The organism is Micromonospora sp. C31 (assembly GCF_018070575.1).
Classification (GTDB): domain Bacteria; phylum Actinomycetota; class Actinomycetes; order Mycobacteriales; family Micromonosporaceae; genus Micromonospora.
Genome location: NZ_JAGPXN010000017.1, coordinates 1 through 115,343 on the forward strand (window position 1 = coordinate 1; position 115,343 = coordinate 115,343).

Genomic DNA, 115,343 nt, shown 5'->3' on the forward strand with positions numbered 1-115,343 from the left:
GCACCCTGTTGAGTTCTCAAAGAACAACCACACACCGCCCAGAAACCCCACACCGTGGAGCCCCCGACCCGGGGCATTTCGTCCGCGCCCCCGCCGCTCTCGCGCCGGGCACTTTTACTACGTTACCTCACCGTCTCCGCCGTGTCAAACCGTTTGTCCCGGTCTGTCGCGCTTCGTTCGGGTTGGCACCGACGAGCCCACGCAGCGGCGAACCGCTGCGAATGATCATCGGATTTGGCAGACCGGCCGCTCTGCGGTTTCCCGCGAGCTCGCCCGGTTTCCTGCCGGCCGTGAACCTTACCCGGTCGGCTTCGCTGCGCCAAATCCGCCTCGCGGCAGTTTCGGCGAGCCCCGCCCGGACCGGGTCTTCCAGGGTGTCGACCCCGTCCGACCCGGCACCAGCCTGGTCCGGCACCTCAGGACCTTCGCCCTGTTTTGCCCCGTTCCGCGCTGGCAGAGAGAAAGTTACGCGTCTGCTGGTTTGAACGTCAAATCGGGGGGTAGCGGCGCCCGTCACATCATCTGCGGCTCGCCATCGCGGGCTGGCAGGCGCCGTTGCGACCGCCGTCCCGTGCCGGGTCACCGCGACCCTGCGACCGCCGTCCCATGCCAGGGTCACCGCGACCTGCTACCGCCGTCCCGTGCCAGGGGCACCGAACCGGCCGCGCCCGTCGCCTGCCGAAGGTGCGTACCCCAGACGCGCAGCTGGGCCGGAGGGGCGCCCGGGTGGGGTCGACGGAGTGCGAGCACGCTGGAGGTAGCCGCTGTTGCCGTGGCGTGGAGCGGTCCGGTGGCGTGATTCAGGTAACCGGACGGGCGGCCGGCCGGCGGGTCGCCCGCCAGGCGCGGACGCCGAGCACACCGACGGTGGTGCCGATGAGCAGGGACGCGGCGATCAGCAGGGCGTGGATCCAAAGGAAGCCGGTGGCCGGGAAGTCCCCCACCGCGCCGGTGGACCACGACCGCGGGTCGTTCCAGATGGCGACCGCGAACCTCGGCCAGATCACCCAGGTCCAGATCCCGACCCCGGTCAGGAAGAGCGCCCAGCCGCGCGACAGCACCATGGCTACCGAGTATGCCAGCGTGGCCGGCTGGGCCCGGCCGGCCGGAGTCCGAGGCGCAGCTCGGAGGGTCTACCGGCGGGCATTGACCGCTCCTCGTCGGGCTCGGTCAGCTCCGGGCGCGTACGTCAGTCCCGCCGGACGCTCGTGCACCGCATCCGTCCCACCGGGCCGGCGGCAACGATGGAAAGGGCGGTCCTGGCGTCGTCCGGAACCAGCCGCGCGATTTCGTCATCACCGCGCGGCTGGTTCCGGGTAGGTGGTTCCGGAATGGAATGGGTGGACCCGCATGATCACTTGCCTCCGGGTCGCTGCGTCCGCAGCAGGCATCGATCCCACCGAACGCGGGGATTCCCGGTCGCGGTAATGGATCGTGCCGCTCGGGTCGGCCAGGATCTGCCCTCGGCGGGGAAGCCGCTCCGGACGTGCGTCCGGGCAGGCCCGGCCACCTGGAGCCGGTCGCCGTCGTCGGCCCGGTGGGCAGGCACCGGGCGGCGGGAGGCACCCTCTTCTGCGACAGGCGCCGGACCGGAATGGTCCGCCCGGAACAATGGAACGACCGTTCCGGGTGGTCGCTTTGCAGCGCCCGCCGGATGTGTTCACCCACTTTCGCCGCCCCTCTTTTTCGGCAGGGCCGCGCCGTTGATCGACGCCCGGCGAACATGACGACATTCGCACCAGGTATTTCGCAGCGGAGGTTGCCCCGTCGTTTCCCGGAGGCACGGACGGGGCACTGCTCTGCGGGACCGGCGCAGACCGTCATCGGAGGTGACCCGTGCAGCCGTCGACGTTCAATCCCTGGACCTGGCGCGACCCGTCCGCCCTCGCCGGCGGATACTCCGGAGCCGACCCCGACTCCGCCCCGCCGGACCGACCGGAGCCCGGCGGTGACGGACCGGACGCCCCCGGCCCCGGCACTCCGCTCGACCTGGTCGGTTACCAGGTGGAGGCCACCGACGGGCGGATCGGCTCGGTCGACGAGGCCAGCGACGACACCGACGCCCGCTGGCTGGTGGTGGACACCGGGCCCTGGATCTTCGGCCGGAAGGTCCTGCTGCCCGCCGGCACGGTGACGCGGGTGGACCACCTGGAGCGCACGGTCCACGTGGACCGCACCCGCGATCAGGTGAAGGACTCGCCGGCCTTCGATCCGGACGCGTACGGGGAGCCCGGCTACCGGGACCGGGTCGGCGGCTACTACCGGGAGACCTACCGGCAGGGCTGAGCGCGGGCGGGGCCGGACCGCTACCGTGGAGGGCGTGGTCCGGCCGATCAGCTACGCGCCGGAGGTCGTCGACCGGGTCGACGGCCTCCCGCTCGGCGTCGTGACCACCTCTCCGACCCGCTCCGGTGACGGCCGCGAGCGGATGATCGACGTCCTTCGTGCCGGTGGACTGCGGTTCCGCGACGGCGCGCGATGGCGTTCGGCTCGCTGAGCCGACCCTGACCGACCCGGGGATGACGTCCCCGGTCGGCGCGCGCCCGCGCACACCTCTTCCACCAGGCACGAAAGGCGTACCACCATGTCCGTCGCACGGATGCTCACCGGGGACCGCCCCACCGGGCGGCTGCACCTCGGCCACTACGTCGGCAGCATCGCCAACCGGGTGCGGCTGCACCGGCGCCACGAGAGCTTCTTCATCATCGCCGACCTGCACATGCTCACCACCCGGAACACCCGCGAGGACATCGAGCGGGTCGCGGCGAACGCCCGGGAGATGGTCACCGACGTCCTGGCCGCCGGCGTCGATCCGGCGCGCGCCACCTTCTACCTCCAGTCGGCCATCCCGGAGGTCGGCGACCTGAACACCCTCTTCCAGAACCTCGTCACGGTGCCCCGGCTGGAGCGCGTGCCCTCGCTCAAGGACATGGCCCGCGACGCCGGCAAGGACGAGATGCCGTACGGCCTGCTCGGCTACCCGGTGCTCCAGGCCGCCGACATCCTCTGCGTGAAGGGCCAGGTCGTCCCGGTCGGCAAGGACAACGCGGCGCACGTGGAGGTGACCCGGGAGATCGCGCGGCGCTTCAACCATCTCTACGGGGAGGTGTTTCCCGTACCCGAGGCGATCGCGTCCGACACGCCGACCCTGGTCGGCACGGACGGCCGGGCGAAGATGAGCAAGAGCCGGGGCAACGCGATCGCGCTCTCGGCCGACTCGGCGACGGTCCGCCGCACGGTGATGGGCATGTACACCGACCCGAACCGGGTCCGCGCCGACGTGCCCGGCACCGTCGAAGGGAACCCGGTGTTCGCGTACCACGACCTCTTCAACCCCGATCGGGCGCAGGTCGACGACCTCAAGGAGCGCTACCGGGCCGGGCGGGTCGGTGACGTGGAGGTGAAGGAGAAACTGGCGGTCGCGCTCGACCGGTTCCTGGACCCGATCCGGGAGCGCCGGGCCCGGATCGAGGCCGAGCCCGGCCTCGTCGACCAACTGATCTTCGAGGGCACGGAACGGACCCGCCGCGAGGTGCGGCAGACGCTCGTCGAGGTCCGCCGGGCTATGGGGCTGACCAGCGCGTACACGCAGATGCGCCGCCGGGCCGAGCGGCACCGCAAGGCCACCGCCACGCCGGCCTGAGCGGGCGTACGACGATGTTCCGGCCCGGGACCGGGGAACCGGGCCGACTGATCCGCCCTCGACGGTCCCGCCGGCTTGGGCGGGGGCGGCCGGGCGGGACACCGGGGGCCGCCATGCCACCCCCGAACGCTCTGGCGGCCCAGTGCACTTGTCGCTAGGTTGCAGCTTCGGGCACCTCACCGTCGTCGATCGGGGGAAGTCGGCAGCGTGTCGCACATCGAGAAGATCACCGGGGAGCTACGCGCGTTGGCGGCCGGCGTCGAGAGGGCACAGGCGCTCGCCTCCGCCGCCGACGACCAGGCGCAGGAGGTGGCCCTGCGCGCCGCCGGCGCCGGCTTCGCCGCCGTGGCGGCCGGCCTGACCCGGGTACGCGACGGCATCTCGGCCGTCCGGGGCGGCCTGGGCAGCCTCGCGACGACGATCGCCGAGGCCCGACAGCTGGGGTCGGCGGGAAACTGACCGGGGCTGGCGGCAGCACACCGACCAGCCCGACCACCGCGGACCCCGCCCCCACCGCCTCCTCGGCGGACGGTACCGACACCGCCGACCACGACCCGGTTACGGACGCCCAGACGCAGCGCGTGGTGCTGAACCTCCAGGATTGGCGCGGAGACCTCTCCACCCTGCAGAAGCAGTTCGACGACTGGCCGGTACCGGCGTTGAAGGAGCTGGTGGCGGTCACCCGGAGCGGCACGATCGTCCAGATCGTGCGGCGGGACCGAGGAAGGCCGAGTACATGTCCATCACCTACCGACTGACGCTCGCGGGCGACGTCCCGCTGGAGCAGTTGGCGGAACTGGTCGCTGGCGAGGTGACTGAGACGACGACGTACTCCGGCGACAGGATGCTCACCGCCGACCTGAACGAGGAGTGCGGATACGCCGTCAGTATCGTCGCCGGCAGCCAGGGCTACTACGGGGCCGAAAGTGACGGCGGTGTCCCGTGGGAGTGGGAGCCGGCGACCTACGTCGAGACCGACTTCCACATGCGCAAGGACACGCTGATGGACAAGGGCAGGCCGAACATGCTGCGGACCGTGGGCCGGGTGCTGGCCGACCGGCCCGAGGACGCGGCGCTGGTGCTCAACGACAACTGGTTGCTGCTGACCCGGATCGACGGCGTGATCCGCCGGCACAACGAGGCCGACTGGTACGACGAGGCCGACGACAGCTTTCTGCCCAGCTGACCCGCAGCCCGCCGGACCGGCTCGCTCGGCCCTTCCTGGTCCCCGTCGCACGGGCGCGGCCCTCCTACCATTCAAATCGTGACGAACTTCGATGCCCCGGCAGCGGTCATGACGGTCTGGCAGCGGCAGGCGGCCTGGTCACGGGCGTCCGGCGAGGCCAAGCGGGTTATCACCCGCGCACGCCTGACCGTCGCCACGCTCACCGTGGGCGCCGCCGTGTGCGGCACCCTCGCCAACCAGCTCGCGCAGGCCCGTCCCGGCGCGGGCCGGGTGCTCGCGATCGTCGCGGCGGCGGCGCTGCTCGTGGTGCCGCTGGCCGCCAGGTGGGCCTCCCGGGACGTGGTACACGCGTGGACCCGGCTCCGCTCGGTCTCCGAGGCGCTGAAGGCCGACACCTACCGCTACCTCGCCGGGGTCGCCCCGTTCCGCGGCGGGGACCGGGACGGTGTCCTGCTCGGCCGGCTCGACGCGCTCATGGACGACGCCGGCGACCTGGTCGGCCGCACCCTGGACCCGCCGCCGGCGGCCCGCCCGCTGCCGGCGGTCCACGACGTCGCCACGTACGTGACGGAACGGGTGCGGCGGCAGGTCGACGCGTACTACCTGCCGGCGGCCCGCCGGATGGCCCGCGCCGCGAGGCGGGTCCGGTACGCGGCGACGGGGCTCACGATCGCCGCCGCCCTGGTCTCCGCGACGGTCGGGGTGCTCGGCGACAACCTCGGGTTCACCGCCTGGATCGGCGTCGCGGCGGCCGTGACCACCGCGCTGGCCGGCTACGGCTCCGCCCAGCAGTACGAGCACCACCAGATCGAGTACGCCCGCACCGCCGACCAGCTGACCCGACTGCGTACGGCCCGCGAGACCGGGTCGGGCTGGGCCGACGATGACGCGTTCGTCGCCGCGGCGGAGCGGATCATCTCGCTGTCCAACGCGGGCTGGATGTCGAGGACCATCGAGCAGGATGGCGCTACGCAGCCGTGACATCACAGGTTGTGCCATATAGCATCGTCGATAGTGCCGTTGGGCCGTCGACGTGGGCGGCCGTCCGTCCACTCCCGACTAGCAATGGGGGAACCGACGTGGATCGCACCGTACTCCAGCCCGATCCGACCCCGCCGCCACTGGACGACCTCCGGCGCACCCCGCTCGGCCGGATCCCGCTCGACCGGGCCCGTTCCGTCGCCCGCGTGACCAGCCGCAGGGAGGATCGTCCGGCCCGTGTCGATGTCGCGGCCTTCATCTCTGCGATCTGAACCAGCCGGGCCGGGCAGGCAGCCGCCCGGTCACGTCGCCCCGCTGACGCAGTACGTGCTCAAGCTGGTCAGCCGCTGCGACCTCGCCTGCGACCACTGCTACGTCTACGAACACCCCGACCAGTCCTGGCGGCGCCAGCCCCGGGTGATGGCCCCCGCCACGGTGCAGGCCGTCGCGCAGCGGATCGCGGAGCACGCGGCGACGCACCGGATCGACGTCGTACGGGTGGTCCTGCACGGTGGCGAGCCTCTGCTCGCGGGCGCGGCCCGGCTCGACGCCACCGCCGCCACCCTGCGGCGCGTCATCGACCCGGTGGCCCGACTCGACCTGCGGATGCAGTCCAACGGTGTGCTGCTCACCCCGGCGACCTGCGACGTGCTGGTCGCCCACGACGTCAAGGTCGGGATCTCGCTCGACGGCGACCGGGCCGCCAACGACCGGCACCGCCGGCACGCCAACGGGTCGAGCAGCCACCGGCAGGTGCTACGGGCGCTGTCGCTGCTGCGCAGCCCCGCCTACCGCACCAGCTACGCGGGCATCCTCTGCACCGTCGACCTCGCCAACGACCCCGTCCGGGTCTACGAGGCGCTGCTGGCCGAGGAGCCGCCGCACGTCGACTTCCTGCTGCCGCACGCCAACTGGGACAGTCCGCCCGCCCGGCCCGACGGCCTCGCCACGCCGTACGCCGACTGGCTGCTGGCCGTCCACCGGCGCTGGCTGGACGACGGGCGCCCGGTGCCGATCCGCCTGCTGGAGTCCCTGCTCGCCAGCGCGGTCGGGCACGGCAGCCGCACCGAGGCGGTCGGGCTCGGCCCGGCCGACCTGGTCGTCGTAGAGACCGACGGCACCTTCGAGCAGGTCGACTCGCTCAAGTCCGCCTTCGACGGCGCCGCCGCCACCGGCCTGGACGTCTTCCGCCACCGGGTCGACGACGCCGCGGCCCACCCGGCGATCGCCGTACGGCAGAGCGGTCTGGCCGGCCTCTGCGCGACCTGCCGCGCGTGCCCGGTCGTCGGGCACTGCGGAGGCGGCCTCTACGCCCACCGCTACCGCGCCGGCAACGGCTTCGACAACCCGTCCGTCTACTGCCCGGACCTGCTGAGACTCGTCCACGTGGTGACGGCCGCCCCGGCCACCGACGAGCCGACCCGGCCCACCGACTCGCTCAGCCCGCGGGTCCTCGACGACCTCGCCTCCGGCGCCGGCACGACGGCCTCGGCGGCGCAGCTCGCCGCCGTCCACCTGGCGCTGGTGCGTGCCCTGCTGGTCACGCTCGGCGAGCGGGCCGGCAGCGATCCGGTGGCGGCCGACGGGTGGCGGCTGCTGGTCCACCTGGACGACGCGCACCCCGACGCCGTCCGCGCCGTGCTGGCCCACCCCTTCGTACGCCGCTGGGCCCGGCGGTGCCGCGACGGTGCGGCCGAGCTGTCCCACCTGGCCTGCGTGGCGGCGGCCGCCGCCGTCCGCGCCCGGGTCCGGGCCGACCTGCCCGTCCCGGTGCGCGACGGGATGGTCAACCTGCCGACGCTCGGCGCGCTCGCGGTCGGCTACGAGCGGGGCGTCGTCCGGCTCGTCACCGACGACGGGGACGTCCGGCTCGCCGGCCGGCGGGTCACCGCCGACGCGGGCCACGACGACGCTTCGGGCCGGGAGGACGGGCCCGACGGCTGGCTGCCGGTGCGCTCGGTGCGCCTCGGCGGGGACCGGCTGCTGCTGGAGGACACCGATCCGCACCGGGAGTGCTACGACCTGCCGGTCGAGCGGCGGCTGTCCGGCGCCGCCGCGCTGCGGTGGACGCGGCAGTTGGAGCGGGCGGTGCGGCGGATCGACGCCGAGGCCGCCGGTTACGCGGCGGGGGTCCGCACCCTGCTGCGGGCCGTCGTGCCGCTGCGGGCGGAGCCGACCGGCCGGTTCCGCAGCGCCGCCGCCGGCGCCGCCTTCGGCGCGGTGGCCGTCACCGCCGTCCCCGACGACGCCACCCTCGCCGTGCTGCTGGTGCACGAGGTGCAGCACCTCAAGCTCAGCGCGGTGCTGGACGTCTGCGACCTGTTCGACCGCGACGACGCCCGGACGCTGCGCGTGCCGTGGCGGGACGACCCCCGCCCGGTGGAGGGCGTGCTGCACGGCGTCTACGCCCACCTGGCCGTCGCCGACGTGTGGCGCCACCGCCCCGGCCCGGCTGCCGAGGGCCACTTCCGCCGCTACCGGGCGTGGACCGACGAGGCCCTCGACGCCCTGCTCGACCTCGACGTCCTGACCGCCGCCGGCGAGCGGTTCGTGCGGGGGATGCGCGACACGGTGGACGGATGGTGACCGCCGGCCTGCTCCGGCGGGGCACGCTGACGGCTGACCTGCGCGCGCTGGGGCTGCCGTCGGGGGCCACCGTGCTGGTGCACTGCGCCCTGTCCCGCGTCGGGCGGGTGGCGGGCGGCCCCGCCGCGCTGCTGGCGGCCCTGCGGGACGTGCTGGGCGGCTCGGGGACGGTGGTCGTACCGGCGCAGACCGCCGGCAACTCGACCACGTCGCGGACGTTCCGCGTGGCGACCGCCGGCATGGACCCCACCGAGGTCGCGGCGGCGGAGGCGGCCATCGTGCCCTTCGACCCGGAGCGCAGCCCCGCCGAGGGCATGGGGATCTTCGCCGAGCACGTACGCCGGCAGCCGGGGGCGGCGCGCAGCCGGCACCCGCAGACGTCCTTCGCCGCTCTCGGCCCCGCCGCCGCCCGGCTCACCGCCGTCCACGACCTCGACTGCCACCTCGGCGGACGCTCACCCCTCGGCGCGCTCTACGCCGCCGACGCCGCGGTGCTGCTGCTCGGCGTCGACTGGTCCGTCTGCACGGCGTTCCACCTGGCCGAGTACCGGCTGCGCCGGCCGCCGGCCGAGCGGGCGTACCGGTGCTACGTGCGCGACGCGGCCGGGCGGCGGGCGCGACGCGACTTTCGGGCGGCGGACCTGCACGACACCGACTTCGCGCTGATCGGCCGGGCCCTGACGGACGCCGGGCCGGTGCGGGCCGGTCGGGTCGGCGCGGCCGACAGCCGGCTCGTCGGCCTTCGGGTGGCCGTCGACTTCGCCCGAGAGTGGATGGATGAGCACCGCCGGTGACCGACGGGGCAGCGACGGGTTGGCGGCTGTCGATACTGTGGATGGCCGGGAGTCGCTGCACCGGTCGGGAGCGGTAGGTGGCAGAGGAAACGTACGGGGAGGACGAGAGCGCCCCCGTGTTCTTCCTCAGCTACGCCCGCACGAAGAACCGGGTCGCGGCGCCCCCGCGCGACACCAACCAGAAGGTCTTCCAGCTCTTCGTCGACCTGTCCGACCACGTCGTCGAGCTGCTCGGCCTCGACCCGGGACGCACGGCCGGGTTCATGGACCGGCTGCTCGACGGCGGGCAGGTGTGGACGGAGGATCTGGCCTTCGCCGCCGGCCACTGCCAGGTCTTCATCCCGTTGATCTCGCCGCAGTACCTGAACAGCGCCTGGTGCGCGAAGGAGTGGCACGCGTTCACCCGGCGGCAGGTGCTGCACCGGCCGGGCGCCGGGCAGTCCGCCGGCGAGACGCCGGTCATCCCGGTCAACTGGTCGGTGGTGGACTCCCGACGGCTGCCGGCGGTCGTGTCGCGGCGGCAGATGTTCAACCCGACCCGGCTGCCCCCGGACATCGCCCCGCAATACCACGACGAGGGCATCTACGGCCTGCTGAGCCTCGGCAAGAACGGCAAGGACGCCTACGACGCGGTGGTCTGGCGGCTGGCGCAGCGGATCGCCCGGGCCTACCAGACGCACTGGGTGCGGGCGGAGGTCCCGGGCGACGTACGGCAGTTGCGCGAGACGTTCGAGGAGGTCGGGCATGACGTGGTCTGACCTCCCGGGGGTCGGCGCGGTCCCCCGCCGGGAGACCTACTTCTTCCTCAGCTACGCGCACTCGGTGCCGCTGGCGGCCGCGTCCCGCCCGGACACCGACTACTGGGTCAGCCGGTTCTTCCACGACCTGGCCGCAGCCGTGCGACGCGGTGCCACGAGGAGCGGCGACCTCGACGCCGGCTTCTTCGACGGTCAGGTCAGTCCCGGGGCCGACCTGCGGCAGACCCTCACCGAGGCACTCAGCCTGGCCCACGTCTTCGTGCCGCTGCACTCGCCGAACTACTTCCGCAACGCGTGGGCGCTGGGCGAACGCGAGTCGTTCCGCAGCCGCCTCACCCGCCTCGCCCCGGCGCAGGCCGAACGGCACCTGGTGCCGGTGCTGTGGCTGCCGCTGCCGTCGCGGGGCGACCGGCCGGAGACGACGCGGGCCCTCGACCTGGTCCCCGACGCCGACGACCGGGCCGACTACGCCGAGAACGGGCTGCGCGCCCTCTGCAAGCTCAGCGCCTACCGCCGCCGTTACGAGAGCGTCCTCGCGGCGCTGGCGGCGCGGATCGTCACGGTGACCGAGACCCAGCCACTGACCCGTTCCCGGGCGGCGGCCCTGTCCAGCCACCCGGTCCCCGACGGCGGTGGCCCGGCGCTGGTGGTCACCGCCCTCACCGACCACGCGCGGTGGCGGCCGTACGCCGGGCAGCACGAGCTGGCGGTGGCCGACTACGTGGCCGCGACCGCCGAACGGCTCGGCCTGCCCACCCGGGTCGTCGACCTGGCGGCGGCCCGCGCCCTTGCGCCGGTGAACCCCACCGTCGTGCTGGTGGACGCCGCAGCCGGTGCCGCCGCGGCCCGGGCCGCGCTGGACGGCCTGCCCCGCTGGGTCGTCCCGCTGGTCATCGCCGCCGGCCACGAGCGTGGCGAGTCGGCGCCCGAGTCGATCGCCGGTACGTTGCAGGACGCCGGGTTCCCCCGGGTCCTGCCGGTGCGCGCGATCGACGAGTTCGAGCGCTGCGCGCCGCTGCTGGTGACCGAGGCCCGCAAGCAGTTCCTCCGGCACGGCCCGGTGGACCCGCCCGACGGCCCGGCCGTCCCCAGGCCGAGCCTGTGGCCGTCCCGGCCGCCCGACGGCCCGCCGGGAACCGGTCCGGGCCTGCCGCCGGTGCGGCCGTTCGACACCACCCGAGGGAAGGACGAGCGATGACGCCATCGCGCGAGGGTCAGGTCGTCACCTTCTACTCCTACAAGGGCGGTACGGGCCGCACGATGGCGCTGGCCAACACCGCGTGGATCCTCGCCGCGAACGGCCAGCGGGTACTGGTCGCGGACTGGGACCTGGAGTCTCCCGGCCTGCACCGCTTCTACGCCCCGTTCCTCGACCCGGAGCAGGTCGCCACCACCGGGGGCGTCATGGACCTGATCCTCGACTACGAGTGGGAGAACGCCCGCCGGCGCGAGGAGACCGGCGCCGACCCCCGGCCGGGCGACTGGCACCGCGAGTACGCCCGGGTGCACCGGTACGCGTTCTCGGTGGGGTGGGAGTTCCCCGGCGGCGGCAGCCTCGACCTGCTGCTGGCCGGCCGGCACAACCCCGACTACGCCACCAGCGTCACCGGCCTCAACTGGGACAACTTCTACAACCGGCTCGGTGGCGCGCAGTTCTTCGACGCGCTGCGCGAGGACATGAAGCGGCACTACGACTACGCCCTGATCGACAGCCGCACCGGCATCAGCGACGTCGCCGAGATCTGCACCATCCACCTGCCCGACGTTCTGGTCGACTGCTTCACCCTCAGTGACCAGGGCATCGACGGCGCCGCCGCGGTGGCCGCCCGGGTGCGCGACTACGAGGGGCGCCGGGCCCGGCGGGTGCTGCCCGTGCCGATGCGGGTCGACGACGGGGAGAAGGGCAAGCGGGACGCCGGACGGTCGCTGGCCATGCAGCGCTTCGCCGGCCTGCCGGGGGGCATGACCGACAGCGAGCGGCAGGCCTACTGGCTGACCGTCGAGGTGCCCTACCGCGCGTACTACGCCTACGAGGAGACGCTGGCGACGTTCGGCGACGAACCGGGCGGCCGGACCACCCTGCTGTCCGCGTACGAGACGTTGACCAGTCACATCACCAACGGCAGGATCACCGGCCTGCCCCGGATGGACGACCAGTTGCGCCGCCGCACGGTGCAGCGCTTCGAGCGCAAGCCGACGGTCGTGGACGAGCTGATCGTGCTGCGGCACGTGCCCGAGGACCAGGTCTGGGCGGAGTGGGCGCAGGCCGTCCTGCACTCCGCCGACCTGCGGGTGGTCACCGCCGCCCTGGACGGGCCGGCGCCCGAGCCGACGGGCACGGCGTTCCGGGAGGTGCGGCTGCTCTCCCGGGCCTACCTGGCCCAGCACGCCCGCGCCGGGAGCGGCGACGACCGGGCCGCGTCGGGCTGGCTGGCCGTGCACGTCGACGACACCCCGCCCGTGCCGGACGTCCCGGTCGGCAGCTGGACGGCCGTGCACGACCTCACCGCCGAGGACGCGGCCACCCACCTGCTGAAGCTGGTCGGGCGCCCGGTGGGCGCGGCCGGCCTGCGTCCCGTCCGCTTCCCGGGGGTACGCGCCACGGTCTTCAACGCGCCGGCCCGCAACGCCCGCTTCACCGGGCGCGAGGACCTGCTGCGCCAGCTGCGCGAGGAGCTGAAGGCGTCGGGCGGCGGCGGCCCGGTCGCGCTGCGGGGCGGTCCCGGCCTCGGCAAGACGCAGCTCGCCATCGAGTACGCGCACCGGTTCCGGGGCGCGTACGACATCATCTGGTGGGTCGCGGCCGACCCGCCGCAGTTCGTCGACGTGATCATGACGGAACTCAGCGACGAGCTGGGCCTGCCGAGCCAGGCGACGATCCCGGAGACCAACCGCGCCCTGCGGCAGCGCCTGGGCCAGACCGAGCGCCGTGCCGACGGCAGCGCGCCGCCGCACTGGCTGCTGGTCTTCGACAACGCCGACCAGTACGAGGACGTCCGGCCCTACCTGCCGCAGGGCAACGGCCACGTGCTGGTCACCACGCGCAACCCCGACTGGGGCGACCTGGCCCGGGCGGTGGACGTCGAGGCGTTCGACCGGGCGGAGAGCGTGGCGCACCTGCGCGCCCGCCTGGGCGAGCACCTGCTCAGCGTCGCCGACGCCGAGCAGGTCGCCGACGCCGTGGAGAACGTGCCGATCTTCGTCGCGACGGTGGGGGCGTGGCTGGCCGACACCCGGACGCCGGTCGACGAATACCTCGCCGGGCTGCGCCGCACCGGCCTGGAGACGGAGGTCTGGGACCTCCCGCTGCGACGGCTGCGGGAAGCCTCGCCGGGCGCCTACCGGCTGCTCCAGCTCGCGTCGGTGCTCGCCCCCGAGATCTCCCTCGACCTGCTCTACGGCGACCAGGTGGCCCGGGTCGTCGCCCCGCACGACCCGGTGGTCGCCGCCCGGGTCGCCGACCGGGTGTCCGAACGCGACATCGCGGCGGCGCTGGTGCAGCGGATGAACAAACTGGCGCTGATCAAGCTCGACCCGCACGCCCACCGGGTGCAGGTGCACCGGCTGTTGCAGGCTGCCCTGCGCGCCCGGATGTCCGACGACGAACTGGTCACGGTCAAGCACGAGGTGCACCGCGTCCTCGCCGGGTCGCGCCCGCCGGGCGAGGTGGAGGACCCGGCGAACCGGCAGCGGTTCCGGATGCTCTGGCCGCACCTCGACGGCTCCGACGCGGTCTCCTGCCGCGACGACAACGTCCGGCAGCTGGTGATCGACCGGGTTCGCTACATCTACGTCAACGGCGGCTACGAGCAGGGCGAGCGGTACGCGCGGGAGACCGACGCCGTCTGGTCGGCGCTGCTGGCGGAGCTGCCGCCGGACGGGTCGGAGCACCGCAAGTTGCGCGTCCAGCTGCTGCACCTGCGGTTCAACTGGGCGAACGTGCTGCGCAGCCTCGGCCGGTTCGAGGAGGCCCACCGGCTCGACGAGGACACCCTGCACCAGCAGGAGGAGCTGATCGGCGACAGCCACCCGCACACCCTGATGACGGCCGGCGGCTACGGGGCCGACCTGTGTGCCCTGGGCCGCTACGGGGAGGCGTTGGAGCGCGACCTGCGGACGTACGCCGCATCGGTCGACGTCTTCGGCGACGACCACCGGCGCACCCTGACCGCGGCGAACAACCTGGCCGCGTCCTACCGGCTGATGGGGATGTTCGACAAGGCCCTCGACGGCGACGAGGCCACCAACCGCCGGCTGCGCGTCGTCCTCGGCCCGGAGCACCCCTACACCCTGGCATCGGCCAACAACCTCGCCCGGGACCTGCGGGAGACCGGCGACTACGAGGGCTCCGTGGCGCTGCTGCGCGAGGTGGTGGCCGGCTACCGCAACCTCTTCGGCGAGCACTCCCGTGACCTGCTCACCGCGCAGGCCAACCTGGCCGTCTCGCTGCGCAGCACCGGGGAGATGGCCGAGGCGGCCCAACTGCTCGACGAGACCTACCAGCGGCTGCTGGCCACCCTCGGGCCGGCCAGCCCGGACACCCTGTTCAGCCGGCTGAGCCGGACGGCCAACCTGATGTTGCAGGGGCAGAGCGCGCAGGCCCTGACGGAGCTGGGCGAGGTGGAGCAGATGTTCGTCCAGGTGTTCGGCGCCGAGCACCCGTACACGCTGGTCTGCCGGATCAACCTGGGCGTGGCCCTGTGGGACGCCGGCGACACCGGCACCGCCCGGTCGCTCACCGACACGACGACGCGGACGATGCTCACCATCCTCGGCGACCGGCACCCGTTCGCCATGGCGGCGGCCAACAACGTCGCGGTCTTCACCATCCTCGCCGGGGAACCGGAGAAGGGACGCGACCGGCTGCGGGCCGTGGTGGACCAGCTCACCGAGGTGCTCGGGGCCGAGCACCCGGACACGCTGCGCAGCCGGGGCAACCTGGAGACCGCCCAACAGGCGTTGTCCGGCGGACGGGTGAGCATCGGCCGGATGCGGATCGCCGACCGGCTCGCCAACCGGATCGGGCAGCACCACCCCAGTGTCGTGGTGCTGCGCGACGGGCGGTACGTGCGCCGGGTGCTCGACCCGCACCCCTACTGACCGGGCCGCGCGCCGATCAGCAGGGTGGCGTCGAGCGCCGCGTCGGGGTCGACGAGCCAGCGCAGGATGCGCGGCAGTTCCTCGACCGCGTCGAAGTGGGCCGCCCCGGGCCGCACCTCCATCTCGGCGCCGGGTATCTGCGCGGCCAGCCAGCGGCCGTGGCTGACCGGGGCGAAGTTGTCGTCGGCGCCGTGCCACAGCCGCACCGGTGTCGCCGAGGTGTCGATCGTCCGCAGGTCGAACGCCCAGGGGCGGCGGAACGCCAGCACGTCGTCGATCCACCCGTACGGCCCGGAGCGGAGCGCCTCCGCGTAGGTGTCGGTGATGAGCCGGCGCAGCGCCGGGTCGTTGACGGCGCGGCGGTCCGCCGGGCTCATCTCCGTCCTCAGGTCCGCCAGGAGCAGCCGCGGGTCCGCGGCGGCCCGTTCGGCGCGCTGGCGGATCTCCTCGACCACGGCGGCGGTGTCGGGGCTCCCGACACCGAACCCACGGACGTTGCCGGTGTTCATGCCGCCGACCCAGTCCAACTCGACGGCGTTCCACGGGGCGAGGCTGACCAGCACCGCCACCCTGGTGACCCGGCCGCGCAGCCGGGCGTCCGCCGCGCAGGCGAGGGCGTGCGGGCCGCCGCCGGAGCGCCCGACGACGGCGAACTTCTCCACGCCCAGGTGGTCGGCGATCGCTTCCACGTCGCGGGCGGCGTCGGCGACGTCGCGGTCCTCGCGCCGGTCGGAGTCGCCGTAGCCGGGCCGGTCGTAGGCGATCAGCCGGACGCCCATCCGGTAGAGGACGATGCCGCGGGGCTTCGGACCACGGCGGCAGCCGGGCGTGCCGTGGAGCAGGAAGACGGGGAAACCGTCGGGCGCGCCGGTGACCTCGTACGCCACGCGTCTGCTGTCCTCGCGTGCGGCGACGTCGGCCCCTGGCTCGCCGTCTCGGGTCACTCCGCCCTGCCCTTCGGTGCCGCTACCAGCCAATACTCGCAAACCGGCATCGAGTAGAGACGATGTCTGGCGGCTCCACTCAGCAATCGAGCCTAGTGGTCGGGCCCGCCGCGCCGCTATGCCGAGGAGGAACAAGCAGCCGGATCTGTTGGAAACGACACCTACGGTCCACGCGGGCTGGAACTTCCGGCGGCCCCTTCGACCGGGTCAGCCGGCCAACGCTTCGAGGGCGTCGTCGAGGCGGGGCTTGCCGCCGTCGGCGAAGACGTCGAGGAACTCCTCGCCGGGCGGGGCCCAGAACCGCGTACGCGGCTCGTCCCGCCAGTCGCAGGTGATCTCGCAGCCCCACGAGTGGAGGTACGTCCGCTGGTCCGCCTGCCCCCGGTGGAACAGCGGGTCGCCGACGATCGGGAAGCCGAGCCAGGCCAGGTGGACGCGGATCTGGTGGCGCCGACCGGTGACCGGCTTGAGCACCAGCAGCGTACGGTCGCCGCTGACCAGCGCCGTGGCGAAGTCGGTACGCGACTCGTAGGACGGCTTGGCGCGGTCGACGGCCGACTCCGGCAGGGCGAAGCGGCGGCGGTCGGCGTCGTAGCGGATGGCGTCGCGCTCTCCCGCGATCCGGATCGTGCCCTTGCGGCCCGGTCGCAGCGGCAGGTCGATGGTGCCCCGGTCGGGCAGCCGTGCCCCCTCGACCCAGGCCAGATAGCGCTTGTCGGCGCCCCGGTCGGCGAACTGCCGGGTCAGCGACGCGTGCGCCGACGGCGTCCTGGCCAGCAGCACCAGCCCCGAGGTGACCTTGTCGATGCGGTGCACCCAGTGCACCGGCTCGCCGGCGGCGGCGGCCAGGTCGGTGAGGGAGTCGGCGTGCCGCTCGCCCATCACCGAGATGCCCGGCGGCTTGTCGAGCACGAGCAGGTGCTCGTCCTCGTGAACCGGCCGGCGCCGAAGCTCCGACCAACTGAAGGTGGTCATCATCGCCTCGGCTCTCGACTGTCCTGAGCTGCTCCGGTTCGCCGCCGGCCGCCCGGGGCGGCGGTGACGTGCGGGGCGGGGGGTCGCACCGGCCAGGTGGGCCGGCACGGCGAAGGATATCAACCGGGGACCCCGCCCCCCGACGCCGAGCATGCTCAGGCGAGCACGTTGGAAGAAACATGGCGGGTTGTCGGACCCTACCGTGAAAACGGCACATGGGGGTCGAGGCAGACCGGCGCGGAGAGCACGGTCCGGACCTGGGAGGAGTCCACCGTGACCCAGTACGTGAAGGAGGCCGGCGCGCCGGCGCGGCAGGCCGGAGAGTCCCGGCTGCCGACGGGCGGGGCGGGCGCCGGCGGATCGTCCGGACCGTGGTGGAGACGACCGTGGATCGTGCCGTTGGTGGCGGTCAACGCGGCATTCCTGCTGTTCGTCCTGCCCCCGTACCTCGGTCTCGATCCGAGCCGGTCGCGGGTGGTGCTGAGCGAGGGGTTCGCCGCGCACTACGCCGTCCTGGTGGTGCACATCCTCTTCGGCACCATCGCGCTGGTGACCCTGTGCCTGCAGGTCTGGCCGTGGCTGCGCCTGCGGTATCCGACGGTCCACCGGACCAGCGGGCGGCTGTACGTGTTCGCCGGCGCCGTACCGGCCGCCCTGCTGGCGCTCGTCCTCATGCCGTTCGCCGCGATGCCGAACGGGCTGCTCGGCAGCGCGTTGGCAAGCGTGGGATGGATCGTCACGACGGTGCTCGGCTTCCGGGCGGCCCGTCGGCGCCGCTACGCCGAGCACCGCAAGTGGATGATCTACAGCTTCGCCTTCGCCCTGCAGACCATCTGGGGGCGGGTGATCTTCCTGGTGAGCGCGGTGACCGGGCTGACCTTCAACCCGGTCGTCGCCGCCGAGGCGGGCGGGTGGCTCGGCACGCTGGTGAACCTCGCCATCGCGCACTGGTGGCTGCGCCGTACCGCCCGCCCGCCGCGCCCCCGCGCTCAGTCGACGCGCCCGGCCGACGCGCTCACTCGAACCGCCACCGGGTGGCGCTGAAGCCGGACTCCTTGTCCATGCCGATCACCTTGGCCGGGGTCACCTGGAAGACGACGTACGGCGACGGGCCGATCCCGTCGCCGTCGATCCCGCCGTCGACCGGAGTCACCTCCCAGCCGTACTTCTCCCCGTAGGCCTCGGCGACGCGCTTCAGCGTCGCCGGGTCGCTGATCCGCGATGCCGTGCCCTCGATCGAGAGGTCCAGCTCGGGGCTGCCGACGGTGAGGGCGCAGTGCGGGTTGGTGGCCAGGTTGTCGACCTTGTGGGCGGACTCGCTGGAGCAGAAGTACATGGCGTCGTCGAGCCACATGGCCAACAGCGGCACGGCGTGCGGCCTACCGTCCGGCCGGACGGTGCACAGGAAGAACTCTCCCGCCTCCGTCAGCCGCTCGCGCGCCTGCGACCAGGGCATCGGCTTGGAGCCTTCGCTGGCAAAGGACGGTTCCGCGACCGGCTCACGGTCCACCATGGGTTCCCCCTTCGAACGACGACAGCGTGATTGGAGCAGCACGGAGAGTATCCCAGCGCGACCGTGTCCGCGAGCGGGCGGACCCCACGCGGAGTGTCGGAGGACGGCGCCCGCGATCGCCGCACGCCTCGCCGTCCACCCGCGACGAAACCACCTGACCTGAACCTCGCTCCAGGTTCTAGGTTCGCGGCATGAGCATGGAAGTTAGCTGTACCGCACCCAGTTCGACCAGCCGGTGCCGGCCTGACCGGGGCCGCGCCGAGCGCAGGGTCGCCGGCCTCCGACCCTCGACTCGCCTTCGGCGCGGGCCGGTCAGCTCGCCGTGCAGGTCAACGCGAACCACCAAGGTGGCGGTGGTATGTGCGTACGGTGTCGCCGTCGGAGGTGGGGCGCAGGGTTCCGGCCTGCCAGCCCAACCGCTCGTAGAAGCCGGTCGCCCCCAGGGGGCCGGTCGAGGTCTGCGCCTCGGCCCGCATGGCGCCGGCGCTTCGGGCCAGCTCGACGAAACGAGCGACCAGCATCACCCCGATGCCGCTCTGGCGCCACTCCGGTCGCACCGCCAGCGCGGTCATGACCGCCACCGCCGGGGCCGCGACCAGTTCGGCTCCCTCCGGTGTCACCGAGCGCGCCCGGCGACGCAGCATCCGGCGGACCCACGGCCGGCCCCGGGTACGCAGGACGCGGACGGCGACGCGGGGGCGGGCGAGCAGCGCGACGAGCCCGGCGAGGGCCAGGGATGCCGTCGCCCGCCGGTCCTCCGCCAGTTCGGTGGTGTGTGCGCAGTGGTCACTGGTACCCAGTACGAAGCCGACAACCTGATCCTCCGGGGCGGCGGTGTCGACGACGACCACGCCCAGGCCGTGCCGCGAGTTCAGGTACGTGCGGTGCCAGTGGCAGACGAAGCGCGCGCCGAGCGACGGAAACAGCCCCATCGGCAGCAACTCGACGTGGGCGCGGGACATCGCCGGGAGATCCTCGGCCCTCGCCGGACGCAGAGCGAGCCGACCGGTGACCGGACCGGCTGTCGCGGGCTCGGGGGTCGGTGGCGCGACGATGCTCCTGCGGAGATCGTCGATCATGCCGCGAGGAACGCGCATGACGTCAGCCCTCCAAGTGTCAGGGCCAGGCGCCCCACCCCGAGGACCTGGCCTCGCCGCTCGCGGGCGGCCCGGCAGACAGGACCCAGCGGTTCCCGCCTCGACCGCCCGGTTACCCGTGCCACCTCGCGTCATGCACGGCCGCCGCACGTCGACGCGGCGACGCCCGTTCGCCGAGGCCCGGCTCCGCCCCTGGTCCGGCGGCGCCACCGACGCGAGGCGATCGGGCTGGACGCCACGGCTGCCGCCGACCTCGTCCGTCGGCCGCGGACCGTCCGCGCGGCACCCCGGCTAGCGGGGTGCGCTGCCGAACGCGCTGGAGAGGTACGCCCGGGAGTCGGCGATGGCGCCCTCGATGATCCGGGCCGCCTCGCGGGCCTCCTCGGGCCGGTGACCGGCCTGCACCTGGAGTCGGAACCGGGACGAACCGGTCGGGGTCACCGGGAACTCGACCATGAACGCCAGCACCCCCCGGTCGAAGAGCAGGCGGTTCGCCGTCCGCGCCAGCTTCTCGTTGCCGATCAGTAGCGGCACGATCGGTGACGGCTCACCCATGCAGGTCAGGCCCCGGCCGGTCAGCTCGTCGCGCAGGGCGTGGATCGCGGTGAAGAGCCGGGCCCGCAGCGCGTCCCCCTCGTCCGACCGGATGATCCTGGTGGCCTCCCGCACCACCGCGGTCTGCACCGGTGACAGCGCGTTGGAGAAGAAGTGCGAGCCGCCGAACATCTTCACGTACTGCTTCAACGCCGGCGAGTTGGAGGCCACGAAGCCACCGTTGGAGCAGAACGTCTTGGAGAAGGCGCCCATCACGATGTCGACGCTGCCGAGCAGGTTCTGCATCCCCAGCACGCCCGTGCCGCCGGGCCCCATCGAGCCCAGGTCGTGCGCCACGTCGACCAGCAGGGTGGCGTCGTGCTCCCGGCAGACGCGTTGCAGGGTGACGAGATCCGGCCAGTCCGCGTCCACCGAGAAGAGTCCGTCGGTGACCACCAGGATGCCGTTCCGGGTGTCGGTGGCCCGGATCTCGGCCAGGTGCCGGCGTACCGCCTCGACGTTGAGGTGCTCGTAGCGGACCACGTTGCGGGTGGCCGCCCGTGCCCCCTGCTGGAGGCAGGAGTGGGCCAGCCGGTCGATCAGGATGTGGTCGGACTGCCGGACCAGACCGACGACCGCGCCGAAGCCGGCCGCCCAGCCGGTCGGAAAGAGCGTCACGTGGTCGAGCCCGACCAGGTCGCCGAGGGCCGCCTCCAGGTCGTCGGAGATGCGGGTGTTGCCGAGCACCATCGGCGAGCCGGCGCTGTGCGGCCCGTAGTCGTGCATCGCCTTGGCCGCCGCCTCCCGGATCGCCGGGTGGGTGTTGAACGACAGGTAGTCCTGGGAGTTGAAGTTGATGCCCCGGGCCCGCCGGCCCAGGTCGTTGGTGATCTGGGCGACGCTGTCCGGCGCCGCCTCCAGCACCCGGGAGTACTGCCACGTCTCCGTACGGCGACGGGCCTGCACCCAGCCGTAGAAGTCCTCGGTGCGGGTCAGCAGGTTACGGCCGGCAGGCCGGTAGAAGTCGTACGCGTTCTTGTCGAGGGCGTACTCCTCGTCGGGGTCGACGGGGTTGCGCAGGTGCGCCGGCTCCCACATCTCGGTGAGGTCGGCGACCACCCGGGCCAACTCGTCGTCGGCGCCCTCGAGCGACGCGAGGTCGTCCCAGGGGATGTGGGTGGCCCAGTTGCGGGTCATCTCGGAGACCTCGCTCGCGGTACGCGCCATGGTCTCGAAGTCCCCGCGGTGCGCCGCGTCGAGGATGATCCCGATGAGTTCGCCGTCTTCACGCTGGTCCAGCTCGGTGGTCATGGTGTCGTCTCCCCGGTGGCTCATCAGGCGAAGAGGTTCTGCTGGTAGCTGCGGGAGGTCTCCGCGAAGTCCTCGAAGACCGCGTGGTCGGCGGAGGACTCCTTCGCGGCGTCGTTGAGCAGGAAGAGGTTGGAGGCCTGGAAGAACTCCGACACGGGCGCCACGTCGGCGTGCGTGGCGATGAACCGGTCGGTCTCCTGCTGGTTGCCCCGCAGCGCGACGAACAGCTGCAACTCGTCGTGCCGGTACGGACGCATCTCGGCGAGCGTGCAGACGTAGTCGTGGTAGGCGGCGGCGTTCTGGCTCCGACGGCGGTCCCCGTAGACGGTCATCGCCTCGTCGATCGACGTGTCACCGCGGAGCCACCGGTCCAGTGCGGCGCTGACCAGTTCGGCGTCGCGGAAGGCGTGGGTCATGCCGATCGCGGTGCACTGGTCCTTGGCCGACTCGGCGTCACCGACGAGCACCCAGCCGGGCCCGTGCAGTGGCCGGAGGAAGGCCGACTGGTCCAGGGTGCCGTAGATGCGCTCCTCCCTGGTCCCCCTGGTGCGCACCACCTCGCCCAGTTCCGGACTGACGAAGTCCAGCGCCTTCTGGTAGTTGCCGGGCACGTCGTGGCGGAACTCGCGCGACCACTCACTCGGCCCCCACACCAGGACCATGTTCTGGTCGAAGTTGGTGGGCACCACCGCGCAGGCCAGCCGGCCGCGCCGGTGCAGCTGTGCCGGGCCGAGGTCGAAGCCGGACCAGTAGCTCCAGTAGGCGAACGTGCAGCGGGGCCGCTCGTCGTACTTCGGCAACGCGAGGGTGCGGGCGACGAACGAGTTCCGGCCGTCCGCACCGACCACGATCCGGGCCCGCTCCTCGACCAGCTCGCCGTCGACCGTACGCCCCCGGATGCCGACGACCTGCCCGTCCTCGACGATCAGCTCGCGCACGGTGAAGCTGGTGCGCACCTCGGCACCGGCCTTGGCCGCCGCGCCGACCAGGATCTCGTCGAGCACCCGGCGTCGCACGGACGCGCAGCTCTGCACCACGCCCGAGTCGTCGCCGTGCAGGTCCCGGAAGTACTCGCGCAGCAGCTCGATCGGCACCGAGCCGGTCAGCGAGATGCCGTCGTTGACCACCTCGACCGTGGTGTGCGCCGGGGTGACCGCGAGAACCTGCTCCAACAGTCCCCACCTGTTGAGGTACGACATCCCGTGCGGCCAGAGGAAGTGCGTCGAGATGACGTCGCTGGGAAACGAGGAGCGGTCGACCACCAGCACCCGGTGTCCACGCCGGGCGAGCAGCAGGGCGGTGGACGCGCCCGCACAGCGGGCGCCGACGACGATCGCGTCGTACATCTCTATCGGTCCTTCGTTGGCGGTGGCAGCGGGGCAGCGGCGGCGGACCCACCCGGGAGCGGCCCCGGTTGCACGGATCGCCGCAGGTCACCCGGGCCGTGATCGGCGACGGCCACCGTTGCCGGTGGCTGCCCCCGTGGCACGCGCCGGTCGAGCCGGCGGGCCCGGCGGAGAGCATAGCTCAAGTCCAAAGTGGACGGGCACTGCCCGGAGCAGCCCGCCGACGCCAACGAACGTTCCTACGAACCAGGCCGCCGGCCTGTCGGTCATCGAGCTTCCGCCCTCGCTCGCAGCCCAGGTGCACGAAGTACGACTCACGTACCTGGGCGGGTCACGACCCCGGCGGCCGGAGACCGGCCGCCGGGGCCTGCCCGGTCAGGACTGCGATGTCCTGCGGCGGCCGTGGAGGAGCAGGGCCGTGCCGACGGCGACGGCGATGCTGCCGAGGCTCGTCAGAACGGGCACCAGGGTGCTACCGCCGCTGCCTCCGGTCACCGGCAGTTCCGTACGGGTGGGAGTCGGCAGCACGGTAGGACTCCCGGTGGGCTGACCGGTCGGAGCGCCTGTCGGTGTGGCCGTGGACGTCGCGGTGGGTGCCCCAGTCGGCGTCACGGTCGCCGTGGGCGTGGCCGTCGATGTCGCGGTGGGCGTCGCCGTGGGCGTCGCCGTCGATGTCGCGGTGGGCGTCGCGGTGGGCGTCGCCGTCGATGTCGCGGTGGGCGTCGCCGTCGGAGTCGCCGTGGGCGTCGCCGTGGGCGTCGCCGTCGGAGTCGCCGTCGGAGTCGCCGTGGGCGTCGCCGTCGGGGTGGTTGTCGGGGTGGTTGTCGGGGTTCCTGTCGGCTGTAGGCAGACGGGGGCGTTGATGGTGTTGGTGTCGAGGGTGACGGCGCCGGTCCGGGCCAGGGCGCGGCCCTGCAGGGTCGCGCCGGTGTTCATGGTGATGGAGGCCTGGGCCAGGATGTTGCCCACGAACCGGGTCCCGGTGCCGATCGTGGCCGAACTGCCCACCTGCCAGTAGACGTTGCAGGGTGAGGCGCCGTTGATGAACACGACGCTGCTGTCGGAGGCGGTGACGAGAGTGGAGTCGATCTGGAAGATGAACACGGCCGCCGGGTTGGCCTGCGAGTCGAGCGTCAGGGTGCCGGTCAGTTGCGCGGCGCCGATCCGGTACACCCCGGGCAGGAGCGTGAGTCCGCCGAGTTCCGAAGCGAGGTTGGTGAACGGGGTCCGGCCGGCGGCGTCGTTGTAGGCGGTGGTCAGGTCGTCCTTGGCCTGCAGGGCGACGGCGTCGCCGAGGTGGGTCTCACCGGCGACGATGCCCGGCGGGAAGCCTGGTGCGGTGTTGCCGGGGTGGACGCCGAGATCCTGCGCCAGGAAACTCGGGCCGGTGTTGGTGACGGTGGAGCCGGCCAGCACCGAGAAGTCCGCCGCCGTCCCCAGACCGACCGGCGCCGGCTGGGCGCTGGCGCCGGTGCCGCTGAAGATCAGCACGGCGACAGCCGCGGTGACGGCTGCGAGCGCCGTCAGCGCGGCGTGTCGACGATGACGGATCGGAATGACTGTCACGATTGTGGCCCTCTCCTGGCGCGGCTCCGGCAGGCGCTGCCGCGACGGCAGCCAAGCCCGCGCCGGACGCAAAGTAGTCGAATCGGACTTTCGCACATCTAAAGTCACAATAATGCCGAAACCGTCGAATCTCTCGACTGGTCGCGGCCGGCGGGCAGGGCGGCCGGTCCTTCACCAACCCCTGATCGCGTACGTCTGCCGGCGAACCCGTCAGTGGCCCGGCAGTCCAGCGAATCGGCGGGCGGCGCCTGCGCCGCGAGACGAGGACGGAGGCGGCCGACGCCCGCCGACCCGGCTCCTGGCGTGGCGGGCGGTCGACGGCGCGCGGGATCGGCAGACAGGTGCGCACGATTATGAAGATGCCGATTGTGGCGAGTTCGAATGCTTTGCCTTCTACGGGTAAGAATCATCTCGCGCTCGGCGAGGTCCGCCGCCTCCTGGCACACCTGACCATCTGCCGGGGGTGCCGAAAAGAACGCCGCGTCGGCCGCGATCCCGGGCCTGGCCGCGCCCGGTCCCATCCGTTACCGCAGCATTTCCCCGTCGGCCCGGACAGGCCGGCCCGCATGTCGCTAGCGGCCCCTCCGGGAATCCTCTCGGCCGTCACGGCCTTCGGCCTCACGGCCCAGGAAGGCGCGTCAATCGGGAAAATCCGTACCGCTCCCGGTAACTGGTGCGAATCGCGGGCGCACTGACAGCATTGGGGACTCGGCTCGCCGACCGGGGGCGATTCGGTAGCATACGCGCGGGATGAGGAGCGTCGGTGGTCGGCCATCGGTGCGAAACCGGCCGAGACGCGGTGGTCACATGGACAACACCCGGTACGAAGTGGCGCGACTGTGTCGGTTTCCGGTCAAGTCGATGCTCGGCGAGTTCGTGCAGGAGTGCGAGTTCGGCTTCGACGGCCTCACCGGTGACCGCGGATACGCCCTCGTCGACGACCTGACCGGCCTGGTGGCGAGCGCCAAGCGTCCGCGCCGCTGGCGGGCGCTGCTCACCTGTTCCGCCCGGGTCGTGCCGGCCGGGTCGACCGGGGCGCTCAGCGTCGAGATCACGTTCCCGGACGGCAAGACCGGCCGCACCGGAGAGCGGTGGGTCGACGACGCGCTGAGCGAACTGCTCGACCGCCGGGTCCACCTGGTCGACCGGCCGCCCCCCGGCGCGGCGATCGAACGCGCCAATCCGCTCCAGGCACTCGTGGACGACGCCGGGACGAGGTCGGCCCCGGTGCACCCGCTGGGCGGCGCGGCGCCCGGCACCTTCTTCGACTTCGCCCCGATCCACCTGCTGACCACGGCCGCCCTACGCCGGATCGGCGAACTGGGCGGGCCCACGTCCCCAGTGCGGTACCGGCCCAACCTCGTGGTCTCCACGCCCGAGGGCGAAAGCGGGTTCCTGGAGAACTCCTGGGCCGGACGGCGCCTGCTGGTCGGCTCGGACGTCCTGCTCGACGTCATCGTCCCCACCCCCCGCTGTGCCGTTCCCACCCTGGACCACGGCTCGCTGCCGGCCGACAGGGCGGCCCTGTCGGTGCCGGCGCGGCACAACCGGATCGCCAGCGTGGGCAACGAGCCCTGCGCCGGCGCGTACGCCCGGGTGGTGCGGCCGGGGCGGGTCCGAACGGGGGACCGGATCCAACTGGTCGGCTGACCTCCGGCCGGCCGGCCAGGTGACCGCACGTGCCGCGATATCCCCTCGTCATGCCCCTGAGCTGGGCAGAGACCTCTGTACGGGGCAGTCGGCGACCGACCCGGCGCCGCGACGGGCTGCGCGCTAGGCCATAACAACGCCAGTGGTCTATGGACTGACCGGTGATCGACTCGCTACTCAGAGTTATTGGGCCCGAGGGCGCGAGCTGCGACTTTACGGAAGATCGCCACAGGCTGTGCATTAAGATTGATGAACATCTATCAAAATATCAATGATTGAGGAAAATACCAGCCAGTAACTTTCCCGCCGATGGCCGGCTTGGCGGTGGTAGGGTCCAAAAGCGTCTTCGGGGAGGAACCAGAAGTGGTGGGCCTGGTCACACAAAGTCTCTTTTCGAACTGGCACGATCGGGCAAGCGTCCGAATTGCACCGCATCGACTTCTTCGTGACGAGCGGGAGCAGGGGAAGGCACTCTTCTCTCGGCATTTGATGCCCTATCTGGAACACCCTGAGGTGCGCGCTCTATCCGCCGACACGATCGACTCGCTGATCGCGCAGCAACTCTATTCGTACCTGAACTTCGTATCGAACCTAGAGTCTAAGATCGTCAATAGAGGAACCAAGCTGATCGCGCATGGTGAGCTGGCGTTCCCGGTGCCGCAGAAAGTGCGGCTGGACGCCTGGAAGATCTACTGCGACGAGGCGCACCACGCGCTCAGTGGCTTCGACCTGATCCACCAGGTCAGCCAGGGCACCGGCATCGCTGCCCTGCCGTACTCCTTCGACGGGATCATGCGTCGGCTGGACAACGCCGGGCAGCCTCTGGAGGAGGAGGCCCCGCACCTGGTGCACCTGCTCCAGGTGGTCGTCTTCGAGACCGTGGTGACCTCGCTGCTCACCGACATCCCCCGCGATCCCACGGTGGTGACCGCCGTCCGCGAGGTGGTGGACGACCACGCCCGCGACGAACGGTGGCACCACGCCTTCTACAGCCTCTTCTACGACCACCTCTGGGCGACGCTCCCACCGGACACACGGAGCCGGGCGGCGCGGGCGCTGCCCGAGCTGATCACGGCGTGCCTGGCACCGGACCGGGCGGCCATCGGCACCGCGCTGGAGTCGGTCGGGCTGCCCCGGGACACGGTGCGGGGGGTGCTGGACGAGACCTACACCGACGAGATGGTGACCGCCCAGATCCGACACGCCGCCCGCCGCAGCATCCGGATGTTCGCCGAACACGACGTACTCGACCTGCCGGGCGGCTGGGACGCCTTCGCGAAGGCGGGGCTGCTCCTGTCCAAGGAGGAGGAACGACGTTGAGCATCGAGGACGCGATCGGAGCACCCGCTGCGGCGGCCGGCCCGAGCCGGCCCGGTGAGTTCCCGTACGACGCCGGCATCCACCCGACCGGCTACACCACCAAACCCTGGACCATCCGGCAGCTCGCCGGGCTGGGCGACGCCAACGACACCAACGCCCGGTTCCGCTACCTGCTGGACCGCGGTGAGACGGGGCTCTCCCTCGCCTTCGACCTGCCCACCCAGATGGGCCTCGACCCGGACGACCCCCGGGCCGAGGGCGAGGTCGGACGGGCCGGCGTCTCGATCGCCACCGTCGACGACCTCGCCGCCGTCTTCGCCGGCATCCCGCTCGACCGGGTCTCGGTCTCCTTCACCATCAACGCCACCGCTCCCATGGTGCTGGCGATGTGGATCGTCGCCGCCGAGGAGTCCGGGGTCGACCCGAAGGCGCTGCGCGGCACGCTCCAGAACGAGATGCTCAAGGAGCACCTGGCCCGCAAGGCGTACATCTTCGACCTCGACCACAGCTTCCGGTTCTCGCTGGACGTGATCGAGCACTGCGTCCGCCACCTGCCCAAGGTCAACCCGATCTCGATCTCCGGCGGGCACGCCCGGGAGGCGGGCGCCGACCGGGGCCTGGAGGTGGCGTGCGGCATCGCCGACGCCGAGCAGTACCTCGACGGCATGCTGGCTCGGGGGTTCACGGTCGACGAGGTCGCCCCCCAGTTCAGCTTCATCTACGGCGCACACCTGGAGCTGCTGGCGGAGGCCGCGAAGTTCCGCGCCGCCCGCCGGCTGTACGCCCGCCGGATGGCCGAGCACTACGGCGCCCGCAACCCCCGCTCGATGCGGATGCGGATCCAGGTCAACACGTTCGGGTCGACCCTCGCCGTGCAGGAGCCGCTGAACAACATCGCCCGGACCACCGTCTCCGCCCTGGCCGCCGTCCTGGGGGGCGTTCAGTCACTGCATGTCTGCGCCTTCGACGAGGCCGCACAGACGCCGGGTGAACTGGCGGCGCGGGTGGCCCTGAGGGTCCAGCAGATCATGCTGACGGAGACCGACGTCGCCCGGCACGTGGATCCGCTCGGCGGCTCCGCCGTCATCGAGCAGTTGGTCGACGAGATCGAGCAGACGGCGGTGGACTGGCTGGACCGGATCGCCGAGCGGGGCGGCCTGCTGGCCTCCGTGCGCTCGGGGTGGCTGGAGAGCGTCATCGAGGAGATGGCCTTCCACGACGAGAGCGGCCCGCGAGTCGGCGTCCGGGACAGCCACGAATACGCCGAGGAGAAGCAGCTGCTCCGGGACCAGCACCGGACCGGCGTCGCCGCCGGCCGCCGCCGGCCCTTCACCCGGACGGACTGCACGGGGCCACTGGAGCGCGTCCGCGCCTGCGTCGAGCAGGACGAGAACGTGCTGCCCGCCCTGATCGAGGCGGCCCGGGCGCGGGCGACGGTGGGCCAGATGAGGGCCGCCGTGGCCGCGGGCATCGGCGGTCGGAACACGCCGACCGCCTGAGGCGGCCGGTGGACGGAACACGACATGAGAGGAAGTGCACGTGTGCGGGATTGCGGGTCTGGTCGACTTCCGACCGCCGATGCAGGACCACACGGAACTGGTCACCTCGATGGCCAACGAACTGGCGTGGCGAGGGCCGGATGACCTCGGGGTCTGGGTGCACCAGCACGTCGGCTTCGGCGTCCGTCGGCTCTCCGTCATCGACATCCACGGCGGCCGCCAACCGATGGTGGAACACCGTCCCGACGAGCCCCCGGTGGCCCTCGCCTACACGGGCGAGGTCTTCAACTGCCCGGAACTCCGGGCCGAACTGGGCGCCCGGGGCCACCGGTTCAGCACCACCAGCGACACCGAGGTGGTGCTGCGGGCGTACCTGGAGTGGGGTGCGGCGTGCGCCGAGCGTCTGCTGGGCATGTTCGCCTTCGCCGTCTGGGACGGGCGCACCGAGGAACTGCTGCTCGTCCGGGACCGGTTCGGGATCTACCCGTTGCACTACGCCGAGGTCGACGGCGGCATCGTCTTCGGCTCCGAGCTGAAGGCACTGCTCGCCCACCCCGCGGTGCGACCGGAGGTCGACCTGGACGGCCTCCGGGCCATCGTCGGCTTCGTCAAGGCACCCGACCACGGGATCTTCCGCGGCACCAAGGAGCTGCTCCCGGGCACCGTCCTCCGGTCGGGGCGCAACGGCAGCTCGTTGCACACCTACTGGTCGCTGCCGGCACGGGAGCACACCGACGACCTCGACACCACCGTCGCCACCGTCCGGGAACTGCTGGAGGACAGCGTCCGTCGGCAGATCGTCTCCGACGTGCCGCTGGGCTCCTTCCTCTCCGGCGGCCTGGACTCCAGCGCCATCGCCGCGCTCGCCGTGCGGGCGATGCGCGAGCGCGGTGACGAGAAGTTGCGGACGTTCTCGGTGGACTACGCCGGCCATGCCGAGACCTTCCGCCCCGACGAGGTACGCAGCACCCCGGACTATCCGTTCGTCGAGCTGATGGCGAAGTACCTGGGCACCGAGCACACCCGGGTGACTCTCACCACCGACCAGCTGATGGACCCGCAGGTACGCAGCGCGGTGCTCCGGGCTCGCGACATCCCCACCTCCCTGGGAGACCTGGACACCTCCCTCTACCTGCTGAGCAAGGCGTTCCGGCAGGACTGCACGGTGGCGCTGACCGGCGACGCCGCCGACGAGCTCTTCGGCGGCTACCACTGGTTCCTCGACCCGCACTACCGGCAGGCCGAGTCGCTGCCCTGGCTGGAGTTCGCCCGCCGGATGATGGGCAAGAACCAGATGCGCAACACCGGCCTGCTCGCGCCGGACCTGGTGAAGACGCTCGACACCGAGCGCTTCGACCAGGACGCCTACCACACCGCGGTGGCCGGCGTGCCGGTGCTCGACGGTGAGAGCGAGATCGACCGGCAGATGCGGCAGATGACGTACCTGAACCTGACCGGCTACCTGCGGATCATTCTCGACCGCAAGGACCGGATCGGCATGGCGGCCGCCCTGGAGGGTCGCGTGCCCTTCACCGACCACCGACTCGTCGAGTACGTCTTCAACGTGCCGTGGTCGATGAAGTCGTTCGACGGCCGGGAGAAGAGCCTGCTCCGCGCCGCGGTACGCGACCTGCTGCCGCCCTCGGTGCTCTACCGCCAGAAGGCCGGATACCCGCCCACCGACGACCCCCGCTACGCCGAGGTGCTCCGCGAGCAGACGGCCGCGCTGATCCGCGACGACTCGGCCCCGATCCAGCCGTACCTCGACCTGGACACGGCTCGGTCCTACCTCACCGATCCAGGCGGCCCGGCCGGCGATGTGGTCAACCGGTTCAGCATGGAGATGGTGCTCTATCTCAACGAGTGGCTCGACCGCTACCAGGTCCGGGTCCTGACCTAGGGCCCACCGACGCCGCCCCGTCCGGATTCCGGGGAAGGACGGCCGGTGCGCCGGCCACGACGACCGCACCCGCACGGGGAGCGCCACGTGACGGACTGCCGCCAACCCGGGTCTCCCGGGTCGGCGCAGTCGTGGATATCCGCACACAACACGTGAGCAGGGGATGGAAGGTGTCATGACAGCTCCGCGACGCGCGGGGGCGCCGGTGGTGGACATCGCGGGCATCGGATTCGGTCCGTCGAATCTCGCACTGGCGATCGCCCTGCAGGAACACAACGAGAAGCAGCTGACCGGTGACGGGCTGACCTCGGCGTTCTACGAGCGGCAGCAACGGTTCGGCTGGCATCGGGGGATGTTGATAGACGGCGCCACCATGCAGGTTTCGTTCCTCAAGGACCTGGCCACCATGCGCAACCCGACCAGCGAGTACGGGTTCCTGTCCTACCTGCACAGCAAGGGCCGGCTTTCGGACTTCATCAACCACAAGATGCTCTTCCCCACCCGACTGGAGTTCCACGACTACCTGGAATGGACGGCGGCGAAGTTCGACCACCTGGTCTCGTACGACTCCGAGGTGGTCGAGGTGCTTCCCGTGCGGGAGCAGGACGCGATCGTGGCGCTCGACGTGCATGTCCGGTGTGACGGGGGAACGGGCCCGACGGCCGTCCAACGCACCCGCAACCTGGTGGTCGCCGCGGGGCTGGAGCCGGTGCCGCAGCCGGTGGGCAGCCCGTCGGAGCGGATCTTCCACAGCGCGCACCTGCTGGAGCGGGTGTCGGAGTTGGACAGCGAGCCGCGCACGGTGACCGTCATCGGGGCCGGGCAGAGCGCGGCGGAGTGCACCGAGTTCCTGCACCGCCGCTTTCCCGCGGCGCGGGTCTACGCCGTCTTCTCCCGCTACGGCTACAGCGTGGCCGACGACAACCCGTTCGCCAACCGCATCTTCGACCCAGGTGCCGTCGACGTCCACTTCGCAGCCCCGGACGAGGTCAAGCGAATGCTCTTCGGCTACCACGGCAACACCAACTACGCCGTGGTGGACGTCGACCTCACCGACGAGCTCTACCGGCGGCTCTACCAGGAGCGGGTCCGGGGCGAGGAGCGGCTACGCGTACTCAACGCGGCCCGGACGCTCGACCTGCAACCGGTCGGCGACCGGGTCCGCGTCTCGGTCGCCTTCCTGCCGACCGGGGAGGTCACCAGCTTCGACTCGGACCTGGTGGTCTACGCCACCGGCTACCGGCCGCGGGACCCGCTGACGTTCCTCGGCGACGTGGGCCGGCACTGCCGGCTCGACGACAACGGCCGGCTCCGGCTGCACCGCGACTACAGCCTGGTCACCGACCCCGAGCTGCGGTGCGGCATCTACCTGCAGGGCGGCACGGAGCACACGCACGGCATCTCCTCCGGCCTGTTGTCCAACTCGGCGATCCGCGCCGGGGAGATCGTGCAGTCGGTCGCCGAGGGGCAGCGGTCCGGGTCGGTCCGCACCCACCGCCCCGCGATGTCGGAACCGGCGCTGAGCGCGACACACGACGGACGGGGGAACTAGGTGTTCACGCGGTTGGACCACGTCGGCATCGTCTGCGCCGACCTGGAGAAGACGATCGACTTCTACCTGGAGACGTTCGGCTTCGAGTTGTGTCACACCGAGGTCAACGAGGAGCAGGGGCACCGCGAGGCGATGCTGCGGGTCAACCGCACGGACGACGGCGGTGCGACCTACCTCCAGCTCCTCACGCCGACCCGGCCCGACTCGGTGGTGGGTCGGTGGCTGGCCACCCGGGGCGAGGGGCTGCACCACGTCGCGTTCGGCACGCCGGACGTGGCCGGCGCGGCCGGCGCGCTCGGCGGGCAGGGGCTCCGGGTGCTGTTCGATCCGCCGCGCCGGGGGTCGATGGGTTCCCGGGTCACCTTCCTGCACCCGAAGGACTGCCACGGGGTGCTGACCGAGATCGTCACCCACTGACCCGACCGCATCCTGTCCGAGGGAGCCAAGCCGATGTTCGTCCCCAGTGACTACCAGGTCGACAACGCCGCCTGGCGTGCCGAGATCATCCGCCAGAACCCTCTGGCCCTCATGGTGACCAGCGCCGAACCTGTCCCGTGGGCCACCCACCTGCCGGTCATCGTACCGCCCGGGGCCGAGTTTCCCGCCCGAGCGACCAACGGGGCCGACCCGTTCGTCGGCAGCACCCTGCTCGGCCACCTCAATCGGGCCAACCCCCACTTCGCGGCGCTCTCCACCGGCACCCACTCGATCCTGGTCTTCGGCGGGCCGCACGGCTACGTGTCACCAACCGTCTACGGCACGACACCGGCAGCGCCCACCTGGAACTTCACCGCCGTCCACGTACACGGGACGGTCCGCATGATCGACGACGCCGAGCAGACCCTCGACGTCGTCCGGGCCACCGTTGCGACATACGAAGGCACCTTCGGCACGAACTGGGACGCCACCGGATCGCTGGACTACTTCCGCCGCATCCTGCCCGGCGTGGGCGCCTTCGAGTTCCGGATCGACCGGGTCGACGCCATGTTCAAGCTCAGCCAGGACCAGAAGCCGGAGACCCGGCGCCGGGTGACCCGCTCCTTCGCCGGTAGCGCGGTCAGCAGCCACCGGCAGTTGGCGAAGCTGATGGACCGGCTCGACCAGGACGGAACACCGCAGGAAGCGACTGTGCCGGTCGGGGAGGCGGCGGAATGATGCCGACGCGTACCCGGGACAACGACGGCCGGAAGCTGGACCGAAAGACCCTCGAAGGCATCCGGCTGCGCGTCGTGCAGCAGGTGGCCGAGGGCAGGCGTCCCGAGGAGGTGGCGGCCACCCTCGGCTTCTCCCGGGCCACTGTCTTCTCCTGGGTGGCGAAATACCGCGCCGGCGGCGCGGAGGCGCTGCGTACCCGCAAGGCACCCGGCCGGACGCCCCGGCTGTCGCCGGACCAGCTGACCCGGTTGCGGCGCACGATCGTGGACGCCGACCCCCGACAGAGTGGCCTACCGGTGGCGCTCTGGACCAGGGTTCTGGTCGGTGAGCTGGTACAGCGGGAGTGCGACGTCCGACTCTCGCCCGCCAGCATCGGGCGGCTGCTGGACCGGCTCCACCTGCTGCCTCCCCATCCGTTGCGCGGCGGCCGCAGCGAGACCACCCCGAGCATGCGGCAGCGGCACCGCTCGCCCCAGCGTCCGGGCACTCCGCGCCGCTCGGGCGTGCACTTCGTCACCGAGACCGTGCAGCGGTACTGCGGCGACCAGCCTCCGGTCACCCTCATCGCCGCGGCCGTCGGCAATGGTCCGCTCCGGTTCGCGGCCTACCAGACGGTGCCCGGCCCCGACGTCTTCATCGACTTCTGCCGGCGACTGATGCACGACGTGCCCGGCCCGTTGCTGCTCGTCGTGTTGTCAGGGGCCGCGCACCGGTCGGGTTCGGTGGCGAGGTTCGTCAAGGAGACGGAAGGACGGCTCCAGTTGAGTTCGCTCCGATGAGATCCGAGGAGAAAGGTCGTCAGGTGAACATCGGGTCGAGGAACGTCCTGAGTCTCCCCGGGGTACCCAGCCTGTTGGAGCAGCTCTGCCACGGTCGGCTGGCCTGGGAACTCGTCCATCCGTTTCCGACGCCCTCGGCGGGCGACGCCGAACTGGGCGACGAGTCGGTGGCCCGGGTCCGCGCGCTGCTGGGGGAACGGCTCGACCCGGAGCGGGTGGAGGCGGAGAACCGGCTTCCCGACGGGCTGGTGCCAGCGCTCGCCGACGAGGGTCTGCTGAACCTGCTGGTCGACGAGGCGGCGGGCGGGCGGGGTCTGTCGCCGTACAACGCGTTCCGGGTGATGACCGCAGCCGCGGAGCAGTCCGTGGCCACCGGCATGCTGCTGGCCATCCACAACGGGATCGGCGCCGCCGCGTACCTGCCCATCCTGCCCGCCGGCCCGCTGCGGGACTTCGTCACCGAGCGGGTGCGCGCCGGAACGGTCACCGGGATGGCCGACACGGAGCCCGGCGGCGCGGCCAACCGGGCTCGGGAGCTGACCGCCCAGGCGCTGTCGGACGGGTCGGGATACCTGCTCAACGGCGAGAAGCTCTACATCGGCAACGGCAGTGTGGCCGGCGTGCTGGCGGTCACCGCCACCGTGCACGAGAACGGCAGCGACCGCATCCGGGTCTTCTTCGTCGACACCGCCACCCCGGGTTTCTCGGTGCGGTCGTCGCTGGAGTTCATGGGGCTGCGGGGCTCACCCAACGGGGCGCTGTCCTTCCGGGACGTGCTGGTTCCCGCTGAGCGGCTCCTCCAGGAGCGCGACGGGCAGTGGCTGACCCCCGAACGGGCGGTGGTGCTCTCCCGGGGGCGGGTCTTCATCGTGGGTGCGCCCTCGCTGGCGATCGCCCGACGCTGCGTGGCGCTCGCCCGCGCCTACGCGACCCGCCGGCGGGTCGACGGCCGCAACCTGGGTGGGTACGACGAGGTGCAGCGCATGATCGCCGCCAGCCTCGCCGACGTGTACGCGCTGGACAGCATGGCCCGTTGGGTGATGCTCGCCGACCAGGACGGCCGGGCGGTGAACCTGATGCTGGAGCAGGTCGCGGCGAAGGACGTCACCTCGCTGCTGTGTTGGCGGGTGGCCGAGCGCACGATGACCCTGCTCGCTGGCGAGGGCTTCGAGACGGTGGCGGGAAAGATCAGGCGCGGCGGGCCGGGCGAGCCCATGGAGCGGCTGTACCGGGACGCCCGTGGGATGCGGGTGGCCGGCGGCACCGAGGTCCTGTTGCAGATGCGGGTGGCCCGCAACATCGTCTTCAGCTACTTCTACCCCGAGCCGCACAACGTCGCCGAGATCGAGTCCGAGGTCGAGCCGACCGTTCCGGAGGTCCCGCAGCTCTCCCCGCGCAACCGGGAGCACCTGCGGTTCACCGCGACGGAGATCCGCCGGTTCGCCCGAGCGTGCCTGCGGCTGTGCCGCCGGTACCCCGACCCGGCGGTGCTGTACGAGCGCGGGTCGCAGCTGCGACTCGTCGGGCAGCTCGCCGAGGAGCTGGTGACCATGGTCGTCACCCTCGGCCGGGCCGCCTCCGGCGCGGACGACGGCGAACAGGACCTGGCCGACATCTACTGCGCGCAGGCGCGCCGGCGGCTGGCTGCCTGGTGGCATGAGCTGGCCGACGCCGACGCCGGGGAGCCCGCCCACGCGGCGACCAGTGACCGCTGGCTGGCCGACGGCCGGTCCCCCGCGGTGCCGGACGACGCCGCCGCCGAAGCCGCGGGGGCGGGACGATGAAGTCGCCCAGCGGCCAGCTCTCCACCGCCCAGGAGCGGCTCTGGCTCAGCGAGCAGCTGGCCCCGGCCGCGGGTGGGTACGTCGTACAACGGGCGCTGCGGCTGACCGGGCCGGTGGACGTGCCCGCGCTGCGGGCCGCCGTACGCCTGCTGCTGGAACGGCACGAGGTGCTCCGCACCGTGTACCGGGAAGAGGACTGGTCGGTACGGCAGGTCCCGCTCGCGCAGGTGCCGGACGTGCTGCGGCTCCATCCCGAGGTGCCCGGTGGCCGTTCCGCCGCCGAGGTGCGGGAGCTGATCGAGGCAGACCGGGCGGTGCCCTTCGACCTGGCGGAGGCTCCCCCGCTGCGGCTGTCCCACGTGCCGCTCGGGCCGGACGACGCCGTGCTCCTGCTCTCCGTCCACCACATCGCCTTCGACGGCTGGTCGATGACGGTCTTCTTCGACGAATTGGCCACCGGATACGACGCGTACCGGGCGGGTCGGGTGCCGGAGCTGCCCCCCGCCCCCAGCTACCTCGCCTACGCCGAGGCCGACCGGTCCCCGGGCCGCCGATCCGTCGCCGGGCGGCACCTGGACCATTGGCGCCGGACGCTGGCCGGGGTGCCGGCCGTCACCGGGCCACCCACCGACGCCCCGCCCTCGGCCCGCGGCAGCGACCAGGCGTACGCGGCCGCCACCGTCCTGGACGCCGCGGTGGTCGACCGCGTGGTCCGGTGCTGCCGGGAACACCGCTGCACCCCGTTCATGGCGCTGCTGGCCTGCTACGCCGCGGCCCTGTGCCGTCGCGCCGGCAGCACCGAGGTGACCGTCGCGACGGCGGTCTCCGGCCGGTTCGACCGGAAGCACCACCGGCTGGTCGGGCTTCTGGTGAACGTGGTGCCGATCCGGGTGGTCTGTCCGCCGGAGGCGGACCTGCCGACGCTGCTGGCGGGGGTGCGGGAGAGCTGTCTCTCCGCCTGGGAGCACGCCGACCTGCCGTACGAGCAGATCGTCGCCGCCAGCGGGGTGGCGCGACAGGCTCGCCGACCGACGCTGGCCCAGGTCCTGTTCGACCTGCGCCCCCGGCCCCGGGTCCCGGCCCTCGCCGGACTGCTGGTGCGGGAGTGGGCCATCCCACCCATCGCCACCCGGTTCGAGCTGGAGCTGCACCTCGAGGTGTCGCCGGGGACGGCCGCCGGGCACCTGGTCGCCGCCCGCGACCTCTTCCACCCGGAGACGGTCGATGCGGTCCGCGACGCCTTCGTCGCGCTGGTCGACGCCTGGACCCTCGACCCCCACCGTCCGCTCGGCCAGGTCGCCGAGCCGAGAGAGGAGTACCGATGACCACACAGAGCGGGGAACTGGCCGCCGTGCTCACCGACATCTGGCAGGAGGCGCTCGGCGTCAACGGCATCGAGCCGGACGAGAACTTCGCCGACCTCGGGGGCGACTCGATGACGGCCACCGTGGTCACCGCGTTGATCCGGGAGCGCTTGGGGGTGGAGGCGCCGCTGCGGCTGGTCTTCGACCACCCGACGGTCGCCGAACTGACCGAGGCGCTCGTCCCGGCGCTCGCCGTCAGCGGGCTGCCGGCATGACCCCGTACCCGCTGCCCGGCCTCTGGGGCGGCAAGGCCGATCCGCCCTGCCTGGTCGATGCGTTCCTGGCCCGCGCGTCCGCGACGCCGGACCGGACGGCGGTGATCGACGGCGACCGGAATCTCACCTACGCCGACCTGCTGCGCTGGGTCACTTTCACCGCCGGGGAACTGACCGGGCGGGGTGTCCAGCCGGGTGACCGGGTCGCGGTGGCCTGTGCCCGCAGCGCGGAGGCGGTCGTCGCGCTCTTCGCCTCGGCGCTGGTCGGGGCGGCCTACCTGCCACTGGACATCAGCTACCCGAGCCGGCGGTTGCAGCACATGCTGACCGACAGCGACGCCCGGCTGCTGTTGTTCGCCGCGGCCGAACCGCCGCTGGACTTCGCCGGCGAGACCCTGCGGATCACCGCCCCACCGGCCGATGCGCCGGTCGTCGACCCGGTGACCGCGAAGCACGACCCGGACAGGAACGTCTACGTCATCTACACCTCCGGCTCCACCGGGTGGCCGAAGGGCGTCGGCGTCCCGCATCGCTGCCTGGACAACATGGCGCACTGGCAGGTGCACCACTCACCGGCTCCGGACCTGCGGACCGCGCAGTTCGCGCCGCTGAACTTCGACGTGTCCTTCCAGGAGATCCTGGGTTCCCTCTGCGGGGGCGGCACTCTGGTGATCATGCCGGAGGAGCTGCGGCGGGAGCCCACCCTCCTGCTGCGCTGGCTCGCCGCGCACCGGGTGCAGCGACTCTTCCTGCCCTACGTGGCCCTGCAGATGCTCGCCGTCGCGGCTCACGACGACCTGTACGACGGGCTGGAGCTGGTGGAGGTGAACACCGCCGGCGAGCAGATGGTCTGCACCGACCGGATCCGAGCGTTCTTCGGCCGGCTGCCCGGTTGCCGCCTGGTCAACCACTACGGGCAGAGCGAATCGGCGATGGTGACCTCGCACATCCTCACCGGTCCGGCGGAGTCCTGGCCGGCGCTGCCGCCGATCGGGGTGCCGCTGCCGAACAGCGAGGTCCTCGTCGACCCGGTCGACCCGGCCGAACCGCTGGTCGGCGAGCTGCTGGTCGCAGGGGCGCCGCTGTCGGCCGGCTACCTGCACCAGCCGGAGCTGACCGCCCGCCGGTACGTCGACATCCCGCCTACCCCGCACGGGCACACCCGGGCCTTCCGCACCGGCGACCTGGTCGAACTCTCCGACGGCGTGATCCGGTTCCTCAGCCGACTCGACGACGAGGTCAAGATCAGAGGCATCCGGGTGAACCTGCTGGAGATCGATGCTCACCTGCTCGCCGAGCCCGGGGTGACGGCCGCGGCGAGCGTGGTGACGGAGAGCCGCTCCGGTGCCCGGACGCTGCGGGCCGGCCTGGTGGCCCAGGACCCGACCGCCCCGCCGGACCAGGCCGCCCTGCTGGACCGGCTCCGCACGGTGCTGCCCTCGGTCTCCGTACCGGTCTCGCTGACCTATCTGCCGGAGTTGCCCCGTACCCCGAGCGGGAAGATCGACCGGGACGCGGTCGCCGCCGCGGTCGGCGTGGCGGTCGACGCCCGACGACGGGCGGGCAGCCCACCGGCTGAGGCCGCGGTGACGCCGGCGTGACCGACGGGACCGCCACCGCCGTCACCCGCCCGGTCAGCGCCGCCCAGCTGGCGCTCTGGGCGGAGGAACAGCTCGATCCCTCGGTGAGCAGCAGCGGGTACTTCTTCGTCACCTTCCTCGGCCCGGTGCGCCCGGAAGAGCTGCGGGCGAGCGCGCTGGCCGTGCTGCGCCGGCACGAGCCGCTGCGCTCGGTGCTGCGCACGACCGGTGACGCCCTGCGCCAGCTGGTCCTACCCGCCGAGGCGGCGCTGGTGTTCGAGACCGTCGAGGTGCCGTGCCCGGTGGGCGACGAGGCGGACGGCGTAGCGGCCTGGATGCGTCGGGGTGAGGACACCCGACGTTGGGACCTCGGCACCGAGGCGCCGATCCGGTTCCACCTGCTGGTGCACGGTGAGGATCGGGCGAGCCTGGTCTTCTCCGTGCACCACGCGGGCTTCGACGGGCGGAGCAAGTTCGTGGTGGCGCAGGACTTCACCGCCTTCCTCGTCGGGGTCCGGGCCGGGGACCCGCCGGTCGCCGATCCGCTACCGCACCCGGTGCTGCCCGAGCCGGACGCGGAGACGCGGGCCGCCGCCGTGGCGTACTGGATCGAGGCGCTCGCCGACGCGCCCGAGCCGATGGCGCTGCCCGGTGGGTGTGTTCCGGGGCGGCGCGGTGTGGTGACCACCGCCACGACCAGGTTGGACCGCGACCTCGTGCGCGGGCTCCGGTCGCTGGCCGAGCGGCACGGCGCCACCACCTTCACCACCCTTGTCGCCGCGCTGGGCGGGCAACTGGCCGGGTACGGCAACCCTCGGGGCGTCCTGGGCATCGCCGCGGATGTCGGGGACGCCGGGACCCGGGCGGTCGCCGGCGTACAGATCAACGTGGTGCCGATGCTGGTGCGGGTGGGGCGCGGGACCGACCCGGTCGTGGAGGCGGGTGCCGCGCTGGACCGGCTCCGCCGGTTCCGTCGGGTGCCCTTCGGCGACATCCTCGCGCGGGTGCCGGAGCACGGTACCCGGCGGCTCGCCACCCAGTTGGGGATCTCCTTCCCACGGCCCCCGGCTGGCCTGCGTCTGGACGTTCGCGGCCTGGGCAGCCGGTGGTCCTTCTTCACCCCCAACACCTCGGCGACCTTCGAGAAGACGCTGCAACTACGGGCGGACTGGCCCGACTGCCTGGTCCGGTTGGACTACCGGGCGGAGACCATGGGGACACGGGAGGCCGAGGAGTTCGTCGCCGACTTCCACGCGTCGGTCGCCGACCTCGTCGCCGGGGTGGCCGTCCGGTCCAGCCGGCGTCCCGCCGCGGCCACCGCCCCGGCCGGCATCGTCGAGGACCGCCCGGTCCGGCCGTTCGAGGTGCTGCGGGACCGGGCCGCGTGGGACCCGCTCGGCGTCGCCCTGACCGTCCCCGGCGCCTCGATCACCTTCCGGGATCTGCTCGGGGCGGTGACCGACGACCCGGGGACCCCGGACGCCGCGTCGGTCACCGGCACCGACCCTGTGCGTCGGCTCGCCATGCTGGTCCGCTCCGGCGACGCGGCGGCGGGCCGGCCGGCAGGGCCGGCCGGCGGGGGTGACACCCTCCTCTGGCCGGCCACCGAGCCGACGGTGCTGCGGATCGAGGCGACGGCCGCCTGGCACCGCGGTGCCACGGTCCGCCTCTCCGACGACGCTGCCGCGGCGGCCAGTGGCGTGGGCCGGATCTGCGCCCCGTTCCGGTTCACGCAGGCGCTGGCCGAAGCTGTTCCGGCCGGGGCGCCGGTGACCCTGGTGCTTCCGCTCGGGCAGTTGCAGGTCACCGCCGCGCTGGCCGACTGGCGGGCGGCGGGCGCCACCGTGGGCGCGTACCACGTGGTGGGTGACGAGGCGACGGGTTGGGTCGAGCCGGCGGACGACCCGGTCCGGCCGCCCCTGCTGGTCCCCCTGCCCGGTGTCTCCTACTCGGTGCGGTCCGTCGACGGCGTCCCCCTGCCGGTGCGCGTACCGGGTGGGTTGCACGTGTCGTCCGGGGCCTTCCCGGAGCCGATGGACACCGGGCTGGCCGGTCGGGTCACCGGTGCGGACCGGGTCGAGTACCTCGGCCCGTCGCGGCGCCGCCACCTGCGCCACCACGGCTTCATCGATGTCCGGCTGGTGGAGGCGGTGTTGCACGCGCACCCCGGCGTCCGAGAGGCGGCCGTGGTGCTGCGGGCGACGCCGCGGGGGCCGGCGGCCGTCGCTGTCGTCGCGCCCGCCCCGGGCGCGGCGGTGGGTCCGGGCGAGATCCGGGCCGCGATGCGCCGGCGACTCGAAGGTTTCGACCTGCCGGGGCGAATCCAGGTGGTCGGGGAGTTGCCCCGGACCGACCGCGGCGAGGTCGACCGGGCCTCGCTCGCGCAGCCGTTCCGTTCCGAGCCCGGTTCCGACCGTTACGTCATTGGAGGTTGACCATGGACGCACTCGCCGAGGCGGTACTCGCCAACGCCGGTCCGGAGGAGTTGGCCCGGCACCCCGTGCCACAGAACTACCTCGCGGCGCACCTGCGCGCCGAGGACGTCGACATCTTCCGCAACACCCAGGACAAGGACGTCCGCCGTTCCCTCCACCTGGGCCGGGTGGCGATGCCCGAACTCGCACCGGACGAGGTGCTCATCGCGGTGATGGCCGCCGCGATCAACTACAACACCGTCTGGTCGGCGATCTTCGAGCCGATCCCGACCTTCGCCTTCCTCAAGCAGCTTGGCCGGCAGGGCGGCTGGTCGGCCCGGCACGACGTGCCCTATCACGTCCTCGGCTCGGACGCCTCGGGCGTGGTGGTACGGGTCGGCTCCAACGTGCGCAACTGGCGGGTCGGCGACCACGTGGTCGTCTCCACCGCGTACGTCGACGACCAGGATCCGGCCACCCACGCCGACGGCATGATGGGCGTCGACCAACGGGCCTGGGGCTTCGAGACCAACTTCGGCGCGCTGGGGCACTACGCCGTCGCCCGGGCCAGTCAGCTGCTCCGCAAGCCGGCCCACCTGAGCTGGGAGGAGGCGGCCAGCAACCCGCTCTGCGCGGGGACCGCCTACCGGATGCTGGTCAGCGACCGGGGCGCCCGGATCAAGCAGGGCGACATCGTGCTCATCTGGGGTGCCTCCGGCGGCCTGGGCACCTACGCGGTGCAGCTCACCCGCAACGCCGGGGGCATCGCCGTCGGCGTGGTGGGCTCTGCGCAGAAGGCCGAGGCGGTCCGGGCGCTCGGGTGCGACCTCGTCATCGACCGTAGCGAGATCGGGCTGGACACGACGGACGTCGCGACCTCGGTGGAGGCCGGCAAGCAGCTCGGTCGGCTCATCCGACGTGAGTTCGGTGAGGACCCGCACGTCGTGTTCGAGCACGTCGGACGGGCCACCTTCGGCATCTCGGTGTTCGTGGTCCGTCGGGGTGGGACGGTCGTGACCTGTGGCTCCAGCACCGGCTACCACCACGAGTTCGACAACCGGTACCTGTGGATGAAGCTCAAGCGGATCATCGGCAGCCACGGCGCCAACCTGCACGAGCAGTGGGAGACCAACCGGCTGGTCAGCATGGGTCGGCTCGGGTCGACGCTGACCCGCACCTACTCGCTGGACGAGGCCGCCGAGGCGACCAGGCTGGTGCAGCGCAACGCGCACATCGGCAAGATCGGCGTGTTGTCGCTGGCTCCCAAGCCCGGTCTCGGCATCACCGATCCCGACCTGCGGGTGCGGCTCGGCGAGGACCGGGTGGCGCCGCTGCGCGGCTTCGCCCCGGCCGACGCGGACTGACGCCGAGCGGGTGACCAGGTGACGGATCAGGCTGCGGCGCGGCGACCCGCCGCCGTGGTCACGCCGGTCGGGTGGGCCGGCGTGACCACGGCGGGCCGCTCAGCGGAGCCGGCCGAGGATCGGGTGGGGACTGATCTCGACCCGCGGCGTGGGCTGGCCGTACCACTCGGCGGCGCGGATCGCCTTCATCGCCGCCTTGCGGCGCTCGGTGTCCATCCGGTCGATGAAGAGCACGCCGTCGAGGTGGTCGGTCTCGTGCTGCAGGCACCGGGCGAGGTAGCCGGAGCCGACGATCTGCACCGGGTCCCCGTGTCGGCTGTAGCCCTTGGCCACCACGTTCATCCGGCGCTTCGTGTCGAAGTAGAGGCCGGGCATCGACAGGCAGCCCTCCGGACCGTCCTGCTCGTCCTCGTCGGGGAAGCGGAGGACCGGGTTGACCAGATGTCCCCGCGTGCCCTCGACGTGGTAGACGAAGACGCGCAGCCCGATGCCGAGCTGCGGCGCCGCGAGCCCGGCGCCCTGCTCGTCCTCCAGGGTGTCGGTGAGATCACGGACCAACCGGTGCAGTTCCTTGTCGAAGGTGGTCACCTCGTCCGCCGGCTGGGTGAGGACCGGATCGCCGAGGAGGCGTACGGGCAGGACAGCCATGAAGGTTCCTCTCTGGATGTGGTGCGACAGACCGGGACGCTGACCGGATGGCCGGTGCGGCCTGGAGTTACGCGGCACGCGGGTCGACTGACGTGTCTCCTTGACCCTCCGTGTGCAAAGAAGAATACTTTGCAAAGTGACCGACGCCGAGAGCAAGGGCCCGACGCACCGGGACCCGGACGGCCAGACCGGCTTCGACCGGGCAGCCAGGGCAGCGCTGAGTCATCCACTGAGGGCTGCCCTGCTCGACCTCATCCGCCGACGTGGCACCATCACCGCCACCGAAGCGGCCCGGGAGTTGGGCGGCAACACCGGCCAGCACTCCTTCCACCTGCGGCAACTCGCCCGGTACGGGTTCATCGAGGAGGCGCCGCACGGCCCGGGCAGGGTGCGCCCCTGGCGGCTGGTCGGCCCGGTCGCGGAGCCGGAGCCGGAGGAGGAGATGGCCTGTCTCGCCCGGGGGCTGGAGGACGAGGTCTACCGCAACTGGCTCGCCCAGCGCGACCAGGCACCCCAGCGGTGGCGTCACGACGAGGCGTTCAGTCAGATCCTCTACCTGACGCCCCGCGAGCTCACCGAGGTCGGCAGCGCCATCCGAGACCTGATCAACGGCTACCGGCACCGCGAGAACCGGCCGCTGACCCGACCGCCGGGTTCCGCACCCGTCGCGGTCGTGGCCCGCCTCTTCCCGCTCCTCGAACCCGACAGCGTGGAGCCAGGTGGAGATCGCCCCGACGAGACCGGTCCTCAGCGCTGACCACGTCGGTCCACCGCCCATCAACACTCACGAGAAGGACCATCAGAGATGACAGCCGTTGAGGCTAGGCCGAACCGTACGACCGCGGTTCTCGCCCTGGTGGCGGTGTTCGCTGCCGCCTTCCTCGCAATGATCGACCTGTCGATCAGTGCCGTGGCCACGCCCGCCATCCGTCTAGACCTCACAGCCTCCATCTCGGCCATCCAGTGGGTCTTCGACGCGTACACCCTCTGCTTCGCCAGCCTGGTCCTGGTGGGCGGCCTCATCGGCGACCGGCTCGGGCACCGCACCGGCCTGGTGTTGAGCCTGACGCTGTTCATGGTGGGCTCGGCGCTGTGCGCCTTCGCCCCTGACACCGGCCTGTTGATCGCCGGTCGGGCGGTTCAGGGCACGGCTGCGGCGATGCTGGTGCCGTCCAGCATGGCCCTGATCGCCGTGATCGCGCCCGAGCCGGAGCGCCGGGCCAAGCTGCTGGGTATCTGGAGCGGCCTCAGTGGTGCCGCGATCGCCCTGGGCCCGGTCTTCGGCGGCTGGCTCGTCCACATCTCCGGCTGGCGCCTGATCTTCCTGGTGAACCTGCCGCTCGGTGCCCTCGTGCTGGCCCTCACCGTGATCACGCTGCCCCGGACCACACCGAACCGGGAGGGCCGGATCGACTTCCTCGGCCTGCTGCTCGGGGCCGGCGCGGCCTTCAGCGTCGCCTTCGGCGTCATCGAGGGCAACAGCATGGGCTGGACCTCTCCGGTGATCATCGGATCGTTCGTGACCGCCGTCGTCGCGGCGGTCGCGTTCGTGTTCGTCGAGTTGCGCAGCAGCCACCCGATGATGCCGGTCCGGCTCTTCCGGTCGGTGCCGTTCGCCGCCGCCAATGTGATCAACTTCGTCCTCGGCTTCGCGCTCTCCGCGGCCTTCTTCTTCCTGTCGCAGTATCTCCAGCAGGTCCTCGGGTACAGCGCGCTCGGCGCGGGACTGGGCTTCCTCCCGGCCGCGCTGGGCATGATGTTCATGGCCCCGTTGGCGGGGCAGCTCGCCGGGCGCCTCGGCAGCCGCGCGCTGATCAGCGTCGGCCTGGCACTCGGGGCCGGCGGCCTGTTCAGCCTGTCGCTCCTCGGCACCGACAGCCGCTACGTGCAGTTCTGGTGGGCGGTCGCCCTGGTCGGGGTCGGGTTGGGCCTGGCCCTGCCACCCAACACGCACGTCGCGCTCGGCGCCGTGGAGCCGGAGCGGGCCGGCGCAGCCTCCGGCACGATCGAGACGTCGCTGCAGTTCGGCACGGTGGTCGGCATCGCGGCGCTCGGCACGCTTCAGGCGAGCACCTTCCTCGACGGGCTGCGCGGGCGGCTCGCCGACGCCGGACTGACCGGCCCGCCGCTCTCGGATGCCGTCGACAAGCTGTCCCGGGGTGAGGCGGCCGACCTGCCCGGGCTGGCCGGGAACCTGCTCGACTCGATCGTCAAGACGTCCTTCGCCGAGGGTCTTCAGCTGGCCTTCCTGGTGGCCTCCGTGGTCACCGCCGTGACCGTGCTCGTCGCCCTGTTCGGTGCGCCGAAGGGCCTGACCGGCGCCGCCCCGGCCGAGTCCGCGCCCGCCGAGCCGCAGGAAGATGTCCGGCCCGACCCCACCTCGGTGTGAGCTCATCGCCCGCCGGCACCACCCCGGTGCTGGCGGGCCCGACCGAATCGTCCGTGACCTGTCCATGGGGGAGGATCCGTGAACCACGCCGACCGGACGAAGCCGGCGCATCCCGCGCCGCTGGCGCACGAGATGTTCGATGCGCAGGTACGGGCCGCTCCAGACCGGCCAGCGGTCCGGCACCTGGGCCAGGTGACGACCTACGGTCAGCTCGACCAGGCTGGGAAGCGGATCGCCGCGCTGGTACGCGGGCGCGGCCTCGGCCCGGGCGACACGGTGGCGGTCTGCCTTCCCCGTGGGGCCGAGCTGGTCGCCGCCGCCGTCGGCGTCTTCCGGTCCGGTGCGGCCTACCTCCCGTTCGACCCGGCCCATCCCGTCGAGCGGATCCGTCGGACCCTCGGCCTGGCCGCGGCGTCGATGGTGCTCACCACGAGTGAGCTGGCCGGGAGCCTCGCCGGGGACGGTGTGGAGGCGGTCGTCCCGACTGCCGCCGGCACCGTCCCCGCCCCAGCCGAGCCGCCCGTCGGGCCGGAGCCGGAGGACATCGCCTTCGTCGTCTACACCTCCGGCTCGACGGGCGTCCCCAAGGGGGTGATGATCGAGCATCACTCGTTGGCCACCTTCGTCCGGTGGGACAGGGACGCGTTCAGCCTCGGCCCGCAGGACCGGGTGGCGCTGGTCGCCTCGCCCGGCTTCGACGCGTCCATGTGGGACATCTGGCCCACCCTGGCCGCCGGCGCCTGCCTCTGCGTGGCGGACCGCGAGGTGGTGCTCGCCGAGGACGGGCTACGGGACTGGATCGTCGACCAGCAGATCACCGTCCTGTTCGTGACGACGGCGTTGGGACAGCGGCTCGTCCAGTCCCGGTGGCCACGCCACACGGCGCTGCGCCACCTGCTCGTCGGGGGCGAGAGCCTGCACGTCCGGCCCGACGCCGAGCTTCCCTTCCAGGTGGTCAACAACTACGGCCCCACCGAGACCACGGTCATCGTCACCTCGGGGCCGGTGGAGCCGGCGACCGGATCGACCGAGCCGCCGTCGATCGGCCAGCCGCTGCCCCACGCGGACGTCCACATCCTCGACACGGAGCTGCGGCCAGTCTCCCCCGGTGAGGTCGGCGAGCTGTACCTGGGCGGGCCGGGGGTCGGGCGGGGCTACCTCGGCCGGCCCGACCTGACCGCCGACCGGTTCGTGCCCGACCCGTTCTCCGCCCTACCCGGTGCTCGCCTCTACCGCAGCGGCGACCTGGGCAGGTGGCTGCCCGACGGGAGCATCGCGTTCGTCGGGCGGCGCGACGACCAGGTCAAGATCCGTGGCAACCGGGTCGAGCCGAGCGAGGCCGCCGCAGCGCTGACCAACCACCCGGACGTCGTCGCCGCCCACGTCGGCGTGGTCACCTCCGAGCGGGGCGAGCACGAGCTGGTCGCGTACCTGGTCGCCCGGGATCCGGCCGCGCCGCCGACCCCGGCCGCGCTCCGGCTCTTCATGACCCGGTCCCTACCGGCCTACCTGGTGCCGCGCAGCTACCTGGCGCTGCCCGGGCTGCCGCTCAACGCCAACGGCAAGGTCGACCGGGCCGCCCTGCCGCCCCCGGGTCCCGCCGACGTCGCCACGGCGACGACCTTCGTCACCCCCGGCACGCAGTTGGAGCGCCAGCTCGCCACCCTGTGGAGCGAGGCGCTGAACGTCGAGCGGGTCGGGCTGGACGACAGCTTCTTCGACCTCGGCGGCCACTCCATGCTGCTCGCGCAGGTACACCGGCGACTGGTCCGCGAGCTGGGCCACCGCGTACCCCTGCTGTCGCTCTTCGAACACCCGACCATCCGGGCTCTGGCCCGCCACCTGTCGGCCGACGGTGCGGTGGAGCCACCGGCGGCACCGGTGGCCGGGCCCACCGGGACGGACGGCGGCGGGCTGGAGGCCGGCGCCGAGCGGCGCAGCGGCCCACCCCGGATGCGGCGGGCCTCGTCGCTGCGCCGCCAGGCCGCGGCCGAGGTGGCAGCGGCCGGTGAGAAGGAGACGGCATGACGGGCGAGGCGTACGACGACAGCGGCTTCCTGGCGGTGGTCGGGATGGCGGGCCGGTTCCCCGGCGCCGTCGACGTGCCGACCTTCTGGAACAACCTCTGTGCTGGAGTGGAATCGGTGCGGATCCTCTCCGAACCGACCGGCGACGGCCGGCCGGTGGACGCCTACGGCGTACTGGACGACGGCGACCTCTTCGACGCCCGGTTCTTCGGATACCCCCCGCAGGAGGCCCTGGTCCTCGACCCACAGCACCGGCTCTTCCTGGAGTGCGCCTACCACGCGTTGGAGGACGCCGGCTACGACCCGGCCCGCTACCCCGGCGCGATCGGCGTCTACGCCGGCGGCAGTACCACCCGGTACGCGGAGGCGGTGCGCTCCCAGCGCCACGCGATGCCCTTCGTCGACGACTGGCAGATCCGGCTGGCGACCGGCCCCGACTTCCTGGCCACCCGGGCCGCTCACAAGCTCGGGCTCCGAGGGCCGGCCGTGTCGGTGCAGACCGCGTGCTCGACCTCCCTGGTCGCCATCCACGTCGCCGCGCAGGCGGTGCTCAGTGGCGAGTGCGACATGGCTCTCGCCGGCGGCGCCACGTTGCACGTCCCGCCGCCCCGGGGTGGTTACACCGAGGGCGGGATCCTGGCCCCGGACGGGCACCTGCGGGCCTTCGACGCGGGGGCCACGGGGGCTCTCGGCGGCAGCGCGGTGGCGCTGGTGGTGCTGAAGCCGCTGGCCGACGCGCTGGCCGACGGTGACCACGTACACGCCGTGCTGCGCGGTACCGCGGTCAACAACGACGGCGGCGCCAAGATCGGCTTCACCGCGCCGAGCGTCGACGGCCAGGCCCGGGTGATCCGCGCCGCCCACCTGGTGGCACAGGTGGAGCCGGCCACCGTGGGCTACATCGAGGCGCACGGCACCGGCACCCCGCTCGGCGATCCGATCGAGATCCTGGCTCTGACCCGTGCCTTCCGCGCCGGGCAGGCGAAGGACACCGGCTGGTGCGGCGTCGGCTCGGTCAAGACCAACGTCGGCCACACCGACGCCGCCGCCGGCGTCACCGCGTTCGTCAAAGCGGCCCTCACGGTGGAAACCGGCACCATTCCGCCCAGCCTTCACTTCGACCAGCCCAACCCGGAGATCGATTTCGCGAGCAGCCCCTTCCGGGTGGTCGACAAGCTGACCGACTGGCACTCGACGGGTCCGCGCCGGGCCGGCGTGAACGCGCTCGGCATCGGCGGCACCAACGCGCACGCGGTGCTGGAGCAGCCGCCGGTCCGGGGCCGCACCGACCCCGGACGCCCGTGGCAGCTGCTGCCGGTCAGCGCCCGGGACCGCACCGCCCTGGACGCGCTCGGGCAGGCGCTCGCTGACCGGTTGGCCACCGCCGGGGACACACCGCTGGCTGACATCGCCTGGACGCTCCAGGTCGGGAGGGCCGCCCACCCGCTGCGTCGCTTCGCGGTCCACGGCGACACCGGCGACGCCGCGTCGGGATTCGCCGACGCCGCCGAACGGCTCGGTGACGGCACGGCGACCGAGCGGCCGTCGGTGGTCTTCATGTTCCCCGGGCAGGGCGGCCAGCATCTCGACATGGCGCGGGAGCTGTACACCCACGAGCCCGAGTTCCGCCGCCACCTCGACGAGTGCTGCGAGCTGGCCGCCCCGGACCTGGGGCTGGACCTGCGCGACGTGCTGTACCCGGACGACCGGGCGGAGGCGCAGCGCCGGCTGGACACGATCGCGGTGAGCCAGCCCGCGGTGTTCGTCGTCGAGTACGCCCTGGCCCAGCTCTGGCGCTTCTGGGGGGTACGACCCGCCGCCGTCGTGGGCCACAGCCTCGGCGCGTACGCCGCGGCGTGCGTCGCCGGTGTCCTCGACCTTCCGGACGCGGTGCGTCTGGTGGTCAACCGGGGACGCCTGCTCCAGGGGCTGCCGACCGGCGCCATGCTCGCCGTCGAGCTGCCCGAGGCGGACCTGCTGCCACTGCTCCCCGCCGGGCTCTCGGTCGCCGCAGTCAACGGACCGGACCGGACCACGGTCTCCGGGCCAGCCGGCCTGGTCGACGAGTTCCACCGGCAGCTGACCGGGCGCGGCGTCGACGCCCGGTTGCTGCGGATCGCCACGGCCGGGCACTCCGCTCTGGTGGAACCGGTCCTGGCGGAGTTCGAAGCGGCCGTGCGTCAGCTCCGGCTAGCCCCGCCGACCGTGCCGTTCCTGTCCGACATGACCGGCACCTGGGCGAGCACCGAGCAACTCACCGACCCGACGTACTGGTCGGCGCACCTACGCCGACCGGTCCGGTTCGGCACCGCCCTCGACACGGTCCTGGCCGACTCTCCCCGGCTGCTGCTGGAGGTCGGCCCCGGCCGGGTCCTCACCACCCTGGCCCGTCAGCACCCGGCGGCCCACCGGGCGATCGCGGTGGCGCATTCCCTGCCACACCCCGCCGACCCGGTATCCGACCTCGCCACCGCGCTGACCGCGGCGGGCCGGCTGTGGAGCTGCGGGGTGCAGCTGGACTGGGCGGCGTTGCACGCCGGGGAGCGACGCCAGCGGGTCAAGCTGCCCCTCTACCCGTTCCAGCGGCAGCGTTACCTGGTCGAGCGGGCGACCGAGCCGGACCATGCCGCCCCGGCGTCCGAGGGGGCCCGGATCGTCTGTGGCGACCTGCCGAGCCCCGATCTCGCCCCGGGTCCCGGCGAGGACATCGATTCCCCTCCGCTGACGCCGACCGGGGCACGGGTGTCGGCCGGGTTCACCGAGATCCTCGGCGTGTCCAGGGTTCCGGCGTACGCCAACTTCTTCGACCTGGGCGGCGACTCCCTGATCGCCATCCGACTGGCGGCCTGGCTCCGCAACGAGTTCGAGGTCACCGTGTCGGCCCGAGACATCTTCACCGCGCCCACCGTCGCCCGACTGGCCGAGCTGGTCGACGGGCGACGCGACGCCACCCGTACCGCGGACCCGGCAGGAGGCAACGATGTTCGAGGATGACGACGACCGGCGGTACGCGGTGGTGCGCAACGACGACGGCCACTACTCGTTGTGGCCGCAGGACCGGACGCCACCGAGCGGCTGGACGCCGACCGGGGTCACCGGGGCGAAGGCCGAGTGCCTTGCACACGTCGCCGAGGTATGGGTCGACATGCGGCCGCGCCGGTTGCGGGAGCTGCGCAGTTCGACCTCCGTCGCCCGGCACGCCGCAGTCCCGCACCGGCCCCGCTCCACGTCTGCGTGGCTGGTGGGCCGGATGGCGCGGCCGGAAGCGCCGGTGCGGCTGTACTGCTTCCCGCACAGCGGCGGGTCCGCCGGGGAGTACGTCCGCCTGCTGGATGTCCTGCCGGACGTGGAGGTGTGGGGGATCCAGTTGCCGGGTCGGGGCGGCCACCTGGAACGCGCGCCGCTCACCGCGATGTCGGAGCTGGTGACGACGTTGTTGGCGGAGACCGAGTTCACCGGCCGGTTCGCGTTCCTGGGGCACAGCCTCGGCGCGTTGGTGGCGTACGAGACCGCAAAGGCACTGCGCGAGCGGGGCCGGGAGCAGCCCGAGCAGCTCATCCTGTCCGCCTGTACGCCGCCGCACCACGTGGTCACCCGCGCGCCACTGCACCTGCTCCCGGACACGGAGCTGCTGACCGAGATCGAGCGGCAGTACGGCGGGCTGCCGGCGGCGATCCGCGACGAGCCGGACCTGCTGGAGCTGGTGCTGCCATACCACCGCGCCGACTTCCAGATCTTCGAGACCTACCGGGGCACTCTGGGCGAAGCGCTTGACCAGGCGTTCAGCGTGGTGGGTGGCGCCGACGACGCGATTCCGGTCGAGCTGCTGGCCGAGTGGTGTCGGCACACCACCGGCCCGTTCCAGATGCACCGGCTACCTGGCGGGCACTTCTACTGGCGAGAGGCGGCAGTCCGGGACCAGTTCCTCCGGATCGTCGCGGACAGCCTCCGGGCGACCGCCCGGCCTGCCGTGCAGCCGGCTGGTCGCTGACCGACGCGCACCGGATGCGGCACGGCGGCCTGCGGGGCTGCGGCGGCACGCATCTGGGCGGCGAGTTGCGCGGCGGCGGCGCGGGTCACACCGCCGCCGCGTAGGCGTGCGCCAGTGTGGCGGCGAACTCCTCGAACCGGGTCGGGGTCGTGTTGCCCTCGTTGCGGCCTTCGAGCGGGTGCAGTCGACCGGCGCTGAGCGCCTGGTTGAACTCGACGAGCAGGGCGGCGAAGTCGGGCGAGAACCCGACGGTCCCGGTGAGGATCGCCGCCATCTCCTCGTCGGGCAGCTGGACGTACCGAAGGTCCGGTCGGCCGATCGCCGTACCGATCGCGGTCGCCACCTCTGCGTACGTCAGGTCGCGGGGGCCGATCAGCTCGCGGACCACGACGCCGCTCCAGTTCCGCTCGCGCAGCGCCCCGGCGGCCACGACCGCGACGTCGGCGGTGGCGATCATCGGTACCTTCGCGTCGGGCGCGACGGAGTCGGCGACGACTCCCTCGTGGCGGATCGTCTCCAGCGCCGGGTAGAAGCCCTCGAAGAAGGCACCGGGACGCAGGAGCAGGACGTCGACACCGAGGAGTGTCCGCAGCCGCTGCTCCTGCCGGTGCAGGCTGGCGATGAACCCGTTACCGTCCGCCAGCTCCGCGCCGATCGAGCTGAGCGCGACCACGTGGCGTACGCCGCTCCTGCGGATCGCCGAGACGATGGCCTCCCCGCGTCGGTCCTGGTCGGCGTGGTAGTCGGGCAGGGTCGGGTCGAAGGCGGTGAGCGTGTAGACCGCGTCGGCACCGGCGAAGGCGCTCGCCAGGTGGTCGGCATCGCGGACGTCGCCGACGACCGTCGCGGCTCCCAGCGCGGCCAACTCGGCGAGCTTCTCCGGGGAGCGGCCGAGCGCGCGGACCTCCTCGCCGGCTTCGAGCAGCAGCTCGGTGACCTTACGTCCGGTGTTCCCGGTCGCCCCCATCACGGTGATCATGTCAGTTCCTCCCAGTCGGCGTGTCTTGCCATGCGTCCAGCATCCGCTGGCCTTCGGGGACTGGCTATGACTTCCTGTCCTCCGTACATGCTCTTTCGTCCGGCCGACCTGGATCTTCAGCGCGTCGCTCCTGGCACACTTGCCGCATGCCTGACGAACGTGCCCCCTGGCCCCCGGCCGCCGACCCGCTCGGCGAGGCGCTGCACCTCCTCGAGCTGCGGGGCGCGTTCTACTGCCGTTCGGAGTTCACCGCCCCGTTCGGGCTCGAGCTTCCGCCGCTCAGGGGCCACCTCTGGTTCCACGTCATCACGCGTGGGAGCTGCTGGCTCGACGCCCCGGGGGCGCAGTCGCAACGCCTCACCGGAAGCGAGTTGGCCCTCGTCCCCCACGGCCAGGGCCACCGGCTGCGCAGCGAACCCGACGCGCCGACACCGAGCATCTTCGCGCTCAAGCGCGAACGGCTCGGCGAGCGCTACGAGATCCTCCGTCACGGCGGCGGCGGCGAGCGCATCGACATGGTCTGCGGAGCCGTACGCTCCGACCACCCGGCGACAGGACGGCTGCTGGCCCTGCTGCCACGGATCCTCGTCCTCGACCCGGCGACGGATCCTGCCCGACTCGACTGGATCCGGTCCACCCTGCGACTGATGGCGGTCGAGGCCGACGGCCTGCGCCCCGGCGGCGAGACGGTGATCACCCGCCTCTCCGACGTGCTCGTCGTACAGGCGCTTCGCGCATGGCTGGAGAACGACCCAGCCGCCCGGTCCGGCTGGCTCGGGGCCCTCCGGGACCCACTGATCGGCCGCGCGATCTCCCTCGTCCACCGCGAGCCTGGCCGGAACTGGACCGTCGCCTCGCTCGCCGACCAGATCCCGATGTCGCGCTCAGCCTTCGCCGCACGTTTCACCGAACTGGTCGGCGAACCCGCGATGAGCTACGTGACCCGCTGGCGGATGCACCTGGCCGCAGTGGCGCTACGCGACGAGGGCGCCACCGTGGCCGAACTCGCCAACCGCTTCGGCTACCGCTCCGAGGCCGCGTTCGCCCGAGCGTTCAAGCGTGTGGTGGGCTCTCCACCCGGAGCGGCACGACGGACACTCCCCGCCCTCAACCAGCAGACGGGGAGTGTCTCGACCACCTACCCGTCGACGAGTGCGGCGGCCGGTTGACGTAAATAGTTTCGACTTCTGCCCGACTCGCGCCCCGAGGGCTGGGCACAGTTTTTCGAGGGATTCCGTCGCTCCGGAAGATCGGCACTGCCGGGCACGAAACCAAAAGCCGAATCAATCGAGGCGTACGCCCAGAGCGTCGCTCCTCCTACCCGTCGGACGGCATTTCAAACAACTGTTCTTTGGTAATTTCGGACGCCCGCCGCCCTCACCGATCCGCCAAATTAAGGCCTGCGACATGAGCGGGCTCGTGATCAAGTTTTGAATTCAGCAGATTCAGGTCCACGCGGCCATGCCGCATTGCCGCTGGTGGTCCGTCACGGAATGATCTCTACCGCCGGCCAGCGGCGCGATCGAACCGCCACCGGGTCGCGGTCATCCCGTCCGCGCCGTAGCCGAAGGCCTGGACCGGGCAGATCTGGTAGAAGGCGTACTGGGGCGATCCGGGCAGGCTATCGTCGTAGACCCGGCCGTCACGGATGTCGAACGACCAGCTGTACTTCTTCTCGAAGGCGGCGGCCACCCGACGCAGCATGGTGTCGCCGGAGACCTGGCGAGCTTCACCCTTCACCACCAGGTCGAGGTCCTCGTTGCCGACCATGATGACACTGTGCGGGTTCCGGGCCAGGTTTCGACTCTTGCGGGTGTTCGGACGGCTCGCGACGCACGGCACCCCGTCCACCAGCACCGGCAGCACTGGCGCGGCGTGCGGATGACCGTCGGGTCGCACCGTCGACAGCCAGCATTTGGTGGCCGACTGCAAACACGCCAGCGCCTGGCTCCACGGCTTCAAGGTCGCCACGTCGGTGCTGAACGGCGTCGCGTCCTCCGGCTGGAAGAGCAGCTCAGCGACCGGCGTGTCGACTGTGCTGACGGGGCCCTGGGCACGTCGTACTCGTCGCGCAGGCGCCACCACCGGCAGGGCTGGGCCTGCGGCCAGCGCTCTGGCGAGTTCTTCCAGGTCTCCTGCCAAACGCCAGGTGTTCAGCGCGGCTGGCCAGTCCTCGGTCGGCACGATCGGCGGATGGTTCACGCGGTCCTCCTTTTCGGCTTTGCGGCTGGAGTGGGAGAGGTGCAACAGCCCCCTTTCGTTAATGATATTGCCAATGTGAAGCTAACACGCACAAGCGCCTTTCGCATGGCGACCGGAGGCCTCGACCGCGTCTTGACCATCATTCGGAGCCGGGATTAGCAGGCATCGGAGGGCGGGTTCGCGCTGCTGCCGGACATGACTCAGCAACATGTCCGGAGTTGCTCGACGAGTGCGGCCAGGAGATCGAATACCGCGCGGTTCCTGCTCTTGGAACTCATCGGAGAGGCCGGTCTGCCCAGGAGTTCAGGCGCTGTCCGCAGAACTGCCGAACGACGACGAGTTGTTCAACCCAAGGACGGAACGTGCGTCATCGAGATGGTCCGCCACGGGTCGACCGGCGGTCGGCGGCAAGGAATGAGGGACCCCTCCTCCGTCGTGGGCGGCAGGCGTCGCAGACACCGCCATGGACGTGTTTCACCCGGGGTCGTCGATTGATTACGCTGCACCACGCTGTGGCACGGCCCGCCGAGGGGCCGCTCTGACGGGAACGGCTGGTGTGTTGGTCATCCAGTATCTGACGATCTCCACGATGGCCGCGGCGCTGGTGATGGTGCTGCTCTGCGCGGCCGAACTGGCACGATGGCTTGCCCGGCTGCCCGTGCTGTGGCGTCTGGAGCGTCGGTGGCACGGCATCCCGCAAGATCGTTGGGTGTCGGCGGCGGCGATTCCCCTGGCCACCGTCGTCGCTCAGGTTCCCGTCTCGTACGGGGTCAACCTGACCAGCGACGCCGGCGGCGGACGTGGCGCACAGGGTCTTTTCTGGGTACTGGTCGGCGTGGGGCTGGCAGGCTGGTACCTCTCGCGATACGCCGCCGGCAGCTACAACCGTCTGACCCCGAAGGTCCGCTATCGGACGGTGGTGGCTCGGGCCAAGGCCATGCTGACCGGATCCGTCCCACCCGACCTGCGTTCGCGCGAGGCGATGCGTATCAGACTGTTGCGGGTGAACCGCATCGGTCGTCGGCTCGCCACCTTCGACGACGGCGGTTGGCGGGCCGCACTCGGCCGGGAACGCCGGTGGCTGGTCGTAGTCACCTCCTTGGCCCTCTTGCCGCCGGTGTCGCTGGTGGTGTTCTGCATCCAGCAGGTGGCGACGGGCGTTCCGGCCGGACGGGTGGCGCCGAGGTTCATGATCGGGGTCGGCATTGCCGCATGCTTGCTGCTCGCGACGGTCAGCCGTCGCTACCGGATCCGCACGGAACGCAACGAACTCGGTCGGGAGCTCCAGCAGAGCACGAGCGAGCTTCTCCGCAACCTCGTCGACCCGACCACGAGGACGCCGGTACCGGCAGAGGTGCTCGACGAGATCTGTGCCGCATTGCGCCGTACCCTCCGGCTGGGATTCTCGTCCGGTCGCCCGCCGGCCGCGAGTGGACGGACCGGCGGCCGCCGAACGGTTCGAGGAGGGGGCAGGACGTGGACCTGGGCACTCGCGACGAGTTGCTCGGCCGCCTGGCTGAGGCAGTCGGTGCCGTCTCCGTCGCACACCCGACGCGGGTTGCCGTCGATGGCCCGCCCGCGACAGGAAAGACCACGCTCGCCGACGAACTGGCCGTCCTCCTGCGCGCCCAGGGCCGCGACGTCATCCGCGCGACGATCGACGATTTCCTCTTCCCTCGGGCACAGCGCTATCCGCGCGGCGAGTACTCGGCCGAAGGCTGCTACTTCGACACCCACGACCACGACGCGCTGAACCGGGTTCTGCTGGATCCGCTCGGCCCGGGCGGAGATCGACGCTGCCAATACGCGGTCTACGACCGCACCGCGGATACCGTGCTGTCCCCGCCGGTCACGACTGCCCCCGCCGACGCCGTGCTGGTCTTCGACGGCGTCTTCCTCATGCGCCCGGAACTGATCGATCGGTGGGATCTGCGCATCCTCGTGTCGACCGCGCTCGAGACGACCGTGGATCGGGCGGTGATCCGGGAGCGCCAGGTGTCGTCCCGGGCGGAAGTCGAACGGCGCTGGCGCGAGCGTTACATCCCGCCCAACAGCTCTACTTCGCCACGGTCCGCCCGACCGATCACGTCGACTTCATCGTGCACAACGACGAGCCCCGGCGGCCGGTCTGGGAGACCCGGACGCACTGACCGCCGCGCCACCGCGACTCCACTCGTCACCGTCGCGGATCTGCCACAACATACCTGGACAGTTCCCACACCGATCATTCCCGAGGGCGTGTCGGCCCGGCCCGGGTGAGGATTCTTCGGGTAAGCGCCTCAGGTCTCGATGATGTTGTTGTTCTCGTCGATGCCGTGGCTGCGCCAGTAGACGTCCCACTCGTCGTCGACGTGCCGCGGGACCTTGCCCTCCGGATAGCGGACGTACGGCGGGGTCGGCTCCTGCCCGTCCGGGAAGCAGGAGGAGCCGCCCTGCGCGCCGACCGCGATGGCCGGGTACTCACCGCCGGGGCAGATGCTCTCCTGGAACGAGCAACCGGTGGTGGCCACCAGCCCACCAAGGCCGACCGCGGCCAGGGCGATCATGATTCGCGTTCGCATGGGAGGATTCTGGTCGCCCCGGGCTGCGCCTGCCATCCGCACACGCACTCATCTCGCGCCGCGACTCCGCGCCGGGTGCAGCACAACCTTGGTCCAGCCCTGTTCGCACCGGCCGAGACGCCCGTACGCGTCGGGCGCCTTCGCCAGCGGCAGCTCGTGTGAGACAAGGAACGACCACCCTGTCCGGAAAGGTGGCGAGCAGTCCCACGGTGCCTGCGGGGTCACCGCGGCGCGCGGTCCGCGATGACCCCGCCAACGCGCTGGACACCTCCACGGCAGCGCAGGCAGGCAGCACCCACGGCGGATCCCTGCGGTCCCGCCGGCTCGGTCGCTCGCCATGAGGCGGTGTCAGCCGGCCAGCCGGAGCGCAGCGCTATTCGCCTTCGGCCTCGCGGCCCGTGGGCTCCTGGTGCGAGTTGCCCGCGGTGACGCCGGGGCCGTACGGGGACTGCTGCTCCGGGGGGACGGTGCGGTGCTCGGCCCGCGGGCTCTTGCCGGTCCCGCCCTGGGGGCCGTCGCTGTCCTGCACCAGGCGGGTCTCGCCGCTACGGCGCATCTCGGGCTGCTGAACGTTCGGCATGGGTCGTCCCCTTTCGTTGTCGCGTCGACGTGGTTGGTTCTTCTCGATTCGGCCGTGGCCGGCCGCAGGCGTTGCCGTGGCGGCACCCTCCGACCTGTGGGGCTCAGGACGTGAACGCCAGCGGTCAGGACCGACCACGCGGGTGTTCATCGCCGCCGTCACGGTTCATGACCTCCTCCCTGCAGGCGACGTCGTCCCCGGTAGACATGCCCTCGAAGTCTGCGGCTACCCATGACAGTTTCGTGTCGGAGCCTGTCCGGTCGAGGAATCTCGCGTCGGGGTTGCGCTGGCCTCCACCGCCCTGCCGTACGGCCTGGTCAATGCCCCCGGGCAGCGGTACCACCCGGCGGTCGTCGCGTTCCTGTCCATCGGTGTGCTTCTCGTCGAGGTCGCGGCCACTACCGCTGTCCCGCCGTTCGGCTGCGAGGCGAGCCGGACCGGCCGCTGGGCACCCGCGGCGGGAAGGGTGGTGTGGGGCGACAGCGACGGTGGTCAGCGAGGCGGGAGCATCGACTGCGACACCTTCGGTGACGACCATCACGAAAGGCGAACTCTACCCTCACCGGACGGTAGGGTCGGGGCAGTCGTCGAGGTGCGGCTACTGGCCCCTCGCGGTCTTCTTGCGGGCGACGATGCCCGGAAATCGTCCGGCAACGTACGACCGGTACTGATGTGAACGTCAAGCGCCGTACCCCTGGCGGGCACGGCAGCCTGTGTGCGCCCGGCGCGTGCACCCCGAACGGAAACGGCTGTATGTCTTCTGTGCTGTCCGCGGTCAACCGATCGCGTCTATCCCGCCCGTCCTGGCTGTCGCCGAAGGTGTTCCGTACCGAGGTCCTCGCCGGTCTGGTCGTCGCCCTGGCCCTGATCCCGGAGGCGATCAGCTTCTCGATCCTGGCCGGGGTCGATCCCCGGGTCGGACTGTTCGCCTCCTTCACCATGGCCGTGGTCATCTCGATCTGCGGCGGACGACCGGCGATGATCTCCGCCGCGACCGGCGCGATCGCGCTGATCGTCGCCCCACTGGCCAAGGAACACGGGCTCGACTACCTGATCGCCGCCGTGATCCTCGGCGGTGCCATCCAGGTGCTGCTCGCGGTGCTCGGGGTGGCGAAGCTGATGCGGTTCGTTCCGCGCAGCGTGATGGTCGGCTTCGTCAACGCCCTGGCCATCCTGATCTTCGCCGCACAGGTCCCGCACCTGCTCGGCGTGCCGTGGCTGGTGTACCCGCTCGTCGCCCTCGCCCTCGCGATCATGGTCGGGCTCCCCCGGCTCACCAAGGCCGTCCCGGCCCCGCTGGTCGCGATCGTCGTGCTCACCATGATCACCGTGATCGCCGCCGTGGCCGTGCCCACCGTCGGCGACCAGGGCGAACTGCCGAACAGCCTGCCGACCCTCGGCCTGCCGCAGATCCCGTGGACCACGGACACCCTGGCCCTCATCGCCCCCTACGCGCTCGGGGTGGCGCTGGTCGGGCTGATGGAGTCGCTGATGACCGCCAAGCTGGTCGACGACATCACCGACACCCACTCCAACAAGACCCGCGAGTCCTGGGGCCAGGGCGTCGCCAACATCGTCACCGGTTTCTTCGGCGGCATGGGCGGCTGCGCCATGATCGGCCAGACGATGATCAACGTGAAGGCGTCCGGCGCCCGGACCCGCCTGTCGACGTTCCTGTCCGGCGTCTTCCTGCTCATCCTGGTGGTCAGCCTCGGCGACGTGGTCGCGGTCATCCCGATGGCCGCCCTGGTCGCCGTGATGATCATCGTGGCGGTGTCGACCTTCGACTGGCACTCCGTCGCCCCGACCACCCTGAAGCGGATGCCGCTGGGCGAGACCCTGGTCATGGTCACCACCGTCGGCGCGGTACTCGCCACCCACAACCTGGCCATCGGTGTGATCATCGGCGTCCTCACCGCCATGGTCATCTTCGCCCGCCGGGTCGCCCACCTCGTCGAAGTCACCAGCGTCCTGGACCCCGACGGAGGCACCCGCATCTACTCCGTGCACGGCGAGCTGTTCTTCGCCTCCAGCAACGACCTGGTCTACCAGTTCGACTACACGAACGACCCGCAGAACGTGGTCATCGACATGACCCACGCCCACGTCTGGGACGCCTCGTCGGTCGCCGCCCTCGACGCGATCACCACCAAGTACGCCGCCCGGGGCAAGACCGTCGAGATCATCGAACTGAACAAGGGCAGTGCCGCCATCCACGGCACCCTCGCCGGCACCCTCAGCGGGGGCCACTGATGCCGGGCACCATGCGGGGCGCCGGGTCGCAGCAGAGCTGCGACCCGTCCGCCGGTCGGCTCATGCAGATCGGCGAGGCCGCCGACCGCGTCGGACTCAGCATCCGGACCATCCGGCACTACGAGGACGCCGGACTGATCGTCCCGTCCGCCCGCAGCGAGGGCGGGTTCCGCCTCTACACCCAGCCGGATCTCGACCGGCTCGCCGTGGTCAAGCGGATGAAGCCTCTCGGGTTCACCCTCGACGAGATGCGCGACCTGCTTGCCGTCCTCGACGCCCTGCCCACCGCCGACGAGAGCGACCGGCCGGCCCTGCTCGACCGGATCGGCATGTTCCACACCGTCGCGACCGCCCGGGTGAACGCGCTGCGCGAGCAACTGGCCACCGCCGAGGGCTTCGCCGACACCCTGCGCCGCCAGCTCGACCAGCACACTCCCGACCATTGACCAGGTCCACGCCGCCGGTGCTCACGTGCACGTCGACGGAGCAAACCATGACCTGCCGCCCGGGAGGTCGAGATCCGGGCTGCGGCGGGGCGCCGCCGCGCTCGAGCCGGGGTCTCGTTCCTCTCGGGTGCTGACGACGATCTTCACTTCGTCCGTGGCGTACTCGACGTCGTTGTTCCTCGTCGTGGGCGCCGCGGTCCATCTCGCCGGCCTCGTAGGCGATGTCGACCAGGTCTGATGTTGCGTCAGCGGGTCTTCTTCGTCGCCCGCTTGCGTGGCGGGGTCAACACCTCGGCGACCGCGGCAATCGCCGAGGGCACCAGACGGTAGTAGGCCCAGACGCCACGCTTCTCGCGATCCAGCAGGCCGGCCTCGGTGAGAATCCGAAGGTGGTGACTCACGGTGGGCTGGGAGAGCCCGAGCGGCGCCGTGAGGTCACTGACGGACGCCTCACCCTCCGGGGCCGACTGGATCAGGCTGAGCAGTCGCAGCCGGGCCGGGTCGGCGAATGCCTTCAGCACTCCAGCGAGTCGCTCAGCCTCAGCTCGCTTGATCGGCTCGCCGGCGAGGGGCGAGATGGCAGGCGTCTTCGTTTCCGCGGTTCCCACGTCATGCATCGTTGCAGCAACACCACCGGCAAGCCGGCGAAACGAGGGGCTGATCACCGTCAGTTCGCTGGGAAGGGAACTCGCTGCACCCGTTCCGGCCGCGCAACCATGACGATCTTCCAAGCGGGTGAGGCGGCGGGAGGGCGGAGCCATGGCAGTGGCGGCGTGCTTGGAGTGCCCCGCGCATCCGGTTGGGTCACGTCCGCGCTGGTGGTACAAGAGGCTACCGGTCCGTGTAGTAGCTGACTCATGTTCGGCCGTAGCGGTGGTGGGGTTGGTTCGTTGATCGCGGCGTGGGCGTGCAACGGCGTTGGTATCGGTCGGACATGTCGGATGAGCGGTGGGCGTTGATCGAGCCGGTCCTGACAGCGTGGCGGGCAGCGCGGGTGGGCTTGGGGATCAGCCGGCCGGTGCATGATCTCCGGGAGATCGTCAATGCGATCCTGTACTTGGCCAGGACGGGATCGCGTGAGAGTACCTGCCGCACGACTTCCCGCCGGCGAAGACGGTGTACGACTACTACGCCAAGTGGGAGGCCGACGGGACGACGCAGCGGATTCACGATTTGCTGCGGGAGTGGTTTCGCACGGCCTGGCTCGGCATCGACGTCGAGCGCGTACACCGCCATGCCGGGAAGGCTTCCACGTCCAGCCCCGGCGGTGGGTTGTGGAACGGACCTTCGGCTGGCTGACGCAGCACCGACAACTCGTCCGTGACTACGAGGCCCTTCCCGAACGCACCCGGGCTCGCCCTTGATCCAGCCGAAATGCAGGGCCTCGTCAATGCCCTTCGGCTGTCGGATTGTGGATGGCGGCTGAATCCGGTCTCTGGTCCGGCAGCGATAGCATTGGCTTCCTACGACCTCGTCCACCCGTCGGCCAGGAAGGTGATCAGTGAACCTGCAAATCCGTACAGGGGACGGTCAGGAAATCGCGGGGCTCTACCGATGGCTGGCTCGGGACCACGCACTCAGCCGACAGGCAACCCTCGAGATCGGTCATGCCGAGGTCGCCCCCGGGCAGATGAACTCCGGCCTGCTCGACGTGATCAATGTCGTACTGAGCAACGGCATCGCATTGATGGGTCTGGTCACGGCTATCAAGGCCTACCGGCAGACGATCCGGCAGCAGGCCCCCGCTGCCAGGAGGCCGGTGGTCGTGATCATCGTCCCGGCCGGACGGTTCGAGATCGAGGACGAGACCGATCCGGAGCAGATCATCAAGGCGCTTGGTGCTCTGCTCGTAGCGAGTTCCGATGAGCACACTCGCTGACCCGACCCGGTCTTGGGCGGTATTGATCGGTGCTCCTCACTACAAGACGCTGCCCGAAATCCCGGCTGTCGAGCAGAACCTGCTCACCCTGCGGCGGCTGATGACCGACCCTACGGTCTGGGGATTGCCGATTGAGCAGTGCCTGATTCCGCAGGTCACGGGAGTTCCGGATCCGCTCGAGTCGGTGATGACGGCGCTGCGGACCGCCGCCGACGCGGCTACCGACACCTTGTTCGTCTACTACGCGGGCCACGGGCTGTCCGATCCGCTCTCCGACCGGCTGGTGCTCGCGTTGCCGGGCGGGGAGAGTATGCAGTTCTCGTACAAGGCACTGGCGTACGAGCAGATCCGATCGGCGCTAGTGAATCCGGCCCTGGGTATCTCTCGCCGGATCGTCGTGCTTGACTGCTGTTACTCAGCGCTGGCGCTGGACGGCGAGATGGGTGGTGACCGGAGGGCCGGCACCGCCTTGGTCGACTCTGCCGAGGTCAGCGGCGCCTACGTGCTCACCGCCTGCGCGGAGACCTCGGTAGCGATGGCACCAGTGGGCGAGACCTACACAGCGTTCACCGGTGAGCTCGTCGACCTGCTGGAGTATGGCATCGCCGACGGCCCCGAACTGCTCGACATGAGCACGCTCTACCGGGAGCTGCAGACCAGGCTGGTGGCCAGGAAACTGCCGGAGCCGCAGCAGCGGAGCCGCAACCTCGCAGGCGACCTGGCGATCGCGTGTAACCGCGCTTACGAATCGCCAAGGCCTGCAGTGCAGCGAGCCGAAACGGCCATGCGAATCTTGCGCCGCTCCGGCGACTACCAGGGTGCCGCGCAGGTCCTGAACGGGCAGGGCAATGCGCTCGACGCCGACGCTCTGCGCCGGCGAATCCGGGTGCTGCGCCGGGCGCACCGGCATGCGGAAGCTGCTGCGCTGCTGCGACTGCTGGCCTGACCTAGCAGCCAGTCGCTGGCGGATCGAGGACGGTCTGCGCTTGGCGGCGCAGTCCATCGTTGAGGATCAGGCCTGACTGCGCCGCTTTACGAGCGATGATCAGCAGGTCACGGCGGGCCGCCCAGGCGGCCGGGTCGCCGCACAGCTCCGGCTCGAAGAGCGGCCACCGCGTCACGATGAGGTCAGCCAGCTCCCCGGCGTCGAACCGGTCGAGCGCGTCGAGGTGATCACCCACGCCCGCTGCGGAATCGTCGAGGCCTGCGTACCATCGGCCGCACCGTCCCTCGGGCAGCTGCTCTGCCCAGCCTGCGCCCCAGGTCCTGACCAACACTTGCCGGACCTGCGCGCGGAGCGCGGCGTCGCGGTCGATCCACCAGCCACGGATCGATCCGTCGAGAGCCTCCCTGCGCACGTGCCGAGCGAATTCGACGGAGAAGAGACTGACGGCGGTGCCGTCGGAGCGGATCAGGCCGAGCCTCCGCAGCCGCAGCAGGTCGTGCCGCTCGATTGTGAGGTGTGTGCGGGTAAGCACCTGGTAAAGCAGGTCGGAGCCGCGCTCGCCGGTGTCGGCGTCCAAGTTGCCGATGGATCGGGCGAACTGGTCGGTGAACTGGGCCTCGACTTGCTCCCAGGCCGCCGTGAGGTCGAGCTCGCCGAGCCGGTGGGTCTCAACCAGCTCACGGCACAACAGTTCGACGAGATACGGATGGTTGCCGCACAGCCGCTGGATCTCTGCGCGCAGCCTGTCGAGCGGCACCCCGATCGCCGTCGCCCGCGCAAGCAGCTCGTCCAGCTCGGCTTCGGTGAACGGCCCCACCGAACGGCGTACGCCCATCACCCCGTCCAGCGTTGAGTGAGCTACGGCTGCTAGCTCGATCGACTTGATTGACCGGCGGGACAGCGTTGCCATCCCGACGGAGTAGTTCTCGCTCACCAGGTCACGCAGGAGCTGGAACTCAACCCGCTGGAAGGACTCCTCCGCCTTGTCGAACTCGTCCAGGATCGCCGCCACCCGGATGCCTTCGCGGTGCAGCACCCCGAAGAACGTCTCGACACCCTCCTTGAGGTCCAGCCACTCGGTGGAGTCGTGCACGGAAAGCTCGATGTCGTGTAGCTCCGCCACCCACTTCGGAAGGTCATCGGCTAGCGCCAGGAGGATCTCCTGTCGGGCGCCCCGGGTCATCGCCCGGATCACGTCGGACCCGCTCTCATAGGTGCCCACGCTGAGGTAGACGACGACCAGGTCCCGGCTGCCAGTGGCGAAAAGGTTTTGCGCACGGCGGGCCAGGCTAGTTTTTCCCATGCGGTGGTTGCCCTGCAGGCTCAGGTTGGCCGGGCGGGCCGCAGACCACGACTCGCGGATCAGGCGGAGCAGGTCAGTGCGCCCGACGAAGCGCTCGTCCCGGGCCACCTGCCCAACGCCGACGTACGGGTTCATGGTCACCGCAGGTCCAGGCCGGCTGACCCGGCGTCGTGCATCAGTAGCCAGTCCTGATAGAGGCGGACCACGATCTGGTACGCGGCCGCCCCTTTGCGCACCACCTCACGGATCTCCAAGTCGTTCAGCAGCAACTCCAGGTCGCCGTCGTCGCGGTAGACCGCACGGACCCGTTCGAGGGTCGCTAGGCCGTCCCGGGAGGCGATGGCGACTGCGAGCAGCACGGCTCGGTACTGCTCCGGGGTGGCCGAATTCGCGTTCGTGTAACCGGCGGTCACCAGGTTGTCGAAGTCCTCCTCGCCGAGTTCCTGCTCGAGCAGGAGTTCCCGCACCACTTCCACGTCGGCCTCGGTGACCAGCGGCGCCCGGTTGAGGTTCATCTGCTCGACCAGTCGATAGCAGAACTTCTGGATGTAGAACGCGCTGCCGCCGGTGAGCTCGACGATCCGATCGATCGCCTGCTGTCGGTAGCGACTATCCCCTGTCCGGCCGCCAATCCGGATCGGCAGGTCGATCAGCCTCGCTGCGTTGTCGTCGTCGAGGTAGGTGACGCGCTCACGGGCGAACACCACGAACACGTTGGAGTGCTGCTTGATCATCCGCTCCAGCGCGTCCTGCCCGACGATCACCAGATGGAAGATCTGCCGTTCGATGAGAGCCTTGAGCGCCTGCATGAAGGTCTGCGGCAGCAGCCCGATCTCGATCCACTCGTCGAAATACTGGAACTCGTCGATCATGACGACGATGTGCGGCGGATTTGGCAACCCGTCGAAGTAGTCTTCGAATCGGTTGATAAAGTCCACTACCGGGTGCGGGCTGACAGCGAGGTTGTCGCGGGTGATGCCTGCGGTCAGCGCGGGTCGACCCGCCACTCGGGGATCATCCCGCAGCCTGCGCGCGGTCTTGTTGAGAATCTCCCAAAGTAGCCCGGCCAGCAGTCGGTCATCGGTTTTGTCAGGCCGGCTATGCTCGCCGGGCCGCTCCTGAACGAAGGTGCCGATGTTGCCGAGGTCGACGACGATGAGCTTATCCAGCTCCAGCGAGTCGCGGAGCCGGTCGATCAACCGGAGCCGGATCGAGGACTTCCCGGCCCGTTTCTGGCCGAAGATGGCCACGCCGGTCCCGGGAATGGTCGCCTTGCGCAGCCGGGCTTCGATGCGGTCGAGCAGTTCCTCGCGCCCGAAGAACATGTCCGGATCGGCCACCGGCACCCCGGTTGATCCCTGAAAGAACGGGTTGTCGATCTTTTCGAACTTGCTCGGGTCGGCCAGCTGGACCGGCAGGCTCGCCTCGACCTCGTCGTAGCCCTCGTTCGCACGGGAGCGATAGCGAAGCTTTACTGGCAAAGAGAAGGCGCCAGCCCGGACCCCCTGCTCGCTCACCTGCAGTTTGACGACCAGCACCCGGTTCCCGCCGCCGCTGATCGCGCTGGGTAGCCGCAAAATGTCGGACTGCGGGAAGAAGAGGCCGTTGCCCTCGCCGATGTGCAGCTCCGCAGACTCGAGCGGGGCCATGCCGTCCTTGTTGCTGACCTCGATCTGCACTGTCACTAGGCCGTGCTGGTCGTGGTTGCTCTGACGCAGAGCCAGTGCCAGCTCCGGCTGCGGCCGGCGTTCCATGATCAACTGCCGCTGGGCATCCTCGACCAGCGCGCTCAACCGCACGGCGATGGGATCGATGCCCTCGACGGCGAAGCTGGTGGGTGCCTTGGCCACGTCGTCCCGGACGAACTTCATCGCTTCGATGACGCGGCGCAGGCAGGCGTCGCGTTCCTCGAAGGACTGGGCATAGATGAACTCGCCGAGCAGTCGCAGCGCGTCCTGGACCCGTTGCAGGCTCTCTCGGTCGGAGTCAGCCTCGGGGACCACCTCGGAGATCCGGCTCAGCGCGTTGCTCAGCTTCTCCTCTACGATCGTCAGCTCGTGCAGCGGGGCCAAGCCCTCGATCCGCCGACGCTGCTCGCGGGTCCACTCCGAACCGCACCGCTGCCACGCCTCGCGCATGTCCTCGATGGTCGGCCAGGACAGAGTCATGTCCCAGGACTGCTCCGGCTCCTCGATCAAGTCCCTGCCGTGCAGATACTGGGCCGCGCCAGCCCGCAGATCGGCGTCGTCGTGGACCACGGCGGTGACCGCCTCCGCCGCGACGTCGGTCTGCGCGACCAGTTGGGCCACCAGCGGGAAGATGCCGCTACCGTGCTGGTTGTACTGGCTGCGCAGGATCGGAGCGACCACCTCGGTCAATGAGGCGTTCTCGCTCACATTGCTGTGCCGGAAGCCTAGGGCCGGCCGGCCGTCCAGGGACCGGAAGAACCGGCCGATGGCAAGTCGGGCGTCGCCGCCCTTGCTCGGGTTGCGCAGCCGCTCGGAGGCCACGAGCGCCTCGCAGTAGAGGTCTCTCGCTGCCTCGTTGGCCTGCCGGTCCAGAGCGAGATCAGCCAAGGCGGTCAGACCACTACACAGCCAGCTGTGCAGATAGTCCTCGTCGTCCTCGTGCCCTTCGGAGGTGCCGTACTCGCGCAGGATGGCCGCAGCGGCGATGTACCCGGAGGCGCTGCCCAGACGCTGATAGCCCCGGGAGTGCCCGGCGTTGTCGGCGAGCCGCTGGGCGTCGAGGAAGTTCGGCTGCTTCCTTTCGCCCTTGCGCTGGTCCTTGATGCTGGTCGCCTGCTCGGAGTAATTCTCCATCACGTAGGCGACCAGGGCCGAGGTGAAGAGCCGGTCGATGAACAGCGGCGCCCGCGGCAAGGGCGACTCATTGCCCTGCCGGATCGCGGCGATCTGCTCCCGGATGCCTTCCGCCCGGTCGGTGTTGTCGTCGCGGAGCAGGCTCTCCGCTTCGTCGAGCATGACAGCGCCCTGCTGTTGCAGGTAGGCCAAGGCGAGCCCGCGCCGCACGACCGGATTGGCAGGGGTTGCCTTCAGTAGCTCCTGCCAGTCCGGGATGGAATTCTGCCCGGCCGAATATTTGACGAACGCGATCTGGTGCAGCAAGTGCCGGCCCTTGGAGCTGGACCGATCTCGTCTTTCCAGTTGGGCACCTAGGGTGGCGAGCGCTTCGGCGTAGCGACCCGCCGAGATGTAGAAGTCGATCAAAATGTTGTCGAGTGTCTCGCCCGGTGGTACGACGCCGGGGAATTCGACCTCCAACACCCGCAACGCGGCGTCGGCACCGTGCAGGCGTTTGGTCAGCCAGGCGAGGTCCTTGACCGCGCTTTCCCGCTTCGGCCCGTTCGAGCGGATCTCCTCACGGTAGGCCGCCATGGCGCCGTCGAAGTCACGCTTCCGCTTGTTGAGCTGATCCGCTGTGGCGAAATGGTCCACGCCCCGGCGCCGCGGCGGGGCCTTGTTCGTGGCCTGCGGGGTGGTTGGCACCGTGGCCTGTGGGGAGCGGGCCGTCGCCGGCTTCGGTATTCGGGAGATCGCCTCGGACAATGACCGGGCGGTGGGTGGGGCCGGGGGGCGGTGCCGGATCGGCCGCGGCTGAGCACCAGCGGGCCGGGGATAGGGCTGGGCCAGCGGCCCCAAGCCCGGCCGGACGGCTTCGACCGCCTGCCGGGTCGAGCTGTTCAGGTTGGGCGCGATCAGCAGATCACCCAGCAGGTCGCGGGCCTCGACGGCGTCCAGGACGGCGATCAGGGCGGCCCAGGCGGCTGGGTCGATCCCGGGGTTGATGGTCCGGAAGAACCGCAGCAGCCCGTAGATCGCCGTCTCGTGGTCGGATCCCCGGGCAGCAGCGACGGCGAGCGACCGCCAACCGTCCGGGTCAGCCGTAAGGTCGGCGGCCGTGGCGAGCAGTTCCTGGGCCTCCGATACGTTGCCGGCCAGCAGCTCGACCGAGCCGAGCAGGTGGTGCAGCTCGCCGTTGGCCGGGTCGCCCATCAGGATCCGCCGCAGGTCATTCGCCACCTGGGGTACCCGGCCGAATTTCGGCGCCAGCTCGTTGATCCGTACGGCGTTGGCATAGCGCTGATAGGCGGCCTGCAGCGCGCCCCGGTAGCCGTGCCCCACCTCGATGTCGAAATTGACCTCCGTCTCCAGCGTGGCCACCAGCCGTAACGCCTGCGGCAACGCATTCGTCGCATGCAGCTGGCGTTCCGGGTCTGGCTCCGGCTGCGGCCTGCCCTCCGGCGCAGGCTCGGGCACCGGGGTGGGCGCGGCCACCGGCGCAGGCTCGGGCACCGGGGTGGGCGCAGCCACCGGCGCAGGCTCGGGCACCGGGGTGGGCGTCACCACCGCGACTGGCTCGGCGACCGGAATTGCGGTCATGGCCGACATGCTGCGCAGGCTGAGAATGCTCGACAAAGCGAGTGCCACGCGGGCACCGCTGGGTTCCTCGAGCACCATCCGGGTGCGAGTCAGCTCGGCCAGGACTCCGGTGAAGGGCTCACCAGCGGTTAGGCGCACCTCGATCAGATCGTTGATATGAGCGACCGACTGCACGAACTCGGCGTCCACGGAATTCTCGACCCCCGGCCCGCTGCCCTGGATTGAGCGTGCGAGACACCCACGTTAGCACCGCGCTACGGTCTCCGATATCGACCGTCGCCCGAGGACAGCAACGCTTATCGACGGATCCAGACGACCATACCCGTGGATTCGTGCAGCGAAGGGTACAGGTGCGCTGCCCGTTCGGCTGAGTGGGCGGTGAATTCACCAAGGTAATCTCAGCGACGCGAAAAGACTTATCGGTGCGACCCGCGCGAAGGTGTCGAGTCGGGCAGAGTTGGAAGCGGCGTGGAGCCATCGACGGTGTCGCCCTGGCCGGCTGGCATCGCAGTGCCGGTACGGCCCAACCAGCCGCCGCGCGGATTGCCGGCCAGGGTCACGCTCCACATCCGCAGCCGGCCGGGAACCGATTCGCTGGTCGCAGTGGTCGGTGACCGGTAGCCCCTCAGGAAGATACGTCGTCGGCCTGGGGATCTTCGGTTGCTTTGAGTAGTCGTTCGGCGAGAGCGGTCTCGAGGCTTTCGAAGGCCAGATAGACGACAGCGGCAAGGAAGGGCGCCACCGCCCAGACAGCAGGGTGGGCGATCCACGTCGCGGCCAGCCAGGCGCAGCTGAGCCCGCCGACCACGGAGAGGACGTTCATACTCGTGCCCGCAGCTTGCACACGAGTGTGGTGTTGCGGCATCGGCTTGCGGAAACCGCGGGAGAGAAGCCCTTCGAGCAGGGTGAACGACAGCACCGCGCCGATGGCGAAGAGGAAGACGTGGGGGACGCCCGGCGAACCTTCCATCGCATGCAGCAACCCGAAGTTGACAGTAATCAGGATGGAGAAGCCGAAGGTCGTGCTTTCCCTGCCGACAGTGCTTCTCAGGGCGCGCTTGACCGGGCCTCCGGTGGGGCCACCAGCTTCGTTTCCGGGCAAGGACGCGGCCCTTCGGACGACGGAGGGCGGACAGACTCAAGAACCACCATCGCACACGATGTCGCCGTGTCGGTGCACACCATCCCGTCGGCAGTTCGGTCGTTCCTCCTCGCGGTTGGCAGCCGAACTCGTACCTGAACCGGAACCCGACCGACCGCGCCCGACCCGTGAAGAGGGAAACACCCGGAGGCGGGGCGGCGGCCGGAAACCCGGATGCCGGGCGGCGGCCCGCCTAGCCTGGACCGGAGACGACATCGTCTTGACGGACGGGAGGGATGATCGATGGAACGGCGCCCCAGCCCGGCGCGACCGCCGGGGGAGTCGACGAGCCTGTGGCACCAGGGGCTGTCGCTCGGTTCCAAGGCCCTACAGGACACCGCGCCGCTGAAGGGCTTCGACGCGTACGTCGTCGGGTTCCATCCGGCGAAGGACGATCCGTCGATGCAGATGGAGGCGCACCACTACTGCCGTCAGGTCAACGACGACTTCCTGCAGTGCGTGTTGTTCGACGGCAACACCGCCGAGGCGAACCTGATCGGCGTGGAGTACATCGTCTCGGAACGGTTGTACGGCACGCTGCCGGAGGCCGAACGTGGGTACTGGCACCCGCACAACTTCGAGGTGCTGGGCGGGTCGCTGATCGCGCCGGGGCTGCCGGAACCGGCCGAGCGGGCGCTGATGGCGATGTTGATGAACAGCTACGGCAAGACCTGGCACACCTGGCACACCGGCCGCCTCGACACCGGGCCGGGGGATCCGCTGCCGTTGGGCGAGCCGATGCTGATGTGGTCGTTCAACCGCGACGGACAGTGCGACCCCGCCCTGGAGCAGCACCGCAACCAGGCCATGAACGTCGACCGCACACAGAAGCGCGACTCCCGCTCGGAACTGGTCGAGCGCGCCCATCCCCAGGACGGGGTGGCCCTGCTCGACGAGGTATTCCCGGACAGCACCCCGATCGCCGGGGTGATGGACCGGAGCACCGGACGATAGCCGGGCGGCAGGATACGCAGCTTCTCGGCCCGAGGTCAGGCACGCTCACCACGTACGCGGTAGCCGACGGCTCGGGTCGCGGGTCAGCCGTGGGACGGCCGCGACGAGGCCGCCGCGCCGCCGTCGCGGTGACGAAACTCGCCGACAGCGGAGGCGTACCCTCGCCGGCGCCCACGGTCGGTGGCATCTGCGTACGCGGATGAAGGCCGCCGCGCCCCGGGCGCCCGTCGTCGCCGACTGACACGCTCGAGCGCGCCAGGCTCAGCGCAGCAGGACCAGGCCCGCGTCGATGCGCGTGCGGAACAGGACGTACGGCTTACGCGGCAGGTCCCGGCCGTGCTGGTACGTCGGCTGGCGGTGCAGTTGGTTGGCGGTCACGTACAGGTGCCCGTTGGCGTCGACCCCACCGGCCGTCCTGCCCGACGAACCGCGACCGCCAGCGGCCTTCCTGTTCACCCGGCCCATTTTCGTCCTTCGGCTCCCAGTGGTCGCCCACCTTCTCGAAGGAGTACTTGACGGCCGCGAACGCCGTGCGGTGGGCGCGCTCGGCTGACGTCGGATCGGCCGGGCCCGCCGTGCGTACTGCCGGTCAGAGCGGGCAGGAAGTCGATGGTAGGTAGAGAGACTCAGCGAGAGGGGACTTCCTGATGCCGAGCACCACGATGCCCATGCTGGAGACGTACCCGAAGTCGATCAACCTCGACCGGGCGAAGCTGGCGGCGGCGATCGACGCCCTCAACGACTGCGCCCAGGCGTGCACCGCGTGCGCGGACGCCTGCCTGAGCGAGGACATGGTCGCCGAGCTGACGAAGTGCGTCCGGACGAACCTGGACTGCGCCGACATCTGCGCGACCACCGCCCGGGTGCTGTCCCGGCACACCGGCTACGACGCCAACATCAGCCGTACCCTGCTGGAGGCCTGCGCCACGGCCTGCAAGTCCTGCGGGGACGAGTGCGCCGGTCACGCCGACAAGCACGAGCACTGCCGGATCTGCGCCGAGGCGTGCCGTGCCTGCGAGCGGGCCTGCCGAGACCTGCTCGCCACGATCAGCTGAGCACATGCGGGCGGCGCCGGCACCCGAGAGGATGCCGGCGCCGCGCGTCACCGCTTGGCTTCGTGCTTGGTCACCCGGGCTGCTCGCCCCTGCCGACCTCCCCGTGGGTGTGCTGGCGCTACCTTTCCGCGCGCCGGGCGCCGCGAACCTGCACCGCGTGCGTCAGCGTCATCAGCAGCAGACCACCCAACAGGTTGCCGGCACCGGCGAGCACGACGTTCAACCCCAGGTCGGCGTAGCTCACGTGGGCGTCGAGCCAGATCCCGAACAACAGGTGCAGGCCGGAGACCACGACGTGGTCGAACGGGCCGAGGGCCAGGAAGAATCCCACCACGTACGCCAGTGCGATCCGGCTGCCCGCCGATCCGACCGCGTGCAGAAGGTACGACAGCAGCGTGAGCAACGTGCCTGCCGCGATGCCCCGGGTGAAGGTGGCCAGGCCCTCCTTGGCCGCGATCTCCTCGGCGACGAGGGCGAGTGTCTCGTGCGCCCCGGCCGGCAGGGTCCCGCGTACGGCGAACACGGCGGCCATCACCGCACCACCGACGAAGTTGAGCAGCAGCACCAGCGACCACAGCCGCGCCAGCTGTCCGACCGCCGAGGCACGACGGCGGCCGATCGCCGCCGCCACCGGGTCGAAGAAGTTCTCGGTGAACAGCTCCGTGCGGCCGACCACCACGAACACCAGACCGATACCGAACGCGAGCGCCCCGATCAGCTGACCGACCCCCGAGGCGTAGTTCGGCGAGACCAGCTCACGGGCCACGCCGAGGGCGACGATGCCGAACACGATGGTGACCCCGGCGATGAACCCGGTGGAAGCCTGTTCCAACGCGCTCATCGACAGGCGACGCTCACCCTCACCCCGCGCGCGGTCGTAGACGTCCTCGGGACGCGGCTCTCCTGCCATTCGCCCCGGATACCCGGACCAGGAGCAGCGAACCGCGCCGCCTGACCATCGTCCGGTGCCCCGGTCGGTCCGCCAGCCAGGGAGCGGAGTGCTGTCCGGGGGGACTCGACGGCGAAGCTCACAAGGCATACGGGACCGACCGGCCAGCCCACGAATATGAAGATTCCCTGAACCGTGCGCCGGTGAGCCGGGATGATCGGTTCGTCCGTCAACCGGTGGGTACGGGCGCCCGAGTAGGGCGGAACCGCGGGAAGTTCGCGGCCGCACCCTCGGTCCGCGATGACGAGCGGTCACGGCGAAGGAACGGAGGCTCAAGGGTGCGGGACGAGCGGAACTCGGACGGGGCTGGTCGCGGCAAGGGGCTGTCGCCCGAGATGAAGATGTACCTGCGGTTCGGGGCGATGATCCTGACCGCCATGGTCGTCATGTACGGCGTGATGTACCTGAGTACCTGGCGGTGGAGCGACATCCGCTTCAGCGAGAGCCGCATGTTCATGGCGTTCGCCATGGGCGGCACGATGGGCGTGGTCATGCTCGGCTGGATGCGGAACATGTACCGCAACACCAAGGCGAACCTGGGCATCGTCGCGGCAAGCGTTCTCCTGCTCGGTACGGGTGTGGTCCTCGACCGCAGCCAGGCCACCGTGGACGACAGCGGCTGGATGAACTCCATGATCCCGCACCACTCGATGGCGATCACCCGCTCCGAGCGGGCCAACCTCGACGACGTACGGGTCTGCCAGCTCGCCGTGGAGATCAGCGAGGCGCAGCGGCGAGAGATCTCCGAGATGGAATGGCTCATCGAGGACATCCGGCGCAACGGCGTGGCCGAGACCCCCGAGGAGGCGCAGGCCCGACCCGTCCCCGAGTACGACGCGTCCGCCAGCCGCCAGTGCCCCGCCGGTTGAACACGTCGGGTCACCGGCTTCGGGTCCGGCTCGCGGTGCAAGCACACAGCGCTGACGTAGCGGAGTGTTCCTCGCCCATGCCGGCAACTCCCGCCCGGACGTCCTCGCCGCCGCCGCGCCGGCCCTGGCGTGGAAGCGCCGCAGCTGCGTTGACGGCGCCAAAGGACCACGGCTCTACGACTGGGCCGTGGCCGCCCTGCCCGGCATCGACGACAGCTACGGCCACTGGCTGTTGATCCGCCGCAGCATCACCGACCCCACGGACCTGGCCTACTACCTGCACTTCGGCCCCGCCGAGACGCTCGACGAGGTGCCGGAGGAGAGCCCGAAGACCGACCGGGTGCTGTTCTCGCCGGACGGGGACCCGCACCACACCGTGGCGCAGGCATCCCAGCCGGACGAGCACCTGAAGCCGACCGTCACGCGCGACGGACCCCTCACCGGAGGATGACCTTCAGCCGGGCCGGACCAGCAGCAGGACGACGGTGGCCAGGTAGATGAGCGGGATGGCGGCTCCCTCGAAGCCGATTCCCCGACGTTCCCGGATGATCAGCCCGGCGGCCAGTGTGGCGGTCATCAGCGTGGTCATGCCGGTGAACAGCAGTCCCGACAGGTTCGCCTCGGAGTAGATCGATCCAGGTCGGTACGCGGCATCGGCGAGGAAGATCATCAAAGCGTCGAAGGCGTTGCCGCCGAGGATGTTGCCGATCCCGAGAGTCAGCGCCCCGATGCGGACCGCCGCGATGAGGGTGATCAACTCCGGTAGGGAGGTGATCGCCGTGGTGAGCGTGAAGCCCACGAAACCGCTGGGCAGACCCGAGGCGGCCACCACGCCGAGCCCGCCCTGACCGATGAGAAGACCGGTGGCGGCCACCACGGCCGCCAGCGCGGCCAGTCGGAACCACAACCGGCGGACGCTCACCCCGGACGTCGCGGCGGCCGGCACGTCCTGACGGGTGTCGCTGGTGCGACGGGCGAACCACATCGGTTCCCGGCGAAGCCGGCGGAGCAGCACCAGACCGTACAGATAGATGACGGGGATCAGCAGGCTCGCGGGGTGCACCCAAAGAATGGTGAGCTCAGGCGTCGCGTACGCCACGACGGGCAGGCAGAGCAGCGCCACCAGGACGAGCGACTGCAGGACGTTCTCCAGGGACGCCGCCGCGTGCTCGATGTTCGACCGTCGGTAGAGCAGATCGGCGATGGCCAACCACACCGTCTGCACCGCGATGCCACCGATCGGGTTGGCGAGGGCGAACTCGGCGTCCTGCCGTACCGAACCAATGACCGTGGTGGCGATGCCGGGCAGCGACGTCACCGCGCCGAGCAGCAGGGCGCCGGCCACCGCCTCACCCATGCCGGTCCGGTCCGCCAGTTCGTCCGCCGTACGGGCCAACGCCCCACCGGCGAGCAGGATCGCCACCAGCGCGGCGAGCAGCGCGATCACGCTGGGTACGAGTGGCCAGGTGCCGGTGATCACAAGGGATCCCCCCATGCATCGTCGGTGGGCAGAGCGCATCGTCTCCGCTCGTACCCAGCTGGCGGGGTCTTGAGCCGGGCATCGTGTCTCACCTGCGCGAAAGCCCAGCGGACTCGTCCGCCGCCACTCTCCGGCATCGGCGGGTGGTATCGCAGCCGAATCGGGGACGTCACCGCCCTGTCGGTGTACCGGGGCGGGGTCGCCAAGGGCCGGCGGCGTTAACCGCTCAGGCGCTGGCCCGTGCAGGCTGAGAAGCTGCGCGGGCCCTCCCCGCATGCGCGGGGGTCTTCCGGTGTCGGCGAACGTCGACACGACCTGACCGCCGTCGTCCCCGCACGCGGGGGTCTTCCCTCGCACCGCCGGCGGCTGCGCCCGCCCTGTTCGCGTCGTTCCCGAACGCGGGCCGACGTATCAGGCGATGCTGGAAGTCGGCCACGCTGTCAAGACAGCCCTCGTGGCCCGGTACCTGCGCGACCGGGGCGAGATCCACGACGGTCTGAACGTGGCCGAGGGCTGGAACGGCGGCAACCAGGTGCTCATCCGCCTGGCATGCCGTCCGCGAGCCCGGCCTGGCGCAGGAGGTAGTCGCGTTCTGGCACGCTCGCCGTCCGCTCGGCCGCGGCGCGGTACTGGGCGACGGCACCGTCGGGGTCACCGGCCCGGTGCAGCAGGTGCGCGCGCACGGCGGCCACACGGTGGTTGCCGGTCATCCGCGGGTCGGCGTCCACAGTGTCGAGCAGCGCCAGACCGGCCTCCGGTCCGTGCACCATCGCGGTCGCGACGGCCCGGTTCAGCGTCACCACCGGGTTGTCGTCGAGCCGCTGGAGCAGCTCGTACAGGCCGAGGATGTGCGGCCAGTCGGTGTCCTCGGCCCGCGCCGCCTGGCTGTGCGCGGCGGCGATCGCCGCCTGGATCTGGTACGGACCCGGCCGGCGGCGGGCCAGGGCGGCGGTGAGCAGCGTGACGCCCTCGTGGACGGCGCGCCGGTCCCACCGGCTGCGGTCCTGATCGGCCAGCGGCACCAGCTCGCCGCCGGGCCCGGTGCGCGCCGCCCGCCGGGCGTGGGTGAGCAGGAGCAGGGCGAGCAGGCCGGCGGCCTCGGCGTCGTCCGGGCGGGCCCGGTGCAGCGTACGAGCGAGCCGGATCGCCTCGGCCGCCAGATCGGTCCGCTGCAGTGCCGCGCCGGAGGTCGCCGTGTGCCCCTCGTTGAAGATCAGGTAGAGCACGTGCAGAACGGCCCGCAGCCGGTCGTCGTGGTCCTCGGCGGTGGGCGGCTCGAACCGGGCGCCGGCGTCCTTGATCCGATGCTTGGCCCGGCTGATCCGCTGCGCCAGCGTGGCCTCCGGCACCAGCAGCGCGCGGGCGATCTCCGCAGTGGTCAGCCCGCCCACGGCCCGCAGCGTCAGCGCGATCTGCGAGGCCGGGGTCAGCGCCGGATGGCAGCACAGGACAAGCAGGGTGAGGGTGTCGTCGGACGGCGTCCCGTCGGCGTCGGCAGCCGGCGCCGACCAGTCCGCCGACGGCACCTGCGCCGCCATCGTCGCCTCCCGCCGCAGCCGGGACTGCTCGCTGCGCAGCTGGTCGATCAAGCGCCGCGAGGCGACCCGGATCAGCCAGGCCCGCGGGTTGTCCGGCACACCCTCGACCGGCCACTGCGTCGCGGCCGCCACCAGCGCCTCTTGGGTGGCGTCCTCAGCCTCGTCGAAATGCCCGTACCGGCGCGTCAACGCCGCCAGCACCGGGGGTGCCAGCTCCCGCAGCAGGTCGGCGGTCATTCGGCCACGGGCCGGATCTCCACACGGGTGGCGACCGCGGCGGCGAACCGGGCGGCCAGCTCCAGCGCCCGCTCGTGATCGGCCACGTCGAAGATCGCGAACCCGGCGAGGACCTCCTTGGTCTCGGCGTACGGGCCGTCGGAGACCACCGGCGTGCCGTCGCGCAGCTCGACCGTCTGCGCGCGGGCCGGCTCGGTCAGCCCGAACCCGCTGACCAGCTCGCCGGTGGCGGTCAGCTCCCGCTGCAGCGCCTGCATGGCGGCGAAGTGTGCGGTGATCTCCTCGGGTGTCATCGCATCCGGCCCGGAGCCGGTCAGCGCGTCCCAGTCCGACGGGCCGCCGTAGGTCATGACCATGTACTTCACGCCTCCCAGGATGGCAGCGGAGAGGTTTCTGGAAAATCCTCGGCCGGTGTGTCGAGGACCGACAGGCCGCTCCGACGTCCCGGGCACAACACCGACGAGCCGCCGAGGAGAGCCCGATGACCCCCACCGCCACCACTACCGTCACCCGCCCGACCGCCCTGCGCCGCACCGGATCCGTGGTCCGCTGGGCGCTGCAGGCCGGCCTCGCCGTGCAGTTCGCCGTCGGCGGCGCGCTCAAGCTGATCGGCGACGCACAGATGGTCGACCTGTTCGCCGACATCGGCGCCGGGCAGTGGCTGCGCTACCTGGTCGGCGTCTGCGAGCTGGCCGGCGCCCTCGGCCTGCTGGTACCCCGGCTGACCGCGGCGGCCGTGCTCGGTCTCACCGCGCTGATGACCGGAGCGGTCATCACCAACCTGCTGATCGGCATCAGCCCCGCGCTGCCCGCCGCGTTCCTGCTGACCGCCGCGGTCATCGCCCACATCCGCCGCGCCGAGCTGCGCCGCTTCGTCCGCTGAGAGGACGTCCCACCATGAACGACGAGATCCTGGACGGCGCGCCGTCGTCGAACAGCCCGCACCCGTCCCTGCGAACCCTCGACGTGCTGGTCGGCACCTGGCACGTGTCCGGACCCGGCCACCACGGCACCGTGACCTACGGATGGATGCCCGGCAGCCACTTCCTGATCCAGCACATCGACCTGGTCCAGGACGACAGTCCCACCCGCGGCATCGAGTACATCGGCCACGACGCCGACACCGGCACGCTGAAGTCGCACTACTTCAGCCACACCGGCGACATCCTGGAGTACGTGTACGAGATCAGCGGCCGCGAGTTCACCATCTGGTACGGCGAACCCGGTTCCCCGGCCCGCTACCGCGCGACCTTCGACGAGCACTTCACCAACGCCACCGGGGCATGGGCCTGGCCCGGCGGCGGCTACGAATCGGCCATCACCCGCGTCCGGTCCTGAACCGGCGGCCCGGCTCAACGCCCCCCGGTGGGCATTGAGCCGGGCCGCCTGGGGCATGAGGTGGTCGCGTTCGGCGAGGGCCGGCGCCTGGTGGGCGATCGTGGTCGAGACGAGGAACTGGAACCTGGCCAGGTTCGGCAGGCGGCCCCCGTCGCCGATTATCGGTGAGTAGAAGGCGCGGCCGAGCGTGTTGGTGGCGAGCAGGTTCTGCTGCGGGTCCCGGACGAACGCGACGCCGTCGGTGATCGCCTCCATCGCCCACCGCAGGCTCAGGCGTGCGGCGGCCTTGCCGGCAGCGCCAGCGGTGGCGGTACGGCGGCGGGGCCGCCCGGAGGTCGGGATGCCGTCGGCGGCGCGGGCGAGGTCGAACAGGTGGGCGCGTTCGGTGTCGTCGAGGTGCAGTGCGTGGACCAGGGCCTCCAGGACGCTGGACGACGCGCCGGCGATCTGGCCGCGTTCGAGCCGGGCGTAGTACTCGACGCTGAGCCCGGCGAGAGCGGCCACCTCAATGGGAACAGTCCTGCCCCCGACTGGGCGAACGTGGCCACGGCACCTGGTACTTCCACTGCTCAGCGACGAACCTGCTCGGTCGCTCCGAGCGGGTCCGCCGCGGCGGTTACCCGTCGCAGGCCGCCGCCCGCCACGCTCGCGACGAATGGCTGACCACGACCGAGGCGGACCGGACGGCACAGGGCTGGACCGTCGCACGGTGGCTGCGGCACTGGCTCGACAACCGCACAAAGATCCGACCGACCACGCGCTTTCACTACACCCGCGACGTCGACACCGTCCTCATTCCCCTTATGTGGAGCTCGTCCTGACGCCGCGCGAGAGACCTCGCCGTTCACGTCGTGGACATGTCCACGGCGTGGTTCGGCGCCCCTGAACCGAACTCGAAGGCGCTTGAGACCCGGTGTCGCTGGTTGTCCAGCGCGCTCGGTCCATCGGTCTCAAGGGTTGGCTGGTCGGCCACTGGCCGGTCAGTGCCGGGAAAGGGTTCAGATGGTCGTAAGCGGCTTCACAAGCACGTTCACTTGGAGTGCATCAGCGGGGAACCGGGCCAGGTAGTGCGCCAGCCGCGAGGGCAGGTGAAGCAGCGTCACCGCTGCCTGCAGCTGATTACTGGGGCTGATCGTGTTTCCCGAGGACAGCAGAAGTCCTTCGTCGATGAAGGTGTGAATCTCGTCGAGATACTGCCGACTCCATTTGCTCTCGACGACGCTGAGGGTATTCCCGTAGTGGGGCGTTAGCGCGGCTTCAATCGCAGCAACATCAGTCGTAAGCGCCACACGATTTCCCGTCCGCTCATCGGTCCACGCATCGAGGAGGGGTCCATTCTCTATCAGACTTTGCTCCACCACTGGTCGACGGGCAGCGATAGTTGATCTTGCATTTCCGTAACGAGTCGACATGGATAGGACTCGACTAGATGCGCCCCCCTCTGGTCCTGGCCGAAGAGTCAGGCCGCGCGGTGACTCAATGTCGAGTTGTAGGCCTCGCAGAACGCCGGTGGCGATCACCCGTCGTCCAACGAAATCCGTGAGGCCGATGCTCGGAGTTTTGATCCGTATTGGCACGGCAAGCGTCGCGGCCACGTTCGTTCTATTCGAGGTGATGACGGAGCCATCGTCGGCAACGATGAGTGGGCGGTCCCTGATGTGCGCGAGCACGCCTTCGGCTTGGGCGGGTTGCCCCTCGTCCACGACGAGGGGCAACCACGGTGCGTCATCTGGTCCCGGCGCGTGATTCTGCGACACGCGTCAGCATAGCGTGCGAGTGGGCTGGACGACGGGCCGAACGGCCGGGACCGATCGGGCAGCGAACGCGTCGGCGTTGACCATCAGGATCCAGCGGTAGACGGGGCAGGGCGGTATCCCGATCCAATGCGGTCGCAGCGAAGGTCACTGAGTTTGAGGTCGAATGTCGCGGAAATGTACTGGCGGCGCCTCTCGCAGTTGGCGAGGCTGGTTATCTGATTACCGTCCCAGGGGACCCAGGTAACCAAGGCCACTTGCGGCGTCGCGGCCGGTTGCGAAAAGTCGGATGTCCGCTCCACAGCGGAGGCGTGCGGGCTTGACCCGAATACGACGGCGATAGTGAGGCTTGCGGCGAGCACGAGGGCCCGAATTCGTGGCACGATTTCCCCTAACGCGATTCGTGGTTTTGGGTGATCTCCTGCCGGCAGACGCTCATGCTATCGAGTGGCACTCAACTTCGATGCCCCTAAACATGATCAGCGCAGTCAAATCGCTTTCAAGTCACCCTGAAACGCGGGGCGTGAGCAGTTTCGAGCCGGTGAGTCAGCTCGGCGTTGTCAGCGCGCAGTTGCTTGATGCGGACGAGGGCGGTGTCGAGTCGGCGTCGTAGCGAGGCGACGGTGGCTGGCTGTGGGCCAGTGCGGTCGGTGGCGGGTTGGCGTTGCTGAAGTTGCGGGATCGCAGCCATGAGGTCGGGTTGGGTGTAGAGCCAGGATCGGGACACGCCAGCGGTGTGGGCGAGACCGCCGACGCTGGTCGGGTGTCCGGTGCGGGCGGCGGTGGCCAGGGCCTGCTCGGCGCGGGTGCGGGCCTGCTCGACGCGGCGGTGGGTGGCTGCGACGAGGGCGGCGGTGGGTGGCTTGCGACGAGGGCGGCGATGTTGTCAGCTGGCGGCATCGCGGTCCTCCACGGTGCCGCCGACAACGACCTGTCCGGGGCCGGAGGTCTCAAGGGCGGTGATGATGGCGTCGAGTCTGCCGAGGGTGCGGCGGTTGCGTTCGGCGATGCGGGACAGGCCCGCGGCTTGGGCGTCGTCGATGAGCTTGTCGGTGTCGTCGCGTTGGCGGCGGTGCTGGTCGAGGAAGTCGGCGGTGGTGATGAAATCGGCAGTCCAGGCACGGGTTGGCGTACTCGCAGTCTGTCTGCACGGAGCGCCGCAGTAGCCGTTCGGGAGGGCAACCTTCGCGCGGACCAAGCTCAGGCGCGTCCAAGCCGCGCTTGCGAGGGGATGGTCGGCGGGGATGGCCGCGGTGTGGCCGTCGGCGTTGACCTTGACGGCCTTCTCCCAATGGGCGCGGACGGTGCTGTTGTGCAGGCGGGCGTAGACGGCGGTCATCTGCGGTGACATGTGGTCGAGTAGTTGCTGCACGATGTGCTGGGGGACGTCGGCGTTGATCAGTCGGGTGCCGAGGGTGTGGCGGAACTGGTGGGCGGTGATCCGGGCGGGTCGGCGGTGTTCGTCGACGAGGCGGATGCGTCGTAGCCAGGTGTCGAGGTGGTCGCGGAAGGAGATGTCGGGCATCGGCCGCGCCCCGTCGAGGTTGACCTTCAGCGCGGGAAACAGCCACCGGCAGCCATCGGGGAAGAGGCGTTACGAACTGAATTTTGGTTCACCTCCCACACTCCGAGCAACACGCTCCTGCCGGCCGCGTGCTGCAGTGCGAAGTTGGTCCGCCAGGGCACACCGATCAAGTCCTTCGCCTGCGACGGCGCGGACGCCACCGGCCCCGGGTCCGCGCAGCGCCGGTCGTAAGGGCGGAAATCAGGTGCGTGGACCACACGACCGTCACCGCCGATAATTGCCTGGATGACATCCCGAACCCTGCGCGCCACCCTGCCCAGCCCAGGTCAACGGCGACCGATCGACCCGACACCCACCTCCGGAAACAAGATCCACACGATCGGCCACACTGGAAGATCGCTGACCCTGACGCACCAACGCCCCGACCATGATCCAGACCAGCCGACATCCAAAAGCCCTGGTCAAGACCAACCAGCACGAACCCCCGCCGAACCAGCACACCGACAACGGAGCACCATCGGAGCACCCGGTTCCAAATCCTGGGAAGATTCGTCCCAACCCACGAAAGCGATCAAGGCCGTGACCCGCGTTTCCGCTGGTCACGGCCTTGATCTTTTGTGCGCCCGAAGGGACTCGAACCCCTAACCTTCTGATCCGTAGTCAGATGCTCTATCCATTGAGCTACGGGCGCTCGGTGCTTGGCCAGTCTACACACCCGGCTTTCGCGCGGAGACTCCGGGATTCGAACCCGGGAGGGGCTTTAAGACCCCAACCGCATTAGCAGTGCGGCGCCATAGACCAGACTAGGCGAAGTCTCCCTGGTGGCCCTGCAGACCACCGCGCCCGAGGATACAGGGCACCACCCTTCGGGAGCAAAGCGACTTACCCCGGGCCCGCCCTCCACCTGCGTGCCGAGCTGTCCCCGGCGGGGCCGGCACTCGTCCCGGCCTCGTCTTTCACTGCTGTGCGCTGGCGTGATCGGGACTACGCTCCATCGATATGCAGGAGCAACCGCCGCGTGAGCCGACCCGCCGAGAGCCTGCTGAGGAAGCGCGCCGGCGCTCCCCGAAGGCGACCTTCAGCCCGCCGCCCGCCCCGCCCGAGCAAGCCGGGCGGGAGGATTCCGGGAAGCATCCCCGGCGGGCGAAGCCGGCGCCCGCGGTGCTCTTCCAGCCACCCGCGGCCGATCCGCCGCTGCCGCGCCAGGCCGACCACTCGACCGCGTCGGCGCCACGTGAGCGGGACGGCCAGGCGGAGGACACCGCCGCGAGTGACGTCCCACACACCATTGCCGACGCGACCGGGGGCCAGCCGACGTTCGAATCCGCCGCGCCGGAAGGCGGGGTGGGTGGCGTAAGCGAGCCGAGCGACCCGCCCGCCCCGGCTGCCGGCGGGAACACCACCCCCGCGCGCAGGGCCCCGGCCGCGCGGAAGGCGCTCACGCGCCCACCGGCCGCCCCCGATACGGAAAGCTCCGGCGGGCCGGGCACGGAAACCTCCGCCGGGCCAGGCAAGACCTCCGCCGAGCCGGGCACGGAAACCTCCGGCGCGAAGGCCGCCGCTCCGCGCAAGGCGCCCACGAAGAGGGCGCCCACGAAGAGGGCGTCCGCGAAGAAAGCGTCCGCGAAGAAGGCCGCCCCGACCCCGAGGACCGAACCCACCCGTGAGGTCACGCCCGCGGCGAAGACCACGCCAGCCGGGAAGACCACGCCCGTGGCCAAGACCACACCCGCAGCGAAGACCGCGTCCGCCCGGAGGGCCACGCCCGCGAAGAAGACCGCCCCGGCCCAGGCGGCGACCCCGGCCCAGGCGGCGACCCGGACGGCGGCGACCCACGCGGCAGCCACCAACGCCGACGTCGAGGCGGCGAGCGCACCGCTGGCGCGTACGCCGGAGACGGTCCTTCGGCTGGCTGCCGCGCGGGTGCTGGAGCATCCCGGATTCGCGCCGGAGCTGCTGGCCCTGGCCGCCGTCGAGGCGGTCGGGCCGCGCGCCCGCGACTGGGCGCAGGGGATGCGGCAGGCGTACCCCGGTGCGCGCGCCGACGGTCTGGCACGGCTCGCGACGCGGCGGTTCGTCCGGCAGGCCGGGGCGGGCGGGGCGGCCGCCGCCTTGGCGGGGCTCTTCGCGCCGGTGGCCGAACTGGCGGCCGTGCTGTGGGCGCAGGCCAACCTGGTGCTGCACCTGGCGGCGGCGTACGACCGCGACCCGGCGCATCCGGACCGGGCCGTGGAGCTGCTGGTGCTGACCCGCGTGCACCCGGACGCCGGGAGCGCCCGGGCCGCGCTGGCGGCGGCCCGGGCGGCGGACGCGCCTGACGAGGCGGGCTGGCCCCGGGCGGCGGAGGCGGCGTGGCGGCTGGCGGCGCCGCTGGCCGCCCAGGCGAGCGGTTGGTTGGCGCTGCGGCTGGCGTCCCGGCTGCTGCCCGGCGCGGCGGTGCTGGCGGCGGCGGCCGGCGACTCGGCGGCGGCCGAGCGGCTCGCCGCCCGTGCGGTCACCGCCTACCGGCGGTCGCCGACCGGCTGAGCGGTGGTCGGCGGCGGCCCCTCAGCTCGGAGCCGGTAGAAAGCTCAGAGCCAGTCGAACCACTCCCTCGGCAGCATGGCGTAGCCGACGAAGGCGACGACGTCGAGCAGGGTGTGCGCGACGACCAGCGGCATGACCCGGCGGGTGCGCAGGTAGAAGAGGCTGAACACGACGCCCATCACCACGTTGCCGAGGAAGGCCCCGAAGCCCTGGTAGAGGTGGTAGGAGCCGCGCAGCAGGGCGCTCGTGGCGACGATCGCGACGATCCGCCACTGGAGCTGACGCAGCCGCGTGACCAGATAGCCGACGACGATCACCTCCTCCAGCACCGAGTTCTGCACGGCGGCGAGGATCAGCACCGGCACCGTCCACCAGAGTTCGGGCAGCGCGGCCGGCACGAGCGTGGCGTTGACACCGAGCTGGGCCGCCGCCCAGAACAGCGCCAGGCCGGGCAGTCCGATCAGCGCGGCCAGGCCGGCGCCGCGGGCCAGGTCCGGACCGGGCCGGCGGGCGTCCAGGCCGAGCGTCCGGGCCGGGTCGCCCGGGTCCCGCGCCAGCAGGTGTACGGCGAGCAGCACCGGCAGCAGCGCGAAGACGATCCCGAGCAGCTGGTACGTGAGGTCCAGCCACGGCCGGGGTGACGCCGAGGTGTTGAGCGCGGCGGTCTGCCTCGACAGCGGCCCGTCGGCGGTCAGCTTCGCGATGATCGACACCGTCGCGTAGACGGCGGACTGGCCGAGCGAGAGGCCGAGCACGAGCAGCGTCTCCGTGCCGAGCATCCGGCGGGTCGCCGGGCGTTGCAGCTCAACGGTCACCGCACCACTCTGCCCGACGCCGGCGGTCGCCGACACGCGGCTGCGGCACCACCGTGCGCCCCGGTGACGGGCGGACACCGCACCGCCCGAACGAGCCTCACGAGCCGGTCGCACATTCTGTGCGACCGGTCGGCACGCTCCGTGGACATTCTATGGGTGCCCGATCCGCCGTCAGGAGAAGGAGCGCGCCCCGTGGACGACTTCGCACGGCTGCTGAAGGAGAGCTGGACCCTGGTCGAAGAGCACCGGGAGCGGCTGAGCGGTCACTTCTACGCCCGGCTCTTCCTCCTCGACCCCGAGCTGCGCAAGCTCTTCCCGGTGGAGATGACCGGGCAGGGCGACCGGATCCTGGAGGCGATCGTCACCGCCGCCCAGACGGTCGGCGACCCGGAGAGCTTCGACGAGTACCTGCGCTCGCTGGGCCGGGACCACCGCAAGTACCACGTCGAGGCGGCGCACTACGGGACCATGGGCGTCGCGCTGCTGGACGCGCTGCGCAGCATCGCCGGCGACGGCTGGAACCTGGAGTACGACCAGGCGTGGCGGGACGCGTACGCGGCCATCACGGAGAAGATGCTGGCCGGCGCGGCGGCTGACGACAATCCGCCGTTCTGGCACGCGGAGGTGCTGACCCACGAGCGGTACGGCAGGGACACGGCCGTGCTGACCTGCCGGGCGTTGCAGCATCCGCTGTCGTGGCGGGCCGGGCAGTACGTGAGCCTGGAGGTGCCCCGCCACCTTCCCCGGGTGTGGCGCACCTACTCGGTGGCGAACGCCCCGAACGACGACAACGTGCTGGAGTTCCACGTCCGTACGCCCTCGGGCGCCGGCTGGGTGTCCGGGGCGCTGGTCCGTCGGGTGCGGCCGGGCGACCTGCTCCGGGTGGCCGCGCCGATGGGGTCGATGACCCTGGACCGGTCCTCGGAGCGGGACATCCTCTGCGTGGCGGGTGGCGTCGGGCTGGCTCCGGTCAAGGCGCTGGTCGAGGAGTTGGCCAGCTTCAACCGGACCCGCTGGGTGCACGTCTTCTACGGCGCCCGTACGGCGGCGGACCTGTACGGCCTGGCCGGGCTCCAGGAGCTGGTGGCCGCGCACCCGTGGTTGTCGGTCACGCCGGCGTGCAGCGAGGATCCCGACTTCGACGGCGAGCTGGGTGACGTCTCCGACGTGGTCAGCCGGTACGGCCCGTGGACGGCGCACGACTGCTTCGTCTCCGGTTCCGCCCGCATGGTCCGGGCGACCCTCCGGGTCCTCGCCGAGGACGGCGTCCCGCCGGAGAGCACCCGCTACGACACGTTCGGCAACCTCTAGAAGCGTTCCTCCCCCCATACCGGGGCGCGTGCTCCTGCCCCCTGGGGCACGCGCCCCGGTCCCCCCAACGGGCGGACGGCACCGCCCCGCACGACCACGTCCGCCCGGCCGTCCCTTCCCCTCCGCGCGGACGTGGTCGTGCCGCCGGGGCGAGGTGTGCGCAGGTCAGTAGCGCCAGGGCCGGCCGGTCTCGCGGTATTCCTCGACCGGGACCAGCGGCACGCCGGGCGCCATCCGGTCGACGTAGAGGCGCCCCTCCAGGTGGTCGATCTCGTGGGCGACGAGGCGGGCCATGCCGAACTCGAACGAGGTGATGATCCGGCTGCCGTCGTACTGGGCGTGTTCCACGTCGAGTCGGAGGGGGCGGGGCACCAGGCCGCGGTGGTCGAAGAAGGAGAGGCATCCCTCGTACTGCTCGTCGCTGTCGGGGGAGGCGTCGACGACGCGGGGGTTGAGCAGCACGACGGGTTCGGCCGACCGGTCGGGGGGCCGGACCACCGCCACCGCCCGGTCGAGGCCGAGCTGCGGGGCGGCGATGCCCACCCCCTTGCCGAACGGGTGCAGCTCGTCGAGGCGGACCAGGGTCGCCGCGAGGCGGTCGGCCACGTCCCGGGCCGCCTGCGCCTCGCGGGGCAGGTCGAACGGGCGCGCCGGCTGGCGTAGCAGGTCGTCGCCGCGCTGCACGATGCCGATGCCGCGCATCCGGTCGCTCGGCCGGACCCGCTCGGCCGCCTCCTCCGGCTCGACCTCCGGCCGGTTGCGGAACCGCCACTGCAACCGGTACCGCGCGTTGAGCGGGGGGTCCTCGGTCGCCCAGTCGAAGATCATCCGGTCGGCGTCCTCCTGCCTCGTCACCGGCGTGCGCAGCGGGCCCTCCTCCGCCGAGAGCGAGGTCTCCGCGCCCCAGACCTGCGGGTCGAGGGCCGCCGGAAGATCCAGGCGTACGGCCATCTGCCGGGTGGGCAGCCGGACCGCGCGCTGGAACCAGGGGCCCCACTTGTCGTGCCCGACGCAGTACGCGTACTCGATGGTGGCCCGGTCCCCGGGATAGAGGGGGAAGCGCCGGTCGGCGTTCTCGAAGAGCAGCCACAGCTCCTTGAAGGCGTCCCGGTCGTGCTTGGCCCGCCAGTGCATCGCCTCCCGCTCGTCCCCGTCCTCCCGGTACGCCCGCAGCCGCAGCTCGGCGAAGGTCAGCGGGTGTTCCCGGTGGTGCAGGTTGGAGCGCCCGGGGTCGTTGGGGTAGCGGTCGACGGCGACCCGCACCAGGTAGCGGGTGACCGGCTCGGTGCCGGCGTTGTAGAGCTCGCGCCGGATGACGCAGCGGTAGGCGTCGTCCAGGTGGGTGAGGGTGGCCAGTTCGCGCTCGACGATCAGGCCCGTGCCGGGCGGCATCCACTGCCCGGGTACGGGTGGGTCCCGGTGCGCCCGCTCGGCCCGGGCGTGGCGCAGCTCGTCGTACTCCTTGAAGCGCTGCCAGATGGCGCCGCTGGCCTCCAGCACGGCCTCGGCACGGCGCGCGAAGTCCTCGGTGGGGCGGTGCCGCCGCCCTTCGACGTGGCTGACGTACGACGGGTCGAAGCGCATCAGGGTGGCGAGCTGTTTCTTGGACAGCCCCCGCCCCGTGCGGTGCCGGGCGACCTCGGCGGCGAAGGAGTCGGCAGCCCGATCGAGCGGTGAGGTCATCAGCTTCCTCGTGGCCGGGAGTATCAGTTTCACGTTCTGTGGCGACGCACACACGGAACTGGCACCTTGCCGACACGAATATTGACAAAGAGCGATGAATGTCGATACTGGGGCGGGCGTTTCCCGCCCCGGGCGCGGGGTAGTACGCCGGCAGGGGGCGGAGTGAGCGACCCCTCCCGATCCGGCAGAGGTGAGGCTTCCCTTATCCCACGAACTGTGGTTAGGCTAGCCTTACCAGTGGCGGGCGTGCAGCCCGGCGACGGCGACGACGGGGCGGGTGAGTCCAGTGACAGCGGTACTGCCGGAACGAGACGTCGCCGCCGCGCCGCTGGCCCCGGTCACCGCCGCCATGCGCGCGATGTTCGGCACCGACCACGTGCCCGGTCTCGCGCCCGGTCTGCTGGTGCACGACGAGTTCGGCTGGCGTCCGGCGACCACGCTGGTCGACGGCACCCTCCTGCCGGATTTCCTGCGTTCGGCCAGCTCGCGCTGGGGCGGCACCCCGCACGCGTGCGCCGCGCTGGCCTGGAAGTCGTACAGCTACTGGGCGGCGCTGCCCGCCGTGCTCGGCTGGGCCTCGGCCCGCCGGGTTCCGCTGCTGGACCCGGCCGACGTGCTGATCCACTTCGAGGACCACCGGCCGCTGCTCACCATGGGCCTGCGCCGCTCGACCACGGTCGCGGTGCTGCCGAGCGACCCGCTGGCGCTCGCCGGGCTGCCCGAGGTGCGGGTCGTCGCGGACGAGGCGGAACTGCTCCGGGCGCTCCGGGCCTCGCTGCTCGACGCCCACCTGGCCCCGATGGTGGCCGCGATCCAGGCCGAGGTCCGGATCGGCGCGCGCACCCTGCTCGGGTCGGTGGCCTCGGGCATCGCCCACGGCATCCTCCGGGCCGCCGACGGCCTGCCCGGCTCGTCGGTCGAGACGATCGAGACGCTGCTCGGCGCGCTCGACCTCGCCGACCTGGTGGAGCTGGTCCCGGGCGCGAACGGCGAGCCGACCGTGCAGCGGCGCACCTGCTGCCTCGCGTTCACCCTCCCCAAGCCCAAGGTCTGCCAGGGCTGCTGCGTCCGCCAGGCCTGACGAGCCGGCCGGCCGCCGTCAGTCGGTGAGCGGGCGGACGTCCCAGAGCCAGACCCCTCCGGTGTACGTGGGGCGGATGCCGGTCAGCTCGGTCATGCCCCGGCGCAGCGCGTCGGCCTGCCGGTGCGGCCCGAGCACGACCGCGCCCGCCCGCCAGTACCGCAGGTCACCGACCGCGTCGACCCGCGCCTGCGGGGTGATCGGCGGCACCGCGCCGGTCTGCCGGATCTCGGCGAAGAACTCGCTGGTGGGGCGGGGCGGCGCGGAGAACAGGGCCACCCGGTCGCGACCAGGGCGGGTGTCCGGGCCGAGGAAGTAGCCGCGGGCGATGGGCATGTCCAGCCCGGTCCGCGCCGACCAGCGCAGCGGATCGGCGTAGTGGGTGTCGGGAAGCGGCAGGGTCACGATGCTGCGCCCGCCGTCGACGTACGGCCGCCAGGCGCCCGACGTGACGAAGGCGGGCACGTCGTCCAGCCGGGTGGTGGGCAGCGGGGTCGGCAGGATCGGCAGCAGGGCCATCGCCAGCACCGTGGCGGTGGCGAAGCGGAGCTGCGGGCGCGCCCGCGGGTGCCGGGCGGCCAGGACGCGCACGTGCTCCGCACCGTAGGCGAGCAGCACCCCGACGATCGGGGTGATCGCCAGCGCCCACCGGGTCGGCACCACCGAGTGCAGGACGGGCAGGTTCTCCAGCGCCGCCCACGGGCCGGGTATCCCGGTCCCCCTGCCGTTGAGCAGCACCTCCCGCCCGAGGGAGAGCAGGCCGAAGAGGAGCGCGAGGACGGCGAGGCCGCGTACGACGACGTCGTGGCGCAGCCACCAGACCAGGGCGACGACGAGCACCACCAGCGGCCAGCCGAAGAAGGCGTTCTCCTCGGTGGGGTTCCTGGCCAGCCCCTGGGCGCTGCGGGCGTCGCCGGCCAGGGATTCCCGCGAGTACGCCACGAACGACGCGAGGTCCGTCGAGTAGCCCCGGATCAGCCGGGACAGCCCGTTGTAGGCCCCCGGGCCGAAGAACTGGACGTACAGCGGGTACGCGAGCACCACCAGCGCCACGGCGGCGGCCACCGCCAGCCCCGCGAGGAACGGCCGGGTCCGGCGGCGCAGCTCGGGTCGGCCGAGGGCGAGCGCCCCGACCACCACGCCCAGCCCGATGGCGGTCATCAGCAGCACCTCGAGGTTGAGGAACGCCTGCCACACGATGACCAGCGCGAGCAGCAGCCCGTTGCGCAGCCAGCGGCCCGGCTCGGCGAGCCGCAGGGTGCGCCAGACGATCAGGGGCACCACGTACTGCGAGACGATGTTGGGGTGCGCGTTGGCGTGCGAGACCATCGCCGGGGCGTACGCGCAGAAGGCGGCGCCGAGCCAGGCCGGCCCGCGGCTGCCGACGACCACCCGGGACAGCAGGAAGTACCAGGCCGTCGCCGTGGCGATCATGCCGAGCGTGAGAAAGAGCAGAAACGAGGCGCGGGTACCGAGCAGGAGTGTGACGGGCGTCATTGGCAAAGATACGGATAATACGGACGTATTTGCCATCAAATTGACGGTCTCCGGCACGTTCATCCGGTCGGACGTGAATGGATCAACAAAATCGGTCACCACGCGCGCGCCGTGCGCCATCATCCACTCGAACTGCGACTGATCCGTACGGTTGTCCCGGATGCCGTGCGACGGGCGCAGCCAGAGCCGGGCGGTCACCCACAGGCCCAGCACGACGAAACTCGCCACCGCGACGACGTCCGTCCACCACCCCTGCCAGGCCCGTACGCCCCGGTCGGACCCGCCCGCCGCAGCCCCAGGCCCCGACCTACCAGCGGGGAGGCCCGATTCAGGAGTAGTCATGACGATTCGTACAGTAGTCAGGCGATGGCGTCGCCGTGGCATGTTTCGGGGTACTGGCGTACTATGTGCCGGGTTCGCCGACCGCCGATCACGCGCCCACCCCCGACCGCATTTCGGCCACCACCGGTGCCCCGATTCTTCTGCCGCCAGCGCGGATGATTCACTCTGTCGGTCCAGGCGCGGGTCGAGTTCATATCGTGAGGAATCGACGCATGGTAGAAATCACTGGGGATCAACGCGTGCAGTCCGAGGTCCTGGAGGGCCTGGCGACGGCGGTCAACCATCGTCGCTGGTTCGTCGAGCTGGCCCTGCCGTACCTCGGTGACAACCCGATCGAGATCGGCAGCGGGCTCGGCGACTACGCGCTGGAGTGGGCGGAGCACCTGCCCCGCTTCACCGCCACCGAGGCCGACCCGGACCGGCTCGTCTCGCTCAAGGAGCGCCTGGCCGACCAGCCCCGCATCGAGGTCCGGCAGATGCTGCTGCCGCACTCCGACCGGGGCGACTACAGCGCCGCCGTGTCGTACAACGTGCTGGAGCACATCGAGGACCACGTGGGCGCGCTGAGCAGCATGCGCGACCTGGTCCGGCCCGGCGGCAACGTCATCATCATCGTGCCGGCGTTCCAGTTCGCGATGAGCCCGGCGGACGTCGCCACCGGCCACGTACGCCGCTACACGAAGAAGACCCTGGCCGCCGCGATGACCGACGCCGGCCTGACGGTGGAGAAGATCCACTACGCGAACGCGCTCGGCCTGATCGGCTACTTCATGGCGACCAAGGTCTTCCGGCTGATGCCGAAGGAGGGCCCGATGGTCAAGGTCTACGACACCCTCGTGCTCCCCGTCACCAAGGCGGCGGAGCAGCGCGTCCTGCCCCCGTTCGGGCAGTCCGTCTTCGCGGTGGCCCGCGTCCCCGCCTGATCCTCTCCTCCCGTTCCGCGATCTTGCACTTCGGCACCCGCCTGCGGCTTTCGGCTCCTCCGCCGGGGCGACGAGTGCAAGATCGCGGAGCGGTCGACCGGGGTCCGGGTCAGTCCTTGACCTGGTAGCTGGGGCGGATCACGGCCCGGGCCAGGGTGTGGAAGGCCAGGTTGAAGCCGACGTAGGCGGGGGTCGCGTCGGGGGTGACGTCGAGGCGCTCCACGTCCAGGGCGTGCACCGCGAAGACGTAGCGGTGCGGCCGGTCACCCGCCGGCGGGGCGGCGCCGCCGTAGCCCTGCTCGCCGTAGTCGTTGCGGACCGTGAACGCGCCACCGAGGTCGTCCCCGCCCGCGCCGCGCGGCAGCCGCGTCACGCCGGCCGGCAGGTTGACCAGCACCCAGTGCCAGAACCCGCTGCCCGTCGGCGCGTCCGGGTCGAAGCACGTCACCACGAAACCCTTCGTCCCGGCCGGGAAGCCGGACCAGGCGAGCTGCGGCGAGACGTTGTCGCCCCCGACGCTGCCGTGGGCGTACGCGGCGTCCATCGGCTCGCCGTTCTGCACGTCCTCACTGGTCAGGGTGAACGACGGAACGGTCGGCAGCAGGTCGTACGGGTCCGGTGCGATCGGTCGTTCCAGGGTCATCGGGGCGGGTCCTTCCGGTGCGCGGTTGTTCCTCCACCCCTTCTTACCCCGTCGGCGCCCACGATCGAACCGGAAGCGCCGGACGTCCCTTCCGGTATGGACGTGGTCGGGCAGGTGCGCGCAGGTGAGCATGGAACGCAGTGCTGTTGTCGTAGGACCCCGCCCCGGCGGCCCAGCCGTGCGGGAGCCGCTGCGTTGGGCGCCGGAAACTGCCGGTCCACCGCAGGAGCCAGGAACCGGCTCCTTCTGAGCTGGCACTTCCGCTGGTGACGCCTGCCCTCCGGTGCCAGCCGGCGTACAGCGATTCGCAACTGTCTGTCAGTAGCTTGAGCTCCAGACCCAGCAGTCGAGTCCGGCGCGGCCCGGGACATTGGAGGCATCGAAGCTAATCCCTGTCACTTGTTTCAGGATGTCCGAGCACCGCAGGTGGACGACGGGCGGCGCGCTGCTCTGGGCTGCCGCGTGTCCACCTGCTTCATGAACGGTGACGGCACGGCTTCAGCAACCGCTGCGTGTGCACCAGGCAGGCCGAGGCGCTCTGAGCGGACCTCGCCTGACACCAACTTACAATCGATGATACGGAGGAGCGATGCAATTCCTTTCTTCGCTGAAGAGAGCCAGCGCGGCATTTCTGCTCATGATCGGCGCGACCGTCGCCGTCATCTTCTCCTCGGCAGCGCCCGCCCAGGCCAACGGGTGGATCTGCTCCGCAGTGCCACCGGGCTACATCGTCACCGCGCAGGCGTTGGACGGCCGCTGTGGTACAGGTGTGGTGGCTCAGTACATCGAGCCAGCCCGTAGCGACGTGTGGATCTGCAGCGGCGTCCCCGCGGGATACGTCGCCACCGCGATGAAAACCGGAAGTCCGTGCGTTGCCAACATCGTGCCCCGGTACATCCAGACGCCTCGTAACGGCCAGTGGATCTGCGACGGTGTCCCCGCCGGGTACGTCGCCACCGCCATGAAGACCGGCAGTCCGTGTATCTACAACGTGGTCGGCCAGTACATCGAGACGCCTCGTGCCGGCCAGTGGATCTGCGACGGTGTCCCCGCCGGGTACGTCTCCACCGCGATGAAGACCGGCAGTCCGTGTGTCTACAACGTGGTCGGCCAGTACATCGAGACGCCTCGCAGCGGCCAGTGGATCTGCAGCACCGTTCCGCCCGGCTTCGTCGTCACCGCCACGAGGACCGGCAGTCCGTGCATCTACAACGTGGTCGCCCGGCAGATTCAGCAGATCTGACCTCCTGACCGCTCCGCTTCGAGCCCGGGGGGACTGGTCGCAGCGCTGTGACCGGTCTTCCCGGTTAGCGGCCGGTGTGACTGGGCCCCGGGTGGTGGTCGGGTCATCGGCGCTTTCGCCCTGCACCGGCCAGGCTGATCTCCCGCTCCCGCCGCCCACTCGGCACGCGGTCAGCACCGCTCGGTGGACGCCTACCGCTCATCCGGCAGGCCGGACGTCAGGTGCCGGGGTGGGAGGTCCCGCAAGAATCGACCCGTATCGCTGGTGCCGCTGATGGTCAACCGGCAGGATGACAGAGCCGGTTGAGGGACACCGGGCGGGCGTCGGAGGGTCGGTCTTCGTGGTGCAACCCGAGCAGCAGATCGGCGCCGTGCTGCGTTTCCATCGACTGAGGGCGGGCTTCACCCAGCAGGAGCTGGCCCACGCGTCCGGTGTGAGCGTACGCAGCCTGCGTGACCTGGAGAACGACCGAGTCCGCCGTCCGCACCGGCGTTCTGTCGAGCGGCTCACCGCGGCTCTGCGGCTGACACAGCCGGAACAACAGCAGATCCTCGATGCCGCCGCTGCCGCGCATCACCCGGAAGGGCATCTTCGGGTCGCTGTGCTCGGGACGCTGGAGGTGCGACTTGGCCAGGCCGTCCTCAATCTGGGCTCGCGGCATCAACGGTGTCTGCTGGCTCTGCTGGCGCTACAGAACGGCCGGGTGGTCTCCCAGCGGGAGATCGTCGACGTGCTGTGGCAGCAGGAACCTCCGGCCACGTCGAGCAACCTCGTCCACGTCTATGTCAGTCGGCTTCGACGCACGCTGACGGCTGGAACGACGGTCCACGACTGTCAGCGGGAGACCACCCCTGTGCCGCTGGTGGAGCGGACCGGCGGTGGCTACCGGCTCACGCTCACCGGCCGGGGACTGGACCTCGCCGCTTTCGACGACCTGGTCTCCGCAGCCGAGCAGGCGCGGGCCAGGCAGCACCTGGCCCAGTGCTCCGAGGCCGCGGATCTGCTGGCACGGGCGTTACGGTGCTGGCGGGGGCCGGTCCTCGGCCGCGCCGAGCCGCGTCTGGCTGATCATCCGGCGGCGGTGATGGTGTCGAACCGGCGGGTCGAGGCCGCGTTGACCTTCGCCGATCTCGCCATGCCGGTGGGACGCCACGACGAGGTGGTGACCCTGCTGCGGCCGGTGGCGCTCGACGAACCCTTGCAGGAGGGCGTGCACGCGCGGCTGATGCTGGCACTGGCCGCCGGCGGACAACAGGCGGAGGCCCTCGCGGTGTTCGACGCGATCGGCCGGCGCCTGGCTGAAGAGCTGGGCATCGATCCCAGTCAGGAGTTGTCGGAAGCCCGGCTCACCGTTCTGCGGGGTAGGCACAGCGCGACACCGGTGACCGAGGCGGTCGCCGCGACCGGCAGCCGGTCGCCGGCGGCGGACGGGTTTCCGCAAGCACCGCAGCCGGCCCAACTGCCCGCCGACATCGCCACCTTCACCGGACGCGAAGAACACCTGCGCCGACTGGACGGCCTCATCTCCGACGCCGCCCGACCGGGCGGCTCCGCAGTGGTCAACCTGTGCGTGCTCACCGGGATGGCCGGGGTGGGCAAGACAGCACTGGCCGTGCACTGGGCGCACCGGGTCCGCCACCGGTTCCCGGACGGGCAGCTCTTCGTCGACCTACGAGGCTTCTCGTCGTCGGCGGCCGCCCGGCCCGTCGACGTCCTGGCCCGCTTCCTGCGCGCGCTCAGTGTCCCTGCCAACCAGGTCCCGGTCGAGTTGGACGAGGCAGCCGCGCTCTTCCGCAGTCTGACGGCGGACCGGGCCCTCCTCGTCGTCCTGGACAATGCCGGAGACGCTGAGCAGGTACGCCCCCTGCTGCCCGGCGGGCCGCGCTGCCTGGCGTTGGTGACCAGCCGTGACCGACTGGGGGGACTCGCCGTTCATCAGGGGGCACCACGGCTGTCGCTCGACGTGCTGTCGCCCGACGACGCGCTCGTCCTGCTCACCCGCAGCATCGGCGCGGACCGCGTCGCCGCCGAACCGGCGGCCACCGTCGCCCTGGCTCAGGCGTGCGCGTCGCTGCCCCTGGCGTTGCAGGTCGCCGCCGCGAACGTCACCGACCGCGTCGGCTCCACCATCGCCGACTACGTGGCCGACCTGTCGGCGGCGAACCGCCTGGCGGTGCTGCAGATCGATGGGGACAGCCAGGTGGCCGTCCGTGCGGCGTTCGACCTGTCCTACACCCACCTGCCGCCTGACGCACAGCGCCTGTTCCGGTTGATCGGCCTGGCACCCGGGGACGACGTGACCGCCGAGACGAGCGCGGCGCTCGGCGGTGTCCCGCCGGAGCAGGCCAGACGGTCGCTGGACGAGCTGACCCGCGCCCACCTGCTGCGCCACCACGCCCCTGGCCGGTACGCCATGCACGACCTGCTGCGGTTGTACGCCGCGGACCGGGCGGCGCGGGAGGACGGCGACACCGGGTGCCGGGGTGCGCTGGCGGCACTCTACGACCATCATCTCCGGACGGTCGACGAAGCTGCGGCCGTTCTCTACCCGACCATGCTGCGCCTCCCTCGTGGCGACACCCCGTACGCAGCTCCGGAGGCGTCGCACTTTCCCGACGCGGCGGCGGCGACTGCCTGGCTCGATACCGAACGGGCCAATCTGATCGCGCTGATCCGGACGGCGGCTGAGCAGGGGCCACGGCCGCTCGCGTGGCGGCTCGGTGACGCCCTGCGCGGGTACTTCTTCCTGGGCGTGGACCCGGTCGGCTGGCTCACCGTCGCCCATGCCGCCCTGGCCGCGGCCGAAGCGGAGGGCGACGCCCAGGCGCAGGCGGCGGCTCACCTCAACATCATGGGTGGCCTCATCCGCCAGAGCCGTCCGACCCAGGCCCGCCTGCACGCCCAACGGATGCTCCTGCTGGCACGCCAGGCGCACTGGACGGACGGCGAGGCCGCAGCACAGGGCAGCCTTGGCGAACTGCACCAGATGCAGGGCCGCCCGCACGAGGCCGCCGAGCACTACTCGCAGGCGTTGGCCCTGTTCCGGCGCACCGGTCGGTTGGGCGGCCTGTCCATCAACCTGAACAACCTCGGCGTCGTGTACTGGCACGTCGGCCGGCTGAGCGAGGCGGCCGAGCTGTTCCGGGAATCAATCGAACTCGAACGTGAGCTGCACTCACGCATGGGTGAGGCTGCCTCGCTGACGAACCTGGGCGAGGTGCAGCACCTCCTCGGCCACCTGCACGTGGCGCTCGACGACCTGACGAGGGCCGTGGCGATCTGCCAGGAGACCGTCTACCGGTCCTGCGAGGCCGAGGCCCTGCGCTGTCTCGCTGCGGTGTGTCGGGACCTGGGCGACGTGCCGCGAGCGCTGGAGCACGCCGAGGCGGCCCTGACGGTTGCCCGTGGCATCGGCTACCGCACCAGCGAGGTGGACGCCCTCAACGTCCTCGGCGCCCTGCACCGGGACGGGCACGACCTGCTGAAGGCTCGCGAGCGGCATGGAGAAGCGCTACGCCTGTCCCGTGACGCCAACCACCGGTACGGCGAGGGACAGGCGCTCGTCGGACTTGCCAGGGTGCACACCCAGCTCGGTGAGCCCGGATCGGCACTGCCACTGGCCTGTCGGGCTCTGGGGCTGGCCGACCGCCTGCACTACCGGGTCCTGCACGCCGCGGCCGCGACCGCTGTGGCCGAGGCCAATCTCGGATTGGGCCGACACCAGGAGGCCCTCCACCACGCCGAGGAAGCCCTGACCATCCAACGCGAGATCGGATACCGATGGGCGCAGAACGAAGTCCATCTTCTGATCGCCAAACTCTGTGACTTGGCGGGCCGCCGCGCTACGGCCCGCGACCATCGCCGCCAGGCACACGCCCTCGCCGCGGCTGTGGCCGCCTCCGCCTCGTAGCAAGCCTCACACCGCCATCTTTGATCCCGGGGCCGTCCGGGACCGGTCGCGGTGGCCGCGATCTTGGCGAACGCGGCGTTGTCGCTGTTCATCGGCGGAGGGTGTGGGATTCGAACCCACGAAGACATCGCTGCCTTACCGGTTTTCAAGACCAGCGCCATCGGCCACTAGGCGAACCCTCCCGGGCCGCGCCCCCGTGGGGTGCGCGACCGTGCCTAGTCTGCCACGGACCCGCTGCGGGCGAGCGGGCACCGCACCCGCGCTGAGAGGGTGGTTCGGGAGGCTATGTCCGATGTAGGTTTGGCGGTTCGTTAGAGGCCCGGGTGGTGGGGGTTACGGGGACGTCGTCGGCGGGGCGAGGGTGAACAAGCCGGCTTCGGGTTTCCGGTACGAGGAACGTCAGCTACTCACCGTGCTCGAGACACTCTCGCTGGATGCGCCACCCGAGGAGGTCCTGGGCCCTCTGTGAGCATCCCGGGCCGTGGCGAACGGGTTCCGGGCCTGACCGACCATGTCGACCCAGCACCGTCCCCACCGGAAGCCGATCGGTCGGCGCGGCGTTCACCGGCGCAGGGCGTCTTCGATGCCGGTCTCGGGGCGACCCAGGTGGGCGGGGTCGCGACCCCACAGCACGTCCCACGCGGCCTTCACGCTGGCGGCGTGCTCCCGGCTGGAGCTGATCCGCCAGATCCGCTCGTACTGTCGGGCCGTCTCGTCGCCGACGCCGGTGGCGTCGATGCCAAGCTGTCGGCAGACGGTGACGGCGCGGGGCAGGTGGAAGCTCTGGGTCACCACCGTCGCCCGGTCGACGCCGAAGATGCGCTTGGCACGGGCACACGAGTCGTAGGTGTCGAAGCCGGCGTGGTCCCGCACCACCTTGTCGGCGGGTACCCCCTGCTCGATGAGCCAGCGCCGCATGGCACCCGGTTCGTCGTACTCGGCCGTCATGTTGTCGCCGGTCACCAGGATGGCGCTCACCTTGCCGGTGGTGAACAGCCGGTGCGCGACCTCCAGCCGGCCGAGGAGGAACGGCGACGGCGTCCCGTCGGGTAGGACGCGGGTGCCGAGCACCAGCGCGACCGGCGCCTCCGGGACGGCCGCCTCGGTGAAGAGGTGTCCCTCGGCCCCGTGGCGGGCCCAGGCCACGCTCGCGGTGATTCCGGCGGTGAGCAGCACCGCGCCGCTCACGGCCGCGATCACCGCGCGCCGCCACCACCGCACCTTCGACCCCGATGGCGTACGCCGAACGCCCGGCCACAAGCCTCGTCCCCGCATGTCAGCAAGTATGCCCCGCAGGCACGACTGAGCGATCTTGCTGCTGTCGCGCCTGCCATATGCCGATCAGAGCCATGGGTCGGTGGGAGGTAGCCGGCCGACGCGGCGCAGATGCGGCTGCCTCGACTGCTGGAAAAGCTGCCGGTTTGCCAGCAGGAGGCAGTGCCCGACCCTCGCTGACCTGGTCTTTCGGTGAAAGATGCTCGCTCTGCCGGTGTCAGCCGGGGTACACCGTTTCGCAACTGCTGGTGAGTAGCTTGATCCCAGATCCAGCAGTCGACCTCGGTGCGGTCCGGGTATTGGAGGCAGCAACGCGAACTTCGTAACTGTTCACGCGGTGTCCGAGTTGGCGCCGGGAGAACACGCGCTGCCCGGCTGCGGACTGCCGCGCATCTGCATCAGGAACGACGGCGACAGTAGGGCGTGAACGCGTCCGCGCTCTACGCGCCTCCGTATTCTTCCAAGGCCTTCCGTTGGGTCCTTGTTCTATACCAAATCCCATCATCGTCACGGAGAAGCGATGCAATTCCTTCCTTCACTCAAGAAGGCCGGTGCGGCGTTCATCGTCATGATCGGCACGGCCGCCGCCGTCCTCTTCGCCTCGGCAGCACCTGCACAGGCCAGCGGGTGGATCTGCGGGGCAGTGCCAGCGGGCTACATCGTCACGGCACAAAACACCCAGTACTGCGGTCCCGGGGGTGTGGTGGCGCAGTACATCGAGCCGGTCCGTGGCAACGTGTGGATCTGCAGCGGCCTCCCCGCCGGCTACATGGTGACCGCCCAGAACGCGGGCGAGAGTAAGCCCTGCGTCGGCAACATCGTGGCGCAGTACATCGAGCCGGTCCGTGGCAACGTGTGGATCTGCAGCGGCCTCCCCGCCGGCTACATCGTGACCGCCCAGAACGCGGGCGAGAGTAAGCCCTGCGTCGGCAACATCGTGGCGCAGTTGATCGAGCCGGTCCGTGGCAACGTGTGGATCTGCAGCGGCGTTCCCACCGGCTACAAGGCCATCTACTGGAACTCAAGCTCGAGCAAGCCGTGCGTCGGCAACATCGTGGCTCAGTACATCGTGAAGCTCTGACCTTCTGACCGCTCCGCTCCAAGCCCGAGTGACTGGTCGCAGCACTGCGAACCCGTCACTCGGGCATCTACCTCGTCGCCCGCCAGGTCCTCACCGAACCCGAAGCCGGCTTGTTCACCCTCGCCCCGCCGACGACGTCCCCGTAACCCCCACCACCAGGGCCTCTAACGAACCGCCAAACCCACATCGGACATGGCCTCCCGAACCACCCTCTGAGATGATCGGCGGCGTGTGGGAGACCCCGTCGGTGGTGCTGATCAGCGGAATCATGGCCGCCGAAAGGCCCACTGTGGCCCAGCGGCTGCCCCGCGCGGTGCACCTGCGCGACGACGTCTTCCGGCGGACGGTGGACAGCGGCGCGGACGCGGACGGTGGACAGGATCCTGGCCCGGGGGTGGACCGACGGACGGGTGGGGTAGACACGGAGCATGCGCGCGATGACGATCCCGGAGCCCGGCGGACCCGACGCACTGGTCTGGAGCGAGGTGCCCGATCCCGAGCCCGGTCCCGGCGAGGTGGTCGTCGACGTGCGGGCCAGCGCGGTGAACCGGGCCGACCTGCTGCAACGGCAGGGGCACTACCCGCCGCCGCCGGGTGCGTCCGCGTACCCCGGGCTGGAGTGCTCCGGGGTGATCAGCGCGGTCGGCCCCGACGTGGCCGGCTGGGAGGTGGGCCGGGAGGTCTGCGCGCTGCTGGCCGGTGGCGGCTACGCGGAGCGGGTGGCGGTGCCGGCCGGGCAGCTCCTGCCGGTGCCGGCCGGCGTCGACCTGGTCGACGCGGCGGCGCTGCCGGAGGTCGCCTGCACGGTGTGGTCGAACGTGGTGCAGGTGGCCCGGCTCGGGCGGGGCGAGACGCTGCTGCTGCACGGCGGTGGCAGCGGGATCGGCACCTTCGCGATCCAGCTCGGGGCGGCGCTCGGCGCGCTGGTGGTGGTCACCGCCCGGGCCGCCAAGCACGAGCGGCTGCGTGAGCTGGGCGCGGCGCACACGATCGACTACCGCGAGCAGGACTTCGTCGAGGAGGTCCGGCGGGTCACCGGCGGCCGGGGCGCGGACGTCATCCTGGACATCATGGGCGCCGCCTACCTGCCCCGGAACGTGGCGGCGCTGGCCACCGGCGGCCGGCTGGTGGTGATCGGCATGCAGGGCGGCCGCAGGGGCGAGCTGGATCTCGGGGCGCTGCTGGCCAAGCGGGGCACGATCGCGGCCACCGCGCTGCGGTCCCGGCCGCTGGTGGAGAAGGCGGAGATCGTACGCGGCGTCCGCGAAGAGGTCTGGCCGCTGGTCAAGTTGGGGGCGGTCCGGCCGGTCGTTGACCGGCGGGTGCCGATGACCGAGGCGGCCCGGGCGCACCGGCTGGTCGAGTCGAACGACCACGTCGGCAAGGTGCTGCTCACGACGGGCTGACGCCAGCCGCGCGGGGTTGCACGAGGCGGGCGCCGGGGCCCTCGCCGGCGAGGGAGTCGCCGGGGTTGTTGAGCGTGCAGCGTTGCAGGGACAGGCAGCCGCAGCCGATGCAGCCGTCGAGGTCGTCGCGCAGCTTGGTCATCAGCCGGATCTTCTCGTCGAGCCGCTCCCGCCAGGTCGCGGAGAGCCGCGCCCAGTCCTCCGCCGTGGGGACCCGCGAGGCCGGCAGGGAGTCCAGCGCCTCCCGGATCTCCTCCAGCGAGATACCGACCTGCTGGGAGATCCGGACGAACGCCACCCGGCGCAGCTCGGTGCGGGCGTAGCGGCGCTGGTTGCCGCCCGTGCGCTCCGCCCGGATGAGCCCGAGCCGCTCGTAGTAGCGCAGCGCCGAGGGCGCCACGCCGCTGCGGGTGGAGAGCTGGCCGATGGTCAGGGACTCGTACATCACATCGCCTTGAGTTGAAGTTGACTTCAGCTTGCAGGCTAGCGGCATGACCACCACCACCGCCAGCGCGGGTCCGGCCCCGGCCGCCGCGCCACCCCCCGACCCGGCACCCACGCCACCTGGCCACCCGACCGCCCCGCCGCTGCCGGCACCCGTCGCGCCGCTGTACGAGCGGGTCCGCGCGGGCCGGGAGTTCGGCGCGAACGTCCGCTCCACCGTCGACGTGCTCTGGGTGCTCTACGACCGGATCCTGCGCGTCACCCCGCAGACCGTCGACGACCCCGGGCGGGACCGGTTCCTGCTCTCCAAGGGGCACGCCGTCGCCGGCTACTACGCCGTGCTCGCCGCGAAGGGATTCGTCCCCGCCGACTGGCTGGACGACCAGGGCGGGCCCCACAGCCTGCTCGGCGACCACCCCGACCGGATGCTGGTGCCCGGGGTGGAGATCGGCTCCGGCTCGTTGGGCCACGGGCTCGGGCTCGGCGTGGGCACCGCGCTCGGGCTGCGCGCCCAGGGCCTGCTGACGCCCCGGGTCCACGTGCTGCTCGGCGACGCGGAGCTGGACGAGGGCTCCAACCACGAGGCGATCGCGTACGCGGGGGCGACCGGGCTGGGCAGCCTGACCGCGATCGTGGTCGACAACGGCTCCGCCACGCACGGCTGGTCGGGTGGCGCCGCGGCCCGGTTCACCGTGAACGGCTGGACCGCCGCCACCGTCGACGGGCACGACCACGACGCCCTGCACACCGCCCTGACCGGGCACGACAACCACCGGCCGCACGTCGTCGTCGCGGTCGTCGACCAGGGGGAGTGACAGTGCGAAACCGATTCGTCGAGACCACCACCGAGTTGCTGGCGCGGGATCCGCGTACGGCCCTGGTGCTGGCGGACATCTCCGCCGACGCGTTCACCCCGGCCTTCGACCGGCACCCGGACCGGGTGCTCAACGTCGGGATCCGGGAACAACTGCTGGTGGGCGTGGCCGGCGGACTCGCCCTGACCGGGCTCCGGCCGATCGCCCACAGCTACGCGCCGTTCCTGATCGAGCGGGCGTACGAGCAGATCAAGCTCGACCTGGACCACCAGGGCGTGCACGCGGTGCTGGTCAGCATCGGCGCGTCGTACGACCGGGCGGAGTCCGGGCGTACCCACCTGTCGCCGGCCGACGTCTCGCTCGTCGACACCCTGCACGGCTGGACCGTGCACGTTCCCGGCCACCCCGACGAGGTACCCGCGCTGCTGCGGGACGCGGTGGCCGCCGACGGCTCGGCGTACCTGCGGCTGTCCACCCTGCACAACGCCCGCCCGTACGGCGGCGACGGCGCGCTGCGGGTGCTCCGGGACGCGGGGCCGGGCGCGCCGCTGCTGGTCGCGGTGGGCCCGGTGCTGGACGCGGCGCTGGCGGCGGTCGGCGACCTGGGCGTGACGGTGGCCTACACCCACCGGCCGCGGCCGTTCGACACGGCGGGGCTGCGGGCGTTGGCCGGCGACGCGGTGATCCTGGTGGAGCCCTACCTGGCCGGGACATCGGCCCGGGTGGTGTCGGCGGCCCTGGCCGACCGGCCGCACCGGCTGCTGGCGCTCGGTGTGGGACGGGAGGAGTTGCGCCGCTACGGCTCGGCCGAGGACCACACCCGCTGGCACGGGGTGGACGCCGCCGGGCTGCGCCGCTCGGTCGCCGGGTTCCTGGCAGCGGCGCCGGTGCCGGCCGGCCGCTGAGGCACGATGGCCGCCGGGCCACGGCAGGCGGGGCGGGCCGGGGGCGAGGAGGCCGTTCCGGCGGGCGACGCGGGGGTGGTCAGCAGGGAGGAGTCAGCGGGTCGAGGCGCCGAGGGGGCGGCGGCGGGTGCGCTCGCGGCCGAGGATCCAGATCGCCTCGACGCCGTCCTTCCAGGTGATCTTCTTGCCCTCTTCGCGGCCCCGCGCCCGGTAGCTGATCGGGACCTCGTAGGGGCGGATGCGCTGGCGCAGCAGCTTGCCGGTGACCTCGGCCTCCATGCCGAAGCCGCGCGAGCGGACGTCGAGCGAGCGGTAGAGCGCCACCGGCATCAGCTTGAAGCAGGTCTCCAGGTCGCCGATGTAGGAGTTGAACAGCACGTTCGCCGCCATCGTGACGCCCTTGTTGCCCATCACGTACCAGAAGCTGTAGGCGCTGTGGCTGCCGAAGGTGCGGTTGCCGTAGACCACGGTGGCCCGCCCGTCGAGCACCGGGTCGAGCAGCTTGGGGATGTCCTGCGGGTCGTACTCCAGGTCGGCGTCGAGAATGACGATGTAGTCGCCCTCGGCGTTGTCGACCGCCGTCCTGATGGCGGCGCCCTTACCGGCGTTGCGCTGGTGGGTGATGACCCGCAGGCGCGCGTCGTCGGCCCGACCGAGGATCTCACCGGTGCCGTCCCGGCTGCCGTCGTCGACCACGACCAGCTCGATCTCACACGGGTAGTCGACCGCCAATGCCTGCTTGAGGGCATCCGCGATGCGTTCTTCCTCGTTGTAGACCGGCATGAGGATCGAGAGCTTCACGGGAATCTCCACGGTGGCGACGATATGTCGGCCCTAGCCTAGCCTGGCCACCAGCGACACGGTGTTCAGCACTGCGGACAGTGGGCGCGGCGGACTCAGGTCGATGGTGTTTACTGCCGCCATGTCGGCAGTCGGCTACCCGCTCGTCCTGGCGCCGGTCGCCGCGATCGGACTGCTCGCCGTGGCGCTCCGGCCGGTCGTGCCCGGCACCGTCGCCCGGCGGCGCCTCGCGCTGCTCCGGGCGGCTGTGGTCACCGGCGCCTTCGCGGTGCTCACCGTCGAGCTGATGGGCGCGCTACGGCTGCTCACCCTGCCCGCGTTCGCCGCCGCCTGGCTGTCGTTCCTCGCCGCCGCGGTCACCGCCGCCGGCTGGCGACGCCGCCGGGACGCCGCGCGTGGCACGGCCCGGGCCGCCACCCACCGCGCGGTCGAGGTCGTCGCCGCGCCCGAACCGGCGCTGGTCGGCGCGGCGGCCGGGCCGGCCGCCGGCACCCCGCCCCCCGCGCTCCCGCCGCCGGCCGCCGCGCGCCCCGTCGCGGCCCGCCGCGCCGGCTGGTCGACCCGGCTGGCCCACGCCTGGCGTACGGCGGGTCGGGGCGAGCGGCTGCTCGCCGGCACGGTCGGCGGACTGCTGCTGGTCGAGTTGCTGATCGCGCTGCTGGCCGAGCCGAACAACTTCGACTCGCAGACCTACCACCTGCCCAAGGTGGAGCACTGGGTGGCCCGGGGCGGCCTGGACTTCTGGCCCACCGCCATCCACCGGCAGGTGACCATCCCGCCCGGTGCCGAGTACCTGCTGCTGCACCTGCGCCTGTTCACCGGCGGGGACGCGCTGCACAACCTGGTGCAGTGGGCGGCCGGCGTCGGCGTACTGCTGGCGGCCACCCGGATCACCGCACAGCTCGGCGGGGGACGCCGGGCCCAACTGCTCACCGCGTTCGTGCTCGCCACCACCCCGATGGTGGCGCTCCAGGCGACCAGCACCCAGACGGACCTGGTCTGCGCCGCGTGGGTGGCCTGCGCGGCGACGGTGGCGCTGGACGGGCTGCGTCGGCCCGCCGGGGTCGGGGCGATGCTGGCGCTGGGCGCGGCCACCGGGCTGACCGCGCTGACCAAGACCAGCGGCCTGGTCGCGGTCGGGCCGCTGCTGCTGCTCTGGGGGCTGGCCCAGCTCCGACTGGCCCGCACCGGCCCCGCACCGGACCGCACGGGACCGGACCGCACCGGACCGGCCCGCACCGGACCGGACCGCGCGGGACCGGACCGCGCGGCGGCGCTCGGCGGGGGCACCGACGCCGTCGACCCGGCCCCGGCCGGTGACTCGCGGCCCCGGCGGCAGGTGCGCCGGACCGTCGCCGGGTCGGCGCTGATCCTGCTCGTCGCGACGGTGGTGGTCGGGCCGTTCCTGGCCCGGGTGACCGCCGAGTTCGGGCACCCGCTCGGGCCACCCCGGCTGCGCGAGTCCATCCCGATGGAGCGGCACGACCCGCCGTCGCTGGTCGTCAACGCGCTGCGGATCGCGCACACCGCGTTCGACACGCCGCTCGCGCCGCTGCGCCGGGCGGGCGCCGAGGCGATCATCGGCGGCGCCCGGCTGATCGGGGTGGACCCGCAGGACCGGGCCACCACCTTCGGAAGGGAACGGTTCCCGGAGCCGTCCTGGTATCCGGACGAGGACCGGGTGGCCTTTCCGCTGGCCGGGGCGCTGGCGGCGATCGGGGCGGCGATAGCGCTGGCCCGCCCCGGCCGGATCAGCCCGACGCAGGCGGGGCCGCTGCGCGCGTACGCGGTGGTCGTGGTGGCGGCCCTGCTGCTGCACACCGCCATGATCAAGTGGCAGCCGTGGGGCAACCGCCTGCTGCTCTACGCGCTGACGCTGGCCGTACCGCTGGCGGGCCTCTGGCTGGACGCGCTGTTCCGGCGCCGGGCCGGCGGCACAGCGGGCCGGCGGTCGGTGGCGGCCGGGCTCGCGGTGAGCGTGCTGGCCACCTGCGCGCTGGCCGGGGTGCTGGCCGTGTCGTACGGCTTCCCGCGCCGGCTGGTCGGAGCGGGCTCGGTCTTCACGACCTCCGAGTGGGACACCCGGTTCCTGCGGCGGCCCCAGTGGGCGGAGGAGTTCCGCTGGGCCGCCGACGCGGTACGCGCGACGGACGCCCGCCGGATCGGCCTGGTGCAGCAGAACGACAACTGGGAGTACCCCTGGTGGCTGCTGCTGCGCGACGCGGACGGGCGGCCGCCGGAGCTGGTGGCGCTCCAGTCGGTGCTGCCCGGCCGCCCGCCGGCCGACCCGGCCTCGGTCGACGCCGTCGTCTGCACCGGTAGCCGGCCGGCGTGCACGGCGCTGGTGCCGGCGGGCTGGCGGGTGCAGTTCCGGGGCTACGTCGGTTACGCCCTCCCACCGGAACGCTGACCCGCGGGACGCCGCACGGTTCGCCCGGACCGCCCGGTCCTGCACCCGGCGGGCAAGGACTCCGAGGCGGGCCCGCCGGCGACGGCGGGCCCCACCCCACCTACTTCTGCCTGGCCGGCACCACGATCAGGCGGGCGACCCCGCCGGCGCCTTCCTTGGCGCCGGCCACGCCGACCGTCGTACCGACCTTGACGTCGGCGGACCGGATCGTCGTACGACGCTCCACGACGCGCAGCTTGTCGCCGAAGGTCCAGGTCATGGTGAAACCGTCGGCGGACTTCACGGTCATCGAGTCGCCGTCGACCGCGGTCACCTCGCCCCGCTGCACGGCGACCGTCTTCGTCCCGCCGTCCTTCGTCCGCACCACGGCCTCGCCGTGCAGGGTGTTCCTCCGCAGCAGCACCCGGGCCTGCCGACGCTCGCGCCGCTCCTCCACCCGCTCCCGCCGCTGCTCCCCGGCCGCGCCCGGCGACGCCCCCGGTGAGGCGGGGGCGGCCATCGGTTCGACGTCCAGGTCGTTGGCGTCGAAGCCCATCGCGGCCAGCGCCTGGCCCTCGGCGCCCAGCGCCGCGACGACCTCGACGGCGGTCTCCCCAGCCGACTGCCCGGCCGGCCCGGCGGCGCCGCACCCGCCGACGCCGAGCGCGACCGCCGCGAGCAGCGCGGTGGTGGCGATTCCCCAACGTGCCATGAGTCTCCCTCTCGTCCGTGGAACCCCAGCCTCCCGCCGTACCGCGAGCGACAGGTCAGACCGATGTTCGGATCCGGTAAGGATCCGGGGGCAGCCGGACGGCGAACGCGGCGCCGCCCTCGGGGGCGTGCCCCGCCGCGATCTCCCCGCCGAGCCGGCGGACCAGGCCGGCGGCGAGCGCCAGCCCCACCCCGCTGCCGACCTTGCGCACCCCCCGGTAACGCTCGTGCAGGGCACCCCGCTCGAAGGCCACCGCCAGGTCGTCGTCGGTGAGGCCCGGTCCGCCGTCGCGGACCTCGACGACGCCGCCCGCCGCCGGGTCCGCCCCGACCGCCCGGACCGCGAGCACGATCGGCGCCCCCGGCGGTACGACCCGCAGCGCGTTCTCCAGCAGCCCGTCCACCACCTGCCGGATCCGACCCGGATCGGTGTACGCCGGCACCGGCGCGTCCGGGACCTCCGCGCGGAACGGCACCCCGACCGCCGCGCACCGGTCGGCCCACGTCCGACCCGCGTCGGCGGCCAGCCGGGCGAGGTCCACCGGCACCGGTTCGAGCGGGAAGTCGGCGGCCTCCAACCGGGCCAACGCCAGCAGGTCACTGACCAGGCGGTCCAGGTGCTGCGCCTCCGCGAGCACGGTACGCCCGGCGCCGGCCGCGTCCGCCGGCCCGATCACCCCGTCGGCCAGTGCCTCGGCGTAGCCCCGGATCGCGGTCAACGGGGTGCGCAATTCGTGCGAGATGGAGAGCAGGAACTCCCGTTGCCGGCCCTCGCTCGTGGCCAGCGCGGCGGCCAGCCCGTTCAGCGCGTACGCCAGGTCGGCCACCTCGTCGGGCGGCTCCACCGGTACGCGTACCGCCCGGTCCCCGGCGCGCAGCCGGGCGGCGGCGTCGGCGGCACGCCGGATCGGCCGGGCCAGCCTGCGGGCGAGCAGCAGCCCGGCGACCACCCCGGCGGCGAGCCCGGCCAGCAGCGGCAGCCAGAGGCTGGGCACGACCTGCCGCCACGGCGCGGTGGGCCGGGACCGGGTCAGCACCACCCCGTCGCCGCCGGGCAGGGCACGTCCCTGGATGAGGGTGCGCCGCCCGTCGAGCGGGCGACGGGTCGACACGTTGCGCCCCTCGGCGACGCGCCGCACCACCCGCGACGGCAGGCCGGGGCGGTCGGCCACCCCGCCCCGGATCAGGTACGCGTCGACGCCCTGGGCGTTGAGCTGCCGGATGATCCGCTCCTCGTCGGCGGTCCGCCCGGTCGCCAACCTGGGGCGCAGCACCTCGGCCGAGAGCCGCGCCTGGGCGGCCAGCGCCTCCTGGTCGCGCCGCTCCACGCCGCGTGCCGCCAGCGGCACCGCGACGATCGCGGTGACCAGCACGGAGACCAGGGCGACCGCGCAGGTGACCAGCACCGCGCGGGAGGTCAGCGTCCGGCCGGGACGGTGCCGAGGCGGTGGCGACGCGGCGGTCGGCTCAGCCATCGGCGGCGTACCCGACGCCCCGGTGGGTGCGGATCACGCCGGCCCCGCCCAGCTTCGACCGGACCTGTGCGACGTGCACGTCGACCGTCCGGGTGCCGGCGTGCGCCGCGTACCCCCACACCCCGGCGAGCAGTTCCTCCCTGGTGAAGACCCGGCCGGGTCGGGCCATCAGGTACGCCAGCAGGTCGAACTCGGTGGAGGTGAGCTGGACCGGGGTGCCTGCGACGGTCACCGTCCGGCGGGTCGGGTCGAGGGCCACCGCGCCGACGACCCGGGGCTGGCCCGTCCCCTCCGGCGTCCCGGCGGTGCGCCGCAGCACCGCCCGCACCCGGGCGACCAGTTCGCGGGGGCTGAACGGCTTGGTGACGTAGTCGTCCGCCCCCAGCTCCAGCCCGACGACGCGGTCCACCTCGTCGTCGCGGGCGGTGAGGAAGATGACCGGAGTCCAGTCGCCGGCCTCGCGCAGCCGCCGGCAGACCTCGGTGCCGGTCAGGGCGGGCAGCGCGATGTCGAGGACGCAGGCCACCGGACGCAGGCGGCGCGCGGCTGCCAGCCCGGCCGCCCCGTCCCGTTCGAGGTGCACGCCGAAGCCGTCCCGGCTCAGGTAGAGCCGGACCAGGTCGGCGATGGCCGGCTCGTCCTCCACCACGAGGACGAGCCCGCGAGGCGGGGCGTCGACGGTCACCGGCCCATGATTGCCGACGCCGCGGCGCCGGAGGGCCGGCGCATGTTCGGGTTCGGTAAAGAAGCGGTCAGCGCACCACGGCGGGGCGCAGGGCGCCGGACCGCGCGACCTGCGACGCCTCGCCGATGGTGGCGACGAGCCGCTCCCGGGGCAGCCGCAGCCGGGTCCGGAAGGCGTGGTCGAGCAGCGCGTCGAGCTGCCACACCTGCTGCGGGTGGCGGGTGCGGATGAGGAACCGCTCGCGGATGCCGTCGATCGCGGTGGCGGCCAGCTCGACCGAGTGCAGGCGCGGGTCGGGGCTCCAGGTGACGTTGCTGAGTTCCCGCAGTTCCGTGTTGAGGTGCAGACGCAGCCGGTGCAGCACGCGGGTCTGCCGGGTGACGACCAGCCGCCGGTGGGTGAGCAGGAACAGGTACTCGCCGGCCATCGGGCGGTCCGGCCGCGCGCACCGGGTGACGAGGATGGTGGCGTCGCCGGAACCGACGCAGCGCCGGAAGACCGGCATGTGCCGGGTGACGGTCTGCACCGCCAGCCCGGCCTCGGAGGCGGCCGGGAGGAACGTGCGGGAGAAGACGTCCATGCCCTGCCCAACGAGGCGCGGCCTGGGGTGACGCGGCTCACGTGGCAGTTCTGGAAGTTCCACGCGCCCGCGTCGCACCGCCTGTCCGGTCTTTTCGCAGGCCCCCGGGGCGGTCGACCGGCATGGCCGCGGCGGGCTCAGACCGGGTCCGGCACGAACAGTTCCTGCAACCAGCCGGGCACCGCGGACGCGTACCGTGCGCGGGTCGGGTCGGAGGTCCGTAGGGCGCGGCGCCAGGAGAGCGCCCGGCTGACCCGGGTCACGCGGACGGCCAGGCGGGCCGCCTCGCGCAGCGTCGCCCGGTCGTGCCCGGCCGACCACGGCTCCAGGTAGGCGTCGCGCAGCCGCACCAGCGCCGGGTCGCCGTCGGGCAGCCCGAACGCGTGCGCGACCGAGTTCAGCGTCACCAGCAGCGTGCCGAACGGGTGGGCCACCGAGGCGTCCCCCCAGTCGAAGAAGCGGTACCCGTCGCCGGCGACGAAGACGTTGCCGTCGTGCAGGTCGTCGTGCTGGACGGTCGGCGCGACGCCCGATCCGGCCAGCCGCCGGCAGTCCTCGGCGAAGGCGGAGCGGTGGGCGCACAGCCGCCCGTACGCCTCGGCGGTGAGCCCGTCCTCCGCCCCGAGCAGCAGCGACTCCTCGTCGCCCAGCAGCGCCCCGAACAGTTCCGGCAGCGCCTCCGGCCGGTGGTCGGGAACGCCGAGGGCGAGCAGCTCGCCGGCATCGGGCGCGACCGCGCGCTGGAGGTCGGCGTACTCGGGCAGGACCCGCTCCCAGTGGGTCAGCAGGGTGCGGTCGCCGCCCAGCGCGTCGCGCAGCGTCCGGCCGCCGTCGGGCAGCAGGGACCAGCCCCGGTCGGCGTCCACGGCGACCGGGTCGAGCACCCGGCCGGGGGCGAGCCGGGTCAACGCGGCCAGCAGCGCGACCTCGTAACGGGTGCCGGGGTTGTTCGCCTTGAACCACACGTCCCCGGCGTCGGTGGGCACCCGCCAGACCAGCGACCAGGGCCGGACCCGGGGCTCGACCGGCCCGACCACCCGGCGGCCGTGCCGGCCGAGACGCTCGCCGATCCAGTCGAGGGCGGTGTCCCGCCAGTGCGGGTCGGCCCAGTCGACGTGCGGCCTGGCGGCGTTGGTCATGCCCGGCAACCTAGCCGCCGCCCTCGCCGTCGGGCCAGGGGTTTTCCCGCCCGCTACAGCAGCTCGACGATGGTCGCGTTGGCCATGCCGCCGCCCTCGCACATCGTCTGGAGGCCGTAGCGGATGTCGTTGTCCCGCATGTGGGCGAGCATGGTGGTCATGATCCGGGCACCGGAGCCGCCGAGCGGGTGGCCGAGGGCGATCGCGCCGCCGCGCGGGTTGAGCCGCTCCGGGTCCGCCTCGGTCTCCGCCAGCCAGGCCAGCGGCACCGGCGCGAACGCCTCGTTCACCTCGTACACCCCGATCTCCTCGATGCCCAGGCCCGCGCGGCGCAGCGCCTTCGCGGTGGCCGGGATGGGCGCGGTGAGCATGGTGACGGGGTCGTCGGCGGCGACGACGGCGGTGTGCACGCGCGCCAGCGGGCGCAGGCCGTGCCGGCTGGCCCATTCGCTGGTGGTTACGGCGAGCGCCGCCGCGCCGTCGGAGATCTGCGACGCGGAGCCGGCGGTGACGACGCCGTCGGGGCGGAACGGGGTGGCCAGCTCGCCGAGCTTCTCCAGCGTGGTGTCCCGCCGGATGCCCTCGTCGGCGGCGAACTTGCCGCCGTCGGCCAGGGCGACCGGGGCGATCTCGGCGTCGAAGGCGCCGGCGTCCTGCGCGGCGGCGGCCTTCTCGTGGCTGGCGAGGGCGAACTCGTCGAGCTGCGCGCGGGAGAGACGCCACCGCTCGGCGATCAGCTCCGCCCCGACGCCCTGGTTGAACGGCAGCGGCGCGTCGTCGGCGAAGCCCTCGACGCCCCGGTAGCGGTCGCGCAGCTGGTCGCTGAACGGCGAGCCGTCGGCCACGCTGGAGCCCATGGCGACCCGGGTCATCGACTCGACGCCGCCGGCGACGACCAGGTCGGCCTGGCCGGAGAGGACGGTGGCGGCGGCGAAGTGCAGGGCCTGCTGGCTGGAGCCGCACTGCCGGTCGAGCGTGGTGCCGGGCACCGACTCGGGCCAGCCGGCGGCGAGCACGCCGTTGCGGGCGATGTTCCACGACTGGTCGCCGACCTGGGAGACGCAGCCCCAGACCACGTCGTCGACCTGCGCCGGGTCGATGCCGGTGCGCTCGGCGAGAGCGCGCAGCACGTGCGCCGAGAGGTCGACCGGGTGCACGGCGGCCAGGCTGCCCTTGCGCCGCCCCACCGGGGTGCGTACCGCGCCGACGATGACTGCGTCACTCATGACTACTCCCCGGTAACTTGGGCCGGCCCCGATCCTACGTCGTCGGCGGTCCGGGCGTCCTCCCCCGGTGCCCTGGCATGCTGAACGGATGCCTCCACACCCGGCCCCGAACCGGCAGTGGCGGGTGCCGCCCGCCCTGCCGGCGCTCAAGCTGACCGGCGCGGTCGCGCTGCTCGCGCTGGCGCTGCTCCTCGACGGGGGCGACCCGGTCCGGTTGGCGCTGGCCGTCCTCACGGCCGCGGCACTCGCCGGCTGGGCGGCGCGGGACCTGATCGTGCCGGTCCGGCTCGCGGTGGACCCGGACGGGATCACGGTTGTCCAGGGCTTCGCCGGGCACCGGCGGCTGCCCTGGTCGGCCGTCGAGAAGGTCACCGTGGACCGCCGCGCCCGGCGGGGCGTGACCAGCGAGCTGCTGGAGATCGACGCGGGGGAGTCACTGCACCTCTTCGGCCGCCACGACCTCGGCACGGATCCCGCCGAGGTCGCCGACGCCCTGCACGAGGCCCGACCGCGCTGAGCGGCACCCCGCGCCGCCCCGGCCCGCCCGCCGTTCGGCGGTGACCGGCCGGGGAGACGGGCGTCAGCCGCCGACGATGGCCGCCGTGCGGACCAGGGCCAGGCCGACCAGCACCGCCACGATCACCGCACCGCCCGCGAGCTGCACCAGCGACCGCCGCGACCTCGGGGCGTACGCGAACACGAGCGCCAGCAGCCCGCCGATCACCAGGCCGCCCAGGTGCCCGGGGATCGAGATGCCCGGCACGGTGAACGTGAAGACCAGGTTGATCACCAGGATGGGTAGCACCTGGGAGATGTCCCGCCCCATCTTCCGTTCGATGACCACCAGCGCGGCGAACAGGCCGAAGATCGACGTGGAGGCGCCGGCGGTGAGCTGGTTCTCCGCGCTGAACAGGTAGGCGGCGACGTTCCCGCCCAGCCCGGCGACCAGATAGAGCGCCAGGAAGCGCAGCGGCCCGAGGCTGGCCTCCAGCGACCGGCCGAGCACCCACAGCGCCCACATGTTCAGCAGCAGGTGGACCACGCCGTAGTGCAGGAACATCGCGGTGACCAGGCGGTACCACTCGCCCTCGGCGATGCCGCCGACCGTGCCGTCGGGGAAGAGCGCACCGCCGAGCACGGAGCCCCAGTCGGTCAGCGGGGTGCTGCCGCCCATCAGGCCGCCGAAGCCGGAGCCGCCGACCGCAGCGTCCCCGCCCCGGTCGGAGGCGATGGAGAGCAGCATCATCAGCACGTTGAGCGCGATCAGCGCCCTGGTGACGTAGCCGTGCCGGCCGGCGGCACCGCCACCGAAGGCGGTACGCGCCGGCCGCACGCTACGACGTCCCTCCGCCACGCACTCCGGGCACTGGAACCCGACCGACGCCTCCCGCATGCAGTCCGGGCAGATCGGCCGGTCGCAGCGGGTGCAGCGGACGTACGTCTCCCGGCCGGGGTGCCGGTAGCAGATCGGGGTGGTGGGTGGCGACTCGCTCACCGCACCCGCCCGCCGTCGCGGATCACACGGACCACCAACCGGGCCCGGCCCTCGGAGCGCTCAGTCATGCCGGCAAAGGTACCTCGGGACCGCTCAGGCAGCCGCCCGCTCGATCTCGACCCGCTCGATGACGACGTCCTGAAGCGGCCGGTCGTTCGGGCCGGTCGGGGTGTTGGCGATCGCGTCGACGACCTTCACGGACTGCTCGTCGGCCACCTTCCCGAAGATGGTGTGCCGGTTGTTCAGGTGCGGCGTCGGCGACACGGTGATGAAGAACTGCGAGCCGTTGGTGCCCGGCCCGGCGTTCGCCATCGCCAGCAGGTACGGCTGGTCGAAGCGCAGCTCCGGGTGAAACTCGTCACCGAACTTGTAGCCGGGGCCACCGCGGCCGGTGCCGGTCGGGTCGCCCATCTGGATCATGAAGCCGCCGATCACCCGGTGCGAGATGGTGCCGTCGTAGTACGGCCCGCTGCCCGGCTGGCCCGTACGCGGGTCGGTGTATTCGCGGTTGCCCTCCGCCAGGTCGACGAAGTTGCGGACGGTCTTCGGGGCGTGGTTGCCGAAGAGCTCCAGCCGGATCGGGCC

Annotated in this window: 92 protein-coding genes, 3 tRNA genes and 9 pseudogenes (1 of these 104 running past the window's edge); 60 read left to right on the forward strand and 44 right to left on the reverse strand. The window is 71.6% G+C overall.

Features of this window, described 5'->3' with window-relative positions:
* Positions 1-800: 800 nt before the first annotated feature.
* Positions 801-1,064, reverse strand: a complete 264-nt coding sequence (locus KBX06_RS20925; protein WP_210837716.1) for an SCO4848 family membrane protein — start codon at positions 1,062-1,064, stop codon at positions 801-803.
* 772 nt (positions 1,065-1,836) lie between these two features.
* Between KBX06_RS20925 and KBX06_RS20930 the strand changes: the two genes are divergently transcribed.
* From KBX06_RS20930 to fxsT, 12 genes and pseudogenes are all read left to right on the forward strand, one after another.
* Positions 1,837-2,286 (forward strand): PRC-barrel domain-containing protein, encoded by a 450-nt coding sequence (locus KBX06_RS20930; protein ID WP_210837718.1) that lies wholly within the window; start codon positions 1,837-1,839, stop codon positions 2,284-2,286.
* A 34-nt stretch (positions 2,287-2,320) separates the two neighbouring features.
* The gene (locus KBX06_RS20935) at positions 2,321-2,497 is read left to right on the forward strand and encodes a hypothetical protein (protein WP_210837956.1); all 177 of its coding nucleotides are present in this window, start codon (positions 2,321-2,323) and stop codon (positions 2,495-2,497) included.
* Between the two features lie 87 nt (positions 2,498-2,584).
* Complete coding sequence (trpS, locus tag KBX06_RS20940) at positions 2,585-3,643, forward strand: tryptophan--tRNA ligase (RefSeq protein WP_210837720.1); 1,059 nt, start codon at positions 2,585-2,587, stop codon at positions 3,641-3,643.
* A gap of 207 nt (positions 3,644-3,850) precedes the next feature.
* Positions 3,851-4,093, forward strand: a pseudogene (locus KBX06_RS20945) (hypothetical protein); the annotation flags it as partial.
* Positions 4,094-4,194: 101 nt separating this feature from the next.
* A pseudogene (locus tag KBX06_RS20950) lies at positions 4,195-4,401 on the forward strand (hypothetical protein); the annotation flags it as partial.
* Positions 4,380-4,829, forward strand: a complete 450-nt coding sequence (locus tag KBX06_RS20955) for a SitI3 family protein (protein WP_210837724.1) — start codon at positions 4,380-4,382, stop codon at positions 4,827-4,829. The pseudogene KBX06_RS20950 and the gene KBX06_RS20955, both read left to right, overlap by 22 nt.
* 78 nt (positions 4,830-4,907) lie before the next feature.
* Positions 4,908-5,810, forward strand: a complete 903-nt coding sequence (locus KBX06_RS20960; protein WP_307854704.1) for a DUF4231 domain-containing protein — start codon at positions 4,908-4,910, stop codon at positions 5,808-5,810.
* A gap of 243 nt (positions 5,811-6,053) precedes the next feature.
* Entirely contained in the window at positions 6,054-8,396 is a 2,343-nt protein-coding gene (locus KBX06_RS20965; RefSeq protein WP_210837926.1) for an FxsB family cyclophane-forming radical SAM/SPASM peptide maturase, read from the forward strand.
* Positions 8,390-9,190: an aminoglycoside N(3)-acetyltransferase gene (locus KBX06_RS20970; protein ID WP_210837726.1), complete on the forward strand. Its 801-nt coding sequence runs from the start codon at positions 8,390-8,392 to the stop codon at positions 9,188-9,190. Before KBX06_RS20965 ends, KBX06_RS20970 begins: the two co-directional genes overlap by 7 nt.
* A gap of 77 nt (positions 9,191-9,267) precedes the next feature.
* Positions 9,268-9,948, forward strand: a complete 681-nt coding sequence (locus KBX06_RS20975) for a TIR-like protein FxsC (protein ID WP_210837728.1) — start codon at positions 9,268-9,270, stop codon at positions 9,946-9,948.
* Positions 9,935-11,146, forward strand: a complete 1,212-nt coding sequence (locus KBX06_RS20980) for a TIR-like protein FxsC (RefSeq protein WP_210837731.1) — start codon at positions 9,935-9,937, stop codon at positions 11,144-11,146. The genes KBX06_RS20975 and KBX06_RS20980 overlap by 14 nt, the downstream gene beginning before the upstream one ends.
* Entirely contained in the window at positions 11,143-15,048 is a 3,906-nt protein-coding gene (gene fxsT / locus KBX06_RS20985) for an FxSxx-COOH system tetratricopeptide repeat protein (RefSeq protein WP_210837733.1), read from the forward strand. Before KBX06_RS20980 ends, fxsT begins: the two co-directional genes overlap by 4 nt.
* On the opposite strand, the gene KBX06_RS20990 is transcribed toward fxsT, so the two are convergent.
* Positions 15,042-15,992, reverse strand: a complete 951-nt coding sequence (locus tag KBX06_RS20990; protein WP_210837735.1) for an alpha/beta fold hydrolase — start codon at positions 15,990-15,992, stop codon at positions 15,042-15,044. The genes fxsT and KBX06_RS20990 overlap by 7 nt on opposite strands.
* A 207-nt stretch (positions 15,993-16,199) precedes the next feature.
* A complete protein-coding gene (locus tag KBX06_RS20995; RefSeq protein WP_210837737.1) occupies positions 16,200-16,967 on the reverse strand; it encodes an RluA family pseudouridine synthase in 768 nt (255 codons plus the stop codon).
* Between the two features lie 273 nt (positions 16,968-17,240).
* On the opposite strand from KBX06_RS20995, the gene KBX06_RS21000 reads away from it, so the two are divergent.
* Positions 17,241-18,011, forward strand: coding sequence for a DUF2306 domain-containing protein (locus KBX06_RS21000; protein ID WP_307854705.1), 771 nt, complete (start codon positions 17,241-17,243; stop codon positions 18,009-18,011).
* Here the strand turns inward: KBX06_RS21000 and KBX06_RS21005 are convergent.
* The 5 genes from KBX06_RS21005 to KBX06_RS21025 form a co-directional block, all read right to left on the reverse strand.
* Positions 17,983-18,480, reverse strand: a complete 498-nt coding sequence (locus KBX06_RS21005) for a pyridoxamine 5'-phosphate oxidase family protein (RefSeq protein WP_210837739.1) — start codon at positions 18,478-18,480, stop codon at positions 17,983-17,985. The two genes, KBX06_RS21000 and KBX06_RS21005, sit on opposite strands and share 29 nt — an antisense overlap.
* Before the next feature lie 329 nt (positions 18,481-18,809).
* Entirely contained in the window at positions 18,810-19,442 is a 633-nt protein-coding gene (locus tag KBX06_RS21010) for an N-acetyltransferase (protein WP_210837741.1), read from the reverse strand.
* A 426-nt stretch (positions 19,443-19,868) separates the two neighbouring features.
* Positions 19,869-21,422, reverse strand: a complete 1,554-nt coding sequence (locus KBX06_RS21015; protein ID WP_210837743.1) for an aminotransferase class I/II-fold pyridoxal phosphate-dependent enzyme — start codon at positions 21,420-21,422, stop codon at positions 19,869-19,871.
* A gap of 23 nt (positions 21,423-21,445) precedes the next feature.
* The gene (locus KBX06_RS21020) at positions 21,446-22,774 is read right to left on the reverse strand and encodes an NAD(P)/FAD-dependent oxidoreductase (RefSeq protein ID WP_210837930.1); all 1,329 of its coding nucleotides are present in this window, start codon (positions 22,772-22,774) and stop codon (positions 21,446-21,448) included.
* Positions 22,775-23,143: 369 nt separating this feature from the next.
* Positions 23,144-24,334, reverse strand: coding sequence for an ice-binding family protein (locus KBX06_RS21025; RefSeq protein ID WP_210837745.1), 1,191 nt, complete (start codon positions 24,332-24,334; stop codon positions 23,144-23,146).
* Between the two features lie 807 nt (positions 24,335-25,141).
* Between KBX06_RS21025 and KBX06_RS21030 the strand changes: the two genes are divergently transcribed.
* The 14 genes from KBX06_RS21030 (at position 25,142) to ccrA (ending at position 42,910) form a co-directional block, all read left to right on the forward strand.
* Entirely contained in the window at positions 25,142-25,984 is an 843-nt protein-coding gene (locus KBX06_RS21030; RefSeq protein WP_210837747.1) for an MOSC domain-containing protein, read from the forward strand.
* A gap of 309 nt (positions 25,985-26,293) precedes the next feature.
* Positions 26,294-27,304, forward strand: coding sequence for a diiron oxygenase (locus KBX06_RS21035; RefSeq protein WP_247686377.1), 1,011 nt, complete (start codon positions 26,294-26,296; stop codon positions 27,302-27,304).
* Positions 27,301-28,803, forward strand: coding sequence for a methylmalonyl-CoA mutase family protein (locus KBX06_RS21040; RefSeq protein ID WP_210837750.1), 1,503 nt, complete (start codon positions 27,301-27,303; stop codon positions 28,801-28,803). Before KBX06_RS21035 ends, KBX06_RS21040 begins: the two co-directional genes overlap by 4 nt.
* A 40-nt stretch (positions 28,804-28,843) precedes the next feature.
* The gene (asnB, locus tag KBX06_RS21045) at positions 28,844-30,703 is read left to right on the forward strand and encodes an asparagine synthase (glutamine-hydrolyzing) (protein ID WP_210837752.1); all 1,860 of its coding nucleotides are present in this window, start codon (positions 28,844-28,846) and stop codon (positions 30,701-30,703) included.
* Between the two features lie 175 nt (positions 30,704-30,878).
* Positions 30,879-32,255 (forward strand): lysine N(6)-hydroxylase/L-ornithine N(5)-oxygenase family protein, encoded by a 1,377-nt coding sequence (locus KBX06_RS21050; protein WP_210837754.1) that lies wholly within the window; start codon positions 30,879-30,881, stop codon positions 32,253-32,255.
* On the forward strand, positions 32,256-32,672 hold the full coding sequence (mce, locus tag KBX06_RS21055; RefSeq protein WP_210837756.1) for a methylmalonyl-CoA epimerase: 417 nt from the start codon (positions 32,256-32,258) through the stop codon (positions 32,670-32,672).
* A 33-nt stretch (positions 32,673-32,705) separates the two neighbouring features.
* A complete protein-coding gene (locus KBX06_RS21060) occupies positions 32,706-33,410 on the forward strand; it encodes an FMN-binding negative transcriptional regulator (protein WP_210837759.1) in 705 nt (234 codons plus the stop codon).
* Complete coding sequence (locus tag KBX06_RS21065; RefSeq protein ID WP_210837761.1) at positions 33,410-34,189, forward strand: helix-turn-helix domain-containing protein; 780 nt, start codon at positions 33,410-33,412, stop codon at positions 34,187-34,189. Before KBX06_RS21060 ends, KBX06_RS21065 begins: the two co-directional genes overlap by 1 nt.
* 23 nt (positions 34,190-34,212) lie before the next feature.
* On the forward strand, positions 34,213-35,973 hold the full coding sequence (locus KBX06_RS21070) for an acyl-CoA dehydrogenase family protein (protein ID WP_210837764.1): 1,761 nt from the start codon (positions 34,213-34,215) through the stop codon (positions 35,971-35,973).
* Positions 35,970-37,298 (forward strand): condensation domain-containing protein, encoded by a 1,329-nt coding sequence (locus KBX06_RS21075; RefSeq protein ID WP_210837766.1) that lies wholly within the window; start codon positions 35,970-35,972, stop codon positions 37,296-37,298. The genes KBX06_RS21070 and KBX06_RS21075 overlap by 4 nt, the downstream gene beginning before the upstream one ends.
* Entirely contained in the window at positions 37,295-37,552 is a 258-nt protein-coding gene (locus KBX06_RS21080; RefSeq protein ID WP_210837768.1) for an acyl carrier protein, read from the forward strand. The genes KBX06_RS21075 and KBX06_RS21080 overlap by 4 nt, the downstream gene beginning before the upstream one ends.
* On the forward strand, positions 37,549-39,153 hold the full coding sequence (locus KBX06_RS21085) for an AMP-binding protein (protein ID WP_210837770.1): 1,605 nt from the start codon (positions 37,549-37,551) through the stop codon (positions 39,151-39,153). The genes KBX06_RS21080 and KBX06_RS21085 overlap by 4 nt, the downstream gene beginning before the upstream one ends.
* Positions 39,150-41,567 (forward strand): condensation domain-containing protein, encoded by a 2,418-nt coding sequence (locus KBX06_RS28530; protein ID WP_210837772.1) that lies wholly within the window; start codon positions 39,150-39,152, stop codon positions 41,565-41,567. Before KBX06_RS21085 ends, KBX06_RS28530 begins: the two co-directional genes overlap by 4 nt.
* Positions 41,568-41,569: 2 nt before the next feature.
* Positions 41,570-42,910 (forward strand): crotonyl-CoA carboxylase/reductase, encoded by a 1,341-nt coding sequence (gene ccrA / locus KBX06_RS21095; RefSeq protein WP_210837774.1) that lies wholly within the window; start codon positions 41,570-41,572, stop codon positions 42,908-42,910.
* Positions 42,911-43,009: 99 nt separating this feature from the next.
* Here ccrA and def read toward each other — a convergent pair whose 3' ends face one another.
* On the reverse strand, positions 43,010-43,558 hold the full coding sequence (gene def / locus KBX06_RS21100) for a peptide deformylase (protein WP_210837776.1): 549 nt from the start codon (positions 43,556-43,558) through the stop codon (positions 43,010-43,012).
* Between the two features lie 136 nt (positions 43,559-43,694).
* Here def and KBX06_RS21105 point away from each other — a divergent pair, with 136 nt between their 5' ends.
* From KBX06_RS21105 to KBX06_RS21125, 5 genes are all read left to right on the forward strand, one after another.
* Positions 43,695-44,315 carry a helix-turn-helix domain-containing protein gene (locus KBX06_RS21105; protein WP_210837778.1) on the forward strand — a complete coding sequence of 207 codons (621 nt, stop codon included), beginning with the start codon at positions 43,695-43,697 and terminating at the stop codon, positions 44,313-44,315.
* Between the two features lie 48 nt (positions 44,316-44,363).
* The gene (locus tag KBX06_RS21110; protein WP_210837780.1) at positions 44,364-45,947 is read left to right on the forward strand and encodes an MFS transporter; all 1,584 of its coding nucleotides are present in this window, start codon (positions 44,364-44,366) and stop codon (positions 45,945-45,947) included.
* 78 nt (positions 45,948-46,025) lie between these two features.
* On the forward strand, positions 46,026-47,975 hold the full coding sequence (locus tag KBX06_RS21115; protein ID WP_210837782.1) for a non-ribosomal peptide synthetase: 1,950 nt from the start codon (positions 46,026-46,028) through the stop codon (positions 47,973-47,975).
* Complete coding sequence (locus KBX06_RS21120) at positions 47,972-50,968, forward strand: type I polyketide synthase (protein WP_210837784.1); 2,997 nt, start codon at positions 47,972-47,974, stop codon at positions 50,966-50,968. Before KBX06_RS21115 ends, KBX06_RS21120 begins: the two co-directional genes overlap by 4 nt.
* Complete coding sequence (locus tag KBX06_RS21125) at positions 50,955-51,965, forward strand: thioesterase domain-containing protein (RefSeq protein WP_210837786.1); 1,011 nt, start codon at positions 50,955-50,957, stop codon at positions 51,963-51,965. The genes KBX06_RS21120 and KBX06_RS21125 overlap by 14 nt, the downstream gene beginning before the upstream one ends.
* 85 nt (positions 51,966-52,050) lie before the next feature.
* On the opposite strand, the gene KBX06_RS21130 is transcribed toward KBX06_RS21125, so the two are convergent.
* A complete protein-coding gene (locus KBX06_RS21130; protein ID WP_210837789.1) occupies positions 52,051-52,944 on the reverse strand; it encodes an NAD(P)H-binding protein in 894 nt (297 codons plus the stop codon).
* A gap of 146 nt (positions 52,945-53,090) precedes the next feature.
* Here KBX06_RS21130 and KBX06_RS21135 point away from each other — a divergent pair, with 146 nt between their 5' ends.
* Complete coding sequence (locus tag KBX06_RS21135) at positions 53,091-54,113, forward strand: AraC family transcriptional regulator (protein ID WP_210837791.1); 1,023 nt, start codon at positions 53,091-53,093, stop codon at positions 54,111-54,113.
* A 331-nt stretch (positions 54,114-54,444) separates the two neighbouring features.
* Here the strand turns inward: KBX06_RS21135 and KBX06_RS21140 are convergent, their stop codons facing one another.
* Positions 54,445-55,146: a pyridoxamine 5'-phosphate oxidase family protein gene (locus tag KBX06_RS21140; protein WP_307854706.1), complete on the reverse strand. Its 702-nt coding sequence runs from the start codon at positions 55,144-55,146 to the stop codon at positions 54,445-54,447.
* A 1,476-nt stretch (positions 55,147-56,622) separates the two neighbouring features.
* Between KBX06_RS21140 and KBX06_RS21145 the strand changes: the two are divergent.
* Positions 56,623-57,296, forward strand: a pseudogene (locus KBX06_RS21145) (uridylate kinase).
* Positions 57,297-57,425: 129 nt separating this feature from the next.
* Here KBX06_RS21145 and KBX06_RS21150 read toward each other — a convergent pair.
* Positions 57,426-57,707 carry an SCO0607 family lipoprotein gene (locus KBX06_RS21150; protein ID WP_210837793.1) on the reverse strand — a complete coding sequence of 94 codons (282 nt, stop codon included), beginning with the start codon at positions 57,705-57,707 and terminating at the stop codon, positions 57,426-57,428.
* Positions 57,708-58,080: 373 nt separating this feature from the next.
* Positions 58,081-58,287, reverse strand: a complete 207-nt coding sequence (locus KBX06_RS21155) for a hypothetical protein (RefSeq protein WP_210837795.1) — start codon at positions 58,285-58,287, stop codon at positions 58,081-58,083.
* Positions 58,288-59,040: 753 nt separating this feature from the next.
* Between KBX06_RS21155 and KBX06_RS21160 the strand changes: the two genes are divergently transcribed.
* Positions 59,041-60,540, forward strand: a complete 1,500-nt coding sequence (locus KBX06_RS21160; RefSeq protein ID WP_210837797.1) for a SulP family inorganic anion transporter — start codon at positions 59,041-59,043, stop codon at positions 60,538-60,540.
* Complete coding sequence (locus KBX06_RS21165; protein WP_210837799.1) at positions 60,540-60,986, forward strand: MerR family transcriptional regulator; 447 nt, start codon at positions 60,540-60,542, stop codon at positions 60,984-60,986. Before KBX06_RS21160 ends, KBX06_RS21165 begins: the two co-directional genes overlap by 1 nt.
* Before the next feature lie 245 nt (positions 60,987-61,231).
* Here KBX06_RS21165 and KBX06_RS21170 read toward each other — a convergent pair whose 3' ends face one another.
* Positions 61,232-61,603 (reverse strand): helix-turn-helix transcriptional regulator, encoded by a 372-nt coding sequence (locus KBX06_RS21170; protein ID WP_210837934.1) that lies wholly within the window; start codon positions 61,601-61,603, stop codon positions 61,232-61,234.
* Between the two features lie 317 nt (positions 61,604-61,920).
* Between KBX06_RS21170 and KBX06_RS27950 the strand changes: the two are divergent.
* The 5 genes and pseudogenes from KBX06_RS27950 to KBX06_RS21185 all read left to right on the forward strand — a co-directional run.
* Positions 61,921-62,004 (forward strand): annotated as a pseudogene (locus KBX06_RS27950) (IS5/IS1182 family transposase); the annotation flags it as partial.
* Positions 62,005-62,102: 98 nt separating this feature from the next.
* Positions 62,103-62,285: a hypothetical protein gene (locus KBX06_RS27955; RefSeq protein WP_247686415.1), complete on the forward strand. Its 183-nt coding sequence runs from the start codon at positions 62,103-62,105 to the stop codon at positions 62,283-62,285.
* Positions 62,228-62,350: pseudogene (locus KBX06_RS27960) on the forward strand (transposase); the annotation flags it as partial. The gene KBX06_RS27955 and the pseudogene KBX06_RS27960, both read left to right, overlap by 58 nt.
* Positions 62,351-62,487: 137 nt before the next feature.
* Positions 62,488-62,865 (forward strand): hypothetical protein, encoded by a 378-nt coding sequence (locus KBX06_RS21180; protein WP_210837801.1) that lies wholly within the window; start codon positions 62,488-62,490, stop codon positions 62,863-62,865.
* Positions 62,849-63,811, forward strand: coding sequence for a caspase family protein (locus tag KBX06_RS21185; protein ID WP_210837803.1), 963 nt, complete (start codon positions 62,849-62,851; stop codon positions 63,809-63,811). Before KBX06_RS21180 ends, KBX06_RS21185 begins: the two co-directional genes overlap by 17 nt.
* A gap of 1 nt (position 63,812) precedes the next feature.
* Here the strand turns inward: KBX06_RS21185 and KBX06_RS21190 are convergent, their stop codons facing one another.
* The 3 genes from KBX06_RS21190 to KBX06_RS21200 form a co-directional block, all read right to left on the reverse strand.
* Positions 63,813-65,249 (reverse strand): ATP-binding protein, encoded by a 1,437-nt coding sequence (locus tag KBX06_RS21190; RefSeq protein WP_247686392.1) that lies wholly within the window; start codon positions 65,247-65,249, stop codon positions 63,813-63,815.
* A 2-nt stretch (positions 65,250-65,251) separates the two neighbouring features.
* Positions 65,252-69,706, reverse strand: coding sequence for an AAA family ATPase (locus KBX06_RS21195; protein WP_210837807.1), 4,455 nt, complete (start codon positions 69,704-69,706; stop codon positions 65,252-65,254).
* Positions 69,707-70,142: 436 nt separating this feature from the next.
* Positions 70,143-70,619, reverse strand: a complete 477-nt coding sequence (locus KBX06_RS21200) for a hypothetical protein (protein WP_210837809.1) — start codon at positions 70,617-70,619, stop codon at positions 70,143-70,145.
* 282 nt (positions 70,620-70,901) lie between these two features.
* Here KBX06_RS21200 and KBX06_RS21205 point away from each other — a divergent pair, with 282 nt between their 5' ends.
* Positions 70,902-71,612, forward strand: a complete 711-nt coding sequence (locus KBX06_RS21205; protein ID WP_210837811.1) for an OBAP family protein — start codon at positions 70,902-70,904, stop codon at positions 71,610-71,612.
* Between the two features lie 360 nt (positions 71,613-71,972).
* On the opposite strand, the pseudogene KBX06_RS27965 reads toward KBX06_RS21205, so the two are convergent.
* Positions 71,973-72,159, reverse strand: a pseudogene (locus KBX06_RS27965) (ChaB family protein); the annotation flags it as partial.
* Between the two features lie 100 nt (positions 72,160-72,259).
* Here KBX06_RS27965 and KBX06_RS21215 point away from each other — a divergent pair.
* On the forward strand, positions 72,260-72,667 hold the full coding sequence (locus KBX06_RS21215) for a four-helix bundle copper-binding protein (RefSeq protein WP_210837812.1): 408 nt from the start codon (positions 72,260-72,262) through the stop codon (positions 72,665-72,667).
* A 118-nt stretch (positions 72,668-72,785) separates the two neighbouring features.
* Here the strand turns inward: KBX06_RS21215 and KBX06_RS21220 are convergent, their stop codons facing one another.
* Positions 72,786-73,577, reverse strand: coding sequence for a formate/nitrite transporter family protein (locus KBX06_RS21220; RefSeq protein WP_210837814.1), 792 nt, complete (start codon positions 73,575-73,577; stop codon positions 72,786-72,788).
* Positions 73,578-73,894: 317 nt separating this feature from the next.
* Here KBX06_RS21220 and KBX06_RS28535 point away from each other — a divergent pair, with 317 nt between their 5' ends.
* Entirely contained in the window at positions 73,895-74,485 is a 591-nt protein-coding gene (locus KBX06_RS28535; RefSeq protein WP_210837816.1) for a DUF305 domain-containing protein, read from the forward strand.
* A 64-nt stretch (positions 74,486-74,549) separates the two neighbouring features.
* Entirely contained in the window at positions 74,550-74,936 is a 387-nt protein-coding gene (locus KBX06_RS28735) for a hypothetical protein (RefSeq protein ID WP_210837958.1), read from the forward strand.
* A 3-nt stretch (positions 74,937-74,939) separates the two neighbouring features.
* Here KBX06_RS28735 and KBX06_RS21235 read toward each other — a convergent pair whose 3' ends face one another.
* The 3 genes from KBX06_RS21235 to KBX06_RS21245 form a co-directional block, all read right to left on the reverse strand.
* Complete coding sequence (locus KBX06_RS21235) at positions 74,940-75,980, reverse strand: sodium:calcium antiporter (RefSeq protein ID WP_210837817.1); 1,041 nt, start codon at positions 75,978-75,980, stop codon at positions 74,940-74,942.
* A 521-nt stretch (positions 75,981-76,501) separates the two neighbouring features.
* Entirely contained in the window at positions 76,502-77,740 is a 1,239-nt protein-coding gene (locus tag KBX06_RS21240; protein WP_210837820.1) for an RNA polymerase sigma factor, read from the reverse strand.
* Entirely contained in the window at positions 77,737-78,096 is a 360-nt protein-coding gene (locus KBX06_RS21245) for a YciI family protein (protein ID WP_247686394.1), read from the reverse strand. The genes KBX06_RS21240 and KBX06_RS21245 overlap by 4 nt, the downstream gene beginning before the upstream one ends.
* A gap of 125 nt (positions 78,097-78,221) precedes the next feature.
* On the opposite strand from KBX06_RS21245, the gene KBX06_RS21250 reads away from it, so the two are divergent.
* Complete coding sequence (locus tag KBX06_RS21250; RefSeq protein ID WP_210837824.1) at positions 78,222-78,623, forward strand: DoxX family protein; 402 nt, start codon at positions 78,222-78,224, stop codon at positions 78,621-78,623.
* 14 nt (positions 78,624-78,637) lie between these two features.
* Positions 78,638-79,078, forward strand: coding sequence for a hypothetical protein (locus tag KBX06_RS21255; RefSeq protein WP_210837826.1), 441 nt, complete (start codon positions 78,638-78,640; stop codon positions 79,076-79,078).
* 120 nt (positions 79,079-79,198) lie between these two features.
* Here the strand turns inward: KBX06_RS21255 and KBX06_RS28740 are convergent.
* The 6 genes and pseudogenes from KBX06_RS28740 to KBX06_RS21280 all read right to left on the reverse strand — a co-directional run.
* A pseudogene (locus tag KBX06_RS28740) lies at positions 79,199-79,786 on the reverse strand (helix-turn-helix domain-containing protein); the annotation flags it as partial.
* A 290-nt stretch (positions 79,787-80,076) separates the two neighbouring features.
* Positions 80,077-80,436 carry a hypothetical protein gene (locus tag KBX06_RS21265; RefSeq protein ID WP_210837828.1) on the reverse strand — a complete coding sequence of 120 codons (360 nt, stop codon included), beginning with the start codon at positions 80,434-80,436 and terminating at the stop codon, positions 80,077-80,079.
* An 895-nt stretch (positions 80,437-81,331) separates the two neighbouring features.
* Positions 81,332-81,667 (reverse strand): annotated as a pseudogene (locus KBX06_RS28745) (DUF6262 family protein); the annotation flags it as partial.
* Positions 81,668-81,718: 51 nt separating this feature from the next.
* Complete coding sequence (locus KBX06_RS21270; protein ID WP_210837830.1) at positions 81,719-82,357, reverse strand: tyrosine-type recombinase/integrase; 639 nt, start codon at positions 82,355-82,357, stop codon at positions 81,719-81,721.
* Positions 82,358-82,975: 618 nt separating this feature from the next.
* Positions 82,976-83,048 (reverse strand) — tRNA-Arg (locus tag KBX06_RS21275).
* A 36-nt stretch (positions 83,049-83,084) separates the two neighbouring features.
* A tRNA-Ser gene (locus KBX06_RS21280) sits at positions 83,085-83,175 on the reverse strand.
* A gap of 895 nt (positions 83,176-84,070) precedes the next feature.
* Between KBX06_RS21280 and KBX06_RS21285 the strand changes: the two genes are divergently transcribed.
* Positions 84,071-84,883, forward strand: a complete 813-nt coding sequence (locus tag KBX06_RS21285) for a hypothetical protein (RefSeq protein ID WP_210837832.1) — start codon at positions 84,071-84,073, stop codon at positions 84,881-84,883.
* A 44-nt stretch (positions 84,884-84,927) separates the two neighbouring features.
* Here KBX06_RS21285 and KBX06_RS21290 read toward each other — a convergent pair whose 3' ends face one another.
* Positions 84,928-85,698 carry a CPBP family intramembrane glutamic endopeptidase gene (locus KBX06_RS21290; RefSeq protein WP_210837834.1) on the reverse strand — a complete coding sequence of 257 codons (771 nt, stop codon included), beginning with the start codon at positions 85,696-85,698 and terminating at the stop codon, positions 84,928-84,930.
* 192 nt (positions 85,699-85,890) lie between these two features.
* On the opposite strand from KBX06_RS21290, the gene KBX06_RS21295 reads away from it, so the two are divergent.
* Entirely contained in the window at positions 85,891-87,009 is a 1,119-nt protein-coding gene (locus tag KBX06_RS21295) for a globin domain-containing protein (RefSeq protein WP_210837836.1), read from the forward strand.
* Positions 87,010-87,174: 165 nt separating this feature from the next.
* Here the strand turns inward: KBX06_RS21295 and KBX06_RS21300 are convergent, their stop codons facing one another.
* Positions 87,175-88,695: a peptide deformylase gene (locus KBX06_RS21300; RefSeq protein WP_210837936.1), complete on the reverse strand. Its 1,521-nt coding sequence runs from the start codon at positions 88,693-88,695 to the stop codon at positions 87,175-87,177.
* A 346-nt stretch (positions 88,696-89,041) separates the two neighbouring features.
* Between KBX06_RS21300 and KBX06_RS21305 the strand changes: the two genes are divergently transcribed.
* Positions 89,042-89,773: an IucA/IucC family C-terminal-domain containing protein gene (locus tag KBX06_RS21305; RefSeq protein WP_374225665.1), complete on the forward strand. Its 732-nt coding sequence runs from the start codon at positions 89,042-89,044 to the stop codon at positions 89,771-89,773.
* A gap of 18 nt (positions 89,774-89,791) precedes the next feature.
* Here KBX06_RS21305 and KBX06_RS21310 read toward each other — a convergent pair whose 3' ends face one another.
* A complete protein-coding gene (locus tag KBX06_RS21310) occupies positions 89,792-91,612 on the reverse strand; it encodes a hypothetical protein (protein ID WP_210837837.1) in 1,821 nt (606 codons plus the stop codon).
* 212 nt (positions 91,613-91,824) lie between these two features.
* Here KBX06_RS21310 and KBX06_RS21315 point away from each other — a divergent pair, with 212 nt between their 5' ends.
* On the forward strand, positions 91,825-92,535 hold the full coding sequence (locus KBX06_RS21315) for a class I SAM-dependent methyltransferase (protein ID WP_210837839.1): 711 nt from the start codon (positions 91,825-91,827) through the stop codon (positions 92,533-92,535).
* A gap of 109 nt (positions 92,536-92,644) precedes the next feature.
* On the opposite strand, the gene KBX06_RS21320 is transcribed toward KBX06_RS21315, so the two are convergent.
* Complete coding sequence (locus KBX06_RS21320) at positions 92,645-93,178, reverse strand: YbhB/YbcL family Raf kinase inhibitor-like protein (RefSeq protein ID WP_210837841.1); 534 nt, start codon at positions 93,176-93,178, stop codon at positions 92,645-92,647.
* Between the two features lie 589 nt (positions 93,179-93,767).
* Here KBX06_RS21320 and KBX06_RS21325 point away from each other — a divergent pair.
* From KBX06_RS21325 to KBX06_RS21330, 3 genes and pseudogenes are all read left to right on the forward strand, one after another.
* Positions 93,768-94,421, forward strand: coding sequence for a hypothetical protein (locus tag KBX06_RS21325; RefSeq protein WP_210837844.1), 654 nt, complete (start codon positions 93,768-93,770; stop codon positions 94,419-94,421).
* 289 nt (positions 94,422-94,710) lie between these two features.
* A pseudogene (locus KBX06_RS28750) lies at positions 94,711-94,899 on the forward strand (helix-turn-helix domain-containing protein); the annotation flags it as partial.
* Between the two features lie 225 nt (positions 94,900-95,124).
* Positions 95,125-98,331, forward strand: coding sequence for a tetratricopeptide repeat protein (locus KBX06_RS21330; protein ID WP_307854707.1), 3,207 nt, complete (start codon positions 95,125-95,127; stop codon positions 98,329-98,331).
* Between the two features lie 95 nt (positions 98,332-98,426).
* On the opposite strand, the gene KBX06_RS21335 is transcribed toward KBX06_RS21330, so the two are convergent.
* Both KBX06_RS21335 and KBX06_RS21340 read right to left on the reverse strand, forming a co-directional pair.
* A tRNA-Ser gene (locus tag KBX06_RS21335) sits at positions 98,427-98,513 on the reverse strand.
* Positions 98,514-98,892: 379 nt separating this feature from the next.
* Positions 98,893-99,531: an ElyC/SanA/YdcF family protein gene (locus KBX06_RS21340; protein ID WP_307854708.1), complete on the reverse strand. Its 639-nt coding sequence runs from the start codon at positions 99,529-99,531 to the stop codon at positions 98,893-98,895.
* Between the two features lie 595 nt (positions 99,532-100,126).
* On the opposite strand from KBX06_RS21340, the gene KBX06_RS21345 reads away from it, so the two are divergent.
* Together KBX06_RS21345 and KBX06_RS21350 are read left to right on the forward strand one after the other, a co-directional pair.
* On the forward strand, positions 100,127-100,687 hold the full coding sequence (locus KBX06_RS21345) for a hypothetical protein (protein ID WP_210837850.1): 561 nt from the start codon (positions 100,127-100,129) through the stop codon (positions 100,685-100,687).
* 428 nt (positions 100,688-101,115) lie between these two features.
* Positions 101,116-102,093: an NAD(P)H-quinone oxidoreductase gene (locus KBX06_RS21350; RefSeq protein WP_210837852.1), complete on the forward strand. Its 978-nt coding sequence runs from the start codon at positions 101,116-101,118 to the stop codon at positions 102,091-102,093.
* Here KBX06_RS21350 and soxR read toward each other — a convergent pair.
* Positions 102,080-102,538: a redox-sensitive transcriptional activator SoxR gene (soxR, locus tag KBX06_RS21355; RefSeq protein WP_210837854.1), complete on the reverse strand. Its 459-nt coding sequence runs from the start codon at positions 102,536-102,538 to the stop codon at positions 102,080-102,082. The two genes, KBX06_RS21350 and soxR, sit on opposite strands and share 14 nt — an antisense overlap.
* A 46-nt stretch (positions 102,539-102,584) precedes the next feature.
* Here soxR and KBX06_RS21360 point away from each other — a divergent pair, with 46 nt between their 5' ends.
* Both KBX06_RS21360 and KBX06_RS21365 read left to right on the forward strand, forming a co-directional pair.
* Complete coding sequence (locus tag KBX06_RS21360) at positions 102,585-103,352, forward strand: transketolase (protein WP_210837856.1); 768 nt, start codon at positions 102,585-102,587, stop codon at positions 103,350-103,352.
* 2 nt (positions 103,353-103,354) lie between these two features.
* Positions 103,355-104,257 carry a transketolase family protein gene (locus KBX06_RS21365; protein WP_210837858.1) on the forward strand — a complete coding sequence of 301 codons (903 nt, stop codon included), beginning with the start codon at positions 103,355-103,357 and terminating at the stop codon, positions 104,255-104,257.
* A 93-nt stretch (positions 104,258-104,350) separates the two neighbouring features.
* Here KBX06_RS21365 and KBX06_RS21370 read toward each other — a convergent pair whose 3' ends face one another.
* The gene (locus KBX06_RS21370; protein WP_210837941.1) at positions 104,351-105,058 is read right to left on the reverse strand and encodes a glycosyltransferase family 2 protein; all 708 of its coding nucleotides are present in this window, start codon (positions 105,056-105,058) and stop codon (positions 104,351-104,353) included.
* Positions 105,059-105,179: 121 nt separating this feature from the next.
* On the opposite strand from KBX06_RS21370, the gene KBX06_RS21375 reads away from it, so the two are divergent.
* Positions 105,180-107,468: a hypothetical protein gene (locus KBX06_RS21375; protein WP_247686381.1), complete on the forward strand. Its 2,289-nt coding sequence runs from the start codon at positions 105,180-105,182 to the stop codon at positions 107,466-107,468.
* A 100-nt stretch (positions 107,469-107,568) separates the two neighbouring features.
* On the opposite strand, the gene KBX06_RS21380 is transcribed toward KBX06_RS21375, so the two are convergent.
* From KBX06_RS21380 to KBX06_RS21405, 6 genes are all read right to left on the reverse strand, one after another.
* Complete coding sequence (locus tag KBX06_RS21380) at positions 107,569-108,159, reverse strand: hypothetical protein (RefSeq protein WP_210837860.1); 591 nt, start codon at positions 108,157-108,159, stop codon at positions 107,569-107,571.
* A 55-nt stretch (positions 108,160-108,214) separates the two neighbouring features.
* Complete coding sequence (locus KBX06_RS21385; protein WP_210837862.1) at positions 108,215-109,633, reverse strand: sensor histidine kinase KdpD; 1,419 nt, start codon at positions 109,631-109,633, stop codon at positions 108,215-108,217.
* Positions 109,626-110,318 carry a response regulator transcription factor gene (locus KBX06_RS21390; RefSeq protein ID WP_210837864.1) on the reverse strand — a complete coding sequence of 231 codons (693 nt, stop codon included), beginning with the start codon at positions 110,316-110,318 and terminating at the stop codon, positions 109,626-109,628. Before KBX06_RS21390 ends, KBX06_RS21385 begins: the two co-directional genes overlap by 8 nt.
* 67 nt (positions 110,319-110,385) lie before the next feature.
* Positions 110,386-110,898, reverse strand: a complete 513-nt coding sequence (locus tag KBX06_RS21395) for a hypothetical protein (RefSeq protein WP_210837866.1) — start codon at positions 110,896-110,898, stop codon at positions 110,386-110,388.
* A 137-nt stretch (positions 110,899-111,035) separates the two neighbouring features.
* A complete protein-coding gene (locus tag KBX06_RS21400) occupies positions 111,036-112,037 on the reverse strand; it encodes a phosphotransferase (RefSeq protein ID WP_210837868.1) in 1,002 nt (333 codons plus the stop codon).
* A 53-nt stretch (positions 112,038-112,090) separates the two neighbouring features.
* Positions 112,091-113,263 carry an acetyl-CoA C-acyltransferase gene (locus tag KBX06_RS21405; RefSeq protein ID WP_210837870.1) on the reverse strand — a complete coding sequence of 391 codons (1,173 nt, stop codon included), beginning with the start codon at positions 113,261-113,263 and terminating at the stop codon, positions 112,091-112,093.
* An 88-nt stretch (positions 113,264-113,351) separates the two neighbouring features.
* Between KBX06_RS21405 and KBX06_RS21410 the strand changes: the two genes are divergently transcribed.
* Positions 113,352-113,780, forward strand: coding sequence for a PH domain-containing protein (locus KBX06_RS21410; protein ID WP_210837872.1), 429 nt, complete (start codon positions 113,352-113,354; stop codon positions 113,778-113,780).
* 63 nt (positions 113,781-113,843) lie between these two features.
* Here the strand turns inward: KBX06_RS21410 and KBX06_RS21415 are convergent, their stop codons facing one another.
* Together KBX06_RS21415 and KBX06_RS21420 are read right to left on the reverse strand one after the other, a co-directional pair.
* Positions 113,844-114,758: a rhomboid family intramembrane serine protease gene (locus KBX06_RS21415; RefSeq protein WP_210837874.1), complete on the reverse strand. Its 915-nt coding sequence runs from the start codon at positions 114,756-114,758 to the stop codon at positions 113,844-113,846.
* 93 nt (positions 114,759-114,851) lie between these two features.
* A protein-coding gene (locus tag KBX06_RS21420) for a peptidylprolyl isomerase (RefSeq protein WP_210837877.1) crosses the window boundary here: on the reverse strand, positions 114,852-115,343 show its 3' portion. It continues 39 nt past the right edge of the window; 492 of the gene's 531 nt are visible here — the last part of the coding sequence; the start codon falls outside the window, past its right edge; its stop codon occupies positions 114,852-114,854.

Bases quoted from the DNA above. Each gene is read 5' to 3' on its own strand.
- KBX06_RS20925 (WP_210837716.1), bottom strand. From the start codon at position 1,064: ATGGTGCTGTCGCGCGGCTGGGCGCTCTTCCTGACCGGGGTCGGGATC.
- trpS (WP_210837720.1), top strand. From the start codon at position 2,585: ATGTCCGTCGCACGGATGCTCACCGGGGACCGCCCCACCGGGCGGCTG.
- KBX06_RS20955 (WP_210837724.1), top strand. From the start codon at position 4,380: ATGTCCATCACCTACCGACTGACGCTCGCGGGCGACGTCCCGCTGGAG.
- KBX06_RS20965 (WP_210837926.1), top strand. From the start codon at position 6,054: ATGTCGCGGCCTTCATCTCTGCGATCTGAACCAGCCGGGCCGGGCAGG.
- KBX06_RS20970 (WP_210837726.1), top strand. From the start codon at position 8,390: ATGGTGACCGCCGGCCTGCTCCGGCGGGGCACGCTGACGGCTGACCTG.
- KBX06_RS20980 (WP_210837731.1), top strand. From the start codon at position 9,935: ATGACGTGGTCTGACCTCCCGGGGGTCGGCGCGGTCCCCCGCCGGGAG.
- fxsT (WP_210837733.1), top strand. From the start codon at position 11,143: ATGACGCCATCGCGCGAGGGTCAGGTCGTCACCTTCTACTCCTACAAG.
- KBX06_RS20995 (WP_210837737.1), bottom strand. From the start codon at position 16,967: ATGACCACCTTCAGTTGGTCGGAGCTTCGGCGCCGGCCGGTTCACGAG.
- KBX06_RS21005 (WP_210837739.1), bottom strand. From the start codon at position 18,480: ATGGTGGACCGTGAGCCGGTCGCGGAACCGTCCTTTGCCAGCGAAGGC.
- KBX06_RS21010 (WP_210837741.1), bottom strand. From the start codon at position 19,442: ATGTCCCGCGCCCACGTCGAGTTGCTGCCGATGGGGCTGTTTCCGTCG.
- KBX06_RS21015 (WP_210837743.1), bottom strand. From the start codon at position 21,422: ATGACCACCGAGCTGGACCAGCGTGAAGACGGCGAACTCATCGGGATC.
- KBX06_RS21030 (WP_210837747.1), top strand. From the start codon at position 25,142: ATGGACAACACCCGGTACGAAGTGGCGCGACTGTGTCGGTTTCCGGTC.
- KBX06_RS21035 (WP_247686377.1), top strand. From the start codon at position 26,294: ATGGCCGGCTTGGCGGTGGTAGGGTCCAAAAGCGTCTTCGGGGAGGAA.
- KBX06_RS21050 (WP_210837754.1), top strand. From the start codon at position 30,879: ATGACAGCTCCGCGACGCGCGGGGGCGCCGGTGGTGGACATCGCGGGC.
- KBX06_RS21060 (WP_210837759.1), top strand. From the start codon at position 32,706: ATGTTCGTCCCCAGTGACTACCAGGTCGACAACGCCGCCTGGCGTGCC.
- KBX06_RS21065 (WP_210837761.1), top strand. From the start codon at position 33,410: ATGCCGACGCGTACCCGGGACAACGACGGCCGGAAGCTGGACCGAAAG.
- KBX06_RS21075 (WP_210837766.1), top strand. From the start codon at position 35,970: ATGAAGTCGCCCAGCGGCCAGCTCTCCACCGCCCAGGAGCGGCTCTGG.
- KBX06_RS21080 (WP_210837768.1), top strand. From the start codon at position 37,295: ATGACCACACAGAGCGGGGAACTGGCCGCCGTGCTCACCGACATCTGG.
- KBX06_RS21085 (WP_210837770.1), top strand. From the start codon at position 37,549: ATGACCCCGTACCCGCTGCCCGGCCTCTGGGGCGGCAAGGCCGATCCG.
- ccrA (WP_210837774.1), top strand. From the start codon at position 41,570: ATGGACGCACTCGCCGAGGCGGTACTCGCCAACGCCGGTCCGGAGGAG.
- def (WP_210837776.1), bottom strand. From the start codon at position 43,558: ATGGCTGTCCTGCCCGTACGCCTCCTCGGCGATCCGGTCCTCACCCAG.
- KBX06_RS21110 (WP_210837780.1), top strand. From the start codon at position 44,364: ATGACAGCCGTTGAGGCTAGGCCGAACCGTACGACCGCGGTTCTCGCC.
- KBX06_RS21120 (WP_210837784.1), top strand. From the start codon at position 47,972: ATGACGGGCGAGGCGTACGACGACAGCGGCTTCCTGGCGGTGGTCGGG.
- KBX06_RS21125 (WP_210837786.1), top strand. From the start codon at position 50,955: ATGTTCGAGGATGACGACGACCGGCGGTACGCGGTGGTGCGCAACGAC.
- KBX06_RS21130 (WP_210837789.1), bottom strand. From the start codon at position 52,944: ATGATCACCGTGATGGGGGCGACCGGGAACACCGGACGTAAGGTCACC.
- KBX06_RS21135 (WP_210837791.1), top strand. From the start codon at position 53,091: ATGCCTGACGAACGTGCCCCCTGGCCCCCGGCCGCCGACCCGCTCGGC.
- KBX06_RS21150 (WP_210837793.1), bottom strand. From the start codon at position 57,707: ATGCGAACGCGAATCATGATCGCCCTGGCCGCGGTCGGCCTTGGTGGG.
- KBX06_RS21155 (WP_210837795.1), bottom strand. From the start codon at position 58,287: ATGCCGAACGTTCAGCAGCCCGAGATGCGCCGTAGCGGCGAGACCCGC.
- KBX06_RS21160 (WP_210837797.1), top strand. From the start codon at position 59,041: ATGTCTTCTGTGCTGTCCGCGGTCAACCGATCGCGTCTATCCCGCCCG.
- KBX06_RS21165 (WP_210837799.1), top strand. From the start codon at position 60,540: ATGCCGGGCACCATGCGGGGCGCCGGGTCGCAGCAGAGCTGCGACCCG.
- KBX06_RS21170 (WP_210837934.1), bottom strand. From the start codon at position 61,603: ATGCATGACGTGGGAACCGCGGAAACGAAGACGCCTGCCATCTCGCCC.
- KBX06_RS21185 (WP_210837803.1), top strand. From the start codon at position 62,849: ATGAGCACACTCGCTGACCCGACCCGGTCTTGGGCGGTATTGATCGGT.
- KBX06_RS21190 (WP_247686392.1), bottom strand. From the start codon at position 65,249: ATGAACCCGTACGTCGGCGTTGGGCAGGTGGCCCGGGACGAGCGCTTC.
- KBX06_RS21205 (WP_210837811.1), top strand. From the start codon at position 70,902: ATGGAACGGCGCCCCAGCCCGGCGCGACCGCCGGGGGAGTCGACGAGC.
- KBX06_RS21215 (WP_210837812.1), top strand. From the start codon at position 72,260: ATGCCGAGCACCACGATGCCCATGCTGGAGACGTACCCGAAGTCGATC.
- KBX06_RS21220 (WP_210837814.1), bottom strand. From the start codon at position 73,577: ATGGCAGGAGAGCCGCGTCCCGAGGACGTCTACGACCGCGCGCGGGGT.
- KBX06_RS21235 (WP_210837817.1), bottom strand. From the start codon at position 75,980: ATGGGGGGATCCCTTGTGATCACCGGCACCTGGCCACTCGTACCCAGC.
- KBX06_RS21240 (WP_210837820.1), bottom strand. From the start codon at position 77,740: ATGACCGCCGACCTGCTGCGGGAGCTGGCACCCCCGGTGCTGGCGGCG.
- KBX06_RS21245 (WP_247686394.1), bottom strand. From the start codon at position 78,096: ATGGTCATGACCTACGGCGGCCCGTCGGACTGGGACGCGCTGACCGGC.
- KBX06_RS21250 (WP_210837824.1), top strand. From the start codon at position 78,222: ATGACCCCCACCGCCACCACTACCGTCACCCGCCCGACCGCCCTGCGC.
- KBX06_RS21255 (WP_210837826.1), top strand. From the start codon at position 78,638: ATGAACGACGAGATCCTGGACGGCGCGCCGTCGTCGAACAGCCCGCAC.
- KBX06_RS21270 (WP_210837830.1), bottom strand. From the start codon at position 82,357: ATGCCCGACATCTCCTTCCGCGACCACCTCGACACCTGGCTACGACGC.
- KBX06_RS21305 (WP_374225665.1), top strand. From the start codon at position 89,042: ATGCGCGCGATGTTCGGCACCGACCACGTGCCCGGTCTCGCGCCCGGT.
- KBX06_RS21310 (WP_210837837.1), bottom strand. From the start codon at position 91,612: ATGACTACTCCTGAATCGGGCCTCCCCGCTGGTAGGTCGGGGCCTGGG.
- KBX06_RS21315 (WP_210837839.1), top strand. From the start codon at position 91,825: ATGGTAGAAATCACTGGGGATCAACGCGTGCAGTCCGAGGTCCTGGAG.
- KBX06_RS21320 (WP_210837841.1), bottom strand. From the start codon at position 93,178: ATGACCCTGGAACGACCGATCGCACCGGACCCGTACGACCTGCTGCCG.
- KBX06_RS21325 (WP_210837844.1), top strand. From the start codon at position 93,768: ATGCAATTCCTTTCTTCGCTGAAGAGAGCCAGCGCGGCATTTCTGCTC.
- KBX06_RS21345 (WP_210837850.1), top strand. From the start codon at position 100,127: ATGCAATTCCTTCCTTCACTCAAGAAGGCCGGTGCGGCGTTCATCGTC.
- KBX06_RS21350 (WP_210837852.1), top strand. From the start codon at position 101,116: ATGCGCGCGATGACGATCCCGGAGCCCGGCGGACCCGACGCACTGGTC.
- soxR (WP_210837854.1), bottom strand. From the start codon at position 102,538: ATGTACGAGTCCCTGACCATCGGCCAGCTCTCCACCCGCAGCGGCGTG.
- KBX06_RS21360 (WP_210837856.1), top strand. From the start codon at position 102,585: ATGACCACCACCACCGCCAGCGCGGGTCCGGCCCCGGCCGCCGCGCCA.
- KBX06_RS21375 (WP_247686381.1), top strand. From the start codon at position 105,180: ATGTCGGCAGTCGGCTACCCGCTCGTCCTGGCGCCGGTCGCCGCGATC.
- KBX06_RS21380 (WP_210837860.1), bottom strand. From the start codon at position 108,159: ATGGCACGTTGGGGAATCGCCACCACCGCGCTGCTCGCGGCGGTCGCG.
- KBX06_RS21385 (WP_210837862.1), bottom strand. From the start codon at position 109,633: ATGGCTGAGCCGACCGCCGCGTCGCCACCGCCTCGGCACCGTCCCGGC.
- KBX06_RS21395 (WP_210837866.1), bottom strand. From the start codon at position 110,898: ATGGACGTCTTCTCCCGCACGTTCCTCCCGGCCGCCTCCGAGGCCGGG.
- KBX06_RS21400 (WP_210837868.1), bottom strand. From the start codon at position 112,037: ATGACCAACGCCGCCAGGCCGCACGTCGACTGGGCCGACCCGCACTGG.
- KBX06_RS21405 (WP_210837870.1), bottom strand. From the start codon at position 113,263: ATGAGTGACGCAGTCATCGTCGGCGCGGTACGCACCCCGGTGGGGCGG.
- KBX06_RS21410 (WP_210837872.1), top strand. From the start codon at position 113,352: ATGCCTCCACACCCGGCCCCGAACCGGCAGTGGCGGGTGCCGCCCGCC.